105 protein-coding genes, 2 tRNA genes, 1 other RNA gene, 1 pseudogene and 1 riboswitch (2 of these 110 only partly in view) are annotated in these 115,343 nt (G+C 45.8%); of the genes and pseudogenes, 40 read left to right on the top strand and 69 right to left on the bottom strand.

Going from position 1 to position 115,343, the window contains the following annotated elements; genetic code table 11:
* Positions 1–493, bottom strand: partial view of an ammonium transporter gene (locus tag MKY97_RS10130; protein WP_342555313.1) — the start only. It extends 905 nt beyond the left edge of the window; the window shows 493 of its 1,398 coding nt (coding positions 1–493); its start codon is at positions 491–493; its stop codon lies beyond the left edge, outside the window.
* A 353-nt stretch (positions 494–846) separates the two neighbouring features.
* Here MKY97_RS10130 and MKY97_RS10125 point away from each other — a divergent pair, with 353 nt between their 5' ends.
* Positions 847–1,275: a MerR family transcriptional regulator gene (locus MKY97_RS10125; RefSeq protein WP_342555312.1), complete on the top strand. Its 429-nt coding sequence runs from the start codon at positions 847–849 to the stop codon at positions 1,273–1,275.
* A 26-nt stretch (positions 1,276–1,301) separates the two neighbouring features.
* Positions 1,302–1,982 carry a zinc metallopeptidase gene (locus MKY97_RS10120; protein ID WP_342555311.1) on the top strand — a complete coding sequence of 227 codons (681 nt, stop codon included), beginning with the start codon at positions 1,302–1,304 and terminating at the stop codon, positions 1,980–1,982.
* A gap of 52 nt (positions 1,983–2,034) precedes the next feature.
* On the opposite strand, the gene MKY97_RS10115 is transcribed toward MKY97_RS10120, so the two are convergent.
* Both MKY97_RS10115 and MKY97_RS10110 read right to left on the bottom strand, forming a co-directional pair.
* Positions 2,035–2,946: a LysR family transcriptional regulator gene (locus MKY97_RS10115; protein ID WP_342555310.1), complete on the bottom strand. Its 912-nt coding sequence runs from the start codon at positions 2,944–2,946 to the stop codon at positions 2,035–2,037.
* Positions 2,947–3,017: 71 nt separating this feature from the next.
* Positions 3,018–3,644: a rhomboid family intramembrane serine protease gene (locus tag MKY97_RS10110; RefSeq protein ID WP_342555309.1), complete on the bottom strand. Its 627-nt coding sequence runs from the start codon at positions 3,642–3,644 to the stop codon at positions 3,018–3,020.
* A 149-nt stretch (positions 3,645–3,793) separates the two neighbouring features.
* Here MKY97_RS10110 and tpx point away from each other — a divergent pair, with 149 nt between their 5' ends.
* Positions 3,794–4,312 carry a thiol peroxidase gene (tpx, locus tag MKY97_RS10105; protein ID WP_342555308.1) on the top strand — a complete coding sequence of 173 codons (519 nt, stop codon included), beginning with the start codon at positions 3,794–3,796 and terminating at the stop codon, positions 4,310–4,312.
* A 73-nt stretch (positions 4,313–4,385) separates the two neighbouring features.
* Here tpx and MKY97_RS10100 read toward each other — a convergent pair whose 3' ends face one another.
* The 4 genes from MKY97_RS10100 to MKY97_RS10085 form a co-directional block, all read right to left on the bottom strand.
* Positions 4,386–4,778 carry a DUF1499 domain-containing protein gene (locus tag MKY97_RS10100; RefSeq protein ID WP_342555307.1) on the bottom strand — a complete coding sequence of 131 codons (393 nt, stop codon included), beginning with the start codon at positions 4,776–4,778 and terminating at the stop codon, positions 4,386–4,388.
* A 229-nt stretch (positions 4,779–5,007) separates the two neighbouring features.
* A non-coding RNA gene (gene ssrS / locus MKY97_RS10095) (6S RNA) lies at positions 5,008–5,198 on the bottom strand.
* Positions 5,199–5,249: 51 nt separating this feature from the next.
* Complete coding sequence (locus MKY97_RS10090; protein WP_342555306.1) at positions 5,250–6,071, bottom strand: DUF624 domain-containing protein; 822 nt, start codon at positions 6,069–6,071, stop codon at positions 5,250–5,252.
* A gap of 201 nt (positions 6,072–6,272) precedes the next feature.
* Complete coding sequence (locus MKY97_RS10085) at positions 6,273–7,850, bottom strand: DEAD/DEAH box helicase (RefSeq protein ID WP_342555305.1); 1,578 nt, start codon at positions 7,848–7,850, stop codon at positions 6,273–6,275.
* Positions 7,851–8,154: 304 nt separating this feature from the next.
* Between MKY97_RS10085 and MKY97_RS10080 the strand changes: the two genes are divergently transcribed.
* From MKY97_RS10080 to MKY97_RS10065, 4 genes are all read left to right on the top strand, one after another.
* Entirely contained in the window at positions 8,155–8,976 is an 822-nt protein-coding gene (locus MKY97_RS10080; protein ID WP_342555304.1) for a YitT family protein, read from the top strand.
* Positions 8,977–9,150: 174 nt separating this feature from the next.
* Positions 9,151–9,339, top strand: coding sequence for a hypothetical protein (locus MKY97_RS10075; RefSeq protein ID WP_216513268.1), 189 nt, complete (start codon positions 9,151–9,153; stop codon positions 9,337–9,339).
* A 163-nt stretch (positions 9,340–9,502) separates the two neighbouring features.
* The gene (locus tag MKY97_RS10070) at positions 9,503–10,687 is read left to right on the top strand and encodes a putative glycoside hydrolase (RefSeq protein WP_342555303.1); all 1,185 of its coding nucleotides are present in this window, start codon (positions 9,503–9,505) and stop codon (positions 10,685–10,687) included.
* Between the two features lie 262 nt (positions 10,688–10,949).
* On the top strand, positions 10,950–12,299 hold the full coding sequence (locus tag MKY97_RS10065; RefSeq protein ID WP_342556292.1) for an MATE family efflux transporter: 1,350 nt from the start codon (positions 10,950–10,952) through the stop codon (positions 12,297–12,299).
* A gap of 112 nt (positions 12,300–12,411) precedes the next feature.
* Here the strand turns inward: MKY97_RS10065 and pfkA are convergent, their stop codons facing one another.
* A complete protein-coding gene (gene pfkA, locus MKY97_RS10060; RefSeq protein WP_342555302.1) occupies positions 12,412–13,383 on the bottom strand; it encodes a 6-phosphofructokinase in 972 nt (323 codons plus the stop codon).
* 53 nt (positions 13,384–13,436) lie between these two features.
* Complete coding sequence (locus MKY97_RS10055; RefSeq protein ID WP_342555301.1) at positions 13,437–14,516, bottom strand: tetraprenyl-beta-curcumene synthase family protein; 1,080 nt, start codon at positions 14,514–14,516, stop codon at positions 13,437–13,439.
* A 180-nt stretch (positions 14,517–14,696) separates the two neighbouring features.
* Between MKY97_RS10055 and MKY97_RS10050 the strand changes: the two genes are divergently transcribed.
* Entirely contained in the window at positions 14,697–16,037 is a 1,341-nt protein-coding gene (locus MKY97_RS10050; protein ID WP_342555300.1) for a multi antimicrobial extrusion protein MatE, read from the top strand.
* Between the two features lie 47 nt (positions 16,038–16,084).
* On the top strand, positions 16,085–17,257 hold the full coding sequence (locus MKY97_RS10045) for an MFS transporter (protein WP_342555299.1): 1,173 nt from the start codon (positions 16,085–16,087) through the stop codon (positions 17,255–17,257).
* 110 nt (positions 17,258–17,367) lie between these two features.
* Here the strand turns inward: MKY97_RS10045 and MKY97_RS10040 are convergent, their stop codons facing one another.
* Entirely contained in the window at positions 17,368–17,565 is a 198-nt protein-coding gene (locus MKY97_RS10040) for a cold shock domain-containing protein (protein ID WP_056700251.1), read from the bottom strand.
* Between the two features lie 163 nt (positions 17,566–17,728).
* Here MKY97_RS10040 and MKY97_RS10035 point away from each other — a divergent pair, with 163 nt between their 5' ends.
* The 5 genes from MKY97_RS10035 to MKY97_RS10015 all read left to right on the top strand — a co-directional run bounded on the left by MKY97_RS10035 (position 17,729) and on the right by MKY97_RS10015 (position 21,870).
* A complete protein-coding gene (locus MKY97_RS10035) occupies positions 17,729–17,962 on the top strand; it encodes a hypothetical protein (RefSeq protein WP_090924721.1) in 234 nt (77 codons plus the stop codon).
* A 3-nt stretch (positions 17,963–17,965) separates the two neighbouring features.
* Entirely contained in the window at positions 17,966–18,151 is a 186-nt protein-coding gene (locus MKY97_RS10030; protein ID WP_342555298.1) for a hypothetical protein, read from the top strand.
* 257 nt (positions 18,152–18,408) lie between these two features.
* Entirely contained in the window at positions 18,409–20,199 is a 1,791-nt protein-coding gene (gene pepF, locus MKY97_RS10025; RefSeq protein WP_342555297.1) for an oligoendopeptidase F, read from the top strand.
* Between the two features lie 134 nt (positions 20,200–20,333).
* On the top strand, positions 20,334–20,720 hold the full coding sequence (locus MKY97_RS10020; RefSeq protein ID WP_342555296.1) for a lipopolysaccharide assembly protein LapA domain-containing protein: 387 nt from the start codon (positions 20,334–20,336) through the stop codon (positions 20,718–20,720).
* 109 nt (positions 20,721–20,829) lie between these two features.
* Positions 20,830–21,870, top strand: a complete 1,041-nt coding sequence (locus MKY97_RS10015) for a M42 family metallopeptidase (protein WP_342555295.1) — start codon at positions 20,830–20,832, stop codon at positions 21,868–21,870.
* 109 nt (positions 21,871–21,979) lie between these two features.
* On the opposite strand, the gene MKY97_RS10010 is transcribed toward MKY97_RS10015, so the two are convergent.
* From MKY97_RS10010 to MKY97_RS09995, 4 genes are all read right to left on the bottom strand, one after another.
* Positions 21,980–22,918, bottom strand: a complete 939-nt coding sequence (locus MKY97_RS10010; RefSeq protein ID WP_342555294.1) for a hypothetical protein — start codon at positions 22,916–22,918, stop codon at positions 21,980–21,982.
* Between the two features lie 186 nt (positions 22,919–23,104).
* A complete protein-coding gene (locus MKY97_RS10005; RefSeq protein WP_342555293.1) occupies positions 23,105–25,036 on the bottom strand; it encodes an ABC-F family ATP-binding cassette domain-containing protein in 1,932 nt (643 codons plus the stop codon).
* A 59-nt stretch (positions 25,037–25,095) separates the two neighbouring features.
* A complete protein-coding gene (locus tag MKY97_RS10000; protein WP_342555292.1) occupies positions 25,096–25,674 on the bottom strand; it encodes a TetR/AcrR family transcriptional regulator in 579 nt (192 codons plus the stop codon).
* A gap of 14 nt (positions 25,675–25,688) precedes the next feature.
* Positions 25,689–26,498 carry a DUF92 domain-containing protein gene (locus MKY97_RS09995; RefSeq protein ID WP_342555291.1) on the bottom strand — a complete coding sequence of 270 codons (810 nt, stop codon included), beginning with the start codon at positions 26,496–26,498 and terminating at the stop codon, positions 25,689–25,691.
* A 228-nt stretch (positions 26,499–26,726) separates the two neighbouring features.
* Between MKY97_RS09995 and MKY97_RS09990 the strand changes: the two genes are divergently transcribed.
* The gene (locus MKY97_RS09990; protein WP_342555290.1) at positions 26,727–27,131 is read left to right on the top strand and encodes a hypothetical protein; all 405 of its coding nucleotides are present in this window, start codon (positions 26,727–26,729) and stop codon (positions 27,129–27,131) included.
* 149 nt (positions 27,132–27,280) lie between these two features.
* Here the strand turns inward: MKY97_RS09990 and MKY97_RS09985 are convergent, their stop codons facing one another.
* The 6 genes from MKY97_RS09985 to hemE all read right to left on the bottom strand — a co-directional run bounded on the left by MKY97_RS09985 (position 27,281) and on the right by hemE (position 33,772).
* Positions 27,281–27,913: a fumarylacetoacetate hydrolase family protein gene (locus MKY97_RS09985; RefSeq protein ID WP_342555289.1), complete on the bottom strand. Its 633-nt coding sequence runs from the start codon at positions 27,911–27,913 to the stop codon at positions 27,281–27,283.
* Between the two features lie 54 nt (positions 27,914–27,967).
* Positions 27,968–28,720 (bottom strand): glycerophosphodiester phosphodiesterase family protein, encoded by a 753-nt coding sequence (locus tag MKY97_RS09980; protein WP_342555288.1) that lies wholly within the window; start codon positions 28,718–28,720, stop codon positions 27,968–27,970.
* 26 nt (positions 28,721–28,746) lie between these two features.
* Entirely contained in the window at positions 28,747–30,147 is a 1,401-nt protein-coding gene (locus MKY97_RS09975) for a CapA family protein (protein ID WP_342555287.1), read from the bottom strand.
* A gap of 193 nt (positions 30,148–30,340) precedes the next feature.
* On the bottom strand, positions 30,341–31,765 hold the full coding sequence (gene hemY / locus MKY97_RS09970) for a protoporphyrinogen oxidase (protein ID WP_342555286.1): 1,425 nt from the start codon (positions 31,763–31,765) through the stop codon (positions 30,341–30,343).
* Positions 31,765–32,715, bottom strand: coding sequence for a ferrochelatase (gene hemH, locus MKY97_RS09965; RefSeq protein WP_342555285.1), 951 nt, complete (start codon positions 32,713–32,715; stop codon positions 31,765–31,767). The genes hemY and hemH overlap by 1 nt, the downstream gene beginning before the upstream one ends.
* Positions 32,708–33,772, bottom strand: coding sequence for a uroporphyrinogen decarboxylase (gene hemE / locus MKY97_RS09960; RefSeq protein ID WP_342555284.1), 1,065 nt, complete (start codon positions 33,770–33,772; stop codon positions 32,708–32,710). The genes hemH and hemE overlap by 8 nt, the downstream gene beginning before the upstream one ends.
* Positions 33,773–33,974: 202 nt before the next feature.
* On the opposite strand from hemE, the gene MKY97_RS09955 reads away from it, so the two are divergent.
* Entirely contained in the window at positions 33,975–35,186 is a 1,212-nt protein-coding gene (locus tag MKY97_RS09955) for an MFS transporter (protein WP_342555283.1), read from the top strand.
* A gap of 193 nt (positions 35,187–35,379) precedes the next feature.
* Here the strand turns inward: MKY97_RS09955 and MKY97_RS09950 are convergent, their stop codons facing one another.
* Positions 35,380–36,579, bottom strand: coding sequence for a cytochrome P450 (locus tag MKY97_RS09950; RefSeq protein ID WP_342555282.1), 1,200 nt, complete (start codon positions 36,577–36,579; stop codon positions 35,380–35,382).
* A gap of 427 nt (positions 36,580–37,006) precedes the next feature.
* Here MKY97_RS09950 and MKY97_RS09945 point away from each other — a divergent pair, with 427 nt between their 5' ends.
* Complete coding sequence (locus tag MKY97_RS09945; protein WP_342555281.1) at positions 37,007–38,215, top strand: asparaginase; 1,209 nt, start codon at positions 37,007–37,009, stop codon at positions 38,213–38,215.
* Positions 38,216–38,648: 433 nt separating this feature from the next.
* On the opposite strand, the gene MKY97_RS09940 is transcribed toward MKY97_RS09945, so the two are convergent.
* Entirely contained in the window at positions 38,649–39,281 is a 633-nt protein-coding gene (locus MKY97_RS09940) for an O-methyltransferase (protein ID WP_342555280.1), read from the bottom strand.
* Positions 39,282–39,576: 295 nt separating this feature from the next.
* On the opposite strand from MKY97_RS09940, the gene MKY97_RS09935 reads away from it, so the two are divergent.
* The 4 genes from MKY97_RS09935 to MKY97_RS09920 all read left to right on the top strand — a co-directional run bounded on the left by MKY97_RS09935 (position 39,577) and on the right by MKY97_RS09920 (position 44,288).
* Positions 39,577–40,728 carry a class I SAM-dependent RNA methyltransferase gene (locus MKY97_RS09935; RefSeq protein WP_342555279.1) on the top strand — a complete coding sequence of 384 codons (1,152 nt, stop codon included), beginning with the start codon at positions 39,577–39,579 and terminating at the stop codon, positions 40,726–40,728.
* Positions 40,729–40,977: 249 nt separating this feature from the next.
* On the top strand, positions 40,978–42,987 hold the full coding sequence (locus MKY97_RS09930; protein WP_342555278.1) for an LTA synthase family protein: 2,010 nt from the start codon (positions 40,978–40,980) through the stop codon (positions 42,985–42,987).
* Positions 42,988–43,043: 56 nt separating this feature from the next.
* Positions 43,044–43,475: a cytidine deaminase gene (locus MKY97_RS09925; RefSeq protein WP_342555277.1), complete on the top strand. Its 432-nt coding sequence runs from the start codon at positions 43,044–43,046 to the stop codon at positions 43,473–43,475.
* A 78-nt stretch (positions 43,476–43,553) separates the two neighbouring features.
* Positions 43,554–44,288 carry a DsbA family oxidoreductase gene (locus MKY97_RS09920; RefSeq protein ID WP_342555276.1) on the top strand — a complete coding sequence of 245 codons (735 nt, stop codon included), beginning with the start codon at positions 43,554–43,556 and terminating at the stop codon, positions 44,286–44,288.
* 252 nt (positions 44,289–44,540) lie between these two features.
* Here MKY97_RS09920 and MKY97_RS09915 read toward each other — a convergent pair whose 3' ends face one another.
* The 3 genes from MKY97_RS09915 to MKY97_RS09905 all read right to left on the bottom strand — a co-directional run bounded on the left by MKY97_RS09915 (position 44,541) and on the right by MKY97_RS09905 (position 46,158).
* Positions 44,541–44,759, bottom strand: coding sequence for a hypothetical protein (locus MKY97_RS09915; protein WP_342555275.1), 219 nt, complete (start codon positions 44,757–44,759; stop codon positions 44,541–44,543).
* 102 nt (positions 44,760–44,861) lie between these two features.
* The gene (locus MKY97_RS09910) at positions 44,862–45,692 is read right to left on the bottom strand and encodes an aldo/keto reductase (RefSeq protein ID WP_342555274.1); all 831 of its coding nucleotides are present in this window, start codon (positions 45,690–45,692) and stop codon (positions 44,862–44,864) included.
* Between the two features lie 184 nt (positions 45,693–45,876).
* Complete coding sequence (locus MKY97_RS09905; RefSeq protein ID WP_342555273.1) at positions 45,877–46,158, bottom strand: hypothetical protein; 282 nt, start codon at positions 46,156–46,158, stop codon at positions 45,877–45,879.
* Positions 46,159–46,310: 152 nt separating this feature from the next.
* Here MKY97_RS09905 and MKY97_RS09900 point away from each other — a divergent pair, with 152 nt between their 5' ends.
* A complete protein-coding gene (locus tag MKY97_RS09900) occupies positions 46,311–46,757 on the top strand; it encodes a hypothetical protein (protein WP_342555272.1) in 447 nt (148 codons plus the stop codon).
* A gap of 121 nt (positions 46,758–46,878) precedes the next feature.
* On the opposite strand, the gene MKY97_RS09895 is transcribed toward MKY97_RS09900, so the two are convergent.
* The 10 genes and pseudogenes from MKY97_RS09895 to MKY97_RS09850 form a co-directional block, all read right to left on the bottom strand.
* Complete coding sequence (locus MKY97_RS09895; protein WP_342555271.1) at positions 46,879–47,100, bottom strand: DUF1450 domain-containing protein; 222 nt, start codon at positions 47,098–47,100, stop codon at positions 46,879–46,881.
* A gap of 21 nt (positions 47,101–47,121) precedes the next feature.
* On the bottom strand, positions 47,122–47,424 hold the full coding sequence (locus MKY97_RS09890) for an iron-sulfur cluster assembly accessory protein (RefSeq protein ID WP_342555270.1): 303 nt from the start codon (positions 47,422–47,424) through the stop codon (positions 47,122–47,124).
* Positions 47,425–47,567: 143 nt separating this feature from the next.
* Positions 47,568–47,825, bottom strand: a complete 258-nt coding sequence (locus MKY97_RS09885) for a hypothetical protein (protein WP_342555269.1) — start codon at positions 47,823–47,825, stop codon at positions 47,568–47,570.
* 100 nt (positions 47,826–47,925) lie between these two features.
* On the bottom strand, positions 47,926–49,158 hold the full coding sequence (locus MKY97_RS09880; protein ID WP_342556291.1) for a M14 family metallopeptidase: 1,233 nt from the start codon (positions 49,156–49,158) through the stop codon (positions 47,926–47,928).
* A 339-nt stretch (positions 49,159–49,497) separates the two neighbouring features.
* Positions 49,498–50,310 carry a glutamate racemase gene (racE, locus tag MKY97_RS09875; RefSeq protein WP_342556290.1) on the bottom strand — a complete coding sequence of 271 codons (813 nt, stop codon included), beginning with the start codon at positions 50,308–50,310 and terminating at the stop codon, positions 49,498–49,500.
* 227 nt (positions 50,311–50,537) lie between these two features.
* Complete coding sequence (locus MKY97_RS09870) at positions 50,538–50,969, bottom strand: YtxH domain-containing protein (RefSeq protein ID WP_342555268.1); 432 nt, start codon at positions 50,967–50,969, stop codon at positions 50,538–50,540.
* Between the two features lie 184 nt (positions 50,970–51,153).
* On the bottom strand, positions 51,154–52,062 hold the full coding sequence (locus MKY97_RS09865; RefSeq protein ID WP_342555267.1) for a DUF4261 domain-containing protein: 909 nt from the start codon (positions 52,060–52,062) through the stop codon (positions 51,154–51,156).
* Positions 52,063–52,079: 17 nt separating this feature from the next.
* Positions 52,080–52,535 (bottom strand): HepT-like ribonuclease domain-containing protein, encoded by a 456-nt coding sequence (locus MKY97_RS09860; protein ID WP_342555266.1) that lies wholly within the window; start codon positions 52,533–52,535, stop codon positions 52,080–52,082.
* 173 nt (positions 52,536–52,708) lie between these two features.
* On the bottom strand, positions 52,709–52,996 hold the full coding sequence (locus MKY97_RS09855) for a Dabb family protein (protein WP_342555265.1): 288 nt from the start codon (positions 52,994–52,996) through the stop codon (positions 52,709–52,711).
* A 302-nt stretch (positions 52,997–53,298) separates the two neighbouring features.
* A pseudogene (locus tag MKY97_RS09850) lies at positions 53,299–53,700 on the bottom strand (phage holin family protein); the annotation flags it as partial.
* Between the two features lie 439 nt (positions 53,701–54,139).
* Here MKY97_RS09850 and MKY97_RS09845 point away from each other — a divergent pair.
* A complete protein-coding gene (locus tag MKY97_RS09845; protein WP_342555264.1) occupies positions 54,140–54,736 on the top strand; it encodes a helix-turn-helix transcriptional regulator in 597 nt (198 codons plus the stop codon).
* Between the two features lie 201 nt (positions 54,737–54,937).
* Positions 54,938–55,135: a hypothetical protein gene (locus MKY97_RS09840; protein ID WP_342555263.1), complete on the top strand. Its 198-nt coding sequence runs from the start codon at positions 54,938–54,940 to the stop codon at positions 55,133–55,135.
* Between the two features lie 131 nt (positions 55,136–55,266).
* Here the strand turns inward: MKY97_RS09840 and MKY97_RS09835 are convergent.
* The 5 genes from MKY97_RS09835 to MKY97_RS09815 all read right to left on the bottom strand — a co-directional run bounded on the left by MKY97_RS09835 (position 55,267) and on the right by MKY97_RS09815 (position 59,521).
* Positions 55,267–55,351, bottom strand: a tRNA-Leu gene (locus MKY97_RS09835).
* 211 nt (positions 55,352–55,562) lie between these two features.
* A complete protein-coding gene (locus MKY97_RS09830; protein ID WP_342555262.1) occupies positions 55,563–57,179 on the bottom strand; it encodes a diguanylate cyclase in 1,617 nt (538 codons plus the stop codon).
* A 169-nt stretch (positions 57,180–57,348) separates the two neighbouring features.
* The gene (locus MKY97_RS09825) at positions 57,349–58,083 is read right to left on the bottom strand and encodes a fused MFS/spermidine synthase (RefSeq protein WP_342555261.1); all 735 of its coding nucleotides are present in this window, start codon (positions 58,081–58,083) and stop codon (positions 57,349–57,351) included.
* Positions 58,084–58,121: 38 nt separating this feature from the next.
* On the bottom strand, positions 58,122–59,030 hold the full coding sequence (locus MKY97_RS09820) for a LysR family transcriptional regulator (protein ID WP_342555260.1): 909 nt from the start codon (positions 59,028–59,030) through the stop codon (positions 58,122–58,124).
* Positions 59,031–59,080: 50 nt separating this feature from the next.
* The gene (locus MKY97_RS09815) at positions 59,081–59,521 is read right to left on the bottom strand and encodes a MerR family transcriptional regulator (RefSeq protein ID WP_342555259.1); all 441 of its coding nucleotides are present in this window, start codon (positions 59,519–59,521) and stop codon (positions 59,081–59,083) included.
* A gap of 195 nt (positions 59,522–59,716) precedes the next feature.
* Here MKY97_RS09815 and MKY97_RS09810 point away from each other — a divergent pair, with 195 nt between their 5' ends.
* The 3 genes from MKY97_RS09810 to MKY97_RS09800 all read left to right on the top strand — a co-directional run bounded on the left by MKY97_RS09810 (position 59,717) and on the right by MKY97_RS09800 (position 63,143).
* Positions 59,717–60,583, top strand: a complete 867-nt coding sequence (locus MKY97_RS09810; protein WP_342555258.1) for an SDR family NAD(P)-dependent oxidoreductase — start codon at positions 59,717–59,719, stop codon at positions 60,581–60,583.
* 177 nt (positions 60,584–60,760) lie between these two features.
* Positions 60,761–61,924 carry an oxalate decarboxylase family bicupin gene (locus MKY97_RS09805; RefSeq protein WP_342555257.1) on the top strand — a complete coding sequence of 388 codons (1,164 nt, stop codon included), beginning with the start codon at positions 60,761–60,763 and terminating at the stop codon, positions 61,922–61,924.
* A gap of 79 nt (positions 61,925–62,003) precedes the next feature.
* Positions 62,004–63,143 (top strand): zinc-dependent alcohol dehydrogenase, encoded by a 1,140-nt coding sequence (locus tag MKY97_RS09800; RefSeq protein ID WP_342555256.1) that lies wholly within the window; start codon positions 62,004–62,006, stop codon positions 63,141–63,143.
* 198 nt (positions 63,144–63,341) lie between these two features.
* Here MKY97_RS09800 and MKY97_RS09795 read toward each other — a convergent pair whose 3' ends face one another.
* The 3 genes from MKY97_RS09795 to MKY97_RS09785 form a co-directional block, all read right to left on the bottom strand.
* The gene (locus tag MKY97_RS09795) at positions 63,342–65,312 is read right to left on the bottom strand and encodes a fructose-specific PTS transporter subunit EIIC (protein ID WP_342555255.1); all 1,971 of its coding nucleotides are present in this window, start codon (positions 65,310–65,312) and stop codon (positions 63,342–63,344) included.
* Between the two features lie 108 nt (positions 65,313–65,420).
* On the bottom strand, positions 65,421–66,332 hold the full coding sequence (gene pfkB, locus MKY97_RS09790; protein WP_342555254.1) for a 1-phosphofructokinase: 912 nt from the start codon (positions 66,330–66,332) through the stop codon (positions 65,421–65,423).
* A gap of 2 nt (positions 66,333–66,334) precedes the next feature.
* The gene (locus MKY97_RS09785; protein ID WP_342555253.1) at positions 66,335–67,081 is read right to left on the bottom strand and encodes a DeoR/GlpR family DNA-binding transcription regulator; all 747 of its coding nucleotides are present in this window, start codon (positions 67,079–67,081) and stop codon (positions 66,335–66,337) included.
* A 188-nt stretch (positions 67,082–67,269) separates the two neighbouring features.
* Between MKY97_RS09785 and MKY97_RS09780 the strand changes: the two genes are divergently transcribed.
* Positions 67,270–67,953 (top strand): G1 family glutamic endopeptidase, encoded by a 684-nt coding sequence (locus tag MKY97_RS09780; RefSeq protein ID WP_342555252.1) that lies wholly within the window; start codon positions 67,270–67,272, stop codon positions 67,951–67,953.
* Positions 67,954–68,114: 161 nt separating this feature from the next.
* Here the strand turns inward: MKY97_RS09780 and MKY97_RS09775 are convergent, their stop codons facing one another.
* The 5 genes from MKY97_RS09775 to MKY97_RS09755 all read right to left on the bottom strand — a co-directional run bounded on the left by MKY97_RS09775 (position 68,115) and on the right by MKY97_RS09755 (position 73,988).
* Entirely contained in the window at positions 68,115–68,621 is a 507-nt protein-coding gene (locus MKY97_RS09775; RefSeq protein ID WP_342555251.1) for a hypothetical protein, read from the bottom strand.
* A gap of 126 nt (positions 68,622–68,747) precedes the next feature.
* Complete coding sequence (locus tag MKY97_RS09770; protein ID WP_342555250.1) at positions 68,748–70,172, bottom strand: NAD(P)/FAD-dependent oxidoreductase; 1,425 nt, start codon at positions 70,170–70,172, stop codon at positions 68,748–68,750.
* Between the two features lie 274 nt (positions 70,173–70,446).
* Positions 70,447–71,292: a hypothetical protein gene (locus MKY97_RS09765; RefSeq protein ID WP_342555249.1), complete on the bottom strand. Its 846-nt coding sequence runs from the start codon at positions 71,290–71,292 to the stop codon at positions 70,447–70,449.
* Positions 71,293–72,276, bottom strand: a complete 984-nt coding sequence (locus MKY97_RS09760; RefSeq protein ID WP_342555248.1) for an ABC transporter substrate-binding protein — start codon at positions 72,274–72,276, stop codon at positions 71,293–71,295.
* 107 nt (positions 72,277–72,383) lie between these two features.
* A complete protein-coding gene (locus MKY97_RS09755) occupies positions 72,384–73,988 on the bottom strand; it encodes an AraC family transcriptional regulator (protein ID WP_342555247.1) in 1,605 nt (534 codons plus the stop codon).
* Positions 73,989–74,414: 426 nt separating this feature from the next.
* Between MKY97_RS09755 and MKY97_RS09750 the strand changes: the two genes are divergently transcribed.
* From MKY97_RS09750 to MKY97_RS09735, 4 genes are all read left to right on the top strand, one after another.
* Entirely contained in the window at positions 74,415–74,834 is a 420-nt protein-coding gene (locus tag MKY97_RS09750; RefSeq protein ID WP_342555246.1) for a MarR family transcriptional regulator, read from the top strand.
* 24 nt (positions 74,835–74,858) lie between these two features.
* Positions 74,859–75,509, top strand: a complete 651-nt coding sequence (locus tag MKY97_RS09745; RefSeq protein ID WP_342555245.1) for a nitroreductase family protein — start codon at positions 74,859–74,861, stop codon at positions 75,507–75,509.
* A gap of 90 nt (positions 75,510–75,599) precedes the next feature.
* Positions 75,600–75,896, top strand: coding sequence for a putative quinol monooxygenase (locus MKY97_RS09740; protein ID WP_342555244.1), 297 nt, complete (start codon positions 75,600–75,602; stop codon positions 75,894–75,896).
* Between the two features lie 144 nt (positions 75,897–76,040).
* A complete protein-coding gene (locus MKY97_RS09735; protein ID WP_342555243.1) occupies positions 76,041–77,441 on the top strand; it encodes a prolyl oligopeptidase family serine peptidase in 1,401 nt (466 codons plus the stop codon).
* An 86-nt stretch (positions 77,442–77,527) separates the two neighbouring features.
* On the opposite strand, the gene MKY97_RS09730 is transcribed toward MKY97_RS09735, so the two are convergent.
* The 5 genes from MKY97_RS09730 to MKY97_RS09710 form a co-directional block, all read right to left on the bottom strand.
* Positions 77,528–78,898 carry an FAD-binding oxidoreductase gene (locus MKY97_RS09730; RefSeq protein ID WP_342555242.1) on the bottom strand — a complete coding sequence of 457 codons (1,371 nt, stop codon included), beginning with the start codon at positions 78,896–78,898 and terminating at the stop codon, positions 77,528–77,530.
* 229 nt (positions 78,899–79,127) lie between these two features.
* Complete coding sequence (locus tag MKY97_RS09725; protein WP_342555241.1) at positions 79,128–79,649, bottom strand: MarR family winged helix-turn-helix transcriptional regulator; 522 nt, start codon at positions 79,647–79,649, stop codon at positions 79,128–79,130.
* A 48-nt stretch (positions 79,650–79,697) separates the two neighbouring features.
* Positions 79,698–80,507, bottom strand: a complete 810-nt coding sequence (locus MKY97_RS09720; protein ID WP_342555240.1) for a lysophospholipase — start codon at positions 80,505–80,507, stop codon at positions 79,698–79,700.
* A 256-nt stretch (positions 80,508–80,763) separates the two neighbouring features.
* Positions 80,764–83,193: a flavocytochrome c gene (locus tag MKY97_RS09715; RefSeq protein WP_342555239.1), complete on the bottom strand. Its 2,430-nt coding sequence runs from the start codon at positions 83,191–83,193 to the stop codon at positions 80,764–80,766.
* A 13-nt stretch (positions 83,194–83,206) separates the two neighbouring features.
* Positions 83,207–83,824, bottom strand: a complete 618-nt coding sequence (locus tag MKY97_RS09710) for an NADPH-dependent FMN reductase (RefSeq protein WP_342555238.1) — start codon at positions 83,822–83,824, stop codon at positions 83,207–83,209.
* A gap of 178 nt (positions 83,825–84,002) precedes the next feature.
* On the opposite strand from MKY97_RS09710, the gene MKY97_RS09705 reads away from it, so the two are divergent.
* A complete protein-coding gene (locus MKY97_RS09705; RefSeq protein WP_342555237.1) occupies positions 84,003–84,932 on the top strand; it encodes a LysR family transcriptional regulator in 930 nt (309 codons plus the stop codon).
* Between the two features lie 9 nt (positions 84,933–84,941).
* A complete protein-coding gene (locus tag MKY97_RS09700) occupies positions 84,942–85,880 on the top strand; it encodes an FAD:protein FMN transferase (protein WP_342555236.1) in 939 nt (312 codons plus the stop codon).
* Between the two features lie 48 nt (positions 85,881–85,928).
* On the opposite strand, the gene MKY97_RS09695 is transcribed toward MKY97_RS09700, so the two are convergent.
* The 6 genes from MKY97_RS09695 to MKY97_RS09670 all read right to left on the bottom strand — a co-directional run bounded on the left by MKY97_RS09695 (position 85,929) and on the right by MKY97_RS09670 (position 99,925).
* Positions 85,929–86,591 (bottom strand): Type 1 glutamine amidotransferase-like domain-containing protein, encoded by a 663-nt coding sequence (locus tag MKY97_RS09695; protein ID WP_342555235.1) that lies wholly within the window; start codon positions 86,589–86,591, stop codon positions 85,929–85,931.
* A gap of 100 nt (positions 86,592–86,691) precedes the next feature.
* Positions 86,692–87,171: a GNAT family N-acetyltransferase gene (locus tag MKY97_RS09690; protein WP_342555234.1), complete on the bottom strand. Its 480-nt coding sequence runs from the start codon at positions 87,169–87,171 to the stop codon at positions 86,692–86,694.
* Positions 87,172–87,186: 15 nt separating this feature from the next.
* Positions 87,187–87,786, bottom strand: a complete 600-nt coding sequence (locus MKY97_RS09685; protein ID WP_342555233.1) for a DJ-1/PfpI family protein — start codon at positions 87,784–87,786, stop codon at positions 87,187–87,189.
* Between the two features lie 48 nt (positions 87,787–87,834).
* Positions 87,835–87,913: riboswitch (ZMP/ZTP riboswitch) on the bottom strand.
* Positions 87,914–87,997: 84 nt separating this feature from the next.
* Positions 87,998–89,020, bottom strand: coding sequence for a serine hydrolase (locus tag MKY97_RS09680; RefSeq protein WP_342555232.1), 1,023 nt, complete (start codon positions 89,018–89,020; stop codon positions 87,998–88,000).
* Between the two features lie 14 nt (positions 89,021–89,034).
* Positions 89,035–91,446 (bottom strand): excinuclease ABC subunit UvrA, encoded by a 2,412-nt coding sequence (locus tag MKY97_RS09675; RefSeq protein WP_342555231.1) that lies wholly within the window; start codon positions 91,444–91,446, stop codon positions 89,035–89,037.
* A 163-nt stretch (positions 91,447–91,609) separates the two neighbouring features.
* Positions 91,610–99,925: an immunoglobulin-like domain-containing protein gene (locus tag MKY97_RS09670; RefSeq protein WP_342555230.1), complete on the bottom strand. Its 8,316-nt coding sequence runs from the start codon at positions 99,923–99,925 to the stop codon at positions 91,610–91,612.
* 400 nt (positions 99,926–100,325) lie between these two features.
* Here MKY97_RS09670 and MKY97_RS09665 point away from each other — a divergent pair, with 400 nt between their 5' ends.
* Positions 100,326–103,958 carry an S-layer homology domain-containing protein gene (locus MKY97_RS09665; protein ID WP_342555229.1) on the top strand — a complete coding sequence of 1,211 codons (3,633 nt, stop codon included), beginning with the start codon at positions 100,326–100,328 and terminating at the stop codon, positions 103,956–103,958.
* A 184-nt stretch (positions 103,959–104,142) separates the two neighbouring features.
* Here MKY97_RS09665 and MKY97_RS09660 read toward each other — a convergent pair whose 3' ends face one another.
* The 7 genes from MKY97_RS09660 to MKY97_RS09630 form a co-directional block, all read right to left on the bottom strand.
* The gene (locus MKY97_RS09660) at positions 104,143–104,769 is read right to left on the bottom strand and encodes a type 1 glutamine amidotransferase family protein (protein WP_342555228.1); all 627 of its coding nucleotides are present in this window, start codon (positions 104,767–104,769) and stop codon (positions 104,143–104,145) included.
* Between the two features lie 106 nt (positions 104,770–104,875).
* Complete coding sequence (locus MKY97_RS09655; RefSeq protein WP_342555227.1) at positions 104,876–105,838, bottom strand: YafY family protein; 963 nt, start codon at positions 105,836–105,838, stop codon at positions 104,876–104,878.
* A 295-nt stretch (positions 105,839–106,133) separates the two neighbouring features.
* The gene (locus MKY97_RS09650) at positions 106,134–107,153 is read right to left on the bottom strand and encodes an AIPR family protein (protein ID WP_342556289.1); all 1,020 of its coding nucleotides are present in this window, start codon (positions 107,151–107,153) and stop codon (positions 106,134–106,136) included.
* Between the two features lie 2 nt (positions 107,154–107,155).
* The gene (locus MKY97_RS09645; protein ID WP_342555226.1) at positions 107,156–108,193 is read right to left on the bottom strand and encodes an AIPR family protein; all 1,038 of its coding nucleotides are present in this window, start codon (positions 108,191–108,193) and stop codon (positions 107,156–107,158) included.
* A gap of 37 nt (positions 108,194–108,230) precedes the next feature.
* On the bottom strand, positions 108,231–110,177 hold the full coding sequence (locus MKY97_RS09640) for a DUF3732 domain-containing protein (RefSeq protein ID WP_342555225.1): 1,947 nt from the start codon (positions 110,175–110,177) through the stop codon (positions 108,231–108,233).
* Entirely contained in the window at positions 110,174–110,656 is a 483-nt protein-coding gene (locus MKY97_RS09635) for a three component ABC system middle component (RefSeq protein ID WP_342555224.1), read from the bottom strand. The genes MKY97_RS09640 and MKY97_RS09635 overlap by 4 nt, the downstream gene beginning before the upstream one ends.
* On the bottom strand, positions 110,653–111,837 hold the full coding sequence (locus MKY97_RS09630) for an ABC-three component system protein (RefSeq protein WP_342555223.1): 1,185 nt from the start codon (positions 111,835–111,837) through the stop codon (positions 110,653–110,655). The genes MKY97_RS09635 and MKY97_RS09630 overlap by 4 nt, the downstream gene beginning before the upstream one ends.
* Before the next feature lie 243 nt (positions 111,838–112,080).
* Between MKY97_RS09630 and MKY97_RS09625 the strand changes: the two genes are divergently transcribed.
* From MKY97_RS09625 to MKY97_RS09610, 4 genes are all read left to right on the top strand, one after another.
* Positions 112,081–112,221, top strand: a complete 141-nt coding sequence (locus tag MKY97_RS09625; RefSeq protein WP_342555222.1) for a hypothetical protein — start codon at positions 112,081–112,083, stop codon at positions 112,219–112,221.
* The gene (locus tag MKY97_RS09620) at positions 112,221–112,670 is read left to right on the top strand and encodes a JAB domain-containing protein (RefSeq protein WP_342555221.1); all 450 of its coding nucleotides are present in this window, start codon (positions 112,221–112,223) and stop codon (positions 112,668–112,670) included. The genes MKY97_RS09625 and MKY97_RS09620 overlap by 1 nt, the downstream gene beginning before the upstream one ends.
* A gap of 72 nt (positions 112,671–112,742) precedes the next feature.
* Entirely contained in the window at positions 112,743–113,060 is a 318-nt protein-coding gene (locus MKY97_RS09615) for a transposase (protein ID WP_342555220.1), read from the top strand.
* Complete coding sequence (locus MKY97_RS09610) at positions 113,009–113,629, top strand: IS3 family transposase (RefSeq protein WP_342555219.1); 621 nt, start codon at positions 113,009–113,011, stop codon at positions 113,627–113,629. Before MKY97_RS09615 ends, MKY97_RS09610 begins: the two co-directional genes overlap by 52 nt.
* Positions 113,630–113,968: 339 nt before the next feature.
* Here MKY97_RS09610 and MKY97_RS09605 read toward each other — a convergent pair.
* Positions 113,969–114,041: transfer RNA gene (locus MKY97_RS09605), tRNA-Ala, on the bottom strand.
* Between the two features lie 184 nt (positions 114,042–114,225).
* Positions 114,226–114,693 carry a transcriptional regulator NrdR gene (gene nrdR, locus MKY97_RS09600; protein WP_090920285.1) on the bottom strand — a complete coding sequence of 156 codons (468 nt, stop codon included), beginning with the start codon at positions 114,691–114,693 and terminating at the stop codon, positions 114,226–114,228.
* A gap of 115 nt (positions 114,694–114,808) precedes the next feature.
* On the opposite strand from nrdR, the gene MKY97_RS09595 reads away from it, so the two are divergent.
* The gene (locus tag MKY97_RS09595; protein WP_017689472.1) at positions 114,809–115,030 is read left to right on the top strand and encodes an alpha/beta-type small acid-soluble spore protein; all 222 of its coding nucleotides are present in this window, start codon (positions 114,809–114,811) and stop codon (positions 115,028–115,030) included.
* A gap of 98 nt (positions 115,031–115,128) precedes the next feature.
* On the opposite strand, the gene MKY97_RS09590 is transcribed toward MKY97_RS09595, so the two are convergent.
* Positions 115,129–115,343: the end of a lytic transglycosylase domain-containing protein gene (locus tag MKY97_RS09590; protein WP_342555218.1), read on the bottom strand. 349 nt of this gene lie beyond the right edge of the window; the window shows 215 of its 564 coding nt (coding positions 350–564); the start codon falls outside the window, past its right edge — the gene reads right to left on this strand; its stop codon occupies positions 115,129–115,131.

Below are 115,343 nucleotides of genomic sequence, written 5' to 3'. Positions count from 1 at the left end.
CAAACACAATATATACGCTCATCTTTGCACGTTCTGCCATACCCCCGCAGGCAATAGCCAGGGAAACAGCCGCAAATGCAAGGTGGAATACAAATTTAATCGTTAGCGGAACATCGGAGAAAGCGAGTGATTCGAAGGAAGCTGCCATGTTGTCTCCACTCATGAAGAAACCGGTTGTTCCAAAGAATCCGTTCCCGTTACCGAAACCTAGGCCGAAACCAAGCGCCCAGAATGCAATGACTGAAATGCCCAATGTCAAAATCGTCTTACCCGCAATGTGACCTGCATTTTTCATTCGTGTTGAGCCCGCTTCAAGGAGTGCAAACCCACCCTGCATAAAGAACACCAGCACTACAGCCAGGAACGTAAAAGCCGAGTTCAGGCCGCTTTGAAGTTCAATATTACTTGGACCCTCCGCAGCTGCGAATGCACTTACCGGAAAAGCTAATAAAGTAAGCATTGCTAACATTGAAACCAACCATTTCTTTCTCATGTACCCCACTCCCTCTTATGTTATGTTTATTAACATATCGTGAAACTCTTAATGTCATTATAAGCAGAAGTGAGGAAAGTTGACAAGAGTATTTTCATCATTTTCCTAAATATTTTATGGGAATAAAGTCTTACGTCTTTTTCTTGCACTTAAGTACATAATCACATGCTTTGAGCACATAGATATAGAAAAGAAGCAAGCTGCCCATCAAAGCATAACGTTTGACTGTACGGTTCATGATCATGTATCATACTTATTAGTAAGAATAATTGAGCGCGTTCCGTGTGAAGCGCTTGAGGAAACCACATTTCCCTACATTTGAACTTGCAAGCGAGGTGAATATCATTGGGGATATGAAACTTTTTCGAATTGGCGAACTCGCCAAAACAGCTGGTGTAAGCGAACGGACCATTGACTACTACACAAAACTCGGGTTAATTGCTCCCGAAGAGCGCACACAGAAAAATTATCGCCTCTATAGTCATGAAACCTTAACCAGACTCGAACGTATTGTACAGATGAAACAAGAGAAGTATAGTCTCGAAGAGATCAAACAATCTCTTGAAAAGTGGCGTCTGGTCAGCACAGAAGAACAAGTAGCAAGCAAACTGACATCACTTGAACTTCATGTGCAGCAGCTTGAGCGAGAAGTCAATGAACTGAAACCGCTGCTTGGAGAGATGAAACCTGTACAAGCACGCAAGATGATGGCAGGACTGCTCACCAAAAGCGCCGGTACGATGGAGGCATTAAAAATCTTGCTTGAGAACACCATGATGTAGCTTATTAAGAAAGCGGAGGAATGGATATGAGTTTTAATAACGGTATGTTCGTATTGATTATCATCGCCTTTTTGCTCTCTCTATGGGCGCAATTTCGCGTTAAAGGTACGTTTAGACGCTGGTCAGAAGTACCCAATCAGAATGGGATGACAGGTTACGATGCAGCCCGCCATATGCTTGATGCCAACGGCCTGCATGATGTGCCGATTGAACCCGTTCGCGGTTCCCTCTCCGACCATTACGATCCAATTAACCGGGTTGTACGTTTGTCAGAGCCTGTATATTACGAAAGGTCCATCTCAGCCCTATCCGTTGCCTGTCACGAAGTAGGCCATGCCATTCAACATAAGGAAAGTTACCCTATGCTGGCTTTGCGTCACCGGATTTTTCCCATCGTCAACTTCGCTTCCGGGCTCGCACCATTCTTGTTGATCGCAGGTTTTCTCTTTAACGCCATGAACCTGGTTGGAATCGGTATTATCTTCTTCTCGGTTACCGTTGCTTTCCAACTGATCACTCTGCCAGTCGAGTTCAACGCCAGCAATCGGGCAAGAGAGATTATGGTATCAGAAGGTTATATTCGTAATGATGAAGAAAAAGGGGTAGCCAAAGTATTGAACGCAGCAGCTTTGACTTATGTTGCCGCTGCATTGATCTCCCTTCTTGAACTGATTCGTTACATCGGAATCTTTAACAGCCGCGATTAATCATCCCGACTTTTTGAATCACTGCATAAATAAAGAAACAATACCCCCTCCATTATTTGGAGGGGGTATTGTTTTGCTGTAAACCAAAGTAATGAAGCAAAAACGAGCGGAAGGACTGAGCAACGAGAGGAAGTTTATCATCAGCTCGATGGATCAGTCCAATCGTTCTGGTTACTTTAGGATGCGAAATCGCCACATGAGCCGGCTGCAGCGGATTCGTCTGAAATAAGGCCATCTCCGGCAGCAGGCTGACCCCCATGCCCGCGGCAACCAAACCACGGATCGTGTCCGTCTCTTCGCCTTCAAACGCAATTTTCGGCGTAAATCCAGCCTCCAGACAGGCGTGCCATACAATCGGACGCAGCGAATAACCTTTGCTGAAGAGCACAAACTTATCATCCTTTAACTGCTCCAGCGCGATCTTTTCTTCTCCTGCTAGGGGATGATTCGGCGGTAAGATAGCATGCAGTTCCTCGGTAAGCACAACATCACCGGCTACCTGATCATGCTTTTCCGGAAAAGGGGAAATAAACGCTAAATCCACCTCAGCTGATAATACATCTCTGATCAGTGTCGGATACATCCCCTGCTTGAATCTGAATTTCACATTGGGATACTTTTGACGAAAAGCAGCTACTACCGATGGAATCAGATGAATGCCCAGACTATGCGGAAAACCGATCCGAATTTCCCCATGTTCCGGGTCAAGAAACTCATGTACCTCACCAACGGCTTTATCGAGATCCTTCAGAATGCCTTCAACCCGCTTGCAAAAGAGCTGCCCTACCGCAGTTAACTGCAGATTCCGTCCTTTTTGCATAAAAAGATCGACACCCAGTTCCTCTTCCAGCTGATGGATCTGCCTGCTGACCGCAGATTGTGCCACGTGCAGCTCTTCAGCCGCCTGTGTGACATGCTCCTTCTGGGCCACCTTAAGAAAATAATGCAACTGTCTTAATTCCACTTGCTCTGATCGCTCCAATCTGTTATACCCTACTATATCTTTGCCCGAACTCCATCTTGAGAACGCTCCAACTATTTCTTAAGCATTCGGGGTTTCCACAAGCGAATGATCAAACCATAAATAAAGAATCCCCCGATCAAACCGCCCAAATGGGCCATCCAGTTTACGTTTGACACTGCGAAGGAGAAAATAATCCCGAACAGCAGCAGTGTGTACAGCGTTTTGCGAGAGGTTTCATCCATAATCGTACGCTGGAACAAGGCTACGTAGAGAAATGCCCCATACACTGCATAGATTGCACCTGATGCTCCTACAGAAATCGTAATCTCGCCAGCCGAATTGTACCAAGCCACAGCAAGAAGGTTACCTACCACGCCTCCCCCGAGATAAAGAACACCGTACCTCAACGATCCAAGAAGCCGCTCCATCGGCGGAGCAAATACAATAAGCGCAAAACTGTTAAACAGGAGATGGCCAAAGCCAGCATGCAGAAAGATGGAAGTCACGTAACGCCACCAATCCTGAGCGAACAATTCATAGTTCGTCAGCGCGCCATACTTGAGCAGCACCAAACTGTTTGTCGAACCGCCATTGAAAGTTAACACGAAAAACATAACAACATTTGCAATCAAAAGAATCGACGTCAAAGGGAAGTACTTCAAATAACTTTTCCAATTTTCATAACGGATAAATATCATAGACTTTTTGCTTTCACTCCACCCTGTTAAGATCAAACCTTCTTTTCGAAACCAAGGAATGGTACATGTCCAGATTGGACAATGCCTTTCATAAAAGATTATAATGGATTTTGGCACGGATCACCAATTTATAAGGAGGAACATTATTTATGGCACAAGAACGCAAAGGCGCAGCCACGTTTAAAGGCAACCCTATCACATTGATCGGACCCGAACTGAAAGCGGGCGATCAAGCACCTGACTTCACTGTGAGCAAAAACTTGATTGAAGATGCATCCTTGAAAGACTTCGCAGGCAAAATCAAATTAATCAGCGTTGTTCCTTCTCTGGACACTGGCGTATGTGATGCACAGACTCGCCGCTTCAATGTTGAAGCTGCTGATCTCGGAGAGAACGTCGTTGTTCTGACCGTCAGCGTAGACCTTCCATTCGCACAAGAACGTTGGTGCGGTGCAGCAGGTGTCGACCGCGTGATCACGCTATCCGACTACAAAACACGCTCCTTTGGCGAGAACTATGGCGTTCTGATCAAAGAGTTCCAACTTGATATGCGTTCTATTTTTGTTTTGGATGCCGAAGACAAAATTACATATGTGGAGTATCTGCCTGAAATGACGGACTCCCCTAACTTCGAGCAGGCCATTGCTGCCGTAAAAGCTTTGCTCTAAAACAAGTTTTATATGCGCAGAATAAAAGCGAGGAAGGTCATCCTTCTCTCGCTTTTTTATCCTATCCGTTATTTCACTCGTTCACCTTATACTTGCTCAGTTTCTTATCCAGTACGGAGAATAAGTTCATAATTGTACGGTAGTTTGAACCAAGATCCCCCAGCGATCCGCGGGAAGCAGAATACATATCCACTGCGCTCCGCACAGGACTTACTGAAATGATAGAAACGGTGATATCCATTGTGCGTCCAAACGTTGTGCGTTTCTCCAGTATAATCTCACCCACCGAATGCACTTCGTGCAGCACTTTATAACCCGGAATTTTTTTTAGTGTTGAAGACACTTCTTCCCAGGCTTTATCTTTTGATAAATTGTAATACCGTGTTTTTAATTTGGGATCCTTGGCTCGATCGCTGGTTCCCTCCATACTTCGGATGATACCGACGAGCGTTCTCTTTAAGGTCAAGACCCTTCCTCCTTTGAGTGTAACCGTTCCATTTATGTATTCTAGTGTAACATTGTTCAAGTAGTAACAAAAGGGTAAGCATCATATTTAACAAAAATACATCTGTTCAACTGAACGTCAACACTGCTGCTTCAACGCCCTTTCTCGGAACTGTCCATAAATCAACATAAAAACACCCTAACTTCCTTGGTAAGAAGGAAAAGTCAGGGTGCTGTACATCATAAAAATTTAGAAACCCGCCTATGCCGTCCGGCTACATTGTCTTATGAACCTGCTTGGCAGGTGGGTGACTGCAAAAATGCGTTTGAAGTCCCCATGTCGTATAGACAGGGCTTTTCAGCAACACTTTGTGTTAATCTCCCGAAGACATCATCATTGGTTCAAAACAACGAATAACCGAAACGTACATCGCAGGATGTACAATTATTATATCCCTAACTGTGTAAAAAGTAAATGCCATACAGCCATGTTTTATTTATGCTGTGTAAATTCTTTATTGCCAGCAGGTTCAGAAACTTTCGCCTCTTCCTCATCATCAGCTGATTTCTCAGCCTGCGCTGCCGCCTCTTCTTCTTCCTTCTGCAGCTGCATCTTTTGCATCTGCTCCTGCATCTTGTTGTAAGTTGCATAGAAGTTAAAGAACGCAAACCAGGCCACAATACTCATAATGAAAAAGATGAACAATACCGGGTACCGCAATCCGAAATAGAACAGCAGCCCGCTGCCCAGCAGTGTGGAAAACACACGGAAAGGTCGAATCAGCGTCAGCAAAACTGCATTTTTGATAATGAGTCCGATCGACATGTGATAGTGCACGACCATCGAGAAGAAGTTAAACAAGGACACAAACAGCAGCAGGAGCAGCACGAGCATAATAATTCCGACAAGCTGCATGTTGCGGAACTGCGTCATATATACCGTATAATCCAGATACATAATAGCGAACAGCAGTGTGTAAAAAATACCCCCGATTAAACTTTGTTTGTAGTTTTCCTTGTAACCTGTGAAGAACGTACGGAAAATGGGTACATCTGTATCTCCCATATTCCATTTACGAACAACCGTGAACAAAGCTGACGTCGCCGGAAACAGTGTAAGCGGTGCCACAATGGCTATAGCCCAGTTCATTTGTAATGATTCGTTGGCGAGGTTCTGCTGCATCACGAGCAGTTTCATGATCATGAAAAACAAGAACGGCGACGAACAGATCGCCCACAAGAGATTGCTTGCGGCCAGTCTCGTAATCCATTCTGTCAGCCGGTAAAGCCCGCCCATAGCTCCTTTAAATTCCAAACATTTCTCCTCCTCCGTACCTTGCGTGTAACCTGAAGTCTAATATTAATATACCTTATTATATAGAGGAAAAGCCAGCACTTCCCGAAAGAAGATCACTCGAAACAACCCGGGTGAATCTAATAAATGGAAAGTCTATGAACATTTACAAAGTAAAAAAGATGGAGCAGCTTCCTGCCCCATCCTTATTACATGTTAGCCTTATTCGAAAGAGTTGTCTCTTGCCGGACGACGTCCTTCATTGCTGCTCGGACGCGGTTTGCGGTCACGATTGTAGCCGCCTTCTCTGCTTCCGCTTCCGCCGCTGTTGCGGTCACGGTTATAACCGCCACGTCCGCCTCCGCCGCTGTTGCGATCACGGTTGTAACCACCTCCGCCTCCGCCACTGCGGTTGCCGCTGTAACCTGATGGTTTACGTCCGCCGGAGCGAACATCTGGTCTGCGGCGTTTAGCACGGATTGGATCTTCAGGAGTCAGATCAACCTGAGCGTCTTTTTTGTCGCCTGTCAGAAGTTTCAGAGCTGCGGACAGCAATTGTACGGAATCGTACTGCTCCAGCATCTGAATGGCAATTCCTTTGTATTCATTGAGCTCACCGGATTGAACGATCTCGAGGAGACGTTCAGCTGTAACACGTTGTTTTCCTTCAACCGCTTCTGCCATTGTTGGCAGTGGTTTACGCGGAATACGGTGACGTGTTACACGCTCGATGAAGTGCAGGTGATCAATCTCACGCGGTGTTACGAAAGACCATGCAGCACCCTCTTTACCCGCACGACCTGTACGGCCAATACGGTGAACATAACTTTCAGGATCTTGCGGAAGGTCAAAGTTCACAACGTGGGTTACGCCGGATACGTCGAGACCACGAGCTGCTACGTCTGTTGCAACGAGTACATCAATGCTGCCGTCACGGAACTTACGCATTACCGTATCACGTTGATTTTGAGACAAGTCACCATGCAGACCGTCAGCTGAATATCCACGTTTTTGCAAAGCTTCAGCCAATTCATCAACACGACGCTTTGTACGTCCAAATACGATAGCCAGTTCTGGGGATTCCATATCCAGCAAACGGCTGAGAGCTTCGAATTTTTGACGCTCAGGAACTTCGATATAAGCCTGATCGATCAACGGAGCGCTGACTTGTTTAGGGATAACAGAAACGTGTTCTGGATTAGTCAAGAATTGTTGAGCCAATTTTTGAATGTTAGGAGGCATTGTTGCAGAGAACAGCATCGTTTGACGTTCGTCCGGAACTTGTTTCAGGATGGATTGAATATCCTCCATGAATCCCATGTCGAGCATTTCATCTGCTTCGTCCAATACAACAGTTTGTACATCATCAAGTTTGATTGTTTTGCGGTTGATGTGGTCAAGGAGACGTCCTGGCGTACCGATGATAATCTGTGGTTTTCTTTTCAATGCACGAATCTGGCGTACGATATCTTGTCCGCCGTAGATTGGCAGGGAGCGCAGACCTTTGAAGCGAGTAAGTTTTTCGATCTCTTCAGCGACTTGGATCGCAAGTTCACGTGTAGGTGCCATAATGAGGGCGCGGATTTTATCATCCGTCTTGGAGATTTTGCTGATCAACGGAATACCGAATGCTGCTGTTTTACCTGTACCTGTCTGAGCTTGACCGATCAAATCTCTTCCTTCGAGTGCAAAAGGGATTGATTTGGATTGAATCGGTGTTGCTTCTTCAAACCCGAGCTCAGTGATGGCCTGCAGCACCAGTGGTTCAAGATTGAAATCTGAGAAATTTAAATTTGTCAAAATTATTCATACTCCTTTTATATGGTGGACATGGTGGACAATCCACTTTGTTGTCTGTATTCTTAAGTAGCGTTAATATTTATAGGGTATCCCAATGGGACGAATTATTTTCACGAACGAACATAATTCCATGAATGGGTCCCCAACATAAGACTAAAACTACAATCATGCGTTTGAAACATTTCAAATTTTAGCTTTCGATTTGGGAAAAGTTTCCTACTCAAGAATATCCACAAATCATTATATCATAAAACTATTCTAGATTACCAGCAATCTGGTTTTAAATAAAAATGAGGTGATTAAATTGCCCAAAATAATTTGGCACTCTTTAGTGATCATTTTGGGTGCTGCAGCGATTGCCTGCGGCTTTAACTGGTTTTTGGTTCCCCATCAGCTTCTGAGCGGCGGAGTATCCGGAATTTCCATGCTATTAGGATACTTTACCAATCTGAATCTTAGTATAATGTATTTTGTTCTTAACATTCCTCTGCTCATTGCAGGTTGGTTTATTCTTGGACGACGTTTCATTATATTGAGCATTGTATCGGTAGCAGCCACATCCTGGTTTATTGGCCTGCTGCCTGTTTCTGTTGTCGCAACCGACCCATTGTTAAGCTGTGTGTTCGGCGGTGTACTGGTCGGGATCGGTACAGGCGTGTCTTTCCGGGTTGGCGGCTCTACGGGAGGGTTGGATATTGTCGGTTCTATATTCACAAGGAATCGTGACTTCCCGATCGGTACGGTTATGGCAGGGATGAATGGAGCCATCATCCTCCTTGCCGGTTATCTTAATAATAACTGGAACATCGCGCTCGCTTCCATGGTTTCAATCTATGTCACAGGGAAAGTGCTGGATCTTATTCACATCAGTCACGTTAAGGTCACCTTGTACATCATTACGAATGAGACTGAAGCGATGCTCAAAAAACTGCTCAGCCGCCCTCGCGGGGTTACTAAAATTAAAACCCAAGGGGCATACACCGACATAGAAAAGGATATGTTAATGACTGTGACAACACGTTATGAACTGGTTGAGATTAAACGAATCATCAAAGAAACCGATCCAAAGGCATTTGTTAACATTGTGGAAACCGTTGGAGTTATGGGCTCCTTCCGCCGCAGCTAGACACATGCCCGTTAACAATTCACAAGTTTGTGGTATAATAATGGTGCACCGCTCTTAAATATGTTGTATAGCAGGTTCATGACCTTTACTTTTCACAAGCCATATGCTTTCCCGATTCGCGCCGAATGACTTACCATTTTGGAATTCGAGTAGGAAAGGGTGATTATTGTGGATATGGAAACGGTAAAACTGTTTGAAATTGTCAACAAATGGTGCCCGGAAATGCTCCCTTTCTTGAAACCGAATGAACTCGACTCGCTGATTGTGCTCCGGGATGGGCTGGGCATCCTGGAACAGGGAGATGCAATGGAAATCGTTCAGTACAGTATTTGCGAGCATCAGAATGATGTGTATATTCAATAATTTTTTCAGATTGATCACGCCGCTTCTAGACGAGGATTCCCTTCGTCGGGAAGCGGTTTTTTATTTTTTCCACATGTTTCATAAAAGGAGGATTATGGTTAAAAGCCCAGAGGCTTTGCTGTATAATTTTATCAAAGAATTCACATGAAGGAGTGGTAAATATATGAATATACTGTGGGCTCTATTCGCTTTTGCCTTTGGCAGCTTCGGTGCTCCATCTGCAGTACAGGATCAGGCCGGTCATCCCCCTCCGGGTTCGCTCAGCAGCAGTTTAAACACGGCTATCATTCAATCGCAGCAGGATCAGGTCATCGTCGACGCTGACAACCCTCCCGCCAAAGTGGATCCCCAGCCCGATGCACCGGTTGTTAAAGGAATATACGTCACAGCGTACAGCGCGGGTGGCGCACGAATGAAGCAGCTCCTTGAGCTGACCGATCAGACTGAGCTGAATGCAATGGTCATTGATATCAAAGACGATCTTGGATACATAACCTACCCTTCTGAAAATAAAGCGCTGAACACAATGGGCGAAACCAAATCCTTCATCCGTGACATGGATGCTTTGATGAAAAGGCTGGAGAAACACGACGTTTATCCCATTGCACGCATCGTGGTGTTTAAAGATACGATTCTAGCCAAAAAGAATCCTGAGCTCTCCTTCCAAAACAAGGACGGCTCCGTTTGGGCCAACGGCAAAGGAGACAGCTTCGTGAACCCATACAGCAAGGAAGTTTGGGATTATAACGTTGAAATCGCCAAGGAAGCTGCGAAGCTTGGTTTCAAAGAAATTCAGTTTGACTACGTTCGATTTCCCGAGGGTTTCGAGACACGTGCGGACAAACTGAAATATACCCAGACCGACCAATCACGAGTGGACGTAGTCGCCGAATTTGTGCAGTATGCACGTAAAGAACTTGCACCACTTGGCGTTCGCGTCTCGGTAGATATCTTTGGTTATGCAGCCTCCGTACCGGCAGCCGAAGGAATCGGGCAGGACTTTGTGAAAATTTCGGAGAACGTCGATGTCATCTCGCCTATGGTATATCCCAGTCATTATTCAACCGGCTGGTATGGCGTGAAGGACCCTGACAAAGATCCCTACACTACCATTAAAGGTTCTATGAAGGACACTCATAAGAAACTGGACCCTACGAAAGAACTCAAACCGGTTATTCGCCCATGGATTCAAGACTTCACTGCAAGCTGGCTGGGCAGCGGACATTATATAAAATACGGCAAAAAGCAGATAGAGGAACAGATTCGAGCCATGAAAGAAATGGATGTGGACGAGTATCTGCTGTGGAATGCATCTAACCGTTACACGCCCGGAGTACAGTACAAATAATCGCACTTATAATTATGGTTACTATTATAGTAGAGTTCATTTCACTTCAAGCATCAAACCCAGGATAATATTACTGCTGCAGCCTCGTCCCGTTTGTAACGGAACGAGGTTTTTTAACCGCTCGACATCCTTCCATCCCTTAGGTGGAACCCTCTCCTTCCAACTGGACTATTCAAAACCGTAAAAATCCTCTACAATTAATAGCTGTCTGATGTGACATCAGCATGATAACGATATAGATCGCGAGGCAGTTTCTGTGAATATGACCACAACGAGTTTTGCGCAAAAAATCAAACAGTTTTTGATTATATTTTTGCCTATCTTCACCACTCAGATTGCCCTTTCGGCCATGTCTTTTTTCGATACGAATATGTCCGGAAAGTTCTCCCCCGCTGACCTTGCAGGCGTGGCAATCGGAACAAGTCTGTGGATGCCTGTGCAAACCGGTCTAAGCGGAATTTTGATGGGGATCACACCTGTCGTCTCTCATCTGCTCGGCTCCCGTCGCCACGATCAGATTGGACACAGCGTGATTCAGGCTCTTTATCTTGGTTTTGCCGTCGGCTTGATCGTGCTTGGTGCTGGCGCGCTTCTCCTGGGCCCTATTTTAAAAGGAATGCCGCTGGAGCCGCATGTTGCAAATGTTGCTTTTTACTTTTTGTGCGCACTCGCTTTCGGCATTATGCCGCTGTTCGGCTACACGGTGCTGCGCAGCTTCATGGACTCGCTTGGCCAGACACGAACCACTATGCTGATCACGCTGGTTTCCCTGCCCGTTAATATTTTACTGAATTATCTGCTGATCTTTGGACGCTGGGGCTTTCCTCAACTAGGAGGGGTTGGCGCAGGTGCAGCCACAGCTTTTACATACTGGCTTATTTTTCTGATCAGCCTCTTTTTCGCCCATCGAATGGAGCCTTTTGCCCAGTACGGGATTTTCCGCCAATGGTCACGGATCTCTTTTAGCAAATGGAAGGAACTGCTGGTCATCGGGGTTCCCATCGGGTTTGCAACCTTCTTTGAAACGTCCATCTTCGCCGCAGTTACTTTGCTGATGAGCCGATTCGATACAGTTACAATTGCCGCACATCAGGCAGCACTGAACTTTGCCTCGACGCTCTATATGTTACCTGTGAGCATCTGCATGGCACTCACTATTCTGGTCGGTTTTGAAAATGGGGCCGGACGACTCAAAGATGCCAAACAGTATAGTCTGATAGGCATCGGCGGCGCTGCCTTACTTTCTCTACTTACAGCCGTTGTCCTGCTCGTGTTCGGAGAACAGATTGCAGGTGTTTACTCTAATGAACAGGAAGTCATTACGCTGACGCAGCATTTCCTGATCTATGCGATTTTCTTCCAGATCTCAGATGCAATTGCTACTCCGACACAGGGAGCACTGCGCGGATATAAGGATGTGAATCCAGCGCTTCTGATTACTTTTATTGCGTACTGGATTATTGGTCTTCCCGTTGGATACTTCACAGCAACCTACACGTCACTGGGGGCCTTTGGATACTGGGTTGGTCTTATTGCCGGACTTGCCGTTGGAGCCACTGCGCTCCTGTGGAGGCTTTTCAGGGTACAGAAAAAAGCTGCAGCTCATACGTAAGCTTTCTCTATCCTGACTTCTCATTTTTGATTATGCTGGGAAGGTACATCCTGTCAAAACCAAAAAAGCACACCCCGTTTGATGCGGGGTTGTGCTTTTTTGGTTAGAAGAATTATTGAGACAAGCGCTGCGCAAGCTCGTACGTTTCCATATCGAACACTTTTTTCGTATTTACGACTTTATCAATGTCCGTTAGAACGAGCTCGCCTTTAATGATGCCGCACCCTTTGTCCGTTTCGCCAGCAATCAGGCTTCGAACAGCAAAGTCGCCCAAGCGGCTTGCCAGGTTGCGGTCAAACGGTGTTGGTGTACCCCCACGCTGAATGTGTCCAAGAACGGTAACACGCGGTTCATACGTCGGGCAGCGTTCCATTAATTCTTTTGCTACATCTTCCCCTTTACCAACACCTTCAGCAACGATGATGATACTGTGACGCTTGCCATGTGCAAAGTTAGCTTTCATCCGCTCAGCTACCTCATCCATGTCAAATGGTACTTCCGGCACCAAAATCGTTTCCGCTCCCGAAGCAAGTCCGGCATGCAGCGCAATATCACCGCAGTGACGACCCATAACCTCGACGATGGAAGAACGTTCATGCGAAGACATCGTGTCACGCAGTTTGTTTACTGCATCAACCACGACGCTTACCGATGTATCAAAGCCGATGGTGTAATCAGTGAATGAGATGTCATTGTCAATCGTCCCTGGCAGACCCATGGTATTAATGCCAAGCTTGCTCAGTTTGTTCGCTCCGTGATAAGAACCGTCTCCGCCGATGACAATGAGACCATCAATACCGCGCGCCCGCAAAATATCTGCTCCTTTTTGCTGGCCTTCAGCGGTATAAAACTCTTTACAACGTGCAGATTGCAGAACGGTTCCCCCGCGCTGGATAATATCCCCTACACTCCGCAAATCCATTGGAAAAATGTCATTGTTCAAAAGCCCTTGATATCCGCGCTGAATACCAAACACCTCTAATCCGTGAAATAGTCCGCTGCGAACAACCGCACGAACGGCTGCGTTCATCCCCTGGGAATCACCACCGCTTGTTAAAACTGCGATTTTTTTTACTGCTGTCATGATGTTTCTTCCTCCTCTAGTTTCACTTCAGGCACCGCAATTACACGCCTGACTTACATATGCTTTCGTATCCAGCGGCTGAAAATGAAGAAAAACACGCGTGTAACCGGACTGTTCTTCATCAGACGTTTGGACACAATGCGAACTTCCTGCTGTTCGCTGACTTTGGGATCAGACAGGTAAATGGCTATTAGTCCTTCAATGATCATCCGGTGAAACGCAGTTCCCGGAATCTTCTGCACATCACTGCGAGCCATTTCCACAATAAAAGCAATTCGGTCCAGCATCATCTCTTCATTCTCGTAGTAATTGCAGAAATTGAGATCCCCTCCAACACGATCCTCATCCTGATCGATTAAATAATCGAGCATGATATGTAATGCGCATACGTGCGGGAAATAGGCAGTGTGAATTGAAACCGCCTGCTCTTCGGTCAGCTGATCATCACTTGCAGCGAGGAACAGCATAAATACACCCAGTGTAGAGCCAGTAGCAGCGGCAAATTCGTTCCAACGAAACTGAGGTGTGCGGTGACGATGCTCCGACCACCATTCGAGCAAGGCCGTTTCTCTCAGTTCCGGTTTGATGTGCTTATATACCTGCAGGTCCGTGTATAGGCCTGCCAGATCCTGTATTTGGGGCTTGGCTGACGCATATCCCGGCAGCTGACGGGTCAACTCCTGACATGTCGTCACCAGATTCCGCAGATATCCACCGTCATCCTGATCCTCACGGAGTTCATAGTAATTGACGGGCACAGCTTCGGGATCTACCGCATCAAGCATAGATTGATGAAGCAGACGAAAATCATCCGGGTCCATCGAAGTGCTGCGGTCACACAGATTGTCCAAATAATCACTTATGGTTTGATATGAAACGATCAGCGGAATAAGAATGTGCCTGTTCGGCATATCTGCCAAAGCATAGACAGTTCCACCCTCACAGTGGAATTGTTTATCTCTTAGACTGGCAAGGGCTTGCGTACGCAATTCCTCATTGGGAATCGTCTCGGCCTGAGCACGCCACGCATCCAATGCCTTACGCGTTTCCGGAATGGTGTATTTGTACACCCCTCTCATCAATGCCAGCGGTCCTCGCGGGTACTGATGACGTTTTCGATTTGATTGGCTCAAAATAAATGTGCCTCCACTTTGGTTGAATACGTATTAGAGCGATTTTAACCATTCCTATTATAATATGATCCCCTTAATTGTACAAATGATATGCCGCATAAACCGCGTAAAAAATCGCATCGCCACCTAAAGCTTTATGTTATACTATGCATATTTCTATCCATCAAAGGAGTCGTTGACATGTCGTCAGGTGAACCACTTTCGTGGAGACGGTTATTTTCTTTTTTTGTGCCGCTTGGCATCTCCGCCTCTCTCGTAACAATATCGCACGTGATTATCAACAGCACCCTGGCACGTTCTGCCCATCCCGAGACTGTTATTGCAAGTTATGCCATAGCCGGAAGTCTGCTGACCCTCACGGAGCGTCCCTCCACCCTGCTGCGCCAAACCTGTTCTGCGCTGGTTCGTGACCGCCTCTCTTTTCAGGCTTTGACATTTGTGACCAAAATATTTTTGGCCTGTGTGCTTCTGATCGGATTCCTTATTGTTTACTCTCCCGTTGGTACCGGGGTGTTTAAATATTTATTTGGCGTAAGCCCGGACCTGCTCGGTAAAGTCATCGACGTATATGAGATTCTGATGTATGTCAGTATTTTTTCAGTCATCCGTAATATCTATCAGGGCATTATTATCACAAATAACCGAACCAAATGGCTCACCATCGGGATGATATTTCGCTTGGCAGGTATGTATGGTCTATCCCTGTATTTCATCTATACAGACAGCATTAACAGCGGTCGTGTAGGCGCTATCATCTTTGCTGCAGGAATGATGATTGAAGCGCTTGTCAGCTATTTGGAGGGCAGCAGCATTATGCGCAAAATGCCAGCCAAACTCGAAGAACATCCTGTGGAGAACAAAAGCGATGTATACCGTTTTTATAAACCACTGCTGCTATCGAGCTTTGTAGCCCTTTTTATCGGACCTGTGATTAACATCGTGCTCGGCAAAACAACCGGGATTGCACTCGCAATCTCTTCCTTTGCTGTAGCCAGCAGTCTGATGCAGCTCATGCTGAGCTTTTTCACCTATATTCATCAGATCGTGCTCAACTTCTATCTAATTGATGCCAAACTCGTTAAAAAGTTCGCGCTTGTTACAGGTTTTATTCCGTTCGCTATGACTGTAACTATTGCGTACACGCCACTGGGGCCATGGGTATTCGAAAATATCATGAGCGTTCAAGGCCAGCTGCTGGAGCAAAGTCTCTGGACCCTCCGCGCGTTTGTGCTCTTCCCGCTGATCTCTCCTTTTCTGGATTTCAGTAATGGTCTAATTCTGCTCCGTGGTCAGACCAAGACGATGTTTCGTTCGCAAAGCGCGAATGCCATCTGCACCATTATTGTGCTGCTTATTCTGGTCAGCATTTTCCCGGCATGGAACGGCATAATCGGGGCAGCCGCCCAATCGCTGGGTCTGCTCGCAGAGCTGGTTATTGTATGGCTCGTGATCCGGCGCACGCAAAAAGAACCAACGATGTCTGTACCGCCTTCTCGCGGTTCTTCATCCCTGAAAGGCTAATCGTTCTCTGAATACCTGAATCGAATTCAAGATTGGAGTCTCTCATCATGAAATCAAGTTATACCGCCCGGCCAGATCAGAACTGGCTTCGGGCACTGATGTTTACCATCTTCGGCTCAACCGCATTGGTGGTATCCTACTTCCAGCTCTACTTCAGTCACCTTGGCTTTAGTGCCGCCGAGATTGGTTATCTGTACGGCATTGGTCCACTCATCTCCGTGTTCTCCAATATGTTCTGGAGTATGGCCAGCGACAAATACAAAACGGTACGAAAAGTAATGATCATACTGCTTGGCGGTCAATTCATTACCGGTGTCCTGCTTGCCAATGCATCATCGTTTGGCGAAGTATTTGTTCTGGTGACCCTATTTTACTTTTTCTATTATCCAGTCTATCCGCTTTCCGATACGATGGCGATTACAACGGCAAACAAATACGGCCGCAACTTCACCTCTATTCGGGTGTTCGGTTCGATTGGGTACGCTTTTTTCGCACTCAGCATTGGTTATGTTCTTGGCTCGTTTGGCTCCCAATGGACGATGTGGATCTGCATCAGTCTTGCCGCTGTAACTTTACTGATCAGCTTCCAATTGCGGGATCAGCCGTCGGGAGGCGGCAGCAGAATGGAATTATCGGGATTGTGGGCCATTCTGAAGCGAAGAGATGTTCTTACCTTCTTCGCCTGTGTGTTTCTGCTCGCCATGGGACATCGAATGAACGAAGCATTTCTGACGATTACCCTGAAAGACTTGGGCGCCAGTGAAGGATTGATCGGCTGGTCCCTGCTCATCTCCTCTGTGAGTGAAATCCCGATATTTTTGCTCCTTAGCAAGTATGGAAACAAGTATAAAGAGCTTCCGCTTCTGGCTTTTGCAGCCCTTATGTATACGATTCGTTTACTGTTTATGTCCGTCTCGCATACCCCCACTGCGGTTGTTCTTATACAGACGATGCACAGCGTAACCTTCGGTATCTTCTACGTCACCGCAGTTCGTTATATCACCCGGCTGGTCCCGGACGATTACCGTGCAACAGGCATGGCTCTGTTCACCATTGTCTGGTCGAGCGCATCCGGACTTCTGAGCGGAACCTTGGGTGGATTACTGCTGGAGCATACTGGACGTCAGACGTTTTATCTTACAGCAATGGCTTTTGCCATGGCAGCCCTGATCGGGTTTGGTATCAAACTGCTGCGTACACTAACCCATCGTTCGTCCTAGGTTTGGAAAGCCAAAAAAAGCACAGTCTCCGTTATGGGGACTGTGCTTGTGTTTGTTATATTCAGCTATAATCGATCATTTATAAGAAGTCCGTGCAAAACGGAAAAATCTTACAATTTAGTTACGTTAGCTGCTTGAGGACCACGGTTTCCATCAGTGATTTCGAATTCTACCGCTTGACCTTCTTCCAATGTTTTGAAGCCGTCGCCTTGGATTGCGGAGAAATGTACGAATACGTCCTCGCCGCCTTCAACTGAAATAAAGCCATAGCCTTTTTCTGCGTTAAACCATTTAACTGTACCTTTCAAATGAACAACCTCCTAAAAATATCGCCATCTATGGCGAATAACCTCATTATACTGTATGGGCTTCCATTTTGCAATTTATCTTTTCCGTAAATGATGAAAAAATTTGCTTTGCATCACAGGGTACGGTATCATTTTACCAAAACCGTTAGTTTGGAGACTACCTATGATAAAAAAACACGAAATATACAAAACAGACAAGTGGAATATGATGACTGTAGAAGTGCAAGGAAAGTATCTCGTTCTGCGGGAAATTTCCGAAGAATGGGGCGAAGAATGCCACACCTTCCTCAGCCGCCCTGCGTTAATGCACTGGGCTGAGCGTCGCTTTCCAAAGGAGGATTTCGAGAATCGCGAAGAGGAATGGCGTGCGCTGATGGCAGCCTTCAAGGGAGTTTAATCGATGCAGCTTGATTCAGGCAATGTTGTTATCTTTATTATCCTTGCCTTCGCACTCGGTTTTTCGCTCATTCTGGGACGTAATTCTGTCCCGGATCGTCTAAGAAGGGGAATGGCTCTGATCGCTACGCTGCTCGTCTGCTTCGCCTTTTTTCTAATCGTATATTACCTTTATAACATGGGAGCCTGATACAAACACTGGACGTGTCTGTAAGCAAATCAAGGCACTCAAATATTTCGGCTGTGCCCAGGTCATACTATACGGAGTTATTGGGAATGAATTGTTCTGAGTTACTCGTATGGTAAGGAGGAAGGCCGTTGAAATATGTGAAATCGTTGTCCGTTCTACTGGCTATTAGTCTGATCCCTTCGTCTCCTGCCGCACAAGCACGGGAGACGAAGGCGGCTATGCCCATATTTTCTGCACATAATCAAAGGAGGATTCCCATGAGTAAACTATTAAAACGTTCCGAAGTGCCTGCCGAGCATACTTGGAAACTGGAAGATTTATTTGCCGATCAGAAGGCTTGGGATCAGGAATATGAAGAAGTATCTTCTATGACGAAAAAAGCCTCCGAGTTTCAAGGCAAACTTCATCAGCCCGAGGCCCTTAGAGCATGCTTTGAATACGAAGACGAGATCAGTCTGAAGCTTGAACGACTTTTTGTATATGCCCGTATGCATCAAGATGAAGACACAGCTAACCCTACATATCAAAGCCTGTCCCAAAAAGCCCAGAAACTGGGTGTACGGGTAGGTGAAGCCCTTTCCTTTGTAACACCCGAGATTCTTTCTTTGCCAGATGCAGAACTTGACACACTTATCCAAAATGAAAAGCTCGCCGCTTATACCTTCACGCTGGAAGAGATGAAACGGGAAAAAGCCCATGTGTTAAGTCAGGCTGAAGAAGCCCTGCTTGCACAGGTCGGGAATCTGTCCCAAGCTCCTCAGACGATCTTCAGTATGCTGAACAATGCAGATCTCAAGTTTCCTCGTATCCAGGATGAACATGGTAATGAAGTCGAACTGACACACGGCAGCTACATTCAGTTTTTGGAAAATCCAAACCGCGAGGTTCGCGAACGTGCGTTCAAAGCCGTATACGAAACCTACGCGAAGCAGAAAAACACCATTGCAGCAGCATTAAATGCCAATGTGACTAAAAACATGTTTTACGCTAACGTACGGAAATACCCTTCCGTGATGGAGATGTCCCTCTACGGTGACAATATCCCGACCGATGTATATACCAACTTGGTAGACACGATTCATGAGAGTCTCCCGCTTCTTCACCGTTATATGGATCTTCGCAAAAAGCTGCTCGGTGTAGATCAGCTGCATATGTATGATTTGTTCGCTCCACTTGTGGATGAATATAAAATGGACATCACATATGACGAGGCTAAAAAGACGGTGAAGGAAGGTTTGGCACCGCTCGGCAAAGATTACGCAGACGCACTTCAGTCCGGCTACGATAATCGCTGGATCGACGTGTACGAAAATGAAAATAAACGCTCCGGCGCATATGCCTGGGGTGCTTACGGCACTCACCCTTATGTGCTGCTTAACCATAAGGACAATCTGAACAGCATGTTTACCCTCGCACATGAGATGGGACACGCGCTCCATTCCTATTATTCAGATACAACACTTCCGTATCGGGATGCGCAGTACACCATTTTCCTGGCTGAAGTTGCTTCAACTACAAATGAGGCACTGCTTATGGATTACATGCTGAATAAGTCCACTGATCCGAAGGAAAAACTGTACCTGCTTACGTATTACGCAGACCAGTTCCGGACTACGGTATTCCGTCAGACCATGTTTGCCGAGTTCGAGAAAATTATTCATGAGCGCGCAGAACAGGGCGAAGCTCTTACACCGCAGCTCCTGTCTGAAATTTACTATGATTTGAATGTGCAGTACCATGGCAAAAATATGGTCGTGGACAAAGATATCGAGATGGAATGGGCGCGTATTCCCCACTTCTACAACAGCTTCTATGTGTACAAATATGCTACAGGTTTCTCGGCAGCAACCAGCTTCTCCAAACAGATTCTAGAGGAGGGGCAGCCGGCGGTGGATCGCTATCTCGGATTCCTGAAAAGCGGCGGCAGTGACTACTCGATCAACATTTTGAAAAAAGCAGGTGTGGATATGTCTACGCCGCAGCCTATTCGTGAAGCGATGAGTGTATTCAAGGAATTAATCGAGCAGATGGAACAGCTAACCAAATAGGGCTGTGATCTCCTGTAATTAAAATCCCTTGCCCCGGGCGGGCAGGGGATTTTATAATCAAGCAAGATGCAGTCTGCCTGAAAGAGGGTAATGCATCCTAGTTCGCAATTGTTCAACAACAAGGAGGCAGCATCATGAAAATGCAATGGGCGCTGATTGCAGGTCTTGTTTTTGCACTGCTCACAGGTATTTTCGCAGTCATTAATGTAGATTCTGTTCAGGTTAATCTGCTGTTTAATACCGTTCGGGTTCCCTTAATTTTGCTCATTCTGGGCTGTACATTAATTGGCGGAATTATCGTAGGCTCATACGGTATTTTCCGTCAGTACCGACTGCAGCGTGAGAATAAACGCCTGCATCTGCGTGTATCTGAACTTGAAGCTGCTGCAGCCAGCGCGGCCGCACCTGTTTCGTACACCGATATGGATGCTGTTGGTTCAAACGAACCTGGACACGACAACGAGCTGCACAATGACTCCATTCAGAGTCAACCCAAAGGAAACACTACAGGTACGTTGTAGAGAAATTGGACAGAGCCTGCTGGCGGATCAGAATGGACATGCATTCTTCCCCAGGCAGGCTGTATTCTTTTGGAAAACGGCGCCTGCAGGACCAAGGAGGAATATAACGATGAGTTTTACCATTAATGAATCTTACGTTCTATCATTTTTGAAAACACTACTTGATACACCAAGTCCCAGCGGGTACACGCACCGCATCATTGAGATGATCCGCAAAGAAGCCGAAGCCCTGAACATCTCCTGTGAACTGAACAACAAAGGCGGAGCTGTACTCACCCTGCCCGGCGAAGACCCTTCCAAGACCATTGCACTAAGTGCGCATGTAGACACGCTCGGTGCCATGGTACGGTCCATTACCTCTTCCGGTACGTTAAAGCTGACCTCTGTCGGTGGTTTTACGATGCACAGCATCGAGAATGAATACTGCTCCATTCACACGAGAGACGGCAAGGTGTACACGGGAACGATTCTTTCCCTGCATCCGTCCGTACACGTATATCCTGATGCTCGTACGTTTGAGCGCTCTGAAAATCACATGGAAGTTCGCATCGATGAAATGGTCGCTTCCAAAGAGGATGTGCTGAAGCTGGGCATCCGTGTCGGTGACTTTATCTCTTTTGATGCCCGGGCTGTCATTACACCATGCGGGTATATCAAATCTCGCCATCTGGATGATAAAGCAAGCGTGGCTGCCCTGTTTGGTATTCTTGAATCCGCACATCGCGAAGGCTGGAAGCCTGTACATAACGTTTCACTGCTGATCTCAAACTATGAAGAAGTTGGACATGGGGCTGCCTATATTCCGGCAGAAATCAGTGAGATGATCGCCGTGGACATGGGTGCTATGGGAGATGACCTCAGCTGTAAAGAAACCGATGTATCCATATGTGCCAAAGACTCTTCCGGTCCTTATGATTACGATATGACCAGCCGACTTATTGAGCTGGCTGAGCAGGCTGGTATGGATTACGCTGTCGATATTTACCCTCAATATGGCTCAGACGGCAGTGCAGCTTTGCGTGGTGGTAACAACATTCGCGCGGCTTTGATTGGCCCTGGAGTCCATGCCTCCCATTCTATGGAGCGAACTCATCAAAATGCGGTCATGAATACAGCACGACTACTTGCCGCATACATTACTACAAAGTAGGGTACTCAATTCAAAGGATAAAAGGACACATCTTCTTTGCACACGAACACCGTGTGTAAAAGGATGTGTCCTTTATTGTTGAGTCAGGAACGAAGCGGATGATCATCCGTCAGGCATGCTCAACATACTCATGATATTGACGTTCCTGAATTTCAAGACGTTTTTCGTGATCTGAAATTTCACGTCGAAGTACGTGTATCGTTTGACGAACCATACTAAGTCCATGTTTCACCTGTTTTTCGGCACTGCGAATTTTGTCCTGAACCATCCAATCCACGAAAAAGTTATCGAAGAAATAGTCGGCAAACGACAATAAACCACCCAGATTCAAATCCGCGCTGACTGCCATCTCTACATCTTCCAGCTCCTTCTGAAAACGCCGCAGACGTTTGCCCGCATCCATAATCGCTGCTTGAGCATCATCCATACGACTGCGCTTGATATGCGTCGATATTGCTCCTCCGCCCATCATGTCATAAATGCCCCAATTGCCTGCCGATTCCAAAGCTTTCTCTGCACGTTCAAGTGCGTACAGCAGATACTCGCCTTCTCGGAGAGCTTCATGAAGCTCCTGCAGCTCACTCGCCAGATGTTCCCGTTCTTCGGCCAGATGCTGCAGTTCCAGATCCTGCTTAAGCAAGAGCTGCTCTTTCCTGCCCCATAATACCTTATAGTCACTCTCCCAGAACTGATAATTGCGCTGTCTCTGAAGTTCCATCTCCACTTGTACCCGCTGTTCCTGTACATCCTGCAGCATACGGTAAGCCGTATCATACGCCGCCTTGCTCTCCAGCAGTTCGAGCTCTTCTTTCTCCAGTCGTTCGCTCTTTCTGCCGATCAGATCATAGAAAAAGGAGGCAAGACTCATGCCGTTCAGCCGATCAACATCATTCTGTTCCTTTTGCAGAGCAGCCCTGCACTGCTCCACTTTCTCTTCCCACTGCTTATCCTCTTCTTGAAGCTTATGAAGACGCTTCTTCCACTTCTCATAAATTCTGCCTTTCTCTTTAAGGACAGCAAGCTGCTCATTCATTTCTTTATTCATCAATACGGCGTTTCTCTCCCTTCGGTGGAACCGTTTATTAATACAACGTATCGAGTTTTGATTACGTTTCATATTTATTCCCTAATCCAGATGACTCTTCCATATCTGAAACAAAATCGCCCTCTCTTCAAAGCAGCAGGCTGCCGCTTTGAAGAGAGGGCGATGTTATGGATTTCGTCTATATTCGAGTCAGGATTTACTCTGCTCAATCTGTTCTGCAAGCTCGTTCAGTATGGTCCAGCGCTCCATCAATTCATCCAGATGACGCTCAGCCTCAGCCTGCTCCGCCATTAATTCCTGCAGTCGTGCCGAATCACTGAAGGCTTCTTCCATCTCCTTGTTGATTCGGGACAGATTCGCTTCGGCCTTCTCGATGTTTTCATCGATCTGATCATATTCACGCTGCTCCTTGAAGCTGAACTTCAATTTGGGTTTTGCTGGAACTGCTGCGGGAGCTTCAGAACTTTTCACGATGGACGATTTCTTGACAGATCCAGCACTGCTTTCCTGATTTCCAGCGGCATTTTTCAGCATCCATTCTGCGTATTCGCTGTAATCTCCGACATGTACACGGATCGCACCGTTCCCCTCAAATGCCAATACTTTGTCTACTGTCCGGTCCAGGAAGTACCGATCATGGGATACAACAAACACTACACCCGGAAAATCATCCAGATAGTCTTCAAGTACAGCAAGCGTCTGAATATCCAGATCATTCGTAGGCTCATCCAGCAGCAGCACATTCGGAGCCGCCATCAGGATTCGAAGCAGATACAGACGGCGTTTTTCTCCGCCAGACAGCCGGGCAATCGGCGTCCATTGTGCTGTCGGATTAAATAAAAAACGTTCAAGCATCTGCGATGCCGTAATGAGTGAACCATCTGCCGTTTTGACATTCTCAGCCACTTCCTTGATGTACTCGATTACACGCATCGTCTCATCCATCTCCTGATGCTCTTGTGTGAAGTAACCGAGGTTTACCGTTGGCCCCAACACAACCTCACCAGCGTCGGGCTGCAATCGTCCCGAAATCATCTGCAGTAAGGTAGACTTACCGCTGCCATTCGGGCCCACGATGCCCACCCGGTCGCCAGGGACTGCAATATAGCTGAGATCGTCGATCAGCTTGCGACCCTCGATCGATTTGGAGAGATTTTCAATCTCCAATATCTTCTTACCTAAACGTGTGGAACCAACAGACACTTCCAGCGAGCCAGAACGCTGAACCCCCTGCTGATCTCTGAGTTGTTCAAAGCGATCGATTCTCGCTTTTTGTTTGGTTGTCCGCGCTTTGGCGCCCCGGCGAATCCACGCAAGTTCGGTCCGAAGCAGGTTTTGGCGCTTTTGTTCCGACGCCGACTCCCGTTCTTCACGTTCAGCCTTTAGTTCCAGGAAACGCGTATAATTCGCTTCATACCGGAACAATCGTCCGTGATCCAGTTCCAGCATGACATTGGCAACCCGATCCAGGAAGTACCGGTCATGCGTAATCATCAGCAGTGCACCGCGGCGCTTCTGCAGGTACTGCTCCAGCCAAACAACGGAATCATTATCGATATGGTTCGTCGGCTCATCCAGAATGAGCAGTTCACAAGGATGAATCAACGCCGAAGCAAGTGCAACCCTTTTTCGCTGTCCACCTGACAAAGTGCCCATAAGCGCATCGAATTGCTGTATGCCCAGCTTGGATAATATACTCTTCGCTTCACTTTCCATCTGCCAGAGCTGGAGATGCTCCATCTGTTGGTTCAGATGCATCAGGCGTTCATTCAGCGAGTTGTCCGAAGGGTGTAATTCCAGCAGCTCCATCGTTTCCGTGTATTCGCGTACCGTTTTCATCTCGGCACTATCACCCTCAAACACCTGCTGCAGCACCGTATTGTTCGGATTGAATTCCGGATTCTGCGCCAAAAACTGCACTCGCACATCATTACCAATCGAGATTTGTCCCTCATCTGCGGGCTCCAAACCTGCTATAACTCGCAAAAACGTGGATTTCCCGGTACCGTTCACACCCACTACGCCGATTTTATCCTGATCCGCCATACCAAAGGAAGCATCCTTAAACAGGATTTTCTCGCCATAACTTTTTGCAATCTGTTCTACCGTCATTATATTCATTGCCCGTTACCCACACTTCTCTATTATTTGAAATGCTCTGTCTCGCGTCTCCTAACTGCTTATACTCGCAGAAAGGAACGACATCCGTCTAAAAACAACGCCGCCGCAAAAGCGATTCGTTTGTTCAGATCCTGCTCATTAAAATCCGGATTCAGCATGATATCCATCTTCAGCCGATCCAGAATACCGATATACGCTTCTGCCAGCAGCACAGGCTCTGGGACGCCTGCACTTTCAAGAACCTTACATACCATGCTCATATAGTCGTTCATAAAAGCTTTCATAAACTTCATCAAATCCGGATCATTGTTGGGTGCCATAAAAAACAACTTGGTATGATTGCGGCGTTCATAATAATAAGTAAGATGTGTCTTTGCTATGGCGCCAAGTTTGTCGCCCGTATTCTCATGTGATTGCAGCGCATAGTCCAGACGGCTGATAAAGCTGTTGCAGTCCCGTTTGGATACCGCGACAAACAATTGTTCCTTGCTTTTAAAATATAAATAAATCGTGCCCTTTGCAATGCCAGCCTCATCGGCAATATCGGACATTTTGGTTTCGTAAAAACCTTTCGACCCGAAAATGCCATAAGCCGCATCCAAAATAGCCTCCGATTTGTCTCCCTGTACCATATTCAACCTGTATTCCCTCCCTATAGCGCGAAAATGATGCCTAACCCTATGGCCGTACATCCGCCGATCACAGAACTCAGTACGTTGACCAGATCATTACTCATCCAGGACCAGCCTCGAACCTGTTTTGTTGGCTCACCACAGTGTTCATGAACTTCGACCTCTCGTCCGCATACGGTGCAGCGATACATCTTCTGCACGGATGCACCAAGATAGGAATCCGCGAAAGCACCTGCCAGCCCGCTGATCAATCCAACCAGAATCCAGCCGAACCAGCCTGATTGTTCTATTCCGCTAAACCATGTGAAGACAAACGCCCCCGTACCAATCACAGCACCACCCAAGGCCGCTGCGAAGCTCCCTAACAGTGAAACTCCACCCGAGGCTCCCGGAGTCAACACTTTCCATGTAAGTACAGAACGAGGCGGCTTGCGGCTGAGACTTCCAATCTCCGTTGCCCAGGTGTCTGAGGTGACCGTTCCCATTACTCCGATAAAAGCATACAACCACGCCGGATGTGGAATAAACCAGTTAGCCAAACATAACAGCATCCCTATGCCGCCATTAGCCATAACTTGACCGGCATCCCGATTACCTGTCTTGGCATAAGACTTTTCCATCTCCTGCTTCCGATCTTTGCGAAACCGGGAAAGCAGCGTTGACGTGATGAAAAATAACAAAAGCGTGCCAAACCAGAGCAGATTGCCTGCCCCGTAATATATCGTACCCATCAAGATGGCTGCGGCGCATCCAGACAGGGTTAGCGATTTTTTTGCATAAGCGGCCCCGGCCACCAGCGAAGCGCATACAGCGCCAGTAATCCAATCCATAAACTCTCCTCCATGTGACACTCATACCGTGCACATGACGTTTTATATTTTTGAAAGTTAATTATACCACGGTTTGAGGCCAATGCCGAAACTGAACATGCAGCCAGGCCAAACCTTATATACTTTTAAGCTTCGCTTCAGGTTCACGGGTTACAATAAAGTTAGCTCATACAACCAGAACAGCTGCGATTCAGTTCGTACACAACGATAGAAACGAGGAACATGACGATGAATATGAAGAGAGTTTTTATACTGGGCACAATGATGATTACGATGTCTTTTGCCGGGTCTGCGTGGAGCAAAACAACCATCTCTCCCATTCCCGAGCCCAAATGGTCCATTGTTGATCTGAATAACAGCAGAGAGAATGAGGGCGACGAACTGCTTGCTGCACTGAACCAAGCTTCAGAGGAGGAACTGAAGGAGAAACTGTATCAAGGACACTCACTGCGAACGATTGCGGAGAGCAGCGGCGGGAATTACGCCAAAGCCATTGCCATTCAGATCAAACAGCTCCAGGCACAGCTGGATGAACGTCTTGCCAGCGGAAGCATCAGTTTCGAGCAGCACGCCCTTCAGTCCATGGAAATCGCAGGACTCATTACAGCCAGTGCAGATAAAGCCTATATCTAAGCAAGCCTTGGCTGGAATTATTTTTGAAATTGAGATTTTTCAAGGCAGCGCAATGCAAAAAGGAGCGTATATCACGCCCCCTCCGCTCACGTTAATCGATCCTGATATGAGTTTTTGCTTAACCCCTTGCAGGCGCTCTCGTTAATGGGTTACTCCGCTGCCTTGATTGTACATGCCCCTATCGGTTCTGAGCCCCATGACAGTTCAAGCACATCTCCAACCTGTGCGGCACCCACACCCTCGGGCGTACCCGTGAAAATAATATCTCCCGGCCCCAGGCCATAATGATGACCTACATAATCCACGATGTCCTGAAGGCTGAAAATCATATTAACTATATTGCCACGCTGAACCTGAACACCGTTCTTCGTCAGAGTAAAGTCCTTTTCGAGCAGCGCTGCTGCTCCGGGAAATGTCTGAAAAGATGTGACGGGCGCAGCGTTTTTAAATCCTTTCGCAGCCGTCCACGGGTGCCCTTTTTTCTTAATCACCGTCTGTACATCTCGCAGCGTAAAATCAATACCGAACGCATACGCATCCACCAGCTCATCTACCTGCACTCCGGACTCATAGTCCCGACCAATACGAATCACCAATTCAGTCTCATAATGAACCTCACCCTTGTCAGCTGGCAGTTCCAATGCTTCTCCGTTCAGAGGCACAACAGCATGAGAAGGTTTCATAAAAATCATCGGTTCTTCCGGTACTGCATTGCCAAGCTCCTCGGCATGAAGTTTATAATTGCGTCCTACACAATATACATTGCGAATATTAGTCAACATAGATCTGCAACCACCTTTACTGGATTCAATGTTTCGTCTTGTGCTGCGCTTGGGTTAAGGTCTGAAAAAGCGGCTGCTCGTCTCCTGGAATGCCTCTTCCCAAACATCAGGCCGATTCGTACAGATCATTACGTCTGGATCAATGGCAGCCAGCTTCTTCATAACTGCTTTGTCATCCACTGTCCAGGCCATCACTCGAATGCCTGCAGCATTCATTTCGCTCATGAGCGCTTTGTCCACATTGGTGTACCCGAGTGAGAGGAATGTGCAGTGCATTTGTTTCAGTGCTGCAAGCAGATCAGCAGGTTTAGCATCAATGATGAGGCCCGTTTGCAATTCCGGGGCAAGCTTCTTCACCTCAACCAGCGCTGATGGTTCAAAGGAAGTAATAACGACATCATGCTGCATATGTCTTTTGCGGAGCTCATGAATTACGGCCGCAGGCAGGCCTGGATACATGTCCCCTTGTGTTTTCAGTTCAATATTTAACCGAACTTTGCCGCATGTACGATCCAGAACTTCGCTGAGGGAAGGAATACGCTCACCTGTGTAGTTCTTGCCTTTCCATGATCCTGCATCCAGCAGTTTCAGCGCAGCCCAGTCCGTATCCTTCACTCGTCCCTTGCCATTCGTCGTACGTTCCAACGTGAAATCGTGGATGACTACAGGCACACCGTCTCGTGATAACTGCACATCCAGCTCCAGCCATTGAACTTCCGGTCTTTCCATCGCCATACTAAATGCCGCCATCGTGTTCTCCGGTGCAGTGGAAGAAAACCCACGATGGGCTACACACAGATTGTTCATGATCATCTCTCCTCAGCAGTGTTTTCTTAGTTAGGTACCGCAGTTCCATCCGCGTTAACCCGAACGCCTGGCGACAGCTTCGCCATCTGTTCGAGCAGAAGCCGGTTTGCATCATCAAGCATGGGCACAGCCTGCCCAAGTGCAGCCTCGTACGGAATTACTTTCATGCTGCATGCTGCATCCCGGCTGCAGCTCGCCTGAAATACAGCTGTTTTCCAGGTTTCTTCATTCGTTGATCTCGTGAAAATAAAATTCCCTGTACTATAGGCAATCCATTTTCCCTTGTAGTACTCAAGCCCTTGCAAAACATGAGGGTGACCGCCGATGACCAGATCAGCACCGGCATCCACAAACGCATGGGCAAGCCGCGTTTGATCCGCATTCGGCGTACTTACACGTTCCACTCCCCAATGGGCAGCAACGATGACCAGGTCAGCTTTCTTCTTTGCCTCCTGTATCGCTGCTGCTGCTCTCGTTGGATCATAAGCTTCCGCCACACCAGCCCGATTACCGTCTGCCTTCCAGCTCGCTACCGGAACAACCCGACTGAAACCAAGCAGCGCGATCTTCATGCCTTTACGTTCGAAATAAGCAGGCTCGTAGGCTTCTTCAGCATTCATTCCTGCACCGGTATGAGCAATCCCATAATCCTTGAGATAACTCAGGGTATCCACCAGACCCTCTACACCTTGGTCCAGAATGTGATTGTTAGCCAAGTTAACGGCATCAAATCCTGCGGCCGCCATAGCTTGCAAAGCTTTGGGCGAGGATTTATAGACGTACGTTTTGTCCGCCGCGCTCGTACCGCCATGGGTTACAGGGGTCTCCAGATTACCGATTGTCAGATCATCATCCTGAAACATGCTGCCCAGCTTGGCAAACGGATAGTTATAGCCGTTCTTCTCCAGCAGCTCTGCCACTTTACCGGAAAATTGAATATCACCTACAAAATGAATCGTGACGTTCTTGGACGGATCCGATGTTGGAGTTGTTCCTTTGTGATCCGCCTTCCCCGAGTTCCCTTGTTCCGAGTTCGCAGGTTTGGTTCCCGCAGCGGGTTTTTCGGCGCCTGTCCCCGGTGTTTCTCCTGCACCTTCTTCAGTACGATCTTCGGTATTATTGTCCGATGCTGCATCCGTCTTCTCATCAGCCGGGACGGAATTCTCATCCGACTTGTCGGCTGGTTCATCCTCTGGCATGGTTAAAGCATCCCCGCCCTGATTATCGATTTTCGATGGCGGCTCCTGCTGCACAACCTCTTGACTGGCAGGCTGTTCAGGCTGCTGGACACGTGTGTTTAGCATATAAAATACGCCGATAAGACCAATCGATGCAATCAATATGACATTGATGATTCTGATCTTTATATTACGGGTCCGCCTTACTTTTTTCTTCACTGAGCTTCGCTGTGATCTTGGGGGATACATAAGCAACTCCTCTTCTGTACAAAAGTTCCATATGCATACCATTATATCAAGCATATTCTGGATGTACACTTTTCCTTTTAAACTGCTTATCAGGATAAAAAAACAGCCGCCGCATCATTCAACACCAAAAAAGAAGCCGTCTCTTCTGTACATCCTGCTACAGTGAAGACGGCGAATATATACGATCTATGATTCACTTCGCGGTGAGCTGCGCAGCGGCCTGCACGGACATTTCTTTTGCTTGTCTGATACAATCCGGCAGCCCTACCCCTTCATATCCGGCTCCCGCGATGTAAACACCCGGAATTTTATCTCCAAGCTCTTGGCGAAGGTTGGCAAGCTGCTGCAGATGGCCGACAGGATACTGCGGCATTGATTTTCGCAATCTTGTAATCTCGGAGAAAATCGGTGCGGCTTGAATGCCCATCGTTTCTCTCAGATCTTTCATCACCAGCTCCGTAAGCGCCTCATCGGGAAGCTCCACATTCTGCTCATCCCCTGAACGGCCAACGTAACAGCGAAGCAGGACTTTGTCGTCCGGGCTGGTATGAAGCCATTTGGTCGATGTCCACGTGCAGGCCGTAATGTTGCGGCCTTCTTTTCGCGGCACCAGGAACCCTGAACCGTCGAAGACATGTTCCACTTCTTTTTTCTCAAAAGCCAGTACGACATTAGCAACAGATACATAATTGATTGCATCCAGCGCTGATGTATCCACATGTGGTTTCAACAGCCCAGAAGCCACATAGGTCGGCACGGTGATTACAACGTCATCTGCCTCCAAAAGTTGTCCGTTATCGAGTTCAACATGATATCTCGCATCCTGAGAGTTCAGGCGCTGTAATGATACGGCTGCCGTATTCAGGCGCTGGTCCACATCATGCAGCTCGTGAACAAGTGCATGCACAAGACTCTGCAGCCCCTGGCGGAAGTTCAAAAACGCGCTGCGTTTGGTCCCCGTATGCGTTTCGGTTGGCTTGCGCCCAGTCATCATGCCCCGGATCAGACTGCCGTAATCCCGCTCTACCTCTCCAAACTGCGGAAAGGTCGCCTGCAGGCTAAGTCTCCGCATGTCGCCTGCATAAATACCCGCAAGAAGCGGTTCGGTTAGATTCTCCAGCACTTCCGTGCCCAGCCTGCGCTCGATCATATAACCAAGAGATTCATCCTCGGTAGTACGCTTCGGCGGAATAACAAAATCCATCAGCGCCCGCAGCTTGCCTGCCGGCGAGACAAGCCCGCTTTTCAGAAAAGGCTTCAGCTCTGTCGGAATACCAAGCACCAGACCAGCTGGCATTGGGTGAAGCTTGCCGCGCTGCATAATGTATGTTTTCTTGGACTCCGGGTTCTGGCTGACCAGTTCATGATCCATCTCCAGTTCCTTCGCCAGGTCAATCATCGCCGTTTTGCGAGCAAGGAAGGAATCCGGTCCCTTCTCGATTACAAATCCGTCCCGGTGCAGCGTTTCAATCATACCGCCCATGGACGAGCTTTTCTCAAGCAGCGTGATTGCAGGTTCAACTCCAGCTTCCCTGTAATGCTTGCGAATATAAAATGCTGCGCTGAGGCCCGTCAGGCCCCCGCCAACAATAACAATACGGCGTTTCTTGTCTTCCATTAGTTATCAGACCCTTGCTGCCATTGGCTTATGATAGAGTCACTCAACGTCTCCATATACAAAGGATCACTATTAAGCGAGTCGATACGCATCAAACGCATATCCATTTCTTTCGCGATCGCTTTGGCTTCAATGTCGAGATCATACAGCACTTCCAGATGATCCGATACAAAGCCGATCGGTGCCACGAGTACATCCTCCACCTGTTCACGCGAAAGCTCCTGAAGTGTGTCCAGAATATCCGGGCCGAGCCACGGCTCAGCTGTTCGTCCCGCACTCTGCCAAGTAAACTGCCAGTTGGTAATCCCTACACGCGAAGCGATAGCTTCAGAAGTCTCCAGCAGTTGGTTCGGGTACGGGTCACCCATATCCACAATGCGTGCCGGCAGACTGTGAGCACTGAACAGCACCTTCACATCCCCGCGTTTCGCTCCCGCTTCCTCGAAAGCGTCCAGCTTCGCACTCACACGTGCAGAAAGAGCCTGAATCAGCTTCGGATGCAGATGATAGCTTTCGATAAAGGACATCTGAATGCCAAGTTCTTCGGCTTTCTCCCGTGCACGCTTGATGTAACTGCCCACACTCATCGTTGAGAAATGGGGGGCAAGCACTATGCCAATGGCGGTCTGGATACCGTCCTTTGCCATCTGCTCCACGCCATCCTCAATAAAAGGATATGCATGCTTCAATCCCTGGTAACAGCGGAACTCAGTGCCATTCCGGCGCTGATCCTGCTGCAGCGTCTCCTGAAGAGTTTTCACCTGGTTGTCCGTGTTTTCCCGCAGCGGGAAAACACCGCCAACAATCGCTTCGTACCGATCCGTCAGCTCTTTTAGCTGTTCAGGCTCCGGCGGACGGCCTCTACGGATATGTGTGTAATACGCTTCAACACTTTCCATATTCTCAGGTGTGCCATACGACATCACCAAAACACCTACAGTATTAGTCATTGCTTACCGTCACTCCCGTCTTCAAGGCTTCTGCTGAATACTCATGAATATAAGCGGTTAACTCTTTTAATTTATCAAGAGAAGCTTCGGGGAACAAGCCATGTCCCAGATTGAAAATATACCCCGGCTCCTTGATCCCATCATTAATAATCGCTTTTGCCTGTTCTTTGATTAAATCCATTGGCCCAGTCAGGATATACGGATCAAGGTTGCCCTGCACGGCGAATTTACCGCCCAGACGTCTGCGTCCTTCTGAAATGGAAACTCTCCAATCCAGCCCAATGACATTCGCCTGCAGATCCTGCAGGGTTGGCAGCAGTTCACCTGAAGCCACGCCGGGGAAATATATTTTCGGTACATTCAAATCGGACAATTCGGTAAAGATACGAGTAATCGTTGGCAGCACATACGTTTTGAAGTCTTTGGGAGAGAGAGCACCCACCCAGCTGTCAAACAGTTGAAATGCCTTACCGCCATTTGCGATATGGGCACGGATATATGTAATGACCATATCACCAAGCTTCTGCATCAGTTTGTGCCATAATTCCGGCTCACTGTACATCATCGTTTTAGTCCGGATATACCCTTTTGAAGGCTGACCTTCAATGAGGTAGCTCGCAATCGTGAACGGAGCACCTGCAAATGTAATCAGAGGCACGTCAAGTTCTTTGTCCAGAATACGAATCGTTTCCAAAATATGCGAAAGGTCTCCCTCCACGTCAATGGGACGAAGACGTTCCACATCTGCTGCCGAACGTATCGGATTATCAATAACCGGACCTATATTTTTCACAATGTCAAAATCAATACCCAGCGAAGCAACCGGATTCATAATATCGGAATACAAAATAGCCGCATCCACACCCAGTTTGCGCACAGGCATTAGTGTAACTTCAGCCGCCAGTTCAGGCTGCTGGCATATTTCAAGCAAGGAATACTTTTCTTTAATTTTGCGGTATTCGGGATCGTAACGTCCAGCCTGGCGCATATACCATACCGGCACACGGTCTACCTGCTGTTTAAAACTTGCCCGAATCAGACGATCGTTATAGCTCATGTAAGAAGCCTCCAATAGTTTTTGGACTCATAACTACCATTATGCCCTTTTTAAACAGCCGTAACAACCTTATGGAGATGTGTTCCAAGTGACAATACTATGACATTCGTTACACCCTCCGTCCATATGCCATTTGTGATATAATGAAAGAATCGACTTTTTTGAGAATTACAGAAAATCTTCGAAAGGAAGTGAAAGCACTTTGAAAACGTGGAAAGTCAACCTCATTGTGCTTTGGTTCGGACAGTTTCTGGTCAACGCGGGAATGACCATGATTACCCCGTTTCTATCTCTATTTCTTGCCAGGGATCTGGGTGTTGTGGGAGAACATGAGATTGGCATTTGGGCCGGATTCATTTTTGCCGCCAATTTCCTTACCTCTTTTTTATTTCAGCCGCTCTGGGGCAAGCTGTCCGATAAATACGGACGAAAAATTATGCTGCTTCGCTCCGGGTTCGGGATGGCTGTTGTCATTGCGCTGATGGGTCTTGCACAGAACCCTTGGCAGCTGCTGCTGCTGCGTCTGCTTAACGGGACCATCTCCGGTTTTAACCCGGCTGCCGTCGCCCTGATCTCAGGCACAACACCGAAGGACCGTATGGGTTTTGCCATGGGAATCAGTCAGTCCGGTCAAGTGGCAGGCACCATTCTGGGGCCGCTCATTGGCGGACTGCTTGCGGATGCCGTAGGATTCCGTCCCATTTTCTATATCACAGGCGGACTCATCTTTGCAGCTTCCATGCTGGCGATGTTCTTGGTTCGAGAGCAGTTCGACCGGCAAAAAGCCGCAAAACTTCCGGATCAATCGGTCTTGTCGGGGTTGAAGGAGCTCAGCAAATCACCTCAGCTTCCCGCACTCTTCGCTGTGACGTTCCTGCTGCAGTTTGCGATGATCAGCCCAATGTCTCTCCTGCCTCTCTATGTGCAGAAACTGCACGGGACGGCAGTAAATGTCGCTTTCTGGGCGGGGATGGTTGGCGCTGTCACAGGTTTATCCAATATGGCGATGTCGCCGGTGCTTGGAAAACTTAGCGATCGGATCGGCTCACACAGAGTGCTGACCTTTTCCCTGATCGGAACCGGAATTATGCTTATACCGCAGGCTTTTGTTCAAACCGTATGGCAGCTCATTCTCGTCCGTTTTGTCATGGGAGTATTTATGGGCGGACTGCTCCCGAGTGTGAATGCTTTGATTCGCGGTTATACACCTGATAGCATGATCAGCCGGGCCTTCAGCTTTAACACAAGCACACTGGCGCTCGGCAACATGCTCGGCGCAGTCATCGGCGGCTTCATGGCCGGGTTCATCGGCATTGAGGGACTGTTTATCGTTTCGGGCGGATTACTGCTGCTGAATATGGTTTGGGTTCGATTCAAGCTGTACAAAAAACCCGTTCGTGCAGGAGAACCATGAGGCTGACATTTGTCTGATCAAGAGACACTGCAGGAAAGTGTAAGGATTCAAATAAAGATGCAATAAAGGCATGATACGCAGCAAAAGCCGCTCAGCCCCATCCGGGGTTGAAGCGGCTTTTCTTATACATAAGCTTCGATATTTATTTCATGAAACAAAATACAGCATCGGGAAACGGGAAACGGAGCCGCCTCTAATGTCGTTCGCGAAACTGTATCGGGTATTCCTTCACTCCAAAAACAAAAGCGCTTTGAATCGGCTCCAAACCGGTTTCGGGAACCAGCTGTATATGTTCCATACGTTGAAGAAGCGTGTGCAGGGCAGCTCTTGCTTCCAGACGAGCCAATGGTGCACCGAGACAGAAATGGATGCCAAACCCGAATCCCATATGTCGATTCGGTTTGCGTTCCGGCACAAACGTATCAGCCTGGTCAAACTGTGCAGGGTCACGATTCGCTGCCCCAACCCAGGATATAACCTGATCTCCCGCCTGAATCGTTTGTCCGTGCAGTTCCACCGTTTCCCGTGCCACACGCCCAATCGCTACAATTGGCGGATAATACCTCAATGTTTCTTCTACGGCGCCAGCCACGCGATCCGGGTGCTCCCGCAGCTCCTTTTGCAATTCAGGTTGTTCAGAGAGGACACGCACTGCATTGGCGATCAGATTGGTTGTGGTTTCGTTTCCCGCAACCAGCAGGAGAATACAGAAATTAATCACTTCTTCTTCTGTTAACTTCTGCCCCTCGATCTCGGCTGCCAGCAGCAGGGAGATCAGATCATCCTGTGGCTCTACCCGGCGCTGTTCCATGATATCTGTAAAATAGGCATATAACTCCTGTATGTTCTGCTGCTTCTCTCTGGCCATCTCCTGAAAGGCCTCTTCGCTATCATCGCGTGCGCCTTGCACCAGTACATCAGACCAAAGCTTGAAATCTCGGCGGTCTGCAGCGGGAACCCCAATCAGTTCGGCAATAACAATGACAGGCAGCGGAGCTGCGAGGTCATCAATCAGATTCATCCTTGAACTTGATAGGTGATCAGCCAGCAGTTCATCGGTAATTTGCTGAATGCGCGGCGCCAAAGCTTCAATAGCTTTGGGAGTAAACGCCTGATTGACCAGATCGCGGAGCTGCTTGTGCTTTGGAGGATCTGTCGTTAGAATGCTGGTGTTCGCCCGGTTGCGCTCGGATGAGAACAGCTTGGGATTTTTCAACACATACTGCACATCTTCATACCGAAACACATCCCAGCATTCGCGGTGCTCGTCATATCGGACTGGAGTGTTCTCACGAAGTTCTGCATACACCTGGAAGGGAGATAATTGCCGCTCCTTGCTGTGCAGTTCCCGAATTGGAATATAATTGGCGTACTTTCGGGGTGCTTGTTTCATCGTGCTTCCTCCAATCAATAATATATATTTTTTTACATATAAGTTCTTCTTCATTATATACACAACTGGATTGTAATTCCAATAAAAACAGCATAAATAAGTCCCATGGCCCAACCTCTGCTCCAAACTACCCTGAATTTGTCGAATAAACATAAATGTTATATTTAATGACACAAAAAATGATTTTAGAGTATTAAAACAATATTAACCTTTTGTATACCTCTCCAAAACAAACGGATTTTTCTAAAAAGATCTCTCAAATTTCTTATAAAACAGCGTTTTTTCTCTGTAAGACTTCGAATGTAACCGCTATTTCTATTAAAATTTAAATTTGTAAAGTTATCTAACATATAATACACTCATTTCAATCTACATACATAAAAAAGAGATTACCTCACACAAAACTCACTTGAAGGAGCGTGTCAGCATGACAAAACTATCTAACCTTCGTCCTTGGGCCGTTTGGAGCACGGCAGCACTCGCACTCACACTCTCTCTCTCACCTATCGGAACCTATACCGCTCAAGCCGCAGCCGTAGAGGTGAAAGGCACTACAGGCGCTGTTCAGAACGCACCCACCACGCCTGCACGGAACACAGCGATCCCTCCCTTACCGGAAACTTCCAAACTTTCCTCCCTTCCTAATGTACTTGTCATTGGTACGGGCGGAACGATTGCCGGGCAATCCGAGGATGCTACCAGCTTCCAAAATTACAAGGCAGGCACGCTGCTCATTGCTGACATGGTTAAAGATTTACCGGACAAGCAAAAAATTGCAGATGTAAGCACACTGCAGTTCGGCAATTCCGGATCAGGCTCCTATACGATGGCCGACCTCTACGACCTATCTCGAACGGTAGATCAAGCGCTCGCCCAGTATGACAGTGTCGTGGTAACGACAGGTACTGACACGATGGAGGAGATTGCCTATTTCCTCGACTTGACGGTTCAAAGCGATAAACCTGTTGTCATCACAGGCTCAATGCGGCCATGGACGGTAATCGGTTCCGATGCTCAGGCCAATCTGTACAACGCCATCAAACTGGCAGGCAGCGGCCGGACTAAATCATTCGGTACCGTATTGATGCTCAATGATACAATCCAGCTCGCTCGAGGTGTAACGAAAACGAATGATTACCGAACGGACACCTTTGAAACGCCTATGCTCGGTGCTGTCGGTTATATCGACGAAGAAAACATCCGGATCTACCGCGCCCCTGCACGCGCCATGAAACCCGGCGGTACAATGAAACCTGCATTCGATCTTGGCAAAATCTCCAAAACCGACTTGGCGAAAGTAGAGATTGTAATCTCCTACCAAGAAGCAGGTGGCGGAGCGATTGAAGGCTTTGTGAAAAACGGAGTGAAGGGGATCGTCACCTCCGGCACAGGCGCAGGCGGCATCTCCAGAGCGATGGGTCAAGCCCGTACTAAAGCGATTGAAGAAGGCGTTATTTTCGTAACGACAACCCGGACAGGTTCTGGGAGTGTATATGGCGGGGGTAAGGGCATCATTGCCGGGGATAACCTCAGTCCGCAGCAAGCACGCATTCTATTAATGCTCGGATTATCCTTCAGTAGTGATTTTAATACGATCAAACAATGGTTTGAGACCTATGGCACACCAGAGGTATAAGCACTTATTTATTGTTAAATCCGCTTTATAAACAAAGAGATGAACCTTTTCCACCAAGAAAGGGTTCATCTCTTTTTCAAATTCAATTTAAAATATTTAATCAATGAATAGACAATCAAACAAAACAGAAAGGTAACTAATACGATATACACCGGCATAATTAAAATCGGAGTGTAAACATTCAGAAAATGAAATGCAAAACCCAACATGAGCAGCAGAGAAACAAATACAAAGAATGATCTCAAAGCAGCACCTCCATATATTAAAATTATAAGTTATAAAACGTAATATTTCATGTATCACTCCCCGTTGTTTAAGAGGTCAAATTTTCAGGAAAATCAAGTCGATTAAAAAAACTTCGCTCAGCGTCTCATCGCCTTCCAAAAAAAGATCGGCAAATCAGACTCCTGCGAAGTTTTCACATTCTTATTACTTATTTCACCCAAGCGAGTGCAAGTCCGTCATAGTCCGGCAGCATGGTCGTGATGAGACGCGGGTCACTCGCCATCTGTTCATTGAAACGACGAACAGCAAGCACGGCTGGACCCTGCTTGTCCGGGTTAAGCGTACGCCCTCGCAGAAAACAGTTGTCTCCTACAATGACTGCCCCTGGACGCGCAAGGCGAATTGCATAATCCAAATAGACTGGATAATTTTCTTTATCTGCGTCAATAAAGAAGAAATCGAAGGTCCGCCCTTCCTGCGCCAGCTGCTCAAGGCTGTCTGCTGCAGGTCCGATCCGGTACTGCACTTGGCTGCCAAAGCCACCTTCCTCCAGATGTCCGCGAGCCATTGCTGCGTACTCTTCTTTCAATTCAAGGGAAGTCAACGTTCCCCCTTCGCTTAAACCACGGGCCAGGCAGATGCCGCTGTATCCGCCAAGCACACCGATTTCGAGCACCGCCTCAGCCTTCGAGGTTTTGGCGAGGAAGGTCAGCAGACGGCCGTATGCCGCCGCCACTGAAACCTCAGGCATTCCGTTCGCTCGAATGGCTTCTTTTACTTTTAACAAGAGCTCATCCTCTTGAAACAATTGATTTACATATTCGTCAGGGGTGAGATTCACCACGTAGTTCCTCCTTGCACACTTGGACTGCGTTCCATAGAAATGCTTTTAGACAGCTTTCCGCATAAATGCTCCTGGATCGCTTTTCTTATGGATGCCAATGTTTTATAATGAATGTTTGTTATCCAACACAAAGCAGCAATGAATACTGTATTCCCTGCATTGAATTCTTTGCAGTATCGACCGCATTACTCATTGTAAGTTTTTTCACGGAATGCGGCAAGGCCGCACCGTTACAATATCGCTGTCAGAGGGAGATCCCGCTGCAGCCCGAAATGGAGTTGAATGTATTCACATGGCTCGATTGCAATTGATTGCAACCTCTGCGATGGGACTTGAGGCCGTTGTTGCCCGGGAACTGAAACAGCTGGGGTATGACGACGTCAAGGTCGATAACGGCCGGGTATTTTTCACAGGAGATTATATTGACATTTGCCGCTGTAACCTGTGGCTGAGAAGTTCTGACCGCGTGCTGGTTAATATGGGCGAGTTCCCTGCAACCACCTTTGATGAATTGTTTGAAGGCACCAAAGCACTGCCTTGGGAAGAGTGGATTCCTGCAGACGGTGAATTTCCTGTAGAAGGCCGTTCCCAGAAGTCCCAGCTCAGCAGCGTGCCTGCATCTCAAGGGATCGTCAAAAAGGCGATTGTCGAAAAGCTGAAGCTGACACACCACACCGAATGGTTCCCCGAAAACGGTGCACGTTATGTCGTCGAAGTCATTCTTTTGAATGACCGCGCGCTTATTACACTCGATACGACAGGACCAGGGCTTCACAAACGCGGATACCGCAAACTCGTTACCGAGGCACCGCTCAAAGAAACACTGGCAGCTGCCCTGATTCAGCTCAGCCGCTGGAATGTATCCCGCCCGTTCTACGATCCCTGCTGCGGTTCAGGCACCATGCTGATTGAAGCAGCCATGATCGGCTGGAATATCGCGCCGGGGCTTCGCCGCACGTTTAACTCCGAGAATTGGGATGTGATCCCTGCCGAGCTGTGGGAACAAGCGCGCGAGGAAGCATTCGATGCTGTACGTGACGATGTGCCGCTGCAGATTTCGGGCAGTGACATCGATCCCGAAGCGATTGAAGTTGCGCAGGCAGCAATCAAAAGTGCAGGCTTCGCCAAAGATATTGAAGTCAGCGTACTGCCAGCCCACCGGGCCAGACCCCAAGGGGAGTATGGCGTTATTATTACCAATCCGCCGTACGGCGAGCGCCTGAGTGAAGAAAAAGAAGTGCAGAAGCTGCTCCGTTCCCTCGGACGCTCTTATCTGGAAATGCCGACATGGTCGTTTTTTGCAATCACTTCTACCAAAGCATTTGAAGAGTATTTCGGGCATAAAGCGGACAAGCGCCGCAAGCTGTTCAACGGACGGATTGAAACTCAGTATTATCAATACTTAGGGCCGCTGCCTCCGCGCAGCAAAACACCGCAAGCTTAATAGACTTATGGGAAAGAAACGCTCTGACCTTTATGGTGGAGCGTTTTTTGGTTTTATTTGAGATCGTCAATTTTTATGCAGCGCAGCTTATCTCTATGAACACAGATTTTAGTAGACAGAATGACATGATGAGCATAGTTGAAATGCCAAGCGGTCACGCTATAATATATGAAGCCCTGTTTTACATGCCGTTAACAAAACATTTTCAGTCGATTTTATTATTACATTACGAAGTAAGGGGGAATCTCCATGGTTGTTACTCAGCCTATGCGCAGCTCCAGAACACGCGGGCTTCTGCATCATCCACTGATGCTCTATATCATTTTCACCATACTTATTCTGCTCAAACTAATGCTGCTGCATCATAATCTGCATGCGTACAACATTACAATGGGCCTACTCGACAAAGTCATTGCTGTGGGCTCACTGCTGCTCTTGTCCTTCTGGGTCTGGTGGCTGCCGCGCCGAGGTATGATTGCAGCACTTGCAATCCTTCACCTGTTCCTCACTGCACTCATCTATTCAGATATGGTCTATTATCGTTACTTTCAAGATTTCCTTACGGTCCCGGTGCTGTTACAGGCAGGACAGGTAGACGCACTTGGTGACAGCATTGCCTCCTTGATCTATGCACGTGATTTTTGGTTTTTTGCCGATTTACTGATCGTAATTCCATTCGCAGCCATCATGCTGTTCAGCAGACGTTACCGTTCGGGTCAAACATCAGGCATGTACACAAGCACGTATAACGGAAGTTATGGAAGGTACAGCTCCGTTTCTTCCTCCAATCGTAAAAAACGCCTTCGCCGCCGCCTGCTCGCAGGCGTCACAGCCCTTGTTCTCGGACTGGGTATCGGTGCGGGCCCGATCTATTTTTACAGCAAAACCTGGGCCAAAGGTCTGTTTGATAACAACTGGTGGAATGTATCCATGTACAACGTAACCGGCCTGCTCGCTTTTCACGGCTATGATGTGTACTCTTATGTTAAAGACAATATCGGTTCTGGCCCCGTGGCCGATCCAGCCGATGTACAGCAGGTTAAAGCTTATTTTGAAGAGCGACAGCAGTCGAATGCAGCACAGCACGATCAAGCCTTATATGGAAAATACAAAGGCAGCAATGTCATTATCGTGCAGGGCGAAGCCTTTATGAATTTTATGATCGGACAGAGCATTGGTGGGCAGGAGATTACACCGCATTTTAACGAATTGATGAAGGAAAGCCAGTATTACAGCCACTTCTATCACCAGACCGGGCAGGGCAGAACATCCGATGCGGATTTTGGCGCCAATATCTCGCTTCACCCTCTTTCTGCAGGATCGGCGTTTGTACGTTATGCGGACCATACATATGACTCACTGCCTTCCATTTTGAAGGATCAGGGTTACAGCACCAGCGTATTTCACGCCTACGAGAGCGGCTTCTGGAACCGGTATACAATGTATCAGAATATGAAATATGACAAGTTCTACAGTAAAAACGATTTTGTAGAGGATGACCCGCTTGGTTGGTCTTTGTCTGATGCATCCTTTTTCCGGCAGTCCGTCGAGAAAATGAGCAGTGAGGCGAAGGAGCCTTTTTATTCATTCCTTATCACTCTCAGCAGCCATCACCCCTACTCTCTGCCTAAAGACAAGCAACAGCTGGATGTGGGTGAGTTTCAAGGTACGATGTTCGGAAACTACCTTCAGTCTGTTCATTATGTAGATGCCGCACTGGGCGGTATGGTGGAGGATTTAAAAAATCGGGGATTATGGGAAAACACCATCTTTATGTTCTATGGGGACCATGACAGCTCCATTAAAGACCAACCCCTATATGAAAAATTTCTCGGCCGTTCCCTGAACGATCTGGATATGGCACAAATCATGAATGAAGTCCCACTGCTGGTACATTTACCAGACGGAGCTGAAGCAGGCGTATTTGAAAAACCATCCGGGCAGCTGGATATTACACCGTCGGTGCTGCATTTGCTGGGGATATCGGATGACTCCTACTATCATATGGGAAACAACGTGTATGGTGGGTTGGAGCGCATGGTCGTACTGCGTAACGGATCATTCACTGATGGAAGGATGTTCTATATTCCGTCGGATGATTACATTTACGCGAACGGAACTTGTTATGACCTGTCTGCTCACGAAAAAACGGAAATAAACGCCTGCAAAGCCGGTTACGAAACGGCCTCGAAGCGCCTGCATGTTTCCGATACGCTGATTACCTATGATTTGATTCGTCAATTCCGGGAAGACAAATGACGATTAACATAAGCCTCATCATACAAACCATTTATTAAAAAGGGGAAGATCTTAACATGTCATCCAGTATCCATTCACATGAAATAGAACAACAATTATTTGATGCTGCAGCCGCGTTCGTCAAACAGCGTTACCCTCAAGGATGGGGCGGGGCCGGTGCAGTCTACACGGATGCCGGTTCTCTGCTGATCAGTGTCGCTCCAGAGGTCATTAACGACGCCGTGCATCTATGTATGGAGACCGGGGCCTATCTGGAGGCGCATAAATTAAACGAGCGCGTAACCCACTCCCTCTGCATCGCACGTGATGATGAGAACTCCGCATTTAAAGTGCTCACGCCTTGCGGAATCTGTCAAGAGCGCCTCTTTTATTGGGGCGAGCAAGTTAAAGCGGCGGTATATGACCCGTCGGGACAGCTTATTTTCAAAACGTTGAATGAACTCCAGCCTGATCATTGGTCCAAAGCTTATCGAGATCAACAGGATTAACTTGCGATTATTTGAAAGTGGCTTTATAATTGTAACTAAAATAGTTTCAATTTAGAACTTATGGAGGTTTTATAACCAATGAATATTGAAGTATGGTCAGACTACATGTGCCCCTTCTGTTATATTGGCAAACGCCGTCTGGAAAATGTATTGGAAAAATTCCCTCACCGGGACGAAGTGCAGCTGCAGTTCAAAAGCTTTGAGCTCGATCCCAATGCCGAAGTAAACAGCGGTAAGAGCAATACGGACTATCTTTCTTCCAAGTACAACATCAGCGAGGAACAGGCTCGGGGCATGAACGCACAGATGAATGCCAATGCTCGTACGGCAGGACTTGAATATAACATTGATGCGATGATTCCTACGAATTCCTTCGCCGCTCACCGTTTGACTCACTGGGCAGATACTCAGGGTAAAGCACTTGAACTCAGTGAACGTTTGTTCCAAGCCATTTTTATTGAGGGCAAGCACGCAGGAGACCCTCAAGTACTTGCTGATCTTGCGCAGGAAGTTGGCCTGGATCGTGAAGCCGCGGCTGCCGTTCTGTCCAGTGACCAATTCACCGAGAACGTACGTGCTGACCAGGCAGAAGGTGCACAGCTCGGAATCCGGGGCGTGCCATTCTTCGTACTGGATCGCAAATTCGCTGTTTCCGGCGCACAGCCTGACGATGTGTTTCTGGACGCCCTGCAAAAAGCGTGGGATGATCGTTCTCCGTTTACCATCGTTGAATCCAGTGATACAGAAGCTGATGACAGTGGTATATGCACAGACGAAGGCTGCGAGGTTCCGCAAAATAAACCAAAGCAATAACAACAATTCCAAAAAAGCAGAGGATTATGGCGATGCCCATGACCCTCTGCTTTTTTCTTGTTTTCAATTATCATTTCAACTATCTCTTTGTTTTCCTTTAGCTGCTGCTTCCAATAACCTTTTAATTGCCTTCAGGTTACCCTTCATTCCGTTTGACTTGTCTTCCAGATACCTTTTTTAATGACTTTTGCTTTATCGTGTCACATTCATCCGCAGAAGTTATCCTCACTTCGCACTTGGAAAATCACCAAATCAGAACAAAACGGAGAAGCGAAGCCCTCCGTTTTGCTGCTGCCCCTCATCTTTCGAAGCTCTTTGTCCAAGTGCCTCTCCGATAAAACGCTGCTGCGGAGGGGACGAAATCGATTCTGCAGAAGCGGAGCGTTCGCCTTTGTCTTCGGATTTCAAACCTCTAAGAACTTCAATCGAGGAAATCCGAAGACAACAGCGATCGAAAGAACGATTCGTCACTGGAGCCTTCGCCAACGTCCCTACTTAAAAACGATTCGTCACCGGAGCCTTCGCTAACGCTCAACGTCAATACTTATCGGATTCGGAAAATAGCTTCGCCTCTTAATCCCAAAATAACTGGTCCGGATGCGGCCCTGTCCGTTTGTCTGCATCGAGCGCGTCAATCTGTCTCAACTCGTCCGGGGTCAGCTCAAAATCAAAAATATCCGCATTTTCGCGAATTCGTTCAGGAGTTACCGATTTCGGAATCGTAACAATCTGATTCTGGATATCCCAGCGCAGAATGACCTGTGCTGGCGTTTTGCCATACTTCTGGGCTAGACCCTTCAGGGTGGAATCCTGATTCAGCTTACCTTTCATAATCGGGCTCCATGCCTCCAGCTGAATGCCCTGTGCACCGCAAAAATCCTGCAGCTCCTGTTGAATCAGACCTGGATGCAGCTCCACCTGATTCACCGCGGGCACGGTGCCGCCTTCATCTATAATATCGCGCAAATGGTGCACCTGAAAGTTACTCACACCGATCGCACGTACACTTCCCTCGCTATAAAGTCGTTCAAACGCTCTCCACGTCTCTTTGTATTGGTCACGGCCAGGCCAGTGAATCAAGTATAGATCGATAACATTCAAACCAAGTGCCTTCTGACTGGCTTCAAAAGCTCTAAGTGCTGCATCATAACCTTGATCATCATTCCAGAGTTTCGTCGTTACAAACAATTCATTACGAGCTACACCACTGCTGGCAATCGCTTGTCCAACTTCCTCCTCATTTCCATAGATTGACGCAGTATCTATGCTTCGATAACCTACTTCCAAAGCAGTCTCTACCGCCTGCTGCACTTCTTTCCCCTTCGCTTTATAAGTCCCGAGTCCAAGCCATGGCATCGTCACTCCGTTGTTCAGAATTGTACAATCGGTAATATGTTTTGTCATCCTGTACCTCCCGTATTGATTTTTGCCTGCTCACTGGTCTATTAACCTTCTGACAAATTTTAAAGCGTGATTCAAGTATAAATCTACCCATTCACTCCTATCGAACCGCATCAGACGCTTTGAAAACAAACCAAAAAACCTGCAGGCAATCACTGCCTGCAGGTTCATGTGTAACAGGAACGCTTTACCGCTTCCCCTGCCTGTGCTGATTCTGGACCGAACTCAATCTCTTCTTCTCCTCAATGAACATTTCCTGTGCCAGTTCAAAACCCTGGCCTCCCAAAGACAGCTCTGCCTGCTTCATAGCCTGCTCGGTATGTGCGAGCCGCTGTTCTGCCTGTACAATGGTCTGCAGATTCGGATGAGACATCGCCTGGGAAACAGCATAATGGAGCTTGTTCACCGCATTTTGCGCCTGAGATACAGTTGTACCTGCTTGCAAACTGGAATCATAACGCTTTGGCATGAGTTATTCCTCCTCGGAATCATATTCCTGTTACCTTGTTAGCATGGGTTCTACAAGTCAGCCTTATTCTATTTTTGAAAATTTGTTCAAACTTTCTTCACTGCCAATACGTTAACAACAGTGATGGGTTTAATAAAAGGAGGAATGCCGCCATGACCACAAAGGGAGTTCGTCTGAGCTTGATAACCGTGTCAGTTCTGTTCATTGTACTGCTCTCATTTTTCATATTCTGGGCACTGCGCCCCTCAAACTCCACATACGCGATTACAGGGTATACCTCATCCGCTCTGTACCAAGATATTCCCGTCCCCGCCAACGCCGAACTCATTGAATCCAAAGCATACTCCGATCACCCCACACTCGCCTTTAGCGAAACCTATGAATTAAAACATATCGGTGGTGAACAGGGACTCTATCCGCCCGTTGATTATTTTCAAAAGCTGCATGACTCCGGTTGGGTAGAACAGAATGAAGAACGAATGGGCCATGTGCATATGCTGAACAAAGGTGACGTCAAGATTGCCATCGAAATCCGAGAGAACACTTTCCAAATCTACTTGCTCCATTCGGATGAAGATATCAATCAAATTAGAGGCTGAAAAATAGAAGCACAACGCAAAAAGAGCGGCCTAAGCCCCTCCTTCGCCCGATAAGAACACTTCACCTACTGCTGTAGTTCCAGTAATTCCAGCAAATCCTGTTGATTTGTTTAATTGAAGTTTATTTGATAAACTTCGAAACCTTCGCCAGCACTTCTTCTTCCGAAGGTGCACTGATATAGCGGCCGTTAACGAAAACAAAAGCACGCTTTGCACAAGGGCCGCAGTAAGATTTACAACCGATCTTCACCTCTGTGCCTGGAGCCATCTTCTCAAGCTTAGGCACAATCGACTTCAATCGGATATGATTACATTTTTCGCATACACGGATATCGTTAGCCATGATTTCCCCTTCTTCGCTCCCTTAGTGGTCGCCGTGGTTGCCTTTGGAGGGATTTGTAATGACAAATCCTTCTTGCGGCAAGTAGAGGTAATCAATTTTCACGCCATCCAGCATAGGCTGTCCGTTTTCCAAAATGACATCAATGTCTTTATCCGTAGAAACAACCGTGTCATTATCTCCAGGTGTATCCAGATCAAGTCCGTAGTGGGCATGATCTCCATGTGCATGGGTAATCACAACACGCAGTTTTTTGCCTTCGTTCTCCGGCTTGTCCAGTTCAAGCTTCAGCACTTTCGCTGCATTACGAGTAATTTTGCAGTTCATTCGATTCATCTCCTATATTGTCATTGCTGGTTCCAACAATTTCAGCATTCAATTAGACTTCAGCATCTATTGTAAAGAAAGTTGCAGCTAATCGCAATAACATTGATGCGAAAACGACATGAAGTCATATTTTCGACACGACCTCAGGATCCGGCCTTTTCCGTCAGCACTGGATATTTGCGTTCAGCTCGGCCGACAAACCAATTCATCAGAATCAGAGTGACCCCGATATCATCAACAGGCATAAATGGCATCGCATCAGGAAGCACCCAGTACAGCAGTGCCGGAATAATGAACAACAGTTTTTCTCCTATAGGAATCTGCGGGGCTTTAAGCAGACGTGGAAGTCTCTTGAACACGTGAGCCCACCGCTGAAACGACAACAGTTTTCTCCATTTCATCACATGAACCCCCTTGAGACTCAGCTTTGACCTAAAATGATACGAAACGAGCGCCGCTCCAGCGCCCGTTCCAGTTATACGTCCGAAATCCAGATTCGTTTCACGCCTGGCCCGAAACTCCACCTTCACGTTCCTTATGAGATAACAATGCTGCCAACAGCATGCCCACTTCTACGCAGATATCATTAAACTGCTCTACGGGCAGCGGATTTACTCCCAGACCTACCTCGACGGTGAAACCCGGCCTGCCAAACGTTTCAATGAACCAATCTTTATACCCTGCATCACTGCCCCCAAGTTTCACTGCTTTATATCCCGACGCTTTGGCCAATTTGCGCGACAACGGTGCACTCTCTCTCGGCTCCAGGTCCCGGTAGTTCCAATAGATTTCTTGACCTTGGCTGTGTAGGGATACAACCGCGGCGAAAGCATGCTCCTGCGTCCAACTCGCCAGCGCCTGCGCCTCCGGTTCCGTCAGCGGAGCCGTTCCGGCATAATCCCGCGGACCGGGTGACAGAATTCCTCTGCGCGCTGCCTCTTCGTCCCAATGCGCGGGAAATTGATCGTTGAGGTCAACACCTCTGATATTCGCTTTCCAGTGTGTAAAGTGTGAACGACCGCCATTCCACTCCAGCAATTGAGAAGCATAGATGTGATGATTCACTACACCTTCTTGGACTAACTCTACACCGTCAGGATTCACCATAGGCACTGCCCACAAGGTCGTCTCCTCCATCCAGCGTTCCGGATCAAAATTGTGCCAAAGCGAATGCGAGTGATACGCTTCGGCGTATTCTTCAATAAATCTCATCAGAACAGGAGTGGTAAGCCATTCATTCGCGTGAACCGATGCATTAACGTGAATATGCCGTGCCCCCTGCCCAATCCGCACGTATGGCAGCGTTTTCCCCATCACACTCGTACCAATGGACCCCGACTCAACACAAGAATAACGCGTTTCTAATCGCTGTATATCCCTCAATAATTCACGGTATCCATATTCACCTTCGATGTTCACCATCGATTTTACGTCAGCGTCAGGAATATCAATGCAGCATCCGCCCCAGTCCGTCATCTTGGCGATTTCGGGATTTTTCTCGCGAAGCTGGTTTTCCGTTAAACCGAAACGCTGCGCTGTTTCCCGCACCGTCTCTCCCGGCGGCACGGCATATCTTCGTCCTGTCCCCGGCATCACACGCAGCATCTGACCCTTGAGCAGATATGGTTGTGCCGCGGCTTCCGGATTCAGTGCACAGAGAAGCTCTTTGGTCATCCGATATGCCGAAGCAATCCGCGGCAGCGTGTCTCCTGTTTTCACGATAATCCACTGCAGTTCCATGTTGTTCTCCCTTCCACAGAGCCTAATCTCCCCGCTCGGTTCTCATCTGATGATCGTGTCTGTAATATACGTATGCTGGCCCGGTTGTCCGTCATGTGACATGGTTCGCAGACTTCTTTATTTCGATGGTCTGATCGCCAAGACAGAACACAAACTGCACCGTCTATCGGGGAAATAAGAAAAACCCGGACCTGTACAGATCCGGGAAAACCAATGCGAATGGGAAAATAACATTCATATCACTTTAGCATAAGAATACCTACATCTTAGGAATTACTACATCATAACAGTCATTACTGTTATTAAGGGTGCAGCAGCTGCCGTTATTTACGATTATTCCGGTAACTGTGTAACCTGCCAGACGACAGGTGTTTTGGAGATTTGTTCTCCCAACCACTGCTTCGTAATATTTTGAAACATACGCGGATCACCAGTACAGAAAAATTGATGTACAGGCGTTTCATCCCCACTTGCCAGCTTGCGTTTATCATATAATATGGTGCTGATTTCCCTCGCCGTTTCATCGGCTGAGCTGATAAGCTTCACGTCCTGCCCCATCACGTCCTGAATCGTCTCCATCAGAAACGGATAATGCGTGCATCCAAGAATCAGGCAGTCAATAGGCTGTCCTTTAATATCTCCCAGCGCCTGATCCACCGTATGTGTTGTATGTTCGGACCGAAATTCCCCCTGCTCCACCAGCGGTACAAGCGCAGGACATGCCTGACTGACCACATCCACATATGGAGACAGCTGCTTGAGCGCCGACGTATAAGCACCACTCCCAATCGTGCCTACCGTGCCAATCACACCAATTCTGCCGGTGCGCGTCGCCATAATGGCTGCCCTTGCCCCCGGATGGATAACACCGATGACAGGGACATTCACCTTGGCACGAATATATTCCAGCGCAGCGGCTGTCGCGGTATTGCAGGCAATCACGATCACTTTCGGATTGAACTGGATCAAAAAATCAACGATTTGCTCCGTAAATTGTTTCACTTGTTCGGACGAACGGGGTCCGTACGGTGTCCGGGCAGTGTCCCCAAAATAAATGATCTTTTCCCGCGGGAGCTGACGCATCACTTCCTTCGCAACCGTCAATCCCCCTACACCGGAGTCTAATATAGCAATAGCTTGCTGCACGAACACACCGCTTCCTTCTTCATTAAATTCATTCTGATGATCATATATCAAAAGAGCTTTCTACCTACCCTATGAAATTTCCGGCAAAAAGGTACCTACATCTTACCCGATTTCATCGCTGTGTTCAAATTTAAATCCGCGAACCCACGCTGTCATGCAGGACATAGGCACACAACAAAGCAGGCTTTCCACCGCATAGGGGAAAGCCTGCTGATAAGCCTGGCTGCTTATTTATCGTCTTTGGACTCATCCGCAGCAAGCTTTATAATGCTGCCAGGAGCCTGCCCTTCAGGCAGTGGAGCAGCAGCTTCATGCCGCACTTCATGCTGCACTTGATCCTGATTCAGCTCTTTTGCTTGATTTGTATCCGTAACAGCAGCGGAAATTCGAATCTCTTTGCCATCGGAGGAGCAGCGCCAGGACTGAATATCCTTAAAGACTACATCCGCGGTTTCCTTTACTTTGGATACGATCTGTGAGCTCTGCTCTCCTACTTTCAAGGCGAGTTCCTGCCCTTTGTCTGACACCTGACGAGCCCCTTCGGAAATATCCTGACGCAGTTCACGTCCTGATTTTGGCGCAAGCAGCAGTGCAGTGACCGAACCAACTACCGAGCCAATTAAAGCACCCCATAACAAGCCTTTGTTCGAATCTTTCATGATCCATCTCTCCCTTGAATTGAATTAGACATCGGTTTATGAATCAGTGGTATTGTCTGCTCATCTGGGCCAATGCCTACGCTGTTGATGCATTATAAGCATGATGGGCTTGACCTGACACACTTGATTGAAAAAAAACGGAACAAAGTTAGCGTTGTCTTAGGATGCCCACCACAAGCCCGATTCACCGAGTCGTCTGAGGTACAGGCACAGCATGTTCTTCCCCCGGATTCAGGTCTACAACATATCGCCCTGGTGCAATTAAAGCAGCCTGATGCTCACAGCGCCAGCGCCGTCCGCCGGATGAGCCTAATGTCTGACCATCCTGCAGTATATCTCCCTGATCAAATATGTAATACGCGGCTCCCAGCAGCGTCTGAGCCACCGTATCGGGGTCAAGTCCGGTAAAGTGACACTGCACATCAGGCACGCCAAGCGCAGATAAACCTACCGTGTCCATGAGAAGTCCCCGCTGCTGCTCCGTACCGCCAGCTTGGTACATCCGCACATTCATCGCTGCGTACAGATGCTCCTCACGCTCTTGGGATTGGATATAAGCATCAGGTTCAACCAGCTTGTCACTGCCATACCAGTAAAGGGCGTCACATTGTACAGCGTCCAATACAGCGAGCACTGTTTTTTGGAACAAATCCAGACGCTGTTTACGCGGCATAGCGGCAGTAAACATATCATGAATACGAATGGAATAACGAGCTGAAGCGACAGCTTGTCCTGCCTCAGGCCAATGCCACGCCTGCTGCACAGCTCCTGCAAAACGTGTACGCTCCTTCATTTCATGGACCGGAAGAAAACAAGTCTGGGCAGGAATGCTGCCTTCCTGAAAAGCAACCTTATGCTCCATATGGTAGAAAACAAACATATCCTGAGCTCCCTGCTCCTGCTCATCCTTCTTCACATCAAGCCGTCCCTGTCCCGTCCTTTTGACGAGAGCCTCCTGCAGCACATACTGATTCACATCGGGCCGTTCGTTGAACAGAAACTCCACCATATACACCGGGTGGAAACCCGAAACAGCCTCACCACTTTCGTGATTTCCTTGATCTATTCCTTTTGAATCTGATTCTTTTTCCATACATCTTCCCTCATTCCTTACTCTGTCCCTTGGCCTTCATTTCCTTGAAAAGGACCAAGTTCTTGTTCCACATAAATGCTCACTTGTCCAGCAAAATGCTCCAGTATATCCGGCAAAGTCTCGCTCAGTGGATGCAGTGCTGTCCGCTGCCAGCTGTAATAATCCTGGACAAGCGGTTTGCGCAAAGTGACAAGCTGACGCAATGTTTCATATGTGGAGTCATCAAACACTTTTTCTTCATAGTTAATTTGAATGATATCATCATAACTGCTTGCATCTCTCATAATGAAACCGTCAATGAGATAACTCCCCACATCGGTTACAATTTCGATCGCAAGATGCAGGCAGCGCTCCTGTACCATCCCTAACACCAGACCGCCATCCCAGTCCTGCACAGCCCGGCGAAGCCCTTCGGCCACCTCTGGTACGGCGTCAAGCCGGCGAGCGATCTGCTCCCTGTTCACGTAATACATTGATTCACTTCCCGTTCAGTGAGTTATCGATTTCGTTTGCCTCTGCGCTTAAGCCAGAAGATCATGACAGGGCAGGCGATCAGAAACACGACAAAAATATATAAAAATTCCATAACGTCTCTTAAATCGCTCATGAAGACTCCCCTTCAATCTCTAATAAAATGTGTAACGGATCAGATCACATAATCAACCGCAATGGATTGTTCTCTGACTTCATTCATATACTTGATGACATCCTGATGGAGCGGATGAACTTGATACGCCTGAAGATCCTCCAGTGAAGCAAACTCCGCCGTCAGTGAAATGTCGAAAGATCTGTCCGAACGCAGCACATCGATACCTACCTCAAGCGAAATCAGAACATCGATTTTGCCTTCCAGATTACGAAGAACCTGGGCAGCGGCCTCAATGCTTTCTGCGGAACGATCTTTCATTTTGAACAGAACAATATGCTTAATCATCTGGGCTAACACCTCGTTTAGATTAATAACTGCAGTCAATTACAATGTTTCGTGTATCCAAAATATATCATATCGCCGTCTATTACGAAAGGATGGTTGTATGCGTTTCCTGAACAGGAATAGATAAAGAAGGTATTCGGCTAATCTTTCTTTGTTTCAGGCAGCGGATCGGGCGTCTTTTTTTCCTTGGCCATGCTCTCCCCTTCATCCTGCCCCGTCTGCACATCTTCTGCCTGTGGAATCGTGCTGGCAGCTGTCTGCTGAGGCTTGGTCCATTCCCGGTCAGGCAGACTGCCCTGTTCCTCCTGTTTCTTAAGCACCGCTATTGCCTGTCTGAGTTTGTCGGGCAGCGGGAGCCCGATTTTGGCGTAATTCTCTGTGATGGAGATTAATTCATTCACCAGATAAAAGTAGATCGCCCCGCCTTTAATGATATCCGTTCCCATAATCAGATCAATTCGGTGAGCAAGCAGCACCACGGTCAGCATCAGCCCTTTACGCGCAAGCCCCCAGAAACCGATATTGCTGTTCAATCCCGTTCCCGTTCTAACAGCCGCCGCCAAACCCGTAACATAATCAACAGCCATAGCGATAGCAAGCAGACTTAGCAGCTGATCCCATCCGCCAAAAGCAAACGTCACAACTGCTCCCGAAATGGCAGTAAATGAACTCACCGCTGGACTCATGCTTCTCACCTCTCCCATATTTTTTAAAATTTGAACACCCTACAATATATGTGAGAATGAGAGATTGTGACAGGCCACCTGCCTTGCTGAACCTGCGGATTTATCATTTCAGATTTGTGCACGTTTCAGAATAAAATCCAATGGGGAAATTCACCAAAATCGGCTGAATTTCTAGACAGAAACAGCATGATACCAGCAAAAATCACACAAAAGTTCTAAAGACCTATAATTGGGTAATTAGAACCAAATAAATTGTGATTCCGTACAAATCATTCCATCATTTTTAGTGAATCATTGTAATCTAGGAATATACTAGGATGCGAATAGCGCGAGGTCTAGTTCATAGTTCCCTCTTTGATGTAGAATGACGCACAACCGGTTTTCAAACCAGTCATTGCGGCACTTGAAAGTACCCCTTTATTTATTGTAGTATTTGGTTAAAAAAATCGGAGGAAATATGCCTAATCAACCAGAACAACATTCCATCCAGGCGTGGTCTCTGATCAACCGTAAATATTTGGGAAAAGGTGTCCGTGTTAAACGGTTCCGTAAACCGACACGCTGTCAAATCCGCAATCGTGTTCTTCTTGCCGTGCTGATGGCCAACGATATTAAATTGTCTCAGCTCGCCGAAGACCTCTCGATCTCCTCACGCAGCGTAAGCGCGTGGGTGTACGAAGGGCGAATACCCGGCAGTACCAATCTGGACAAGACCTGCCAGCTGCTTGGCTACCCGCGGCACATTCTTTTCAATGAAGAGGTCGTGCGCAGCAGTCCGGTGATCTGTCAACCCGAGCCTTCCCGCTTTATGAAGCGGACGGTAACCCGCTCACCCGTGAGTAACCGTATTCTAACCGGCTTGTGTATGGTCCATGATTTGTCGGTGACAGATGTCAGCCACTGGATCGGGGTTCATCCCGGCACTTTCCGCAAATGGCTGCATCAGGGAACGCTGCCTTCTGCCGCGTTTCAGGAACAAGCGGAGCAATTTTTCCGCATTCCGAAGACGATTCTGTTCGCAGATGTCATTCTTAAAGATCGTCGGAATCCCTAACAAAGCGAACAGTCAAAAGGCTCTGCGCTCCTTAATCGGAGGCAGAGCCTATTTTAGTTTTAATGCTTTTTTATGAATAATTCACCTGCATTCTCGGCAAAATGAAAGAACAAAACGAGCGGAAGCTGACGTGTAACAATACCCACAGATGAAAAACCACTTAACCGCTCCATACCCTACTTTATAAGTGCAGGTGAAAAGATGAAATCCTCTACCCAATTGGGAGCTGCCCTCGGCTTTCTCGCGGGAACAACCTTCGGCAGCGGCATTGCTTTTTTACTTCGTTTCGAGCCGGTACCGTTAATGCTCTGCGTTACATTATGCGGTCTGACCGGCATGCTGACGGGTCTGCTGACCGTCACTGTACGGAATAGGCGCAGCCGCCTCCAAGAGCGCTAGGCACTGCTGTATGAGCTGGGAATCAGCTGCATGGGAAGTCCTCTTGTTCTGCTTGCATCCGTTGTTATGTTGAGAAAAGAAAAAGGTTTGTACGCCGTCTATTGGACGGTGTACAAACCTTTTTCTTTAGATGCGGTCGAGAGGACTCGAACCTCCACGGGGGGTTAGCCCACACGGACCTGAACCGTGCGCGTCTGCCAATTCCGCCACGACCGCGTATTATGTATCTTCTCATCCTGGATGAAAAGCACCTACGGTGAATCAATTCCTTGTTTTACCGTAATTCAGAGTATACATGTTTCTAATATATTATGCAACAACTTTTTTCTGATGTTAACAGATACGTTATGTAAACCGATGCCGCTCTCGTTCAATTCAAACAGACAGAAGCAGACCCTTCTGTCCCTTGGGTCTGCCTCTGCGCTTTCTATTTTTCCACTGTCTGTATGACAACCGTTCGGTTACGGCCCTCTTCCTTGGCCAGATAAAGCGCATTATCCGCCAAATGAAACAACTCGGCTTCAGATCGGGCATGCATTGGAAACTCTGCAATACCTGCCGATAGGGTAACTGAACGCTCAACAGCAAGCACACTTTCCTCGACGGAAATCCGGATTCGCTCTGCCGCCTCATATGCCATCTTTGAATCGTAATCTCGAAGCAGCACGACAAACTCTTCCCCGCCAAAGCGGAAAGAGACATCTTCAGGCCGGACGGATATCTGGATCAGCTTGGCGATCTGTTTCAGGACCTCATCCCCCGTAGAATGACCATATGTATCATTAATTAACTTAAAGCGGTCAATATCGAGAACAACAATGGAAAAAGGAGTCTCATCCTGAATCCATTCCTGTATAACAGTCTCAAATGTTCTGCGGTTATTCAAGCCGGTTAACACGTCTGTTCTTGCATCATATACTAATTGATCTGTCTTGTTCCTGAAACTTGCCATTGCCCCGATCATTGTCCGTGTAAGCAGATCAGCTTCCCTGTTCCAGTGCGGTTTCACAATCGGCAGCTCTACTCTTCCTTTATCCACCTGCTGCACGAGATCAGCCAGAAACACAAAAGGCTGCACAAGCTTGCGGGCCACCCGCAGTACAATCAGGGTTAACAGGATGAACGGTACGGCAATGTACAGCAGAAGCAGACCAATCTGACGGTTCAACTGATCATACACCATTTGTGTCGGTGATACGACGACAACTCCCCAATCGGTTGCCGGAACCTTGTAATATCCTGCAAGCGTGCTTGTCCCTTCCAGATTGGTATACTTCTCTTGTCCTGTCTGGTTATTCATCAATTTCTGGACCACTATGTTTTTACTAATATTCTCGCCGATCCGGCTGACATTGGGGTGAAACAGCAGTGCTCCCTTATGGTCAACGATAAAAAAGTACGATCCATTACTGGTCTTCAGTTGACTTCCAAAGGACAAATCCAGTATATTATTCTCCTGCAAATAGATACTTCCGCTTATTAGACCTTTGTAGTCTCCCTTGTTATCAACAATCGGTTCACTCAGAAAAACGATTCTGCGATTCGTTCGCGGAGTCAGGTACGCATCCGATAAGTATGTAGATTTTGCTTTGATCGCCGCTTTGGCTGCTTCAGAGCTGACATGTTTACCGACGCTCACCTGGGAATACGGTGACCTCGATAGGACAAGCCCTGTCTTATCAGCCAGAACTACAGCATTGAAATAATCACTGCTGTTGTGGATCAAATCCAGTGTGGTATTCAGTTTGTCTTTGTCATTGTAATCGACATCTTTAAAATACGCAGCCCCGTACCTCAAGCTCCTCTGCATCGATTCAAAAAGGGAGTCCAGCGTTTGGCTCATCTGTACCGCATTTGCATAATTAAGCTTGAGCGAGTTGTTAATAAGAGCCTGTTTCTGGGTAGTATATGAGGTAATCACCATAATGGTCAGTGTCATCAGGACCGAAATCGTGACTAACCCTCCAAGTAATGCGGTAAGGCTAATTTTTTTAAATGTTCTGACTTTTCTGCGTAATCTGGATAACTTTTTATTTGCGATCATTTTGCTTCCCCCGGATTTTCATAAAAAGGCATATCCATATCATCATATATTAAAGTTGTTAAGAAACAATGAAGAGAACAAGATATCTTAACAATAATTTATAGGATTGACGAAATCATGACAAAATATCGCCTATGGAAATGCCTTGTTTATTTATCCCCCTCCCCACTCATCCTTCAATGATATAACCTTCCTCCAGAATCTGCTCTACAAAACCTGCCATATACCTCAGCTGAACATCAATGGGGCGCTGACTGCCCATCAAAATCCGGTTCTGGACTTCATTGGCCTCGGCTGGAAGCGCAAAAGCGCGTGTATTGGGAAATTCCCTGGCAAGGGTTGTATAGATAGCATTCACCAATGTATCCTTCCCTGAACGTCCAAACACATTAAGCAGCACCGCACCGCCTGCACGCAGTTTGTCTTTTACCATACGGAAGAAGGAAGCATTCGTAAACTGCTCCGGCGTTCCGGCTGCTGTGAATGCATCAATAATGATATAATCGTATACCCCCGCCTGCTCCCGTTCCAACAGTTCCCGACCATCACCAACCAGCACCGGTGAGCCCTGATATCCAAAGAAGTGCTGGCTGATATCCACAACCTCCGCATCCAGTTCCGCCACCTTGACTTGTCGATCTGACAGGTAAGAAGAAATCGTACCAATGCCCTGTCCCACCACAAATACTCGATTAAAATGCGGATCATTTCGTTCCATTAGATGCAGCATAGCTCGCGGATACTCCAGTACAATTCTGGAAGGCTGCTCCAGATCGATCGCCCCCTGAACCGCATCATCCGAGAACTGCAGCACACGGAAGTGTCCGATTTCCCCATAAAGTCTTTTGGTTTCGTAAACGGTCAACTCATGCTGTTCACTTTTATTCCGGTATAATACTTTCAATTTCCTGCTCCTTTCGGGTAAATCATCAGAACTGCGAATCAATGCTGCAGGCCAATAGCCTCGTGTAATGCCTGGACATAAGCAACGCCGAGATTCGACAGGGACGTGCTCTTATGACAGATCCATCCTACATTTATCGATTCTTCACATTCGAGCGGAACCGGAATAATCTCGTTGCCGTTCAGATCGGCGCTGAGTACACCTGTAGATATGGTATACCCGTTTAGACCAATCAGCAGATTAAACAGCGTTGCCCTGTCATTCACCTGAATGCTTTTCGGATGTGATAACGTACTCAGAATCTCTTCCGAAAAATGAAAGGAATTATACTCCCCCTGGTCAAAGGACAGATAAGGGTAATCTTGGAGCTGTTCGATAGCTACAGATTCCTGTTTGGCGAGCGGATTATTCACACTGATGAAGATATGTGGTTTGGCAGTAAACAAACTTGTAAATACAAGTCCAGCATCTTTCAACAGCTTGTTGATGACCTTGGCGTTGAACTCGTTCAAATAGAGAATGCCGATCTCACTGCGAAGGCTTTTCACATCTTGAATAATCTCATACGTTTTGGTTTCCCGAAGTGCAAGTTCATATTCATCATGGCCATACTGCTGAACAAGCCGCACAAAAGCATTCACTGCAAAAGCATAGTGCTGGGTTGATACCGAGAAATGCTGCGGAGACGGCTTTGCATTCAGATACCGATTTTCCAGTAATTCGGCCTGCTCTACGACCTGACGTGCATAGCTCAGAAACTCCACACCTTCCTTGGAGAGCGTGATGCCTTTGTTGGTACGTTCAAAAATGGTAATGCGCAGCTCCTGCTCCAAATCGCGGATTGCGTTGGACAAGCTCGGTTGGGAGATAAAAAGCCGTTTGGCTGCTTCATTCATCGATCCGTGTGTGGCAACCTCGATTACATATTTAAGCTGTTGTAATGTCATAACTCTGTCCCCTTTTTCCTCATCCATTGTACTTGAGACATCTCTTCCTTTTATCCAGAAAATGTGTTTTGTTTCTCTAATCCTGTCAGCTTGTTCTGTCCCGATAACTGACATCTTTCCGGAAACATACTGCGCTGCGCAAGTTTATCCTCAATAAAATCAACAACCTGCTGCAGCGAACGGATCTGCACCTGTACCTTTTTCTGATAATTGATCAGCATCTCCCGCTCTTCCGGGTAATCATTCAAATCCGACTCCAAAGACATCTGCAGAAATGGCTTCATCTCCTCCAGCGACATGCCCGTTTTCTTCAGGCAGGTGATCAGAAGCATCGTCTGGATATCCTGCTCGGAATAGATCCGGTGCTGGCTGGCTTTGCGCTCCGCCCGAGGCAGCAGTCCTATTTTCTCATAATAACGAATCGTATCTTTGGATAGTCCCGACCGTTCAGATGTTTCATGAATGGAGAACATGGTTTGTCCGCTCATCATTACGCCTCCCGATACATACTTCTCATTATCATACAACTTGGAGCTGGCTCCAAGTCAAGCCAAAAATCCAACCCTTGACTTGGAGTCGACTCCAAATTGTAGAATGGCGTCTCCTGCAGATCGATCGGCAATAACGATATGTTCTACTCATGCATAACCGATCGATTTTGACATGCATGAATATATTAGGAGGTCATGATGATGAACCATGTTAACCCGCTTCGTACTGCCGTAATTACAGGCTGCACTTCAGGAATCGGCCTGGAGCTTACAAGAAAGCTTCTAACAGACCAATGGCGGATTATCGGTCTTAACCGCTCGCCATTTCCTGCAGATGATCCCGAAATTCAGACCGCATTAAACTCGGGGCAGCTACTATCCGTTCAGGCCCGTCTGACGAATTATGCCAGTCTCCGCACTGCACTTGAACAGATTCGGGCCCAGACAGATACCATTGATATTCTCTTCAACAATGCGGGAGGCAGCACACCCACTCTTCAATATTCGGATCAGGGACTGGAGCTGCACTTCGAGCTTCAAACCGTGGTGCCTTATATTATTTACCGGGAGCTTTACGATCTGCTCCGCCATGGGGGGATGAAAACCGTAGTAAACACCTCGACAACCTCTTTTCGTATGATGAGGGCGTTTGACCTTGGCATCTTGGAGCGGCCTGTCTCATTCAGAAAGCTATTTGGTCCATACGCAGCATCCAAGCTCGCCCTCTCATTATGGACTCGCGAGGCTGCTTCCACTACTGCGGCAGATGGGATTCGGCTTCTTAGTGCAGATCCGGGTGGAAACAATACGCTAAAAAGCAGCAAGGCTTCTGGTCTGCCCTTCTATATCAGACCTGTGATGAAATTATTCTTTGCTCATCCAAGTCGCGGCGCATCACTGCTCCATGACGCAGCACTTGGGACAGTAAGGCATGAATCTGGTGTATTTCTTGTTAAAAACAAGGAAGCTTCTCTTCCATTCATGGAACAGGGTGCTTCTGTGCTTCAACGGGTGCATGAAATCTATGAGCAGAAGTATTTAGGTACTCAAGATGATCTATAAAAAGGCTGTAAATCCCGATCATTAGAATCGTAATTCCGGTTCCAGACTTGACCCTAATCGGTCAGGTCTGTTGGTCTTTGTCCTTCATATTTTCCAAGCCTGCGCTCATAGGAGTTAAACATAAGAAAAAAGCCGTGTCACATGGACGCAGCGAAAATCGGAAGGAGACATAACAGGATGAGTAAACCAAAACAACCCAGTGGTCAGCCATTCATTATACCACAGCCTATTCGCAGTGACGGCGCAGGCGGTCCGGATTACGGACCAAGAGATGTAATGAGAGACAAGCAAAATCCCGACATGCTTGTACCGCCCAAGACAGATAACGGACTGCTGCCCAACCTGAGAATGTCTTTCTCGGATACACATATGCAGCTCAATCATGGCGGCTGGTCACGTGAGATTACGGTGCGTGATCTGCCCATCGCCACTACGCTTGCAGGAGTCAACATGAGTCTTACTCCGGGCGGTGTCCGTGAACTGCACTGGCATCAGCAATCCGAATGGGCCTATATGATCTGGGGAACGGCCAGAATCACTGCAGTAGATCAGAATGGGAGAAATTTCATCGCCGATGTTGGCCCGGGCGATCTCTGGTTTTTCCCCAAAGGTCTGCCTCATTCGATCCAAGGTTTGGAGAACGGGTGTGAATTTTTGTTGGTATTTGATGACGGCAGCTTCTCGGATCTGAACACCCTATCGATCTCTGATTGGTTTGCTCACACACCGCCTGAAGTATTATCCATGAATTTCGGTGTGCCAGAATCAGCCTTTCAGTCCATGCCGAAGGAACAGGTATATATTTTTCAAGATAACGTACCTGGTTCACTTGAGAGTCAGGAGATTCAATCTCCCTACGGAACGGTTCCACTTCCTTTTTCCTATCGTTTATTAGCACAGGAGCCCTTAATTACACCTGGGGGGAGTGTGCGCATCGTAGATTCCACCAACTTTCCCATCTCCACAACTGTCGCAGCAGCCCTCGTCGAGATCAAACCCGGAGCAATGCGTGAACTTCACTGGCATCCGAATGCCGATGAATGGCAGTACTATTTGACAGGGGAAGGCAGAATGACCGTCTTTGGTGGCAATGGCAGCGCACGTACCTTCGATTATCGGGCTGGAGATGTCGGGTATGTTCCTATAGCCATGGGGCACTATATACAAAATACCGGTGAGAACACGTTATGGTTTTTGGAAATCTTCCGAAGTGATCGTTTTGAGGACGTCTCACTCAATCAGTGGATGGCTTTAACGCCCCGTGACCTCGTGCGAGACAATCTGAATGCACCACCGGAACTGCTGGATGCACTGCGTAAAGTGAAATGGCCTGTCGTATAAAATAGTATAAACCTATATCATCCACTCCGAATTGGGGTAAAGGTGAGAGAACCCACAATAACGAAGGAGGAATATGAAGATGAAAGCCGTAACGTTCCAGGGCATCAAGGATATTCAAGTGAAACAGGTCGAGGATCCGGCACTGCAGCAGAAGGATGATATTATCGTTCGTATTACTTCAACCGCAATCTGTGGATCGGATTTGCATATTTATCAGGGAGCGCTGCCTGCCGCCAAAGACTATGTCATCGGTCATGAACCGATGGGCATTGTGGAAGAGGTTGGACCTGAGGTTACACGGGTGAAAAAAGGAGACCGGGTCGTACTGCCTTTTAATATTGCCTGCGGGCAGTGCTTCTATTGTAATCATGATATGGAGAGCCAGTGTGACCATTCCAATAGAAATCCTGATATTCACACTGGAGGCTATTTTGGTTTCACCGAGCGATACGGTGGCCACCCCGGCGGACAGGCCGAACTGCTGCGTGTGCCTTACGGCAACTTCACCCCCTTTGTCATTCCGGAGTCCTGCGAGCTGCAGGATGAGGCACTGCTGTTTCTATCCGACGTACTGCCAACGGCATACTGGAGCGTCGAAAATGCTGGCGTGAAGCCAGGAGATACGGTCACTGTGCTTGGGAGCGGCCCGATTGGGCTGATGACGCAGAAGTTCGCCTGGATGAAGGGTGCCAAACGGGTGATCGCCGTTGATCGTCTGCCCTATCGACTGGAGAAGGCCAAGCGAATGAATGATGCAGAGGTCTTTAACTTTGAAGAGTACGACGATATGGGCGAGCACATCCGCGAGATGACCCAGGGTGGAACAGATATTGTCATTGACTGTGTAGGCATGGATGGCAAAAAAACGATGCTGGAAGAGATCGGCCAGAAGCTGAAACTGCATGGCGGGGCGCTGAGTGCCATCGAAATCGGCATGAAAGCAGTACGCAAGTTTGGAACGATCCAGCTTACAGGGGTGTACGGCTCTTCCTACAATATGTTCCCTCTGGGAAATCTGTTTGAACGCAATATCAACATCAAAATGGGACAAGCTCCTGTTATTCATTACATGCCTGAACTGTTCCGCAAAATTACAGCAGGAGAATTTGACCCAACCGAAATTATTTCACACCGCTTATCCCTGGATAACGCAAGCGAAGCTTACCGAATCTTTAACGATCACGAAGATGAATGCACCAAGGTAATTTTAAAACCTTGATTCTTAAAGGCAGTCTTACCTTTGACAGGGTAGGCCTGCCTTTTTTGCACCGTTTGAGTACCTGAATATTGCCCCGTTTCCCCTTCAAAGCCAAAAAAAGCATCCCTCCAATCATTTTCGCTGGAGAGATGCTGCAGGCGGATTACCAAACCCGTGCTGATGTTATACGATCATTTGATAATCCAATTGTATATTTTATTATTTAACAAGCTCAGGTGACTTCTTCCACAATCCCAGAATGAGACCCGAGATCACAGAACCAATAACAACCGCGAGCAGGAACAGCAGGGTGTGGTTAGCCAGAAGTGCTACAAAGACCCCACCGTGCGGAGCTGGTACGTTGATATTCCAGAGCTGCGTAAGACCACCGGCTGCTGCAGAACCAATAATACAAGAAGTCAGTACACGAAGCGGATCAGCCGCTGCAAAAGGAATCGCACCTTCTGTGATGAACGACAGCCCCAGTACATAGTTAGTCAAACCGGATTTGCGTTCCTGCTCCGTGAATTTGGATTTAAAGAACGTTGTTGCAAGCGCAATTGCCAGAGGCGGTGCCATACCGCCTGCCATAACTGCCGCCATCCATGCTCCGTCTGTGTTGCCGCTGGATGTAAATACGCCAATCGCAAATGTATAGGCAGCTTTGTTGAACGGACCGCCCATATCGATGGCCATCATGCCGCCGAGCAGCACGCCGAGCAGTACTTTATTACCTGTTCCCAGATTGCCGAGTGCATCCACAAGCCATGTGTTCAGGGAACCGAAGATTGGATCGAAAATGTAATAACTGATTGTACCGACGATCAGCAGACCCAGTACCGGATAGAGCAGGATCGGTTTCAAACCGTCAATTGCTTTTGGCAGCCCCTTCAGTGCCTTACGCAGACCAATAACGACATAACCTGCGAGGAAACCGGCAGCGAGACCACCAAGGAAACCGGCATTAGAGCTTACAGCCATCAAACCACCGACCATACCCGGCATCAGGGCTGGACGATCACCGATACTCATCGCAATAAATCCGGCAAGTACTGGAATCAGGAAATGGAACGCACCTGTTCCTCCGCCAATGGTTTGCAGCAACTGTACAATCGGATTGTCAGGACTCGCAAGCTGTTCAATCAAGAAGGAGATGGCGAGCAGGATACCCCCACCAACAACGAATGGCAGCATATGTGAAATACCGTTCATCAAATCTTTGTAAATTTTACTTCCGACGCTTATTTTATGATCGCTGGTGCCTTCATGCTTCGCAATTCCACCTTGGCTGCGATAGATTGGGGCATCCCCGTTAACCGCCTTGCGGATCAGTTCTTCGGATTTGCGGATACCGTCACTTACCGGTCTTTGCAGCACAGGCTTGCCGTCAAAGCGGGCCATTTCGACATTTTTGTCTGCAGCAATGATAACCCCTTTAGCGCGAGCAATCTCGTCAGCTGTCAATACATTCTGTGCGCCTTCGGAACCGTTCGTTTCCACACGAATATTAATTCCCATTTCCTGTGCTTTTTTCTTGAGCGCATCCTCAGCCATAAATGTATGCGCAATACCTGTCGGACAGGCGGTAACAGCAACAACAAAATCTTCAGAATTGGCATTACCCACAAGGACACCTGCGCTGTTTTTCACGTTGTCAGCACCATTTGCAGCCGAAGATGCCTGCGCTTCTCTCTCCAGCTTTGCTTTTTCTTTGGCTGCTTCCTTGGCTGCAGCTTCCTCCTGCTTGGCGTCGAACAAGGCACTCACTTCTTGAGGCGTATTTGTGTTCATCAATTCAGCGATGAAATCGCTATCAACCAGCAGCCTTGAAAGAGCCGCAAGTGTGCGAAGATGTGTATTCCCGGCGCCTTCCGGAGCCGCAATCATGAAGAAAATATGGGCAGGCTGATCATCCAGCGCTTCAAAATCCAGACCTTTTTTGCTTTTGGCGAAGACAACCGTTGGTTCGTTTACCGCTTTCGTCTTCGCGTGAGGCATAGCAATCCCGCCGCCAATACCTGTGCTGGATTCCGCTTCTCTTTTGTAAATCATTTCTTTGAACAGCACCGGATCGTTGATGCGTCCACTCCGATTCAAACTTGCAATCAGTTCGTCGATCGCCTCATCTTTGGTCGTCGCTTGCAGATCCATAATCATCGTTTCCTGGATCATCAAGTCAGTGATTTTCATCTTGGAACACTCCCTTAAGTTCGGTCGGCCTGCGCAGCAGGCCTCATATAAATTCATATCCATACAGATGCTGTTAAACTTTCCCAACCCAAAACAGGCATGCCGCTTTTAAAGTGTTGTAATTGTAACCTGATCACGCAATGCTTCAATAAGCTCTCGTGCGGCAAGGTCATCCGAGAAGGCGGTTGCGCTGCCCGATGCTACTCCGGTGCGGAATGCTTCCAGCAGGTCTCCGTGCAGTACATACGTGCCTACAAACCCGCCAATCATCGAATCGCCAGCACCAACTGAATTTTTCACCTTGCCTTTAGGTACGGTTGCATGATAGACATTAGTCTTCGTGATAAACAATGCTCCTTCTCCAGCCATGGAGATCAATACATGTTTGGCACCTGCTTCAAGCAGTTTACGTCCGTAGGACACCAATTCCTCACGTGTCTCAATGGTTACGCCAAACAATTCGGCTAGTTCATGATGGTTTGGTTTGACCAACAGCGGCTTGTGAACGAGTGCTTCCATTAGTGCAGACCCTGTGGTATCAATGACGAACTCGGCTTCCGTCTGCTTGCAGACTTGAATGAGACGATCATAGAAATCTGAACCAAGTGACGGTGGAACACTGCCAGATAGAATGACAATATCTCCTTTTTGCAAAGAAGACAGTTTAAGCAGCAGCTGTTCTGCCTCATCCGCACGGATTGCCGGCCCCAAGCCGTTAATTTCGGTTTCGTCCCCATGCTTGAGCTTGATGTTAATGCGGGTATCGTCTGCAATGGTGACAAAATCGGTCTGGATCGCATCTTCCTGCAGCTTGTCGTTAATAAAACGTCCGGTGAATCCACCCAAAAATCCGATAGCCGTATTGGCCGCTCCAAGTTGATTCAAAATCCGGGAAACGTTAATGCCTTTACCTCCAGGCAGTTTCAAGTCCCGGTTCATGCGGTTTAATCCGCCCAGTTTCAGATCGTCCACTTCTACGATGTAATCGATGGACGGGTTGAGTGTTATCGTATATATCATCGCTATCCCTCAATTATTTTAGTTTTCCGGGTGACTACCGCTCGCCAATGTTCTGGCATTCGCTCCGTAATCAGATCTGCCTCCTCCAAATCAAACAATTTGGCAAAAGTAATATCCCCGATTTTGCTGGAATCAGCCAGCACATAGGATTTCCCCGACAATTGATGTGCACGCCTCTTAATCAAGGCTTCCTCCGGATCAGGCGTTGTATACCCCATCTCGGGGTCCACACCGTTACTTCCGAGAAAACATTTATCAAATCGAAAATTGTCCATGTTCTGCAGCGCAATGCTGCCAATGACTGCTTTGGTATGAATTTTCATCATGCCGCCTAATAAATAACTGCGAATTCGCTTGCTTACAAGCGCCTCGACATGGGAGAGTCCATTGGTGACCACCGTTACATCTTTAGCTTCGATAAAAGGGATCATGGCCAGTGTTGTCGTGCCGGCATCTAGGTAAATACATTCACCATTCTGAATTTCCTGTGCGGCCAACCGGGCGATAACGGTTTTCTGTTGAATGTTTTTGAACGTTTTTTCTTCCATACCTGGCTCTAACGTTTTTTCATTCACCAGTGAAGCGCCACCATGGATACGTTTGAGCATCTGACGGCTTTCCAGATCAATCAAATCTCTTCTAATCGTGGATTCAGAAACTCCAAGCACATCAACAAGCTCCTGCAGTTTCACAATCCCCTGTAAATGTAAGCGCTCTACAATTGCAGCATATCGTTCTTCAGTCAGCATATTCATTCCTCCAACTGCTTCTATAGTATCATAAATCCCGCAAAAAACAATCATTTTCATTCAAAATAATTTAAAAACCTTCAAATTCTTTCACTTTTCGTCTAAATTTCTTGTCCGAATGTCCCGATCACCCGTTTCTCTACACGCATCTGATAATCTAGTTCCTATTGTGGAGAGGTGAATCTTCTATGTCAGTCCTGACGAACAAAAGGCGGAAACCGTGTGAGCCCTATCGATCGAAGACAAGGGCAGTTCAACGTTACGGCTGGATTTCATCCAACTGGAGTGGTTACGTAAAGAGAAAATCCCGTCAAGCCTACCGGCGAATTTCCGCAGAGTGGACTGTTCCTTATGTTTTTCCTAGCTCGCGCACCTCATATTCATCTGCATGGATAGGTATTGACGGTTTTACAAACAACGATCTTATTCAAACAGGCACAGCTCATGATTGGATTCAGGGCAGACCCGTATATTATGCCTGGTGGGAAATCCTGCCGGATACAGAAACGATCATTCATCAACCGGTAAATGCCGGTGACTGCATGCGCGGTATCATTACCAAAATAACCCGCCACACCTGGTGCATCCACCTGAGCAATCTCACCAAAGGCTGGACTTTTCGCACCGTTCAGCGTTATTCAGGTCCTCAATCCTCCGCCGAATGGATTGTTGAAGCTCCTTCCATTGGCGGTTCCCCTGCCCTGATACCTAGACTCAGTCCGATTTCTTTTCGAATGTGCCGTCTTAATGGCCGCCCTCCGGCCTTCAGCACCAAAGATAAAGGCATTATGGTCCAGAACCAGCGTGTCTTGTCAGTTCCCTGGCCTCCCAATTCGTGCAGAGACGGGTTTATTGTGCGGCGTGTTCGCTAAGTCTTGTTTGGATCATATGACTGAAAAATCCTGCAGCCGCCGACGTTTCTGACGCCGGTGCTGCAGGATTTTGGCCATGCCGGGACGGCGTCCTGCTGTAGTAACTCAGTGCTTCCTACGATAATAGCCCGATGCTTTCTTTTATAGTGACTCAGGCCCAATTATCTAAGCTCTGTATTCCCGATATCCGGTTTAGGTTTGAGCCATCTACCTTCTTCGTTAATAAAGGCTCCCTTGAACCTTCCCATCTCCAGCTGTTCGATCAGCTTTTCTTCATCCGTTGTCAAAATCTCAGCTAACTGTTCAACGGTATAATAATCCGCCGGATTGTAATCAAGCAGAATAGGCACAGCAGTATCGTATAATTCGCGGATCATATTCTCGAAAGAATGGCGTCCCAGATTCGTCATCTTCTGATAAACCTGCAGCGGCTGGGAAACCAAAGTACGAAACGATTTGTCCTCCAGATTCATCCACAATGTGCTGCATGCCTGAACACTCATATAATTCTGGTCTACATCGTAAAACTGCATTTCCTCAATCTTCATGTATTTCTCTTGAAAAGCCACAATTTTAATTAAGGGCACATCACGTAATCGTGATGCTTTTTTCAGGTGGGCCCTGAACTGCTCATAATTCATCTCTTTATTTTGTTTCGCCTGCTCCATTTATAGATCCCTGCCTTTAACATGTTCCAAACGACATCTTACAACAAATCCTCATAGAACGAAAGAAGCATTGGTAAAAAACAAAGACGCACAGCATAATCTGCTGCACGAAGGACAATACCATGATTATATTTTTTCGCGTTTCGACCAAGCGGCCGTGAACTCTGGTTCATTGTACTCATAGAACTCGCGCAGGATTTGCTCCCGGTCGTCGAGGAACAGTTGATCGGCTATTCCTGTGACCAGTTTGGGTACAGCCCCTTTAGTTCCCGATATGGCCGAGGCAGATAAACCGCAGCTTGCCAGCGCTGAATAATTAAATACGAATAGTCCATGCAGCAGCGCCTTTCCCTGCTCGCTTTTACTAGTCATAGCAAATCCGGGACTTAAATACGGATGTGCATCAATCTGTTCGTTTCGGAGTTCGGGCGGCGCTTCATAACAATCCTTCCAGCGGGCAATATGCTCTTCCACAAGTCGAAGTTCAGGACGGAGCGCAGGATCACTGACCAGACCTGTACTAATGATCAGAAAATCAAATGTGTACACACCATGTGCGGTTCGTATCTTCGCAGCCTGACCCGCGGCTTCTGCACCAAGCCATGGAGAGTTCAGGTGAAGCTCAAATCCCGGCCAGGAGGCCGCGCGGATAAACGTGTCATTGGTTGGCGGCTGATTGAATTGAAAAAAGTGGGAAATCACCTGATACTTATCCGCAGCAGGCAGTGCATGAAACCGCTCGATCATGCCAGACTGTTCCATCTGGCGAATCGGATTCACCTGCGGCAGCTGTGCACGCCGCACAAAAACGTGAGCCTCGGCCACTCCCGAGACAAGCGCGTGATTTGCATTGTCAAAAGCCGACGCCCCGCCGCCGAGCACAGCAACCTTTTTCCCTTTTAACCGTTCAAAATCAATCTCTTCCGACGTATGTGCATACAGCTGTCGCGGCAGATGGTCAGCGATGAGCGATGGAATATGCCACCGCCCGCCTCCTTGAATGCCAGTTGCAAGCACCACTTTCCGAGCAAGGATGACGTTCCCGCGATGCCCCTTCCCGGTTACATGCAGCCGATAAATTCCATCCTGGGCAGGTTCGATCAGGTCTAACTTCACTTCATTTCGTACAGGCAAACCCAACACTTCACGATACCAACGCAAATAGTTCATCCAATCCCCGCGCCGTATTTTGTCTATTTCCTTCCATCCCTCTATTCCTGCCTGAGCCTCCCACCACGAACGAAACGTCAGTGAGGGAATCCCCAGGTCAATGGAAGTGAGATGTTTCGGTGTACGCAGCGTAACCATTCGCGCATACGTGTCCCACGGTCCTTCTTGTCCAGCAGCATTTTCGTCAATGATGAGAATATTGGAGATCCGTTCACGAAGAAGCCCGAATGCAGCCCCAAGCCCGCTCTGTCCTCCGCCTGCAATAACGACATCATACACATGTCCTTCTGCATGCTCTCTTGCACGAACCCAGTTGGCACCGCCAAAACATAAATACGCCAAATCATGCTTCACACGTTCATTTAATGCTTCGAGGCCCATACTTCATCAACCCTTTCATGATCTATCCAGAAAACAGGCTTCGGTGCATCGTGCATTTAGCATCCGGGTGTTCTTCTGCAGTACCCGGATCGAATTAGCGCTATTATATGAGTTCAGAGCAGGCATTGGAAGCAGGCGTACACTTTATTGTTACGCATGCTAAAAAACATAAATGTACTTGTTCATTTACACGAAAGTGAAGTGAACATAGTCGATAATTCAGCACGATCTAATGTACATAGAAGAAACAAATGTGTTGAACCACTGATCTGTACTATTTCAGCAGCATACGCAGTCGCTCTGCTGTATCCAGCTTTGGACAACTGCTGCAGTAACCATGGGCAGCGGTGTCCCCCTTACCAACCTGATAAGCTAAACAGCAGTACGGACGAATTAGAAACGTCGGTCCCTGCCACTCCGGATGTTCAAAACACTGGAGCCGAGCAGCAAAAGAATTTTCTTTCGTCGGAGCCAGCCATACGCCTGCATCATGGTGTATGAGAGCTAATCGCTCATCCGTTTTCCATATGGCTTGATCTCCGATCATTCGTAAAATCAGCTGCTGCACATTATGGGCGACCAGTGCATTCATTACCCTGATGTTTGCACCCGTGGCCGCAGCAGCGGATTGGAAAATCCGGATCAAATGCTGCTGCAAACGGTCTCGAATCCAACGGATCTCTGTGCTGCGCTGCACTAAAAAATGACCAGATGGGCCCATGTCTCCCCCACTCTTCAGTTCCAAACCCAAATGCAGCCTTCTCTCCACGCAGGTCTCATAGCGCATACCGCCTGTGCCGTTTAATTCAAATCGGATGACATCCTCTCCGGTGTTCAGGAGAGTATCATACAGACTGCAGGCCGAAATTACAGCCATTACCCAGACGGAATATCGTTTGGCGAAAAGGGTGCCTACAGCGATACTTCCGGCCCCTCCAAGCTCCAGTCCTTGTTGTCTCGCTTGTTCACTCAAGATCAGGTCTCTCTTCTCCTCGTGCAGCAGATCACTTACACTGAAAGCATATTCCGAAGCTTCATCTGCTTCTATAATGCTCGTTACGAAAAAAGATTCCAGTACGGCCAGCATCTCTGAACGCTCTTTCCCTGAATAATGAGTCATCTATTGAATCATACCTTTAATTTCACGGATGATTTCGGTTCGTCCGATGGCTCCCCATCCTTTAAACAGCCAGAAGGAATCTGTCTGATAAACCTGATTTGTCCGAACTGCCGGGACATTTTTCCAAAGGGAGCTATCATGCATTTTGCTTAAATAATCCTGGGCGTTGGGGTCCACTTCAAGCACAATAAAATCCGCATCAATATCGGATATTTTTTCCATAGACAAATCTTCACGTTGTTCCGCAGGTGTCACGGCAGCAGGTACAAAGCCAAGATCATGATATAAAAGTGTATTGGTTGGATGGCCTTTTTCGGCATAAATCTGCAGATTCTTCTCCCTCACTCGCAGGTAAGCCAGTTTTTTCTGATTCAGCTGTTCCATTTTTGCTTTGAGTTGATCTGCCTGCTTCTCTACTTCGGCAATCTTTTCCTTAGCCAGCTCTACCTTGTTATACATCCCGGCAATGGTCAGTAAATCCCGAGTCCAATATGTCGTACCGTCTTCATACTCCATCCAATCTGTACCCAATACAATAGTCGGGGCGATTTTCTCCAACTGGTCATATGAATTTTCGGCTGTTCGACTCTCAATAACGATGACATCCGGATCAATCTGAACAATCGCTTCTAGGTTAGGACTATCTGCCGAGCCTACCGTTGGAACACCCTGCAGCTGATCTGCAAGATAAGGCAGGTAATCTCCGCCATAACGAACCTCTACATTAACACCTGCAGGTTTCTCCCCGATGGTAAGCATATGATCGATATAAGCGGCAGATAACACAACCATTCGCTCAATTTTTTGCGGCAAAACCGCAGTCCCTTTTAGATGCTTTACCGTCTGCACTTCTTTTTCTTCTACTGCGGTGTTTTGTTTCACAGAGGTGCCATTTGCTGATTCTGTCGTAGTCCTGCCGCATGCCGCCAGAACAAGCATGAACAGGAACAACAGGACCATATAAGCTGTTTTCTTTCTTATCATTTATCGTCATTCTCCTTTTCACTTAATAATAATAATCATTATCATTATGGTAGAAAAAAAGGAACGAGCTTTCCATGGATCATTTCACTCTCTTTCCTTGTAAAATATCAACGTACACGAACGCCAAGTTGATCTGCTGCATAACGCATCGCCATTAAACGCCCGGTTGGGCCTAACGTTCTAAAGAAAATATCTCCTGCATTATAAATATGCCCTTCCTGCACAGCCTTAGATGACAACCACCCTGCTGAATGCTGCAGTCGCTCGAATTGAATGCGTGCTTCTTCCGTCGGGTCCACCATAATAAAAACATGATCCACATTGAACAGCTGTACGTTGTCGTTGTTCATCTCTACCGCCCACTGCTCTTTCGGGTAATGCTCAGGCATCTGAAATCCCAAATCTTCATACAGCAGTGCACCAGTCTGGTTATGGAGACCGTACATTCGGCAAAACCCGGAGGACACCCGGATAAACATGGCCGTCTGCTTCCCCCATTTGGATTGAATGCCTGCTTGAAGAATCCGGCTTAATTCCGCATGCTGTTCAATCCAGCGGACAGCGTGTTCACTGCGGCCCATGATGTCAGCCATATACAGCAGACTGTCTCCAACTTGGTTGCTGTGTTTAAGAACAGCTGTTGGAGCAATATGATGCATCCATTCATTCGGCTGCATCCGGTCACTCGTTATGATCAGATCTGGCTGCAATCTCTTCAGCTTGTCATAGTTTTGACCGAAACTGTCCAGAATAAGGACTTGCGAATAATCGGCTGCGCCTGCAGTCATACGGATAGGATGAGCCACTCTCTGAACATAAGATAAAGCAGATACAGGCTTTAACCCCAGTGTTGCAACAACATCATCCAGCCCATAGTACAGAGCTGCAATACGGCTGACTTTATTCTTCATATACAATGTAGGAGCAACACCTTCATTTTTCTTAAACACCCTGCTGAAGTAGTGCTCGTCCCTGTACCCAACCTGCTCCGCAATTCTCTTGATTTTGTCTGTAGAAAACAAAAGCTGTTTGGCCTTCGCCATCCGCTGCTGCAAAATATAATCCATCGGTGTCATTTCGAATTGTCGTTTGAACGTTCTTATAAAGTGATTCACACTAAGTCCCGCCAGGCGGGCCATCTCTTCGATTCGAATTTCCTTCATATAATGCTGTGTCATATAATCCACTGCCAAATCTATGCCAGCTTGAGGTTTGGAAGCCTGTCTCACACAGGTCAGCAAGCGAATCAGCAGCTGATGTAAAAGATACTTCCTGTCCAGATTGCCGGATTCCGCTGCAGCATAATTTTTATAGAAGAATCGATCCATCATTTCCCGAAGTTCACGAGTATTCGAAGAAAATTGGAGCCTGCCTGTAACAGGAAAATCAAAACCTTTCGCCTGCCAAACATTACGTATTCGAACAAGCTCCACACCGGAAAATAAAATGATCTGATATCGAAGAGGGCCGTCCATATTCACCTGTAATTCCACATGCATGCCTGGGCTCAGCATAAACCAATCGTCAGGGGACAGCGTATGCATAACGTTATCGATGGTTAAAGTCCCTGTACCACGCATTACTCGACATAGGGCGAATCTTTTCCATACCCTGTATTGGACTTCCCCTGAAATGCCATCGTAATCGCAGATGTGCACAGAAGAAAGGTACAGCTGTTCCAGTCTTTTAATCCATTCATTACTTCTTCCCATAGTAACTCCCTTTCCTTAGCCGTAAGCCCTAATTCTCACCAATATAACAACTGCCTTGTACAGTTAATGGGATTCTGATGCATTTTTGATTTTTATTATAGATTAAATGATAATAATTCTCAATTAAATACTAACCGAGTTAAATCCCCCCTCTACGGATAACCTATAATAATAAGCACTTCATCAGAATTACTTCGTGATCAGAACATGCAAAAAAAAGATTTGTTACTTTCTGTCATCCTGTTGCATTATCATAAACAGCATGTTATATTAGTTGAGCCATCAATGATTGAGGCATCAAATATTGATCCATCAACGATTGAGAGCAGCCACAAAATCATGAGGCAATGGCATTGTATACTGGCAACTTTAATTATTTGTTAACATACGCCGTTGTTGATTCAGATTCACCCGGGAGGTCTAGTCATGACACGTATGGTTTCCAAAGAAGAGCAGATCATTAATCTGCTGAACATGCTGGGGAACAGAATCAGTCCCAAGTTTGAACGCTGTACCGGGATCAGTTCCTCTCGCTTTGAGATTCTGCATGAGCTGGATCAGGTTGACGAGATCAATCAGTCCATGCTTCAGAAAATCATTAATATCGACAGTGCTGCAATTACCCGCCACCTGAAACAGCTTGAAGCTGACCAGATGGTTACGAGACGCAAAAATCCCGAGGATAATCGGGTGACCTTTGTTCGTCTGACGGATCATGGGCGGAAACAGATCGAAGGATATAAAGCGGAGAAAACGAATTATATCCATCAGATTCTGGACGGTTTCAGTGAAGATGAGATTCATGCGCTCGCCGATTTTTTGGAACGTATGCAAAACAATTTTTAAACCATATATAGAGGAGAGATTTCCATGACTACAACACAAAGCAAATTCCAAAAAACAAATGATTTTAACGAAATTACTTACGGTCGTCGTTCGGTTAAATTGTATGATGCTGATGTAAAAATCAGCCGTGAAGAAATGACTGAAATTCTGGCAGAAGCTTCCCGCGCTCCATCTTCTGTGAACATGCAGCCTTGGCGTTTCCTGGTTGTAGATACACCTGAAGGCAAAGAAAAGCTCGCACCTCTTGCACGCTTCAACCAAAATCAAGTGCTGACTTCTGCTGCGGTGATTGGTGTATTTATCGACATGAACAATGGCGAGTACCTGGAGGAAATTTTTGGTAAAGCAGTTGAGCATGGATTTATGCCTAAAGAAGTTGCAGAGCAGCAGGTAAAAGTGGTTAAACCTTATTACGACAATATGCCTGCTTCCGATCTGCGTGATGTTAACCTGATCGACGCTGGACTGGTATCCATGCAGTTAATGCTTGCTGCTCGTGCTCACGGCTATGATACCAACCCGATTGGCGGTTACGAAAAAGCTCAAATCGCTGAAACGTTCGGTATGGACAAAGATCGTTATCAACCCGTTATGCTGATCTCGATTGGTAAATCCGCTAAAGAAGGACACCCGTCTTACCGTCTGCCGGTTGATACCATTACTACTTGGGCTTAAGTATAAAAGGCTAGGTTATACCGTTATAAATATCAGACATTACGTGTGTCATTTTTACACCCACTACTTACAAATACGGAGGTTTTCACTATGATTATCATTCATGCTCATCTGCAAGTACAAGCCGCTCAAGAAGAAGCTTTTTTGGCTGCTGCCAAAGAATTGATTGCAGCTACACGTGAGGAAGAAGGCAGCATCAGCTATGATCTCGTGAAAAGCACAGAACGTGAGCAAAGCTACACGATGATCGAGCTGTGGAAAGACGAAGCAGCAACGGCTGCTCACAACTCAAGTGCTCATTTCCAAGCGTTTGTTCAACAGGCTGCAGCATTCATGGCTGCTCCGATGAACGTTGAAGTTTTCGCTGGAGAAGCTGTTAAACAATAACAGCAGCAGCGAATCAATATCCAGGAACCGTTCGGGGATCATCTAACGATGATTCTCAAACGGTTTTTTTCGTTTCCCTTGGTCACAATGAAAATGGTACAATGTTTGAGGCTGCATACATAACACGTTTGGAGGTATATGCTGATGAATATGAAAAAAGGACTGCTTTCAGGTTTCCTGGCTCTCGCCTTAACTTCCTCTCTTCTCGTCTCCACCAATGTAAGCGCAAACAATACCGCCGAAACAAGTTCTCCTCTCTCCTACTCTCTCGTAACGAAAGGGTATGATTGGGGCCCAGGGGTGTACAAAATCATCTTAGACACAGGCACAGCCATTCAAAGTAATACCCTTAACAAAGACACGTTTAAAGTTCTTGCTGAACGAAGTTATCCTGCGATTCATTTGCAAACGCAGCAAAAGTATGTTGGATCGGACAGCAGCAGCAGGACCATCGAAGATGCTTACATTTCAGACAAAGATGGTCATAAAAATTCCATGTCCACAGGGCAGTATATTACGCTCGAGATGAAAGTGCATCCTGATCTGGTGACAGCGAGCCCATTTACGTTTGATCTTCAGACGTTCACCAACCGTTATGCGGACCTGCAGTATACTATTATTCAGCAAAAATCCCTTCAGGATCATACGGGCAGCAGCGTTGACCATTTGACTACACGGCCAGATACGCCGCATACCGTCATTGAACAAGGTGTAGACAGGTTTGATACAACTGGTAAATTCAGTTACAAGGACCCCAAGTTTGGTCAGATCAATCTGACCTATGCCTCTTATTTGCCCGAAACCAGCAAGAAAAAACCGCTGATCATCTGGCTGCATGGTGCCGGTGAAGGGGGAACCGATCCAAGGATTGCCCTGCTGGGTAATAAAGTAACGGCCTTGGCCGATAAATCCATTCAGAACTATTTCGGTGATGCTGCTGTATTGGTTCCACAGACACCAACATTCTGGATGAACGACGGAACCGGACAGTATACCAAAGACGGAAAAAGTATGTATACCCAGTCTTTAACCGCATTGATCAAACAGTATGTAAAGCAGTATTCATCTGATATTGATACGGACCGCATTTACATCGGAGGCTGCTCTAATGGCGGATTTATGACCCTGAACATGCTGCTCGCGAATCCGGATTATTTCGCAGCCGCATATCCTTCCGCAGAAGCATACGAGGATTCCTTGTTATCCAAACAGGATATCGCCAAGCTGAAGAATATCCCCATCTGGTTCACAGCTGCAGGGGCTGATCAGACGGTAGATACCTCCAGAACTTCAACAGCTACCTACAAACGATTGATTGCGGCAGGAGCCAAAAATGTTCATTATTCCTATTTCGATAAGGTGTTGGATATGAGCGGTCTATATACCAAAGGGAACGGTGATCATGCTCCATACGAATACAATGGGCACTGGTCCTGGATTCCGGTTCTAAATAATGACATTTCCAAAGACTTCAACGGTAAACCTGTGAAAATCAAGGGGAAAGCCGTAACGCTTATGGAGTGGCTCGCGAACCAAAAGAAATAATTTATAGGGAGAGTCAGTCCGGGAGCCGCAGTTAGCGGCTCCTTTTCTATGAATTCCATTTTTCAACTGCATCATTTTCATGCATCTTATTTCAGACCGCGTGCCGGCGGAATGCTCTGCGGATTGTTAAACACGTTTTGGGGATCGTACTTCGCTTTGACTCTGCGTAATCTGGCGTAGTTTGCCCCGTAATATACAGGTCCTGAACGTTTAATCCCTTGATCCGGTACGTTAATGTATGACCCAACAATATAAGGTTGTAATTTTTTGCGGGTGTTACGCACGATCGCTATATTTTTAGCGGCCTGAGACGGTTTGGTCCATGAGCTGTTCCATTCGACGTAGAACTTCGCTTTGCGCCAGTAAAATGCGGTTGACTTAGGAGATTTACGGCTGACGGCACCACCCCAGTTCAGGAAAAAGAATCCGGCAGTCTCTCCTTCTACATGTTCCAGAAACTCTCGCATGGATTTGATTGCCTGATCCGGGAACGGTTTTCGGCCAAAGCCAGAGGAGAACTGGTTGCTGTATCTTTGGGTCAGCACGGGGTCAGGAGGCAGCAGAAACGTAACGGCTTCCGTGTACGGGACGGAGCGGATGATCGTCTGTGAAGGTGTTCCCGTACTCGTGAGCGGCCTTAACAGCCGGAGCGCTTCTGTTTTGGACCCCAGAAAAAGTCCTTCCATGCTTACATTGCCGCCCTTTTTAGGCCCAATGGACAGTTCGCTCCCCAGACGGGTATCCACTGATGGAGCCCATTTTTGCCACACTTTCAGCACCTTCTCGAATTGAGCCCATGGCCACGTAATCCGATATACCGTCGCTCTCGCTGGCGCACGACGAACTTTGAATTTGTAGCGGGTATACACGCCAAAGTTACCTCCGCCCCCGCCCTGCGATGCCCAGAAGAGATCTGCGCTGCTTTTTTTGCTCGCACGAATGACCTTTCCGTTCGCATCGACCATCTCAAATTCCAGCAGATTATCACTGATCAAACCAATGGTCCGCTGAAGTGGTCCGATGCCGCCTCCTAGAGTAATACCTCCTATTCCAACCGTAGGGCTGTCACCAAATGGCGCGATAAATCCCTGACGTGCAAGTGTATGCGCAATTCTCCCCACCCGGTTCCCTGCCCCAACAACTACCGTGCCTGCTGCTTTGTTGAGCTTGATGGTGTTCAGATCACTTACATCAATGACGATACCCCCGTTCACCTGTGACAGGTTAACCTCAAGCGCGTGTCTCCCGCTTCGCGGCCGGATCGGTACATTGTTTTCACGAGCCCATTTGATGGCATTGGAGACATCCTTCGTTTTTTGAGCAAAAACGAAAACTTTGGGATACCTGTCGGTATGAGGGTCCCAGTTTTTACGTGCCGCTTCATAGCCCGGGTCTCCTTTAAAGATTACACGTCCGGTAAGTTTGGTCGTTTGTTTTGGTTTAGTTTTTGTTGTCACACGTCCCACTCCCTGCATTATGGATGGTTTTACAGCTCTTTTGCATTAGGCATTGTATACTGTATGACCGACATGCGCGGAGGGAATGGGCTGTAGGCTGTCCGGTAAGCAAAAAAATCCCCCAAGCTGATAGACAACCTGGAGGAAAAAACTATTCATTGTAATAACGAGGCATTCGGAACTTTTAAAGCGATTGAACATTCGCCAAAACCAGCTGCCTCCCTGTAAACTACTCGCTGACCGGCTCAATTTTGATGAGCCTGCGCGGTTCTTGTTCCTTTTCACCATACCAGACGAGCACATCTGCAAACAGATCCATGATGCGAATAAAGCTTTTTTTGTCCGCCTCCGTAATCTGATCGGCCAGCTTAAAGATATCATCGAAACACAGCTCGCGGACAAATGCCGTATATTTCGTGTATACCTCGCGGCCTTTGGTAGAAGGTTTGACGTAAATATCTTTGCGATTCCCGCTCAAATGATATTTTTCAAGCAGCCCTTTTTCGGTCAAATTTTTCACGTTTTTGGAAAATGTACTTCGGCTTACGCCCAAACGGGCGGCCATCTCGGACATCTTCTCTTCCTGATCTTCTGCTTCCAGAATATACTCAAGCGTCTGAATCTGGGAAGCAGAGAACGTCATATCGGTTCCATAGCTTCGCTGCAGTTTGTAGGTGTTGGAATAAGCATTGCCATACTTGATAATCTTCTCGACAAGCTCCCGATGGTCACCCATCCAATCTAATTTCATGCGTAATCCCTTTCGTCTTCGAATTCTCTCTCTATTACTCTACTGAAATCAGATTCGTTTTTCAATCCATGAGATCGCTTCTTCAATCACTTCGTCCCGTGCCGTTTCATTAAAGATTTCATGCATGAGATGTGCATAGATTTTCAGCGTTTTATCCGTCGAAGCGATATCGCCGTAAAAATCACGGGAATCCTTTTCACTGACCAGCCCATCATTCGCTCCATGCAGTACAAGCACCGGATCGACAAACTGCTTCGCATGTTCTTTAAGCCATTCCACTCCATAACCCAGGCTGTTAAATAAATCTACAGAAATCTGTTTCTCTACCAACGGGTCATTCGCGTAAGCGGATACAACTTCAGGATCGCTGCAAACTCCGCTGCCAAGTTCATTTGGAAAATACGTGCCTGAAGGCAGAGCCATCGGCAGCTCTCCAACCACCTTTGTATTAAAACGGGTAAGTGCACCCGATAAAACGATGCCCTTCACTTTACCCGGGTATTTCGTGCCGAACGATGAAGAAGCAAAGCCGCCCATACTATGTCCGATAATATACAGCGGTGTATCGCCGCTCTCCTGCAGTGCCGTCTCCACGACAGCGTTCACATCATCGATCAGATGATGAAAGTCACTGTAAAATGTGCGCGGTCCTTCCGATCTGGCATGACCTCGATGGTCAAAACGGTATACGTTAAATCCACGATGATTCAGCTTCTCTGTCAAATAATCATAGCGGCTGGCATGCTCAGCCAATCCATGCACGATAACTACAGCTGCCTTCGCATGTTCTACCGTATCCTTACTGAAATAAAGCTGTGTACCATCAAAGGATTTGATCGTTGTCTCCATTTTAGTCATCTTTATCCCGTCCTTTTTGTGGTGTCCAGGCGCAAGCCCGAAAGATCATTTCCTTAAGGCTTTACCAAGAACACGTGATATAATGTCCATCAAAAATAATATTGTTTCTTACAGAAACAATATACCATCCGATCTATGCTCTTGTCCACAAAAAAATCAAGCGCTTTCAAAAGCTTTAATTAGCTCTTATAAGACTTCACAAAATATAAAAAAACCGCCAAACACTTGAAACACATTGTGCTTAGCGGTTTAGTGCTTATAAACCTTTCATTTCTTCAACAGCCGTTTTACCAGCAATCCGTCCAAATGTGAAGATATCGGTCAAGGCGTTACCCCCTAAACGATTGCCTGCATGTATACCTCCCGCTACTTCGCCGGCAGCATACAGATGGGCAATAGGTTGACCGTTCTCATCCAGAACACGAGTTTTCGTGTCAATCTTGATACCGCCCATCGTGTGGTGAACTGCAGGCTTCCTAGGTGTAGCATAAAACGGAGCCTTCTCGACTTTCAAGCTAAATGTATCTTTATGGAACTCTGGGTCAAAGCCCGCATCCACATAAGAGTTATACTTATCAATGGTCGTTCTGAGAACTTGAGGGTCCATATTTACTTTCACTGCCAGTTCTTCAATCGTATCCGCTCTAAACAGAGTACCCGCTTCTACCTGGCGATCAATCTTCTCCTGGCTTGTATTCGCTGCGGTTTTCTTGATCTCATCATCAGCAATCAGGTAAAATAAACTGCCCTGCTCAATAGCCGCTTTGGTTAAAACATCTCGACCCGAAAATTCATTTACAAATCGTTCTCCCTGTTTGTTAACAATTACAAAGTTCTCAGGAGGTACCTGCAACCCGCTGAAGAGTTCGCCCGTTTCCGGGTCAGCGACTGGCATCATTTGAGTGAAACCCATGCCTGTCAGTGCTGCTCCTGCACTCTTGCCAAGCGATATGCCGTCACCCGTCATCGCGTAGGAATTCGTCGTTTTGATATCATCGTCAATGTGGCTCCAGTATGTGTTATATTCCTTAAGCATTTGTGTATTTGCACCAAAACCGCCGCTTGCAAGTACAACTGCTTTGGCATGCACGGTGATTTTTTGACCATTAACACCCGCAGCGATTACACCTGTAATTTTCCCATCTTCAATGATCAGCTGTTTGACAGGCGTATCTGTAATAATGTTTCCGCCATTCTCTTCTACATATTGGCTGAGTGCGATGATAAATGCAGAACCATAACTTTTCACCGGTTTATGACCGCGCCGCCAAAGGGCACCCACTGGAGCAAATACAATACTTTTATCATATTCAACCCCGATATCCTCAAGCCAATGTACACTTTCCAGAGCGTTGTCCGTAAGGACTTTGACCAGATCGTATTGTCCGTAGATTGTGCTGCCATTCAAGTCGGTTCGTTTGCCGCCAAAATAGGTCTGCATTCTGTGAAGCAGTGGTGAATCAAACAAATGTGCCTTTTGTGTGCCGAACTTTTCCTGATACGCTGTGAACTCCGCTTTCAGAGCATGGAAATCATCTATATATTCGGGATGGATCAAGCTCTCGTCCGTACTTAATAAATTCTCAATCGTCTGTCTTTCTCCCGGATTCTCGTTAAACTGCTGCTGCCACTCGGGATCTGCCGCATTGACAGGCCCGCCTGAACGGATCGTGTTTCCGCCCACAGCCGGATATTTCTCAAGAACAATCGCGCTCGCGCCTTGCTGTAAAGCTACGGCAGCAGCACTTAAACCGGCACCGCCCCCTCCTACAACCACCACATCACAAGTGTATTCCTCGTCTTCTCTCATCTGGCTGCTGGCAGGTTTTGGACGTCTTTTCAGAATGTCAGGGTTCACTCCGGCAAGCTTAACCGCCTTGGCTACACCATCAATGACAGCATTACTGGTTTCAGAAGCACCTGAAAGTGCATCCACATTCAGCGTCTGGCCTTCAATGATTTTATTCGGAATTCGTACAAAAACGACATCGGCGATGCCTTCGGTTTCTCCCTTCGCATCAATATCAATGCTTTCGATACGAGTTTCACTAAAGGATACTTTCATGGGAAGCTTGCCGCTGTGGCCAATGGCATTGACCTCATATACACCCGGATTATAGGTGAACTCCTCTTCCTCATTGAGCTGATTGGAAATTTTGGCAAAACGAAGGAAGCGCAGGAAACATACCTCCAGGAAATCGATTGTTCCTTCTTGATTCAGATTGCCTGACTCATCAAACGCTTTATGTGCACTTCCAAGCAAAAACTCATACCCTGGCATCACGTTAGCTTCAACACCCGGAGCATCCAGAATTTGACGAAGATGCAGCTGCGCACGCGAGGAGCCTTGTGTTCCCTGTGAAGCACCAATAATCATCACGGGTTTACCCGCAAGCGGATGCAGTTCAAAGCTCAACCATTCAAGCACACTCTTAAGGGATGAAGGAATGGAATGGTTATATTCAGGAGTTGCAATAATAACTCCGTCACTTGCGATAATTTTCTCATTAAATGTTTGTATGATTTCACTGTTCGTTTGGTTATCGGATTGATTAAACATTGGTACGTCCGCGATTTCAAGAATTTCAATGGCTGCTCTGGACTCAAAATGTTTTTTCATAAACTGAAGCAGCATGCGATTATACGATTTCTTTGCATTTGTGCCTACGATCGCTATGATTTTCATTGTAGTTAGCCCCCTACTCCTGCCAGGAGAATTTTTTCGTTTTTTTCTTCAACGTCCTTTTGGAAAGCAGCTCCGTAGTGATCTCTGTAAACAGAACAAACTCCCTGAAAATCTCCTCAAGCTCCGCTACTTTCTCAGCACTGATCAGACTGCCGCTGTTATCAAATGCACTCTGTGATTTCCCCAGAAGGAATTCGCTGCTGGGCATTAATCTTGCACCAAGCTCAGGTGAATCCAGAATTTGTCTGAGATGTGCCTGGGCTCTGGAAGAACCCAGTGAGCCGTGTGAAGCACCTACGATCATAACAGGTTTGTTTTTCAAGGTTTGAGTTGTGTAACTGATCCATTCCAGCGCACTTTTCAGAACGGCAGGGATGGCATGATCATACTCCGGAGTGGCAATAATCACGCCTTCAGCTTTGGTGATTCGATCCGAAAGGTCTTTTACCTGCTCGGGAATGTCAACCTCAGCATCCTCTATATCCTCTTTTTCAATGAATGCGGGCAAATCCTTAATTTCATATAAATCAATTTTGGCTTCATTCGAGAAATGTTTTTGCATAAATTGGAGCAGCATGCGGTTCGTGGATACATCCGAATTCGTGCCTACGATAGCTAAATAATTCATCATAATCCCCCTTCTGTCATTCAGAAATGATGTTCGTACATGTCAGACTCGTTCTTTCGGCATAACTCTATCATATCAGAGGTGAAATGATCTAATAGTTATTCATTGCAGTTTGATAACCAATTTGTTATAATCAGCTCAAATTCAAAGTTTGTTATTTTTTTCACAAAGGATGAGGGACATGTCTAAGTTAGAATCTCAGGATATCTTATGTTACATCGACAGCCTCCTGAAATACAGTAATTACAGCAAAGCCGCCCAGTCACTTTATATTTCGCAGCCCTACCTGACAAAGGTGATTAAAAAAGTGGAAAGTCAGTTGAATTGTGAACTGATCACTCGCAGCAGGCTGCCCTATCGACTAACCGAGCAGGGAAAAATATATTATCAGTATTTGACTTCACTTGAGCACAGCTACGCGAAACTGGTGAGAGAAATCTCATATGTATCGGATATCGGCAGCAGGATACTGCGAATCGGGATTCTTCCGAGCCTCGGTTCTTATTTAACGCCTCTTTTTTTACCTGATTTTTTAAAGCTTCATCCTGCTTATAAAATAAACCTTGTAGAGGATATACCTGAAAAAAATGAGAAGCGTCTCCAAAATCATGAGCTCGACTTCTGGATCGGACAAAATTCGAGCAGCATATCTCCGAACCTGAACTCCGTTAGTTGGGGCAGACACCGTTACCGGGCTGTTATTCCGCGCTGCTCTGAACTATACCGGAACAATGCTGCAGTCATTCCAGAGGGGACTTTTGATATCAGCACCATTTTGCGTCAAAAGCTCATTCTAACGTCTAAAGGTTCTGCCATCCGTAAACAGATCGATCAATTGTTAAGTGTGTACAAAATCCAGCCCAGCATCGTGATGGAAAGCAATGAGATTCGCACCGTATTAAAGCTTGCAAAGCATAATATGGGCGTAACGATTGTTCCTGAAAGTGTGCATATCGATGAGTGTGCCTCGGAATACAACATCTATCCGATCCCGATCGATAAGATGAGTCTGGATTATTTTATAGCACATCATGGGGAAAGAAAGCTGTCCAGTGATGATCATGATCTCATCCATACTTTTCTCAATCATGGGCAGCAATGTGCGGTATAGGAGGCTGTCATGAATACTTTTACGAAAACAATCCCGCTTATGGGAACTAAAATATCCCTTTATATCAAAGGGGCAGAAGCTGAAGAGCTTGCCAGGGAAGCAGCGAATATGCTGTTCCGTTATGAGAAGGTCTTCAGTGCCAACAGTGATCACTCACAGCTTGCCAGGCTAAAACAAGAAGCCGCAGCACATCCGCTCAGAGTGGACAAGGAACTGTATGATCTCATCAAAATAGGCAAAGAACACAGCCTGAATGAAGATTCCTTTTTAAATATTGCCATAGGTCCCTTGATTAAATTATGGAGAATTGGTTTTCGCGAAGCACATGTGCCAGAGGATGCCGCGATCAAGAAGGTTCTGGAGCTGTTGAATCCTGAAAACATTCAGCTTGATGATGAGCAGCAAACCGTGCATTTATTAAAAAAAGGCATGGAGATCGACCTTGGAGCTATCGCTAAAGGTTATTTCGCGGATCAGGTTATGGCATTTTTCAAGAAAAATGGAGCTGATGCCGCAATGGTCGATATGGGCGGGAACGTACTCGTTCATGGCGATTCCCCTTCCGGGTCCAGTCACTGGAATGTTGGCATACAGAACCCCTTTTTGCCCAGAGGAAACGCAGCAGCACTCGTCAGCATCAGAGAACAATCTGTCGTAACCTCAGGCATATATGAGCGCGTTTTAGAAAAGAATGGACAACAGTACCATCATATATTCAGCAGTACAACGGGCTACCCCATCGAATGTAATGTCGCTTCATTAACCATTATTGCGGATAAATCGCTGGACTGCGACATCTATACGACAGAATTATTCGGGTTTGATGCGGCCTCCATTATTCATAAAGTAAATCAAATGAAGCATATTGAGGCTGCCGTCATCACGACCGATGGAAATCTGGCCTTCACCGACAATCTAAAGGGGAGAATCCATCCCTTATCAAGTTAAGATGATCAGAAAATTTTCAGGCGAACGCTTCGCTTTCTCAGGTTTTTTCTATCCTTTCCGTTTCTGAATCTTAGATTCGGAGATTACATATACAGGACCTAAAATATCTATTTTGCCGTCCTTTACACGAATAGCACTTTCCTGTTCTGCCGCATAAACATCCATCTCTTTAGATAGCGGAAACAGGTAACCTTCAACAAACGTATCGCAGCTGCGTCCAGCATGAGATTCATAGGCAAAATGATCAAAGCCCAACCCCTCATATATCGTAGTTGTTTCACCCTTAGGGGTATCGTCATTCGAAGATAACCATTTTGCAGCCATGTTTAATGAACCCGCGCTCGCACCAAGGATAACGGCCTTGCTGTTTTTAATCACATTGGATAGTTCATATTCCGCCAAAAACTCATGCTGCTGCACAGGATCTCCCCCACACAGAAAAATGACAGAGGCTTTCTGAATAAGCTGCTGAGCCTTTTCTTTTGGCATACGGTAATCAATGAAATGATATTCAACAAAATGGAGGTTTGCCTGAGTTAACCATGTCCATTCTGTAATATCCTCAAAGTTCACCTGCTCATCTTCATCATCAGACGGCTGAGCGCTAATCATCACAAGCGATTTCCTATCTGCAATATCCTCTTGCAATCGTTCGACCAGTTTCTCTGGAAAAAAATCATTAAACCAACTGAAATAGTAGTGAGTACTCAAACTGTATTACCTCCATATGTATAAATTTATGAACTTTTATTCTCTATCTAAAGATAGAACTTGAGGACATCATTTAAACGTAAATCAATATCGTTTACAGTTAGCTTAACGTTTTAGTGAAAGTGACTCTATGGTAATCCGTTCTAAAAAAATCCCTTTCGTAAGCTGTCAATTCAAATCCGATATTGTTATAAAATTGGATTGTATCTTCATTTCCAACATGACCTAGTGTGTAAAGAATAATTTCTTTCTCATTCATTTTTTTTATTGTTTCTAAAATCGTATTGATCAAAGCCACTCCAATACCTTGCCGCTGAACCCCCTTCTTTACCACTACACCCACGATCTCGTATAGACGTAACTGTTCATTATATAAATAACCTGCATGACCAATGGTTTCATTATTATCACCAATCGCTACGTAGTATCCTTCTGCATCGTTTTCTTCCCTCGGAACTAAAAACTTTGACCAACGTACAGGATATTGATCAATGATAAACGTAGGAAATTGTAGAGGATATTCACTCATTATTTTTTCTATGTTAATTTGGTCTTTATGTTCCAGCAGACGAATATGCACATGGATCCCCCCGTTTCAAGCCTTCTTCCAATCATATTCCATAAGATTTGCAGTTTTTACAGCTCTATCTTCGCCTAATAATTTTTCTATAACATACAGCGCAGCATCCATACCGGCAGATATGCCCGCGGATAATACAATTTTCCCATTATCGACATAGCGGGCCTCTTCCATGATTTCAGTAGAAGCAGGTACAATATGCCTTAATTCGTCCATAGCTAAGCGATTGGTTGTCACTTTTAAACCATCTAATAATTGGGCTTTTGCTAAAATCAAGGCTCCAGTACAGACAGACAAAATGACCTCTACATCATTTGATATCTCTCGAATCCAATTCGTAACCGTTTCATTATTCATTTCTTTTCTTGAACCCCAACCTCCAGGAATCACCAATATATCGGGATTAGGGCAATTATCAATAGTATACGCTGGATTGATGCTTAGACCTCCCAAGGTTTGGATCGGACCGTTATTTTCCGCGACAGTGTAAACATTGAAATCCTGCCCCCTGTTACTTCCTGAGATAAAGACTTCGTACGGTCCTGCAAAATCCAAAGGTTCAACCTGTTCAAAAATGAATATAGCTGCATTTCTTGCTCGTTTTATCTGTTCCATCGTCTTCATCTCCCATAAAATAAATAAAAGTATCCGGTCTAAGACCAGATACTTCGCCCAGGCGTACGGCATATGAAATATGTGCTTCCTCGTGGTTCTCCACGTTACGTCAGTTACACATACCAAATATTTACTTCATTATAATCTGAACATTTAGACGACTACAAGTATTTTCTGTACTGATCATATAACAGCTTTACACAAAGGATAATTATCTTGTAACGGATGGAATAATAAAGTCACGAATGATTGATCTTGGATTCTTCCAATTTCGTGCAGCAACCTTTGCCGTGATAACAACGACTATATCCAGTTCAGGAACACAACAAATGTATTGGCCTCCCGCACCTGCTGCAAAAAAAACCTTATGACCTCTTTCCTCGCTTATCCACCAATGATATCCGTACGTTCCGATTGACTCCGACCCACCACTTTTTTCACTGGTAGAATCTTTAACCCAAGAAGAAGAAATGATCTGTTTATTATCCCAAACTCCGTTATTCAGATATAAATATCCTAGCTTCGCCATATCCCGTGATAATAACTTTAAGTCACATGCTCCATATGGAATTCCCTTAGGGTCAGTGAGCCAAGTTCTCTTTCGAATACCAAGAGGAGAAAAAAGGTGTTTGTCAGCAAATTGTTCAACTTCTTGATTCGTTACTTTAGCTACTATGGCAGATAATAAATGTGAATCCGGACTTTTATACTGAAAGCTCCCCTTTAAGGCAGGGTTAACAGGTAGTCTTAAGATAAAATCGACCCAGTCATTACTGCGAATCAATCGATCTGTCATTCTTTCAACTAACCAACGATCGGTTTGCCAATAAAAACCTGAACACATTGTCAACAATTGCTCAATAGAGGTTTGTCCCGCTAAAGAAGTTCGATCAGAAATGTATTCAGTGAATATATCTCCTAATTTCTCATCAACACCAGATAGATATTTTTCATGAATTGCAATTCCAACTAATGTCGAAGTGAAACTTTTGGTCACAGACCTCATATCCATTAAGTCTTTCTCATTAAATCCATTAAAGTACCGTTCATTAACAATAAAACCATCTCTAATTACAAGCAAACTGTTTACATTACTAAAGTTCTCGAGAATGTAATTATTAGCTTTTGCAAGAATATCTTCATTCATTTCTTTCTCTTCTGGGGCGGAAGTCTGCCAATCATCCGTTGGCCAATAGCTTCGTGGTATTGATTTGTATTCTTTAGAATCTTGCATGATCTCTCCCTAATTCATAATTTTAGATATTTCGAGATTATCGATTCCTTATTATTCATTAGATCCCAGGGTGATCCTTGAGCAATTACATATCCCCCCTTGTCTCCACCTCCGGGTCCCAGTTCAATAATCCAATCACAGAATGACAGGAACTCTGGATCATGTTCTATAACGATGACCGTGTTCCCTTTTTGAGTTAAATCTTCTACTAATAACATTAATTTAGAAATATCTGAATAACCTAGGCCAGTAGTTGGTTCGTCAAGAACATAGAGCATATTTGATTTTCGAATATGACCCAGTTCTTTCGCCAGTTTTACTCTCTGAGCTTCACCGCCACTTAGAGAAGGAGTTGGCTGCCCTAACTTCAAATAGCCCATTCCTACACGCTCAAGAGTATGTAACATATGCACAATCGATCGATCATTTTTAAATATTTTTGCAGCATCCGTTATTGAAGAATTTAGAATATCGAATATATTGTTATCTTCATATTTCACTTCCAGAATTTCAGTTTTGTATCTTCTGCCATTGCATTCAGAACATTCGCGAGTAACCTCGCCTATTAATTGTACGGTTCCCTCACCCTTACATTTTTCACATTGTCCATCAGAAGAATTAAATGAAAAGTGTCCGGGACTGTAACCTCTCTCCGCAGCCAAAGGCTGTGAAGCAAATACCAAACGTATTTTATCCCATATTCCAATATAGCTTGCAGGGATAGATGTTTTATGTCTTCCAATTGGGGACTGAGATACGGCAATACAGCCTTTCAACTCCCCATATCCCTCTAGTTCACAGCTTATTAATTCACTACAACCTTCAGAGTCGTTTTCATCATCATTAATATCTGTTGACTTTTTAAAACGCTGTTTTAAAAGGGGAACCAATGTATCTGATATCAAGGAACTCTTTCCACTGCCAGACACCCCCGTAACACCTATTAGCAAACCTAAGGGGATATTAACCGTAAAATTTTTAAGATTATGAACACTTACATTCTTAAGCGTAAGTTTTGGCGTAATATCGGTAACTCTCCGATAGTGGTTCTCTTCTTTTCTTGGCAAATCATATTGCTTTGATAAATATTTTCCTGTAATCGATTGTGTTGCTTGTAACATATCTTCGACGGAGCCTTGAAAAACAACTCCCCCCCCTTTTTCACCAGCTTGTGGTCCAAGTTCCAACACATAATCCGCAGCCTTAATCATCATAGGATCATGTTCTACTACAATAACGGTGTTCCCCGCTTGTTGTATTCCCCTTAATTTATGAATAATCAATTCCTTCTCAATTTCATGAAGACCAGAAGTGGGTTCATCGAAAATATAGGTTAACGAATCAAAGGCAGACTCGATGTGATACATGAGAAAAAGTCGCTGAATCTCCCCTCCGCTTAAAGATGGTAAACTTCTATTTATCGATAGATGAGACAAGCCCAGTTCAATAAGAAGATGAAGTCGTCTAATAATTAGGTTTATAATCGCTTTACCGTTCGAAGATATCTGTCCTGATTGTATAGTATCGCTTAAAAAAGCTTTAAGCTCATGGATACTTATGTTCCCTAAATGACCGATATGCTTGGCATTTATAGTCACTCTGCGAGCTTCTTCTCCAATTCGAAACCCCATACAAATTGGGCAAGTTACTCTTGAACAAAATTGAGTTTCTCCTACGCTTCGTGCTCGAACCGTAGAACTCATTCTTCTTTGTATACAAGGTAACAGACCTTCAAATACATCATGCATTCCATAATAAATGAATTGTTGAGCTTCATCAGAAAGACGACAAAATGGCAGTGTAAGGTCTATATTATTGATGTTTGCAAAGTTACTAAGTTGAGCTAGTAGTGACTTCCCAAAAAAACCTAAACCTCTGCATATTTCTAGTACATTTTTATTTTTATTTGGTACAATCTTATCTCTCATTAATTCGAAACTATATCCTCGACCTCGACAATCTAAACACATTCCGAGTCCTGTATTAAAAGAAAAATAGGGAGGAGTTAGTCTGCTTTCCTGAATCCCACACTTCTCACAATATAGATTGTAATCAAGTGTAGTATTGCATCTTGAGCAAGTCATTTGCCCTTCAAGTGAGAAGAGTTGTCCCAATAATTGACTGATATATGTACGTGTTCCTACTACGCTACGTGGATTCGATTGCCGAATAATTCTTTGTTCAACTGAAATCGTTGGTGACAGACCCGTAATCTCGTCAAAGTGGTCTTCTTGATTGGTTTGTCCAAAAAAGCCGATCGATTGAAGGTAACGATTACGTCCTTCCTCATAGAGGATATCAAAAGCAAATGTCGATTTCCCTGACCCACTGACTCCTGTCACTACAGTGAGCTTCCCTTTTGGAATGGTTACGTTTATATTTTTCAGATTATGTTTTCGGGCATTCCTAACCTCTATAAATTTCATTTTTAATCAGTCCTAGTATAGAGTATTTTTCATTCATTGTACTGCTCTTTTGATGAATAATACAACCCGCCAAACACTCTGAAATCCTTGTGTTTAGCGGGTTGTTTAGTATGGAGCCTTTAATCAAATTCAATTCATAGCCACTGACCTATTTTTAACAAGCCTACATCAAACTCCATAAATTATAGATCATCATTGCTGCTTCGTCACGGTTAGCCGTTTTCTTCGGTGCAAACTCATCGTTACCTACACCGTTTATGATGCCTGCTCCCCGCATTGCCTCTACCGCTTGCTTCGCATAGTTTGCGATGTTTGCTTTATCCTTGAAAGCTATAGCTTCATGATCTGGTAATTTTAGTTGCTTCATTTGGATCGCTTTGTATACCATAACGGCCATATCTTCTCGCGTAATGTTCTCATGAACTCCGAAACGACCATCTGGTTTCCCGTTCACAATCCCCAGCTTCTGCGCGATTGCGATATTTCGATAGTACCATTCTCCTTGCTCCACATCACTAAAGCTTGCTGCTGCGCTCTCATCCGATAACTCCAGCACATTCATCAGCATGGTGATGAATGCTGCTCTTGTCACCTGACCTTTCGGGTTAAACTCGCCGTCGCCTATACCCTTTACAACGCCTCTTGCTCCCAATGCCGAGATCGCATCTTTCGCCCAGCCTTGGGTCACATCCTGAAAGCTCGCTGTAACATACGCTGCCGTATATTTACTTAGAATCGTTGGTTTGAACTCTACTTGACCTGTCCCTGCATTGTATCTACCATTCATCACGACTCTCAGCTCTCCGTTGCCCTTTACATCGTATACGATGATGTTGTTTGGATTCTCAGAAGCCTTCAGCGTATATGGCAATGCAATCACGAGATCATCTCTACCATCAAAAGCCGTAAGCTTCGTACCATCTATCTTTAGCTTGATATCATATACGACCTCACCATTCATCCTAGCTTCTGTGCCAGCTGGCAGTTGATTAGACGATATTTTCTTGATCGACAATCCTAACGTTTTCCCTGCGCTTATTTCTGTTCCAAGCCGTTCGGTAGCCAACGTTACGACTGCTGATCCTGTGTTAATCTCGATGTGACCTACCTTAGAAGCTGCACTTGTTAAGCGGGGATCTACCGCTAGCTCAACGATTAGCTCGTTCAAGCTTTGATCTCCTTCAAGTTGTACCTGTAGCTTATCACCTGTCGTTTGATCAAGTGCACGCTTCACCGTATCAGGACTTAGCTTCACTATAGAAGCACCGTTCTCATTAACAACTGGCTTAATGTTTATCTGACCGTTGTCCATCACCACTGGTTCACTTCCACCTGTAGAAGCTGGCGGTACTGTATGTGCAGGGATGTTACCGCCACTACCACCGCCACCATCTCCATTACCACTGCTTGGTGCTTGTGGTGTTCCCGATACCACAACCCCTGCCGATTCTTGCCCCGCTAAGTTTACCGTAGTAATACGGAATTCATAACGCGTGCCATTTGCAAGTTCTGTGATTTCATAACTGCTAGCCACATGATTCAGCGTTACCGTCTTAAACTCTGTATTTCCATGACCTGTAATCTTAATTGCGACTAGATCGCTTGCAGGATTACTCCATTTCAAAGTCAGCTTCTGATTACCCGCTATTACGCTTGTTCCGGTCACTTCTCCTGGCGCAGTCGGTTCAACCAGTGGTGTCACCGTTACTGTAGCGTTGGATGATATACCACCATCTACTGTAGTTACTGTAATGCTTGCTGTTCCTGGTGCCACCGCTGTTACTCGACCTGTCGCACTTACAGTCGCTACAGCTGGATTACTTGAGCTCCATTTTACTTCCTTTTTCGTTGCATTTGCCGGTGTGATCGTAGCTGTCAATTGCCCTGATTGTCCTTCTACGATGGACAGTGTCGTTTTGTTCAGACTCACTCCGTTAACGGGTACCCTCTTCCCACTGAGTGCATCATACTCACGTTGTGTAATCGGAATGACCGTTCCGTGACGTGGACTAGCGGGTAAGTTGTAGTTCGAAGATAATGTCCACTCGCCTGATGCAAGATTGGTTGTCTCGAATGGAATATAACCTCTTCCACCAAACTCATCTACGAATAAATACCACTTCTCTTCTGTATTCGATTTGAAGATCGTTGGACCCTCAACCCATTTCATGTTACCCACGCCTTGATTAAGCATTTTGAAGGTTGGATCTAAGATCGAGTCACCCATCTCTTGGAAAATCATCTTGCCAAATGGAGCAATAGCTCCGTTGTCTCGTTCATCCTTCGTAAAACGAAACACTTTACCATCATGTTCAATCATTGTGGTGTCAATGATGGAATACCCATAATCCAAATATACTTTCGGTTCAGTAAACGTATAGAAATCTCTTGTCTTGCTGTACATCATTTGTTGATAAGCGTTACCGGTATGGGATGCATCATCAAACATTCTTGATGCCCAAAATACGATATATTCACCTGTTGTCTTGTCGTACATGATTTCTGGTGCCCAGGTATTACCCGCTTCTTCCGGTGCAACCTCTACCATGCGTTGATCTGTCCAGTTGACGAGATCATTCGATTCCCACACCATAATGGAACGGCTGCCCCATGTCTGTGCTTTGCCCCAGTCACCATTGCCGTTAATTTTCAGATCGGTGGCGATCATGTAGAACTTGTCGCCTTCAGGCGAACGAATAATGAATGGATCACGTACTCCCTTCTCCCCTAAGGCAGAGGTCAGTACCGATTTACCCTCATTCAATTCTCGCCAGTTTAACGGATCATTACCTTCACTTAGTGCAAAGTAAATTTGCTCCCCCGTTGAAGTACCTTCCCCAGTGAAATATGTGAAGAAGTATCCTGCGTATTTTTCATCGGCAGGCCGTTCCTTCACCTTCGCAATAAATTCCTTCGTAGTAGATGCTGAATTTAATGTAATCGCAGCTGTGAGCTTCACGTCTACATCTCCACGACCATGTGCAGGACGCTGCACTTCACCAGTCACTGAAACGACGTTTGGTTGAACGGAAGACCAAGTAATCGTTGTTCCATATAATCCTGATGTCGGTAAGGAGAGATGACCTCTTACATCCTGAATGTTATGCACAACTAGTGCCGCTTTTGCTTCATCTACAGCATTGGCATCACTCGGCAATGCTTTAACCATCATCGTAAAGGTTTTGTTAATTGTCTCTTTACCATCTGTAAATACCGCTGTTAACGTTACAACTTGATCGCCAGCTGCGCTATCTGGTCTAGTCACGACACCTGTAGTTGAGATCACATTGCTCTTATCCGTTGTCCAGCTTATTGTTGTGCCATAGGCACCTGAAGTTGGCAAAGTTACATTGCTTGTAATCGAATCTTTGGATGTATTCGAAGCAAGCAGATCTTGAATTGTTAATTTCTCATTTGCAGCGGAGACAAGCATTCCCTTCATTGCAGTAATCTTTTGATCTGCGCGAACCTTCAGTGATTTAATATCTGTCGGAGTCATAGCACCATCATAGATTTGGAAGTCTGCGATCATGCCGCCGAAATAAGGATCAGCTGTATAAAATGACTTCCCGATCGTTCCACTGCTGCCTGAAGTATTTTTTATTTGTTCCAGCGTCATTCCATTCGTTGAGCCTGATGCAACAGCAACACCATCAATATAAATGGTTAGTGTACCATCCTTGCCTGAAACAACAGTCGTCACTACTTTCCATTCATTATTCTTTAAGCCCGTGGTCGAAGTTGAGGACTCATTATTCCAGGCATTCGTCGCGATGCCTAAACGCGCTAGACCGTTAGCGTTATAACGTGGTGTGAAATACGTATAGTGCGTGTTATTATTCGGTCTTCCTAGTGCATACAACCATTCCGCAGCGTTTTTACCGCTCCAGTTCACAATCGATGAAACGGTGATATCCGTTAATCCATCGAGAATTCCTGGTGGCAGCTCTACATAGGAGTCCGTTCTTCCTCCATTAAAGCTCAGCACACCAGCATCTTCCGTACGAATCCATTCTGCCTTAGAGGGATTCACCCATTTTCCGTTGAATTTTCCGGTTTGGTCAATAACCGTTTCTTCATCTATATCATTCATATCGTAGTGAAGAATGAGCTCAGCCCCGGATGGCTGCTCTACTGGAGGAATGACGTCTTCATCTGCTAATGCTGCAATCTCTTGACCAGATAATGCACGATTATAAATACGGAAGTCATCCAATTTACCATCAAACAAAAGATCAGAACTATTTCTTGATTTACCAATATAATTCATCGTTGTTTCCAGTAACATTCTGGGCTCAACATTAAATGTCGAGCTGCGTTTAACCTCATGCCCATTCAGATAGAGTACTGCCTCAAATTCATCCATAGTAACGGCAATATGCTGCCAAGTCTTCGTTGGTAATAGTCCGGCATTTCGCATTGCATATTTATAATCTGATCCGAGTTTCGTGCTGTCATTGCTAAATTTCTCTGTAAAAGGGGTTACGACAGCGAACTCCAGACTACCTGTATCACCTTGTGTACTCAGGTACATGGTATTGCGGTTAACCTGTCTGCCTGTTTCGGAAGCAAAATCAAATATTCTCTGATTGGCTTGATTTTTGTCCATTTGAACCCATGTGGAGAACGTAGCCTTCTCCAGATTCAAAGATTGAATCAGGTTATCGGGCAGTTTCACATATCCTGTAGACCCATTAAGCTCCAGCGAAGCGCCCTTTTTACCGATGTGATCCTCTTCATTAATCGTTGCTCCACCTACCAGTGTTGCGTGATGGCCGTTCCCCGAAATGTCGTTCAACGTTGTACCATTCACTGTATTTGCATCGAATGAGTAATGTACAACCGGGTCTGTTGATGGTGCGGGTCCCTTCGAAGCATATTTCTCTTGCAAAGCATTATACTCCGCACGTGAGATTGGAATCACCGTTCCGTGCCTTGGTCCTGGCGGAAGTGCATATTGATCACTGCTTAATACATTGTTCATATATTGCGTGCTGCTATCCAGATCCGTTGTATATCGTACATGATAGGGCCATGAATCCAGGAACAGATACCACTTGTCTTGATGAATATCCTTAAATATCGTTTGTCCTTCGTTGTTTCCATTTTTTCCGATCAAGCCAAGTTTGTTATCACGTGTACCCGGAACAGCGTCGTATTGAAGGCCATTGGCAGCAAAACCGTCCTTGTCATAGTAGAAATTTGGTGCTTTCTCCACATACACTTTGGTATTGACTTCTGATTTGGTAAATCGATACAACATATCGTTATGCTCAATAAACGTCGTATCAATGGTTGGAAGTGACTCATCAATCATGACCTTTGGCTCTGAAAAGTTATAGAAATCTCGTGTTGCTGCATAATACATCACATTATACTGACCTGCGGGTCTCCCGTTATAATCACCGTATGTCTCTGTATTTTTCATTGATGAAGCCCAAAATACGATATACTCTCCGGTTGCAGGATCATAGATCGCTTCTGGCGCCCACGTATTTCCTCCTGTCTTGGGAGCAACCTTGACCATTCGCTGCTCGCTCCAGTTAACGAGATCCTCCGACTCCCAGATCATCATGTAATGGCTACCCGTAATTTGAGCCTGGTCGAAATTGGTGCTCTCACCCATTTTCAAATCGGTTGCCAGCATATAAAATTTATCACCTTCTGCTGAACGAATAACGAATGGATCACGAAGTCCCTTTTCACCCATATTCGATTGAAGGATCGATTTACCATTATTGAGCGCTTTCCAGTACAATGGATCTTCAGCCGTAGCGAAGGAAATCTCTTCACCACCCTCATATTCACCTGTAAAGTACGCAAAGAAGTACGCATCAAGCTGTACTGGCGCAGCTGCTTTTTTAACGGTAAGATCAAACTTACGCTCTTTGGAAGCTGAGCCATTTGTAATTGTGGCTGTTAACTTAACGGGTACCTCCGTAGCTTGGCGGCTTACCCACCCTAGCTGTGCAGCATTACTAGCCGCTTCAGCCGTGCCTTTAACAACGGTAGGTCTGCTAGACGTCCACGTAATGGTGGAGCCTTGTTCACCCTTAGTCACAAGACGTAAATTTCCTTTAACATTGTCTGCATTGTAGATCTCTAATTGTTCAGCATCCAGATCGACCTTCTGCTGGTCATCGAATTGCTTCAAGATCGTAACAGGGAATACAGCCGATGTAGATACGCCTTGATACATTAAAGTAGCCGTAAGCTCCGCTTGAACATCACTTGCTTGAGCCTGTGGACGTTGTACAGCACCTGTATTGGAGATGACTGCAGGCTGACTGGAACTCCAGGTGATACTTACGCCGTTTTTACCGCTTGTCGGTAAGGTAACATTTTTCGTTATTTTATCCGCACTCTGATCTGCCTCGTCCAAGTAACGATCCATGCTAAGTTGATTCGCTGCATCATCAACAGTAAGCTGACGTATTTTCGATATGTGAGTTACGGCTTCTTGTTGATATAACTCTCCCACTTCCTGCTCCGTCAACGCACGATTATATACTCGGAAATCAGCTACGCTTCCCTGAAGATACGGATCGTTCGCGAAGATGGACTTGCCGATAAATCCAGAGAACGTAGAATCTGGATTAATGATGTCTGACAGCTTGAGTCCCTTCGCATTACCTGAAGCAACCTTAACTCCATCCACGAATAATGTGATCGTGCTGCTGGCTTCGGAGAAGGACACCGTTACATGCTTCCACTGTCCAGCGATTAGGTTGGAGTTTGCACTGCCTGTAACTAACGCTTCGTTCGGCCAGCCATTTTTAGATATACCCGCAGCAATCATATTGCCCGATCCACTTCCGTGACGTGGGGTTACAAAAAAATATTTGTTCGTTTCCGGTGTTAACACCGTACCCAAACCGAAAATCCAGCGATTCGTACCATCATTCGTCCAGTTCACGATGGAAGATACGGTAATCTCATTCAGGCCTTGTAATAGATCCCTTCCATTTGAGCCCTTAGGAATCTCAACATATCCACTATTCGATGTAGAACTCCCTCCATTGAAGGATATAAATCCAACCTCACTGTTAGAAATAAATTGTCCGTTGTTTGCATTTTTAAATATCCCATCAAACGTAACTTGCTTGTTGGCGATATCCTTCAGTACGAGTTGACCATCTACCGCTGCAGTTGTTTTCATGTTGTAATGAAGAATCAGATCATCATTTTCCGACTTTTCTTGAACGTTAATAGCGGATACAGCTACGTGATCTCCATCTTTCGTTCGTACCGTAATGGTGGCTGTCCCTTCACTAACCGCTGTAACGTTACCCGCCAAATCGACATTCGCTACACTGGAATCACTCGATGTCCAGGTAACTCTTTTATTCGTTGCATTCGCAGGTGAAATAGTAGCCACGAGTGTCTCGCTGTCCCCCACGGATAAACGAAGTGCAGATTCATTAAGCGAAACACCCTTAACGGCAATCTGCTCAATAGAGCTATCCTCGGGTAATAAGGTGACGATAAACTCCTTCGCTGCTTGATTCCCACCCATAGAAATGGCTGCCGTTAACGTCACTTGCTGCTCCGTTTCTCGTAAGAATACTTCCCCCGTTGGACTAATCGCACTCTCATCGCTGGAAGTCCACGAGATCACTGCACCATACTTATCGGCAGAAGGAAGTTCAAGCGATTCTGTAACGGCGGATAGGTCCCCTAACGTCAGTTCTTTTTTACTTTGTTGTATTTGCTTTTCATCGAGCGATTGTTCATATACTCCAGCGATATCTTCACTACGTAGTGCCTCTCCGTAAATTCTTAAATCCTGAAAGCTGCCCGCAAAAGCAGCATCCGCTAAATAATTGGAGCGACCGATATAAGCTTGCAAATCCGTGCCAAAGCTTGCTGTTGTTTTCTCTTTTGGGACGGTTCCTATACTTACTCCGTTAATATAACCTGTAATAGAGCTTTCTGTGATAACCGTTGTATAGTGAACCCATTGACCTTCATACTGTGTCGTAGAAGGGCCTGATACGCCTACCTCCGTCGTCCAAGGCTGGTCCACATTATCGTGATCTGTAAATACGGACTTAAAATCCCCACTGGGATTCGATGGATTAAACAGCCAGTAATTCGTTGGCAGTTGATTTTCAGCTGCTGGCGTACCGTAAAATAATGCTGCGTGGTTCCCGCGTCCAGCGTTACTCTTCATCCATACAGAAATCGTTGTATTTTCTTGATGATCAAACAAGCCCGTAGGAAGCTGCACATAGTTCGCATTGCTATCTGTCCCTCCAGGCAGAGTAAGACCATCGGCATACGTAATGTCGCCTACAGCCGCTCCATGCTTGCCATTACCTGATGTATCCAATACATCTTCAAGCAATGGATAATGCGCCAACATCGTTGGTGTAATTGGGTCAGCTGAAGCTTGATTACTAAATGGCATATCCAAACTAAAACAGCAGCTGAAGGTCAACAGTAAAACCAAAGTGATGTTTGTCATTCGCTTTCGCATAGCATTCTTCCCCTCATTGAATATTAGAAGCACACAAAACCATAGCTCGCTTTCAAACCAAGACCCCTTCACTCAAGAAACTAGAGGACCACCCTGAAATGAATACGCTTACATTTCTCCTCATATTACGTGTTCAGATATCTCAATTCAATGTACTATCTTGTTAATAACGTGGACTTTTTTATTTCAATTTGAAATTTTGATGTGGACTGAAGCGCTGTCCCTATAGCTCGAAGTAATCGTTTTATCCCAAAATATACTCTACATTCAAATTAAAGGATTTAACTCCAGATAAACATAATATATATAGTTGGGCGCTTGTCAATTTGATAACGCTTCCAAATACGGACGCGAGTAAACCATGAGCGCACCGGATCAAAAAATAAGGAGGTTTGCATCTATGCCAAAACGATTTAGAAAAATGCTCGGGTTTCTTTGCTGCTTGGTCATGGTGGTCACGCTAATGCCTACGAGCTACGCTGCCGACAATGACAACATCGAGGACGCAGCCGCAGCGAATGAAACAAAGGCCGCCATGTTTGGAACCCCTGAACTCGGGTCAAACGACCCCCTCTGGAGCCAAACCATGGAACATCACATCAACAAAAGCACTGTCCCCACCGACCCAAGACCTCATGCCACAGGTACAGCCAGAATCCTTTGGGACCATGACTACCTGTATGCCCGCGTAGTTGTGAATGACAGTAATCTATATCAGGGAGCTGGCGGAGACCACCGATACGACAGTCTGGAGTTTTATGTTGGTGATGGAAGCAACGGCTCGAACCAATGGCGTGTCAGCGCGACGGGAGTGTTTTCAGGGCAGGCCGCTCCAGGCAGAGCTGCATGGACCCAGATTACAGATACCGGATACATTGTGGAAATGAGAATACCCAAAAGAGATTTGATCTTACAGGAGGGAAATCTTACCTTCGAGGTGTACATCAATAACTCGACAGAAAATGGCGCTGACCGCTATGAAGTCGTTTCCTGCTTTGGAATTCCGGACGCGGCTTATACCAGCTCTGATTCATTTACAGACAGCCTGCAGCTCATCTCAGCCACCGAATTGGACACCAGATTTTCAATCACTGCCACAGCGGGACCGGGCGGCCGAATAACGTCGAGCCCACCCGGCGATGTGCTGAGAGTAGATCGGGGCTCTAACAAAGAAATTACGTTTGCTCCCGACTCCGGTAAAGTTGTGGATACCGTAACGGTAGACGGCGTGGTCGTGACTCAATCTTCCAGCTCCTATACCTTTACAGATATTGTGGCCGACCATACCATTCATGTGACATTCAAAAACGATCCGGACGCAAACATACTTCCTTTTATCGTATGGAATGACAACTTCGCCAGCGGCGAGTACACAACGGCTGTCATCATTGACTTAGGCGAGGGGAAGGCGGCGTTAGGCTCCGCGCTTCATCCGGACTTGTTCGCCTTATCGGCTAGGAACACCACCCTGAATGGTGAAGCGGTGACCCTTGAAGGACCACGCAAGATCACAAGGGTATACGCTAATGATGAACCGAAGGTACGCGGCTATGTGGGGCCGGTAAGCAATTCACCAGATTATCGGGACGGACTGGCAAGCGGCCGTTACATCGTCGTTGAGTCTGAGTTTTATTCAGAGAGCGGCGGCAATACAACACTGGATGGCAGCAGTAACTCGACAAAGCAGGTTTACACCCTCAGCCAAAAGGGTCAGATCGTACTGACAGAGGGGAATCCACTTCACAACGTGGTTTTTGAGCAGGAAAAGGTTGTGAATCCAATCCTTGATAAGTTCGCAACATTCACAGATCATTCGGTCAATCGCTCGCTCTACCTTCATAAGGATGAGGACGGTAACGTGATGAAGGGATTGCCGCTATATGTGTACACCCACGGCATGTCACGCGGCGGCACAAACGCTGCGGCAGACCAAAAAGCGGCCATGAAATCCGCCAATGGATCGGTCGCCCTAATGAAAAAAATGGCACAGAATCCTGAAAAGTATGCCAGCCATGTACTAAACATTTCCTATAATGGCGTTTCTGTTCCCTCCACACAGAATGTGAAGAAGGTCATCGACGCCCTGATCGCCAGCGGCGAAGTAGATCCGAACCGTGTTTACGCAGCAGGCTTCTCCTGGGGCGGCCAGTATACGAACAACTTAGTTAACAGCCACCCTGGCTTCTTCGCTGCCGCCGCACCGATGGCCCCGGTAAGTGGTTCACCGAACGCTGCGGCTAACGACGCTCACAATACCCTGGCCTATTGGATGTTTTTAAATGCTCATAATGTTGGAGGCTACCAGACTAACCTCAATAATTTCATCAATACCAATATGCCGAAAATGATTAACGCGAGAGCTTCACGCTTCGAAAGTAATGAGGTACTTACGTGGCCTTACAATCAATTTGATCAGCCGAATCTAAGACCGAATCCTGCCAACACACCGGTTCTGGCGGATTATATAGCGCATGAAGTCGAAGCGGCTGTTCTCTACAATGAGATAACGATGGGGACTTGGAGCATCGCTCCCACGGCGCAGTCCTCCAACTTGCCGGCTTGGAACAACGATTACACCGATGTCTTTGATTGGATGTTCGCGCAGCGAAAACCGGTCGTACCCGTTGCGCCGAGCGGATTCAAAGCGACAGCGGGTGACGGACAGGTCACATTGAGCTGGACTGCTCCTGCTGACGACGGCGGCAGCGCGGTATTGGGCTACAAGGTATGGTATGGGAGCGTACAGCCAGTCACATTGGATGCGGCGGAGACGAAATATACCTTCAAGAAGCTGACAAATGGCCAAAGCTACACCTTCACGATCCTCGCGTTGAACGCGAAGGGCGACGGCGCTGAGATCAGTGTGACGGCCATGCCGAAGGCAGCGACAACTCCTACTGTGCCTGATTCTGGTGGCACTACGGGCAGTACGGGCAGCACCGGTAATACAAGCAGCGTCGATCATAAAAGCAGCGTTGGCAATACGAACACCGGGACAGACGCGGGAATATCCAAGGCGACCTACACACTACATACACCGAAGGATAAACCTGCAGTCACAGACAAAAATGGCAGCACCACCCTTCCCGGTGGCGGCAAGATTTCGACCAAGGACGGGACGCAGATCACGGTACCTGAAGGCACATCGATAGACTCCAACGGTAAGGTGACCATTCCGGCGGACAAGAGCGCCCAAGTGACACTCCCCAGCAGCAAAAGCACAGTGACCATTCTTGGCGGCTCGACGATTGCGAGCGACGGTACGGTTATTGTAGGCGGCAAAGCAGCGCACGTGAACCTGCCAAACGGCAATTCAATGGATATCCATGAAGGATCGAAGATACGAAGCGACGGTAAGGTTGTGGTAGGACCGGATGATACAAGAATCGGTTTAAACACCGGCATGTCGCTGAACATCCGTGAGGGTACGGAGCTGGCATTCGATGACGCGACCTCACTAGGTTTCCTCGTGTGGTCGGGCAATCCTTTCAGGGATACCATCACGGATGACTGGTTCTACAGCTGCGTAAATTCAGTCTACACATACAATCTTTTCAATGGTACGACGTCTGCGACGTTCGCACCGGGCAGCCCCATGACGCGCGCAATGTTCGTGCAGGTGCTGGCCAATCTGGACAACATAAAACAAGCCGACTACATGACTTCCCGTTATAGAGACGTGACGGACGGACAGTGGTACGCGGCGGCAGTCGAGTGGGCGGCCGAAAAAGGCATAGTCCATGGTTTAAGCGAAGACCAGTTTGATCCCAATTCACCGATCACCCGCGAGCAGATGGTAATGATGCTTTACAATTACATGAAGTACAAGGGCTATGAAATACCTGAAAGTCAATCTAAATCCTTCGAGGACGAGAATGAGATCAGTTCATGGGCGTTAGAGGCTGTTCAAGCGCTGCGGGGCATCGGTATTGTTTTAGGCAATCCGTATAATCATTTTGCTCCCGTATCCACTGCTGCACGTGCCGAAGCAGCCGCAATCGTTGTAAGGTTCATCGAATACCCGGGTAAATGAAAGCGTGTACAGGACAATGGGCCCCCTTGTTGGTTAAACAATAAAACCTAAATCCACTCTAGCAGAGGACCATTTTAATAAACGTCCTTACCTTCACTCCCGTTGAGCAGACTGACCTGCAAAGCAATCCAGCAAAAAACGCCATCACATTTAAGTGATGGCGTTTCTCTTTGGAATGGAGCTGTCACTGAATTGAACTCATTAACTCGTAGAAATATTGAGGTTCATTCGTTTTGTTAAGATGATACCATGCATCTAATGTTTCTGGAGCAAATACATCCAGTGCTCTAAAAATATGAACAGAAAACTCAAGTGGAGCTGCTCCGGAAGCAGTAATCAGTTTTCCATCGGTAACAGCCGATTCCGATATGTAATACTTTTCGCCCGTGTAAGACGGACAAATCATTTTAAGATACGTCAGATCATTGCTTGTATGCGAGCGGGAATCTAACAAGCCTGCTTGAGCAAGTCCTATGGAGGCCCCGCAAATCGCCCCGAGTACAATCCCTTCCTGTAAACACATCTCGGCAATTTGTAATATGGGCTTATGAACAGCCTCTGCCCATGTATTTCCGCCAGGTAGTATCAGTGCATCTGCGCTTGTAATGCTGCACTCATCCACTTGAATGTCGGGTGTTATTTTCAATCCGCCCATTGTAGTTACTGGAGCTTTATCTATCCCAACGGTGACTATTTGTGCCGAAGCCAGCCCCTTTCTAAAGTATCTTCCTGAGTTAAGCTCGGCCGTCAAATAACCGATTTCCCAATCGGACATGGTGTCAAAAACATAAAGATATACTGTTCTTTTCATTTTAATTTCTCCCCTTTTTTTATCTATCAAGGACTACGGTCCATCGGTAATCAATGACTATCTCATTATAAAACAGCTTCACTGACATCCGCTGTCAGTGAAGCTGTTATTGTTGATAATATTCCATTAACTCTGATGCAATTGCAGCAAGTCTGTCTTTCACACTTTTGGGTTCAAGTATTCGAATGGATTTACCATAGGATAGAAGAAAATACGGGACAGCATTATGAATGGATTTTTCCTCGAATAAAAAGACGGCTTGATTGGACGTCCGCTCTTGCAGATGATGTCCTAAAAACCAGTGCATGGTTAGTTCATCCAACGCCTCCGGCCTGCCTTCGATCCTTAAAGAAATTAACCCTTCCTTCCCCACAAGATCAGGTAACAGATTTTTCATAAAAAAGTCACGGCTAGAAAAAGCTTCAGGACGCTTAAAAATGAGTTGAGTACGCTTGATTCGTAAAATCCGATCTACCCGAAAACTTCGTATTTCATTCCTTAGATGGCAGAAGGCAACCGTATACCATCTATTATTCCAGTAAACGATTCCATACGGATCTATCATCCTGTTCTTTGGCTTCTTTTCATGGTTTGTACGGTAATCCATCTCTACAGTGATTTCGTTTTCTACAGCATGCTCCAATTCCGCTAATATGAGCTGACTCGAAGGGCTGAGCATGCGGTTTATCACTTCAAATCCAGCTAACCCTTGGTTTAGCATGCTCTCCTGCTGCTCATTCGAATACATTTTCAACTTGGATGTCGCATTCTCTAATGTCTCACTCAACGGGTATCCAGCTTCTTTTGCAAAAACAGCAGCATGAAGGAGTGTCTTCTTTTCTTCCATATCAAACAGCAGCGGTGATCTGATAAAATGATGCAGCAGACTGTAGCCACCATGATGACCTGAGTCAGATATGATAGGCACGCCGCTAGAACATAATGCATCAATATAGCGATAAACGGTTCTTATATTTACTTCTAACTTTTCGGATATTTGTTTTGCAGTTAACTTCTCTCCCGAGTTCAACATCCATAGAATGGCTAACATATTATCATTTTTCGGCATATAACGGCCCTCCTCCAACTCACCTTATTTGGAATTCCACCGTGTGATTGATTTTCACCAAAAAACAAAAGAACGGCATCTCTGCCGTTCTTCGTTAAACATTAACGAAGTATAGGAATCGAACCCCTGACCGCATCGCTGCCAGTGGAGCAATAGCGTTCTGAGCGTTAAGGAGTAGACGGGGGTAAGCCTTGTGAGACAAGGCTTTTTTGAGTTTTTGGTTTCTACGTCCGAGTGCGCCGAAACACTAAGAAAAGTAAGAGTGTGACCAAAAATGTGTCCAAGTAACCTTGGTCTAGACTTGCTGTTTTGTATATTTTTTTGACATTTCTAATGTTCTTTTAAACCGATTACACATATCATCCATTTTTCGAACTATATCTCTAGCGAAATTTTTTCTACTTTCTCTTGAATCAACATCTACTGCTTTACGTATCTCTTCTAATTCCGCAACACTAACTTTAAGGCGGTAGTTTCGAAGACGTCTAATGAGATCATTTAATCTATCGCTAAAGTTATACCTTAAATCACCGTCTATTTTCATATTATAAAATGGAGCTAAAAGATCGTCCATACCATTTAAAAACGAAACTGTTGATTTAAGCTGTTGATTTGTTACGCCAAGTTCAATATACATGAGTAAAGAATTTACTATACTAGCAGACTTATTAGCTTCTTGATCATCCAAGTTTACTATTACTTTATCAATAATATTCAAGGCTTGCTCTAGCAAGTGATCAAATTGCTCTGTATCCACAATTTTATTTATTAACAAATTACAATAATCCTCAACTTTTTTTGAATTTAATTGAGGCTTCTTTTCACCCTTCCATACTATTTTAGAAATTATATACAATAAATGATACCTAAATTTCGAATACTTATCATCAATACCGTCATTATTGAAATAGTTATCAATTATATGCAAAAGTAAAGCAGAAGTATAATAAATAATTGGTTGTTGTCCAGTTACAAAAATCCCCTTGCTTATATCCTTACCGTCATCTTTTTCTATGTCATCTTTTAAGCTTCCGTAAAATCTACTTGCTCTATGCGGAGAGTCCAAAAAGACAGATGCAAAAGCTCGCATTTGCATTTCAGGATTAATTATTTTTGATTTATCAATATTCCCATTATAGTTATATTGACCTGACCTTCTTTCATAAAATAAATTGTATGAACCACCGTAATTACTAAAATAACTCTCCAACAATTCCTGATACTCTGTCATTGATAGAAGCTGGATTTCTTGAACTTCGGTTTGATTATTTGTTGCTTTTACAATATTTTTTATAATTGTGTCATCATCTGTAATTACTATTTAATAGCAATCCACATACTGTCATCCAGATGTTCTGAAGTTAAGTGAAGTATATTAGAGGTTTGGCAACCATTTACAACATAAAAATTTTTAATTGTATACAAGCCCTTCCCCTTACTAAAAGATTTTCCAACTATTGTAATTCCATTATTCATTAATCCAAAGTAATTTTTCTCATCAGAGTTGATTGTATTAATTATTTCTTGATTTACACGATTATTTTGAACACCGTTAAAATCTCGAACATTAAGCTCAAAAATTCCTTTCGTAATCTTACCTTGTTCATCAACTATTAGCTTAAGATATTCTTTAACTGGCAAAGTAGCCAAATACGATTCCTTTACACCTTCCATATATGGTAACTCTATTTTTTCTTTCAACTCGAATGTTGCACTATTTTGCAATTTTGTTAGTTCATAATGTTTTCTAATATCTTTTGAACCGTACGTATAAAATTCGATATTTTTATCAAACAATTCTAAATTTTTGATATCGAGTATTATTTTTTCTTTGTCACTTAATAAATTCTGATCATTAATCCATGTCCCGGTTGTTACATAGTATAAATAACATCGAGGAGTAGCGCTAAAAGAATCGTAATTATCTAGCAACATTTGGATCATTTTGCATTTCTCTTTAATTTTCTCATTTCTTACTTTAGTTACACTATCACCAACTTTAAAAACATCCAGTACTCCATTACCAAATTGAAGCATTTCTTTCCCATCAAATCTGTCTGAAGTCTTCGATTGGATAAAGTATAATTCCACAGAAAACTCCATACCTGATCCCAGAATGTCTTCGAGCTCGCCAAGGGTAGAAATATACTTATTATTCAACACTATGGCTAGTCCGTCGATCGCGCAATCTCCACCATCTCCAGTAGAAACCGATGAAAGATTAAAGTTGGAGATGTTTTTTGGGAAAAGGATTGAATAATTGATAAACTTCTCGAAATTCCTGTCCGTTAAACCGCCACTTATCCCGAATTCGGACAAAAATTTCTCAAAATATCTATTTGTTATTAAATCCACAGTATTACCACCTATTCTTTAAAGTACAATTCGTAATTTAATCTCTTTCCGGCCAGCCAATAGGTATTAACCCATCAATACCTTTTTTCCACCGTTTTTTAACTGCTTTCATATACTCCGTATGGTTCTTAAAATAAGCATGTTCAATCACAATTATCTGCAAAGACTCTCCACGTCTGACCTCATTAAATAGCATGTTAAAATACTGCAACAATGCTTTTGTATCATTATCCCTTTCTTCCCCAATCTCGACCATTTCTGTAACGTCCTCAGAAGGAAAATAGGGACGACTTATCTGATCAAATAGTAAAACACCAGGTACTGGACGATTTAGTTCTGCGAAATGTCTATGCATGGCAAGCATCATTGATATATGAAGACTTAAATAGTTTTCATCTGAGCCAACATCTCTCATGTATTCGATGCGAGTAGGTAAAGATACTCCTACTTTGAAGTCACGCAAATTTAAGTACAGTGGATTATTTTTATACCTATCCTCAAAAGGTAGGTCCGAAATAATCTCCTTAGCCATAGCAGCTATTCGTCTCTCTACATTTTCAAGCGCTTCTTTTTTTGATTCTACATCAATTTCTAAACTAAGATTCTTAATACGCTCACTTAGTACTGAAAGGTCTGATGAGAATGATGAGGTGGATTTCGAAGCCACCTTTCCTACAGAATCTAAATAAAAATTAACTACTCCAACCAACCTATTCCTTCTATCTTTTAAATCCAGACCGGACTCTAATTTTTCATTATCTTTAATAAGGGCTCCTATCTGGACATTAATAGAAGAAATCTTCTCTTCTGCTGAAGCAAGTAACTCGGTTAGATAAGTGATATAACTGTCTAGGCTTGGTCGCTCTTTTTCAACATTATCAAGATCAAATTGGACTTTCTTGACAGTCTCACTGATCTGTTTAATGGGTTCGTTAACTTCTTCAAGATTTTGTTGACAAAGTGGGCATGAAACTGGATTAACCGGATTTTTGAAAATATCAATCACAGAAAGACGTCTTTGTTGAGTAGTTGCTGTGCTCTTGAAATCCCGCGCAAATTGTATAGATTTCTTGGCATAATTAATTCTTTTCTTAATTGAAATAACCTCATTTTGCTGAGCATTTAATTGCTCATACAAATCACCGAGTCGTTCCTCGACTAATGAAGAATCCGAATATGGATTCCATTGAGCAACCTTATGTAACATACTATTTACAACCGTTTCAGTTGCCCCGAAAGGTAACGCTTCACACAATCCCAATTGTGTTGCTTGATGCAAAAGAGTATGGGCATTGGTACTCATCGTAATTTGCTCGTCTTCTGAACTGTTTTTTTCTAACCTCTTCAACTGTTTTTTTAAATTTTTAAGTTCAATCTCCTTTTCAATTGTAGCCTCATCAGTTATTCCAAAGTAATAGGGCAAAGCATCTATAATTGTCTGAAGCCTCTGGTAATCATCAAGCCCTCTTATCAACGTATTTTTATTAGTAATAATATTATCATCCTGTAATAAATACGGCATTGCACTTCTTATTGAAATCGTATGTCGATCTCTTTGTGAGCCAAAAACTTCACTTTGTACGTCTCCAATTCCAATTAATCTCTCAAATTTTTTTAATGCCCCAGCAATATTCGTCGACGATGGAATTTCATCGGCTTGATTAGGAATAGTAATATTTCGTCCATTAATAAAATGCATATCAGAACTCGATTTGTATGGGGCGCGTGGTACTCTTCTAAACATTGCAAATTCAGTTTCATTTTTCTTCCAAACAAGACCCACCCATGAGACACATCGTCTGACATATGTGGGTATGTGACATTCGCTTGATCCTAAAACATAATCAATGATTTCAGGGAGAGCCGACTTTCCAGTCTGAGAGTCGCCAGTAATAATATTTACTTGCTCTACTTCAAAAGTAATCTCATGTCTACGATCATCGTGACTGTATAATAGAATTTGACGAATATTCCATCTTTTCATAACGTTAACCCCAAACTATTTAATATGCTGGATGTCGAGTTAATCTGGGTAAACCATACACCCAATTTGTTTGCTGCACCAATCATTTCTCTAATCTCATCAGAATTATTTTTTAACCGACTCTTCATTATTCCTTTGCTACCAGATTTTAAAGTCCCATTTGCTTCAAATATTATAATTCCATTCGAAGCACCAAAAATAATAGCATTTCTAGTTAAACTCGCCGTTTTATTGATTCTTGTGTCAAGGTTAATTAGTATTTTTTGGCGACGAGTAATCCAACTGTATAGTCCAGTTGCTGCATTAGTGCCTTTAAAATCATCCCTAATTGATTGGGAGAGCACCAAGGGTAATGGTAAAAAAATTAAAGGGTACGGGCAACCGCTTCTTTTCCCAGTCTCAAAACCTTCTAAAAATGACCACAATAAAAGTGATGTTAAGGCAGGGTTTGTTATGGAAAAAACATCCGATGAAGTCATTGGTTATCACCCAGCATTTCAATAAAATTTGGGTGCCAACCTACTTTTAATTCTTCAGATAATTGTTGATACGATCCTTGAATTAAAAAATGTTGTTTCCACTCATCTCGTATTGGATTTATATAAAGATGTGCGTCATTATGCGTCCAGTCAAGCAACTCTAAACCTTTCTTTTTACAGAGATTATCTTCTTCACCTTCTAAATCTTCTTTCATTGGCTCATGACGATCAGCCCAGGTCTCGATTAATAGTTGATCGTAGTCATTAAGCTCTAACGCATTCAATATGTCATCTGTTATCCATTTTTCACGTTGATTTCTTGCTCGCCATCTTGTTACCGCTGCTCTTTTCTTTCTGCTATAGCCTCCATCAACTAGATCGATTTGCTTTTCCATAAAACCGCCTAGCTCACCAGAAATTGATACTGGGGATAATTTAGAAAAATCATCTGGGAGGTTATTATCCTGAATTTGCGCAATCAAACTTTGTAGCTGAACTAAAAGTTCAGTCTTAGTAATTTTTGATGAAGAAAGTGTTCTTCTGTCCCACCACTCCAATAGTCTTTTTGCAATTATAGGTCGAATTTTTCTCACTACCATTTGATCCAATTGATCAATGACCTTATTCTCAATCTGTAAAATATTAAAGTTGTCTATACGAACCGTTATCTTTTCTAATAGTTTCAACCGCTGATTTGAACTAAGTTGTAAAAAGGTACTACAACCCGGATACTTATTCGCAAATGGTAACTTGTTAGAATTTATAGCAACTGCTCGTTCTCTAGCTTCAGTTACGAATTTGGCTTCTTTTGTCAATAAAGCTACTATGTCATGTCGATCTAAGTCTCCACTTACTAACTTATATAATGGATTGGTTTGAGTAATGGTATCTCCTGTAACGAAATACATCTTGTGTTTATCAGACTCGGCGTAAGGAGACCAAATTCTAAGAGTTTTCCATAAACCATCGTTTTTTATTGTAAGTTCATGTGCATCTCCCGTACTATGCTTCAGTTGATATAGCCTTGTATAGTTACCTTTCAAAACTATATCATCTTCGGCCTCAATGCTAACCTCATTAGAGTCGTCATCCGCTTCTTTCCAAAGTACAATCAATGCATAAAGAGGCTGAAAACGATATCCTAACATTGATGCTTGTGCAGAATGTATATTTCTGGACATAACTCACCCCTTCTCTAATAATGACATTTGATCTACTCTTTCTTACAAAATTCGTCATAGATTGTACCACATCCTTCCAAACAAACGTTCTATTTTGTCGCATTATAGACCTAAAGAATTATATATTATACCCCTGATACCTATACAGATAGGTAGTCCTCGCGAGAGGCGATCAATACGCCAGAGACGTTCAAACGTGCCCGGCCTTTTTTACCCCCATCACAATATAAGGAGGAAGATTTTATGAACACCAATCGCAATGAAGAACTTAAACGACTGATTTCAGAATGTTTGCCGGAACGTCCTGACAGCTACCCGATCCAACAGCTATTTGATCAATTTCCGACAACTGTTGAATTAATGACGTATCAGAGCAGCAGCTAATGAGTATTAAAGGACTCGGCATGGGCAAGGCGCGGCTGTTAAAGCTAGCTAAATCCCTTACTATCCCTACTTACGAGCAAACAACTATACGCCCCCCTAAAGACGCATTTAACTTGATTGAACCGAACTTCGGATTTTCGACTAAAGAAAATTACACTTGTTTGTTTCTCAATACTAGAAACAAAGTCCTCCACTTTGACAATATTTCTATTGGCTCTCTCAAGACTGCTATCGTTCACCCTAGAGAAGTTTTTCGTGCCGCGATTAAACATTGTAGCGCTTCTCTTATATCTGCTCATAACCATCCGAGCGGTGACTCTACTCTGTCTCCAGAAGACTGCCGAAAAAGCCGAAATGCCACAAAAAAATATCTTAGTTTGACCAAATGTGTGACCACGCCTTCAAATCATCACTATTTAGGCAAAGAAAAAAGCCTTCAAACACTCTGAAGTGCACCCCTTAGAATAGACATTGGAAAAACCCCTGGGTTTAGCCGATGAAATTCTAGGGGGTGTATTTTTATGGCGATTCAGGGACAGAAGTTTAAAACGTATTTGGAGACGTTGAAAAATGAGGCTATTCGTCTGCACACGGTTGAGGGTTGGACTTATCGAAAGATTAATGAGCATTTGGGGATTCATGACCCAGGACGAATGAAACGCTGGATGCGAAAATATCGGGAACAAGGTGAGTTTGGACTGATGGATCAGCGAGGGCGACGTAAAGAATACTTGGACCAAGACCGTTATGTCCAAAAACTGAAACGGGAGAATGAGTTGCTAAAAAAGTGCTTGGTCATCTGGAAGGAGGAAGCAAACAAGAAAGATTTCAAATCATAGAAAAGGTTGCAGCATGCGGTGAGATCCAGAAACTCTGCCATGTGTTTGGTGTGTCTCGAAGTGAATATTATGCTTATATACAACGTAAAAGAATCGATCGTGCTGCCACAGCGAAAAAACAGGTGCTTCAAACGTATCATCGCTATGAAGGAAAATATGGTTATCGACAGCTCCAATTGTTCCTTTGGCAAGATCAAGGAATTTGGATGAACCACAAAAAGGTGCTCCGCCTGATGCAAATGCTCGGTATTCAATCCAGGATTCGTCGTAAACGGCGCCCCAACAGTTCGTATGCACCTGCGCAGCGTGTAGCAGAGAACCGCTTAAAGCGAGACTTTAGCGCTAAACAACCGAATCAGAAATGGGTCACAGACATTACCCAATATCGTGTGGGGGAGCGCTGGATCTATCTTTCAGCCATTAAGGACCTGTTTAATAACGAGATTGTGTCTTACGAAATAGGTGAACGTAACGACAATGAACTCGTGCTGCGTACATTCAGAAAGGCGTTTGCAAAGCAAAAAGACGTGACCGGACTCGTCGTTCACAGCGACCAGGGATGTAAGTAACACGTCTCAAGCTTACCACGACATGCTGCCAAAGGTTGGCGCCCGAATCAGCATGTCTCGACGAGGAATTTGTTATGACTATGCCTCGATGGAGAGTTCTTCTCGCATCTCAAAACGGAAGGACTCTATCCTTATCATATCCGAACCGTTGCCGAAGCACAAAGAAAAATTGAAACATATATCCACTTTTACAATCGAAAACGGCCACAACGGAAACTGAAAAAACTGACGCCGGTAGAGTACCGACGCCAGTTTGCAACCTAGGGTCTTTTTTTAATGTCTACTAAATGGGGGTCTTGACCACTCGGAAATCCTTGTGTTTAAAGGCTTTTTTAATTATGGAGCCTAGGGGGATCGAACCCCTGACCTCATCGCTGCCAGCGATGCGCTCTCCCAGCTGAGCTAAGGCCCCAGGATATGTAATGATGAACTTGTTCAGCTCTGCTAAAATTAATTTTTACAGGCGACTTCTATATCATATAAAATCCCTTCTGGACTGTCAATACCCTTTTCAACCGCCGAAATCATATGGAGAAGAACATTCATGTTACAGGCTGAATGAGCCCCGGATTGTTCTTCTCCCTTTCCCCACGGCTCTAGTCCTCCAGATCTTCTTTGGACAGCAGTGATTTCAGTTCTTTCATAAACATGTTGATGTCTTTGAATTGACGATACACCGAAGCGAAGCGCACATAAGCTACTTCATCCACCGGAAACAGCTGCTCCATTAACAGCTCACCAATCTGGCGGCTCTCTACCTCAGCTTCGGCTGTGTTCCGCAGCGATTTCTCCACTTCAGATACCATCATCTCCAGCGTTTCCACGGATACCGGACGCTTCTCACAAGCACGAATCAATCCACGGAGGATTTTGTCGCGACTGAACTCTTCACGGCTGCCATCCTTTTTAATGACAATCAACGGTGTTTCTTCGATCATTTCAAAGGTTGTAAATCTTCTCGCGCACTGCTCGCATTCGCGGCGGCGGCGAATGGATTTGGATTCATTCGCTGGTCTGGAGTCCAGCACTTTGGTACCCAGATAACCACAATAAGGACATTTCAACTTCAATCACTTCCCACATTTTCTTTTTTCCACATATTCCCTGAGCATATCTTGTTATGAAAATCGCACTCGCGACACATAATACTTTTACCAACCCGCGAGGAGGTGAACAGCAATGGCACAAAGCAACGGTAACTCCAATAACTTGGTTGTAACTAAAGCTTCCGCAGCTCTGGAGCAAATGAAATATGAAGTAGCTCAAGAACTCGGAATCAGCATCCCACAAGATGGATACCAAGGTAACATGACTTCTTACGAGAACGGTTCGATCGGTGGATACATCACGAAGCGTCTGGTAACAATTGCAGAACAGCAATTGGCAGGTCAATACCAATAATTATCTGCATCGTAATACGTTACACAGAGGAGCATGGGGCGGCCGGTACACCACCGGTCTGCTCCGTGCTTCTCCTTATCTTTTGACTAGCCATCGCTCTAGAACGTATCGTAGATCTTCACATACTGATTATAATAGTAAATAACCCGTTGTACATAGTGGCGTGTTTCGCCAAAAGGAATATCTTTCACCGTTTCGATTGTGCCATCCCATACACCATTTTTCAACCAGCTGCTGACCTTCCCTGGTCCGGCATTATAGGCTGCAATCATCACAATTTCGTTGCCGTTAAACTGGTCTGACAGGTTTCGAA

The sequence above is a fragment of the Paenibacillus sp. FSL R7-0652 genome (assembly GCF_038595045.1).
Lineage (GTDB): Bacteria > Bacillota > Bacilli > Paenibacillales > Paenibacillaceae > Paenibacillus.
This window is presented reverse-complemented; position numbering and strand designations above follow the sequence as displayed.

Bases quoted from the DNA above. Each gene is read 5' to 3' on its own strand.
- MKY97_RS10125 (WP_342555312.1), top strand. From the start codon at position 847: ATGAAACTTTTTCGAATTGGCGAACTCGCCAAAACAGCTGGTGTAAGC.
- MKY97_RS10120 (WP_342555311.1), top strand. From the start codon at position 1,302: ATGAGTTTTAATAACGGTATGTTCGTATTGATTATCATCGCCTTTTTG.
- MKY97_RS10110 (WP_342555309.1), bottom strand. From the start codon at position 3,644: ATGATATTTATCCGTTATGAAAATTGGAAAAGTTATTTGAAGTACTTC.
- tpx (WP_342555308.1), top strand. From the start codon at position 3,794: ATGGCACAAGAACGCAAAGGCGCAGCCACGTTTAAAGGCAACCCTATC.
- MKY97_RS10075 (WP_216513268.1), top strand. From the start codon at position 9,151: ATGGAAACGGTAAAACTGTTTGAAATTGTCAACAAATGGTGCCCGGAA.
- MKY97_RS10070 (WP_342555303.1), top strand. From the start codon at position 9,503: ATGAATATACTGTGGGCTCTATTCGCTTTTGCCTTTGGCAGCTTCGGT.
- MKY97_RS10065 (WP_342556292.1), top strand. From the start codon at position 10,950: ATGACCACAACGAGTTTTGCGCAAAAAATCAAACAGTTTTTGATTATA.
- pfkA (WP_342555302.1), bottom strand. From the start codon at position 13,383: ATGACAGCAGTAAAAAAAATCGCAGTTTTAACAAGCGGTGGTGATTCC.
- MKY97_RS10050 (WP_342555300.1), top strand. From the start codon at position 14,697: ATGTCGTCAGGTGAACCACTTTCGTGGAGACGGTTATTTTCTTTTTTT.
- MKY97_RS10045 (WP_342555299.1), top strand. From the start codon at position 16,085: ATGAAATCAAGTTATACCGCCCGGCCAGATCAGAACTGGCTTCGGGCA.
- MKY97_RS10035 (WP_090924721.1), top strand. From the start codon at position 17,729: ATGATAAAAAAACACGAAATATACAAAACAGACAAGTGGAATATGATG.
- MKY97_RS10030 (WP_342555298.1), top strand. From the start codon at position 17,966: ATGCAGCTTGATTCAGGCAATGTTGTTATCTTTATTATCCTTGCCTTC.
- pepF (WP_342555297.1), top strand. From the start codon at position 18,409: ATGAGTAAACTATTAAAACGTTCCGAAGTGCCTGCCGAGCATACTTGG.
- MKY97_RS10020 (WP_342555296.1), top strand. From the start codon at position 20,334: ATGAAAATGCAATGGGCGCTGATTGCAGGTCTTGTTTTTGCACTGCTC.
- MKY97_RS10015 (WP_342555295.1), top strand. From the start codon at position 20,830: ATGAGTTTTACCATTAATGAATCTTACGTTCTATCATTTTTGAAAACA.
- MKY97_RS10005 (WP_342555293.1), bottom strand. From the start codon at position 25,036: ATGAATATAATGACGGTAGAACAGATTGCAAAAAGTTATGGCGAGAAA.
- MKY97_RS09995 (WP_342555291.1), bottom strand. From the start codon at position 26,498: ATGGATTGGATTACTGGCGCTGTATGCGCTTCGCTGGTGGCCGGGGCC.
- MKY97_RS09990 (WP_342555290.1), top strand. From the start codon at position 26,727: ATGAATATGAAGAGAGTTTTTATACTGGGCACAATGATGATTACGATG.
- MKY97_RS09985 (WP_342555289.1), bottom strand. From the start codon at position 27,913: ATGTTGACTAATATTCGCAATGTATATTGTGTAGGACGCAATTATAAA.
- MKY97_RS09980 (WP_342555288.1), bottom strand. From the start codon at position 28,720: ATGAACAATCTGTGTGTAGCCCATCGTGGGTTTTCTTCCACTGCACCG.
- MKY97_RS09975 (WP_342555287.1), bottom strand. From the start codon at position 30,147: ATGTATCCCCCAAGATCACAGCGAAGCTCAGTGAAGAAAAAAGTAAGG.
- hemY (WP_342555286.1), bottom strand. From the start codon at position 31,765: ATGGAAGACAAGAAACGCCGTATTGTTATTGTTGGCGGGGGCCTGACG.
- hemH (WP_342555285.1), bottom strand. From the start codon at position 32,715: ATGACTAATACTGTAGGTGTTTTGGTGATGTCGTATGGCACACCTGAG.
- hemE (WP_342555284.1), bottom strand. From the start codon at position 33,772: ATGAGCTATAACGATCGTCTGATTCGGGCAAGTTTTAAACAGCAGGTA.
- MKY97_RS09950 (WP_342555282.1), bottom strand. From the start codon at position 36,579: ATGAAACAAGCACCCCGAAAGTACGCCAATTATATTCCAATTCGGGAA.
- MKY97_RS09945 (WP_342555281.1), top strand. From the start codon at position 37,007: ATGACAAAACTATCTAACCTTCGTCCTTGGGCCGTTTGGAGCACGGCA.
- MKY97_RS09935 (WP_342555279.1), top strand. From the start codon at position 39,577: ATGGCTCGATTGCAATTGATTGCAACCTCTGCGATGGGACTTGAGGCC.
- MKY97_RS09930 (WP_342555278.1), top strand. From the start codon at position 40,978: ATGGTTGTTACTCAGCCTATGCGCAGCTCCAGAACACGCGGGCTTCTG.
- MKY97_RS09925 (WP_342555277.1), top strand. From the start codon at position 43,044: ATGTCATCCAGTATCCATTCACATGAAATAGAACAACAATTATTTGAT.
- MKY97_RS09920 (WP_342555276.1), top strand. From the start codon at position 43,554: ATGAATATTGAAGTATGGTCAGACTACATGTGCCCCTTCTGTTATATT.
- MKY97_RS09910 (WP_342555274.1), bottom strand. From the start codon at position 45,692: ATGACAAAACATATTACCGATTGTACAATTCTGAACAACGGAGTGACG.
- MKY97_RS09905 (WP_342555273.1), bottom strand. From the start codon at position 46,158: ATGCCAAAGCGTTATGATTCCAGTTTGCAAGCAGGTACAACTGTATCT.
- MKY97_RS09900 (WP_342555272.1), top strand. From the start codon at position 46,311: ATGACCACAAAGGGAGTTCGTCTGAGCTTGATAACCGTGTCAGTTCTG.
- MKY97_RS09895 (WP_342555271.1), bottom strand. From the start codon at position 47,100: ATGGCTAACGATATCCGTGTATGCGAAAAATGTAATCATATCCGATTG.
- MKY97_RS09890 (WP_342555270.1), bottom strand. From the start codon at position 47,424: ATGAACTGCAAAATTACTCGTAATGCAGCGAAAGTGCTGAAGCTTGAA.
- MKY97_RS09885 (WP_342555269.1), bottom strand. From the start codon at position 47,825: ATGAAATGGAGAAAACTGTTGTCGTTTCAGCGGTGGGCTCACGTGTTC.
- MKY97_RS09870 (WP_342555268.1), bottom strand. From the start codon at position 50,969: ATGAAAGATTCGAACAAAGGCTTGTTATGGGGTGCTTTAATTGGCTCG.
- MKY97_RS09865 (WP_342555267.1), bottom strand. From the start codon at position 52,062: ATGGAAAAAGAATCAGATTCAAAAGGAATAGATCAAGGAAATCACGAA.
- MKY97_RS09860 (WP_342555266.1), bottom strand. From the start codon at position 52,535: ATGTATTACGTGAACAGGGAGCAGATCGCTCGCCGGCTTGACGCCGTA.
- MKY97_RS09855 (WP_342555265.1), bottom strand. From the start codon at position 52,996: ATGATTAAGCATATTGTTCTGTTCAAAATGAAAGATCGTTCCGCAGAA.
- MKY97_RS09845 (WP_342555264.1), top strand. From the start codon at position 54,140: ATGCCTAATCAACCAGAACAACATTCCATCCAGGCGTGGTCTCTGATC.
- MKY97_RS09840 (WP_342555263.1), top strand. From the start codon at position 54,938: ATGAAATCCTCTACCCAATTGGGAGCTGCCCTCGGCTTTCTCGCGGGA.
- MKY97_RS09830 (WP_342555262.1), bottom strand. From the start codon at position 57,179: ATGATCGCAAATAAAAAGTTATCCAGATTACGCAGAAAAGTCAGAACA.
- MKY97_RS09820 (WP_342555260.1), bottom strand. From the start codon at position 59,030: ATGACATTACAACAGCTTAAATATGTAATCGAGGTTGCCACACACGGA.
- MKY97_RS09815 (WP_342555259.1), bottom strand. From the start codon at position 59,521: ATGATGAGCGGACAAACCATGTTCTCCATTCATGAAACATCTGAACGG.
- MKY97_RS09810 (WP_342555258.1), top strand. From the start codon at position 59,717: ATGATGATGAACCATGTTAACCCGCTTCGTACTGCCGTAATTACAGGC.
- MKY97_RS09805 (WP_342555257.1), top strand. From the start codon at position 60,761: ATGAGTAAACCAAAACAACCCAGTGGTCAGCCATTCATTATACCACAG.
- MKY97_RS09800 (WP_342555256.1), top strand. From the start codon at position 62,004: ATGAAAGCCGTAACGTTCCAGGGCATCAAGGATATTCAAGTGAAACAG.
- MKY97_RS09795 (WP_342555255.1), bottom strand. From the start codon at position 65,312: ATGAAAATCACTGACTTGATGATCCAGGAAACGATGATTATGGATCTG.
- pfkB (WP_342555254.1), bottom strand. From the start codon at position 66,332: ATGATATATACGATAACACTCAACCCGTCCATCGATTACATCGTAGAA.
- MKY97_RS09785 (WP_342555253.1), bottom strand. From the start codon at position 67,081: ATGCTGACTGAAGAACGATATGCTGCAATTGTAGAGCGCTTACATTTA.
- MKY97_RS09780 (WP_342555252.1), top strand. From the start codon at position 67,270: ATGTCAGTCCTGACGAACAAAAGGCGGAAACCGTGTGAGCCCTATCGA.
- MKY97_RS09775 (WP_342555251.1), bottom strand. From the start codon at position 68,621: ATGGAGCAGGCGAAACAAAATAAAGAGATGAATTATGAGCAGTTCAGG.
- MKY97_RS09770 (WP_342555250.1), bottom strand. From the start codon at position 70,172: ATGGGCCTCGAAGCATTAAATGAACGTGTGAAGCATGATTTGGCGTAT.
- MKY97_RS09765 (WP_342555249.1), bottom strand. From the start codon at position 71,292: ATGACTCATTATTCAGGGAAAGAGCGTTCAGAGATGCTGGCCGTACTG.
- MKY97_RS09760 (WP_342555248.1), bottom strand. From the start codon at position 72,276: ATGATAAGAAAGAAAACAGCTTATATGGTCCTGTTGTTCCTGTTCATG.
- MKY97_RS09755 (WP_342555247.1), bottom strand. From the start codon at position 73,988: ATGGGAAGAAGTAATGAATGGATTAAAAGACTGGAACAGCTGTACCTT.
- MKY97_RS09750 (WP_342555246.1), top strand. From the start codon at position 74,415: ATGACACGTATGGTTTCCAAAGAAGAGCAGATCATTAATCTGCTGAAC.
- MKY97_RS09745 (WP_342555245.1), top strand. From the start codon at position 74,859: ATGACTACAACACAAAGCAAATTCCAAAAAACAAATGATTTTAACGAA.
- MKY97_RS09740 (WP_342555244.1), top strand. From the start codon at position 75,600: ATGATTATCATTCATGCTCATCTGCAAGTACAAGCCGCTCAAGAAGAA.
- MKY97_RS09735 (WP_342555243.1), top strand. From the start codon at position 76,041: ATGAATATGAAAAAAGGACTGCTTTCAGGTTTCCTGGCTCTCGCCTTA.
- MKY97_RS09725 (WP_342555241.1), bottom strand. From the start codon at position 79,649: ATGAAATTAGATTGGATGGGTGACCATCGGGAGCTTGTCGAGAAGATT.
- MKY97_RS09720 (WP_342555240.1), bottom strand. From the start codon at position 80,507: ATGACTAAAATGGAGACAACGATCAAATCCTTTGATGGTACACAGCTT.
- MKY97_RS09715 (WP_342555239.1), bottom strand. From the start codon at position 83,193: ATGAAAATCATAGCGATCGTAGGCACAAATGCAAAGAAATCGTATAAT.
- MKY97_RS09710 (WP_342555238.1), bottom strand. From the start codon at position 83,824: ATGATGAATTATTTAGCTATCGTAGGCACGAATTCGGATGTATCCACG.
- MKY97_RS09705 (WP_342555237.1), top strand. From the start codon at position 84,003: ATGTCTAAGTTAGAATCTCAGGATATCTTATGTTACATCGACAGCCTC.
- MKY97_RS09700 (WP_342555236.1), top strand. From the start codon at position 84,942: ATGAATACTTTTACGAAAACAATCCCGCTTATGGGAACTAAAATATCC.
- MKY97_RS09685 (WP_342555233.1), bottom strand. From the start codon at position 87,786: ATGGAACAGATAAAACGAGCAAGAAATGCAGCTATATTCATTTTTGAA.
- MKY97_RS09680 (WP_342555232.1), bottom strand. From the start codon at position 89,020: ATGCAAGATTCTAAAGAATACAAATCAATACCACGAAGCTATTGGCCA.
- MKY97_RS09675 (WP_342555231.1), bottom strand. From the start codon at position 91,446: ATGAAATTTATAGAGGTTAGGAATGCCCGAAAACATAATCTGAAAAAT.
- MKY97_RS09670 (WP_342555230.1), bottom strand. From the start codon at position 99,925: ATGCGAAAGCGAATGACAAACATCACTTTGGTTTTACTGTTGACCTTC.
- MKY97_RS09665 (WP_342555229.1), top strand. From the start codon at position 100,326: ATGCCAAAACGATTTAGAAAAATGCTCGGGTTTCTTTGCTGCTTGGTC.
- MKY97_RS09660 (WP_342555228.1), bottom strand. From the start codon at position 104,769: ATGAAAAGAACAGTATATCTTTATGTTTTTGACACCATGTCCGATTGG.
- MKY97_RS09655 (WP_342555227.1), bottom strand. From the start codon at position 105,838: ATGCCGAAAAATGATAATATGTTAGCCATTCTATGGATGTTGAACTCG.
- MKY97_RS09640 (WP_342555225.1), bottom strand. From the start codon at position 110,177: ATGAAAAGATGGAATATTCGTCAAATTCTATTATACAGTCACGATGAT.
- MKY97_RS09635 (WP_342555224.1), bottom strand. From the start codon at position 110,656: ATGACTTCATCGGATGTTTTTTCCATAACAAACCCTGCCTTAACATCA.
- MKY97_RS09630 (WP_342555223.1), bottom strand. From the start codon at position 111,837: ATGTCCAGAAATATACATTCTGCACAAGCATCAATGTTAGGATATCGT.
- MKY97_RS09625 (WP_342555222.1), top strand. From the start codon at position 112,081: ATGAACACCAATCGCAATGAAGAACTTAAACGACTGATTTCAGAATGT.
- MKY97_RS09620 (WP_342555221.1), top strand. From the start codon at position 112,221: ATGAGTATTAAAGGACTCGGCATGGGCAAGGCGCGGCTGTTAAAGCTA.
- MKY97_RS09615 (WP_342555220.1), top strand. From the start codon at position 112,743: ATGGCGATTCAGGGACAGAAGTTTAAAACGTATTTGGAGACGTTGAAA.
- MKY97_RS09595 (WP_017689472.1), top strand. From the start codon at position 114,809: ATGGCACAAAGCAACGGTAACTCCAATAACTTGGTTGTAACTAAAGCT.